The organism is Anaerosporobacter faecicola (assembly GCF_012070565.1).
Taxonomy (GTDB): Bacteria; Bacillota; Clostridia; order Lachnospirales; family Lachnospiraceae; genus Anaerosporobacter; species Anaerosporobacter faecicola.
Window position 1 is genome coordinate 1 of the sequence record NZ_JAAQRO010000040.1, and the last position, 115343, is coordinate 115343.

Consider the following 115343-nt stretch of genomic DNA (forward strand, 5'->3'; position numbering starts at 1 on the left):
TAGTTACGAAGAATTGAAATCAGAAATAGAAAAATATATTATTTATTATAACGAGAAACGAATCAAAGAAAAACTAGGATGGCTTAGTCCTGTTCAATATAGAGTGAAACTACTCGCAGCATAAAAAATGCGTAACAGACGTTAAATCTGTTACGCAATAAAAGTCTAACTTTTTGGGGTCACATCATAAGTAGTCATGAAGATTTTTTTTTGTGTATATGATTTTGGCATTTACATCAAACCATTTATTCGTTTGTCTCTTCTTCAGAAGATGTTTGATCCGTATTGTTCTCTTCCGATTCTTCTTGTTCTTCGGATTCTGTCGTATGTTCTGTTGTATCCGATTCTTCTGGCATAGTAAGAGTTACATAACCTCTTTCGTCAGATGATTCTTCTTCCACATCCTCATCCGTATCATCTTCATCGATGTAATCAAAATCATCATCAAAATCATCGAAATCATCTGTAGTATCTTTGTTTACTACATTCTTCAAAAAGTAAAAGACACCACCTGCTACTGCAGCAAGGGAAAGTGTACCAGCAATAAATTTACCAAATTTTTTCATGATACTGTCATCCTTTCTCACATAATAATATCCCATTCCCTTTCCAAGGACTGCGACTTTGGATAAGGCAAAAACGCCGTGTGAAAGAGAACTCTTTCACAATAGTATGCCTCATTTTTCTATTATAATTCCAATTGATGAAAAAGAAAAGAGAATTATTATTAATAAACCCTTAATTATGGCAAGGATTACAGGTTTGTCGGATTGCTAGTTCCACATCTAAAGTGACAGTGGTTCCTTTCATATGCTTACTATTCATTGCTTTTAAGAGCAACTGTACACAAGAATCTGCCTTTTGTTGTACATTCTGAGAGACGGAGGTTAGTTTTGGTGACACAAGATTACATAATTGTAAACCATCAAATCCAATCAAGGAGAGGTCGTTTGGAACAAAACAACCATTGCACTTAGCACCTTCCATTAACCCGATTGCCAAGATATCAGCGGTGGTGAAAATCGCGGTAATATCAAGCTTACGGTTTGCTATTTCTCGTCCCAGTACTAGACCATCTTCGTAGGAAGTGTTGGTACAGATCAGATAATCTTCTTGATAAGGAAGATTGGCTTCCTTTAATGCTGCTAGATAGCCTTCAAAACGATGCGCGATAATCTTGTTTGTTTCTGAGTAAGGACCTGCAAATGCAATTTTTTTATGACCATTTTGAATAAAATGCTTAGTAGCGATGTACCCACCTTTGAAATCGTCAGTACCTACTACCAGTGCATTCTTATTGGATTCTGTATAACTGTCTACAAAAACAATGGGACATGGTGCGGTATCAAGAATATGATCAATTGCAGATTCCTCTTGATGGGTCAAAAAAATTGCTCCATCTACATTCCAGTTTTTTAATATATCAGAAACATTATCTAATTGTAGAACAGAACGAATGATTGTAAAATAGCCATTCTTTCGTACTAGAGTTTCAATCTCTCCAAATAATTCGCTTAGATAGGGATTCGTGAAATAATTATATAAAGGATCCGAGTTGGAGAGAATGATAGCGATCAATTTGGAAGATTTTGAAGTTAAACTACGAGCACTTAAGTTTGGTACATAATTATACTTCTTTACCAGATCATTGATCAACTGTATGGTAGTCTGCGATACTTTTTTATGGTTTCCATTAATGACATTGGAAACGGTCATGACGCTAACGCCAGCTTCTGCGGCGATATCTTTGAGTGTTGCCATCTTATCTATACCTCCTGGAATGTTAGGTTTTACGTTAAACCTAACCTTGTCTATTGGGACAATATATTTAGAAAAAAAGGAAATAAGTCCTTTGATTGTAGTTCAACCTTATGCTGATTACTAAAGTAGAGTGTTTTTGCTGCTTTTGGAAAAAGACTCTATTACTATAGTACAAAATTAGAGAGAAAAAGTAAATACATCTTTCTAGAAAACCGTAAAAATTCAAGGAGCTAAAGAGGATTATAAATCAAATGATTCATATGTAAAAATTAGCAGGTTCATATTGTGCAAGGTGTACAAAAAAACAAAATAATGGAAAAATAATTCAACAATATGCTTGACATTAGCAAAAAAAGGAGATATTATAATGGTAGTTTAACGTTAAACCATTTGGAATCGTAGGTCAAACACATTTGATATGGATTAAGGAGGATTCGATATGAGAAGAAATCTCGGGGGAAAACTAACTGCAACGTTTTTAGCAGTGTGTATGGTAGCTACAATGTTAGGGGGCTGCTCAAAAAATGAAAAGAACAATACAGTTAGCACAGAAAAACAGGAATCTACAGAAAATGATAGTAAGACAACAGAAGAAACAACAGGTGATTCTACTGAAGATGCATGGAAATTAGCAAAAACTACACCAGATGCACCATATCCTGAAACTGTGGAGTACACAGTTGGAGCAACGGTAACAACAAGTATCAAATTCCCAGAAGGGTCGAATGATACAACAACCGATAATGGATATACACGTCTTTACAAAGAGAAGATCAACATTCAGAACACAAATAAATTTGAAGCAACGGATGGAGAAGATTACAAACAAAAGGTATCTATGGCAATTACCACTGGGGATCTGCCAGATATCATGAAAGTCGATGATTATGCTACGTTCAAAGAATTAGTTGAGAATGACCTTATAGAAGATTTAACAGAAGCCTATAACAATTGTGCAAGTGATTTAATGAAAGAAATCTACGAAAGCAATGATAATAAAGCTCTTGATATGGCTACGGTAGATGGAAAATTATATGCAATCCCAACAACAACAATCTCTGGAGGACCAGAATTGCTATGGTTACGTGGAGACTGGATGGATAAATTGGGGCTTGCTGAACCAAAGACAATTGATGATATAACGAATATTTTAAAAGAATTTGTAGCAAAAGATCCAGGTGGTAACGGAGCAGGGAAGACAGTAGGCCTTGCTGTTATGCCATCATGGAATGGTAATTTTATGTATAGCAGCTATGCTGGAGCATATCAGGTTAATAATATCTTTACCATGAATGGAGCATATCCGAAACAATGGATTAAAGGTGCTGATGGTAGTGCCGTATATGGTTCTGTACAACCGGAGATGAAACAAGGATTAGAGGTACTTGCAAACTGGTATAAAGATGGTTTGATCGATCAACAGATGGCAGTACGTACAGAAGATGACTTAAAAGCATTAATCGGTAATGGACAATGTGGAGCATTCTTCTCTGGTTGGTGGGCACCATACCATACAGTAGCCTCCTATACTTTGAACCCAGATGCTGAATGGAGAGCATATGCAGTTCCTACAGGAAGTGATGGAAAGGTTAATGCTTATACGAACAATCCAAACCAAAACTATTTTGTAGTAAGAAAAGGTTTTGAGTATCCAGAGTTATTGATCAAAGGAAAGAACGTTTCTTTAGCATATAACCAAAGTTCAGAAGCATTTTCAGATACAAGTGAAACTGTAAAATACTACTGCGATACTGTAACTGGACAATATGGATTAGACCCATTGGGTGGTTTCGATTACTATAATGCTGCACAGTTGGCTTACCAACATATCACAGAAGCATTGGATGGAAAACGTGATGAACATGATATGTCCATGTATGAAAATTCATTATATGAATCATGTAAGAGATACAAGGATGCAGTAGATAGTGGTCAAGAACCAACAACAGATGACTGGTTAAATTATCAATGCCGTGTTGTTGGAAGTGGTGTATTAAATGATACAGTGATGAATCTAGTGGATCCTGTTTTCTTTGATCAGACTGATACGATGAGGATGAAATGGGCAACGTTAGTTAAGATGGAAGAAGAAGCAATTATGCAAATTGTAACAAATCAAAAAGAGATTAGTTACTTTGATAAATTTGTAGAAGAATGGAAGGCAGCAGGTGGAGATCAGATTACGAAAGAAGTTAATGAAGCAATTGCTAATAAATAGACATTAAACAGACGAATTTGATTATCTTGGAGGCTGTTGCGATATAGGATCGTGAACAGCCTCTATCCATTCAATTTCATTCTTATTGCATAACGAAAGGAAATGGAGGAATCGTATTGAAACATTTAAAACGTGAGCTGAGTTATCATATCATGCTTTTACCAGGGATGATCATCCTTGCTATCTTTACCTTTGTCCCACTATTTGGCTTAGCGATGGCATTTCAGCATTACATACCAGCAAAAGGAATTAGTGGGTCCGATTGGACTGGATTAGAGAACTTTAAATTTTTATTTGTATTACCAGATAGTAAGCAGATTTTGATCAACACATTGATCATTGCACTTGGCAAGATGATCCTAGCGATTGTCATACCAGTTTGTTTTGCCTTATTATTAAATGAAATCCGTATTAAGTGGTTTAAGAAAACAGTACAGACGGTGGTATATCTACCTCACTTTTTATCATGGGTTATCCTTGCATCGGTTTTACAGTACATATTTGGATTTGATGGTCCAATCAATGCAATCATATCAAATTTAGGTGGAGAGCCAATCATGTTTATGGCAAGTAACAAATGGTTTCGTCCGTTAATGATCATTTCAGAGTCATGGAAAGAGTTTGGATACGGTTCAATCATCTATTTAGCGGCGCTAACATCCATTGATCCTGGTCTATATGAAGCAGCAGCAATTGACGGTGCAGGAAGATGGAAGCAGTTATTACATGTAACGTTACCTGGAATATTACCTATGATCATTTTAATGACGACAATGAGTTTACCGAACATTCTAAATGCAGGTTTTGATCAAATCTACAATATGTATAATCCACTGGTATATGAAACTGGAGATATCTTGGATACCTTTGTATATCGTGTTGGTATTGTGGAACGGCAGTATAGCCTTGCAACAGCAGTTGGCTTGATCAAATCCGTAGTCGGTATGGTCTTAATCTTATCAGCCAACAAATTAGCAGGTAAATTAACAGATCGTAAGATGTTCTAGGAGGAAAGAGTATGCATAAAAAAATAAAAATATCGGATGTCGTTATATTTTTAGTAGTATTGCTGCTGGGATTGTCTTGTTTGCTACCTTTGCTCAATGTTTTAGCAATATCCTTCAGTGATAGTGCTTCTGCGACAGCCAATCGTGTTAAATTTTGGCCGGTGAATTTTAATCTGAACGCATATAAGAAGATATTGAATGATCAACAATTTTGGAGATCTTTCGTAATTTCTATAGTAAGAGTTGTTTTAGGAACCGCTGTGAATATGTTACTAACAATTTTAATGGCATATCCATTATCAAAAAGCAAGCGAGATTTTCGTGCACAGGGAATCTATATGAAATTGGCAATCTTTGCAATGCTTTTCCCAGCAGGAATGATACCGTTATTTATGGTAGTAAAACAAGTACATCTGATGGATACCATCTGGTCATTGATTATTCCAACAGCTGTACCAATAGGAAATGTAATTTTGTTAATGAACTTTTTCAGAGCAGTACCAAAGTCTTTGGAAGAAGCAGCGGAAATCGATGGAGCAACACCATTTAAGATCCTATGGAAGATAATGCTACCAATGTCGTTACCTTGTCTTGCCACCCTGGCTTTATTCTGTATTGTAGGGCATTGGAATGATTATTTTACAGCAATTTTGTATATTAATCGTACGGTGAACTATCCACTACAAACCTATATCAGACAGGTTACCGCATCCTTTGATATGTCAAAAATCAATAACATTGAATTATTAAGGCAATATCTTCAGGTTTCATCTAGAAACTTAAATTGTGCTAAGATCGTTGTCTCTGTAATTCCATTATTGATCTTATATCCATCTCTTCAAAGGTATTTTGTATCCGGTATTGTTATGGGTGCAGTGAAAGAATAGGAATGTCATAGGAAAAGGAAAGTGTGAAAGATGATGAGACAACAAGTAGAAATACGGAAGCAACAAGTTATAGGAGACTCTTATCGAATTACCATGTTAACGCCACGACTGCTTCGATTAGAGTACCAAAGTGAAAGTAGGTTTCGAGATGAGCCAACGCAGATCGTTTTGAATCGGGAATTCCCATCCTGTGAATTTCGTTGTATAGAAACAGAAGAACAACTTGAAATCATTACCGAATGTATTCATGTGACTTATGATAAAAAAATGTTTAGTAACCAGGGATTAAAGATTCAAGTAAGAGGTAATTTAACTATTTATCACAGTACATGGAATTACGGGGATCCCATTCAAGATCTAAAGGGTACAGCAAGGACGCTAGACTTGTCTGACGGTGAGGTACCACTGGATCAAGGAATACTTTCTTGGAACGGGTTTACGGTATTAGATGATAGTCGTTCCTTTAATGTGACCGAGGAGGGAACCATTACTTCCCCAATGGATGAGTATAAAGATCTCTATTTCTTTGGATATGGAAGAGCATATCTGGATGCTTTAAGAGATTATTACAAATTAACAGGAAATACACCACTATTACCTAGATATGCATTAGGAAACTGGTGGAGCAGATTCTATCAATATACGCAGGAATCATATATGGAATTGATACAGACCTTTCAGAAGAAGGAGGTCCCACTTGCCATTGCAGTAATCGATATGGATTGGCATTTGGTTAATATTGATCCTAAATACGGAAGCGGATGGACAGGGTATACATGGAATGATGCGTTATTCCCTGATCACAAAGCATTTCTACAATGGCTCCATGAACAAAACCTTCATGTAACACTCAATGAACATCCTGCAGAAGGAATACGGGGACATGAGGTAATGTACAAGGAGATGGCGCAGGCACTGGGGAGGGATACCAGTCATGAAGATCCGATAGCCTTTGATATTACCGATCCAGAATTTGTGAAAGCGTATTTTACCTATATTCATCATCGCTATGAAGAAGAAGGTGTGGATTTCTGGTGGTTAGATTGGCAACAAGGTTGCAATTCGAAAATCCCTGGACTAGATCCGTTATGGTTACTAAATTACTATCATTTTAAAGACAATTCTAGGAACAAGAAACGTGGTATGATTCTTTCAAGATATGCAGGACCTGGAAGTCATCGTTATCCAATCGGTTTCTCAGGTGATACGGTAATGTCTTGGAAGTCACTTGCATTTCAGCCATATTTCACTGCCAATGCATCAAATATTGGATATTCTTGGTGGAGTCACGATATCGGAGGCCACATGCTAGGTATTCGATGCGAGGAATTAGCGGTTCGTTGGCTACAGTTTGGTGTTTTTTCACCAATCATGCGTCTGCATAGTTCAAGCAGTCCGTTTAATCGGAAGGAACCTTGGTCATATCAGAAGATGACAGAGGAGATTATGATTTCCTACATGCAACTTCGTCATCGCTTACTTCCTTATCTCTACACGATGAATGAACGATGTCACAGCCAAGGGGAACCACTTATACAGCCAATGTATTATCAGCATGCGGAGTGTGAACAGGCGTATTATGTACCAAATCAATACTATTTTGGTTCACAGTTAATCGTACATCCAATCACTACAAGAGCAGATACAACCACACTACTAGGAAGTAGTATGGTATGGCTTCCAGAAGGTCTCTTTATTGATGTGATGACAGGAATGCTTTATCGTGGGGGAAGAAGTATACAAATGTATCGCCCAATCCATCAACTTCCTGTTCTTGCAAAGGCAGGCGCCATTGTGCCAATGGCAGTGTTAGAAGGAAAGGACACCATATCCAATCCAAAGAAGATGGATCTCTATATCTACGCGGGAGAAGATGGATTGTTTACTCTATATGAAGACGATGGAGAGACGTATGAGTATGAGCAGGGGGCTTATGCGAAAACAACCATTGTATTCTGTGCGAAGAAAGGGACAATCGAGATCAAACCAGTAGAGGGAGATACAAGTTGTATTCCAAAGGAGAGAGAATATCGGCTTCATTTGGTTGGATTTGCAGGAATTACTAGTATAAGCAGTCGTTCCAATGATACAGAACAGATTACGTATCATAAGGAACGAGGAGAATATGAAACAGGGTTTTATCAGGTTACAGCAACACAAGGTGCGGTATTCCAAATCCAAGGAACCGTACAAGTAGGTGACAACTCTATAAAGGAACGGATATTCCAATTATTAGATCGTGCGGAGATGGAAACACTGACCAAAGAACGAATCTATGATGAAATTAAAAAAGATCAATCCCCATATGTATTGACCAATCTCATGAAACTTGATCTGGAGAAAGACCTTTTTCAAGCAATTAGCGAGATTGTATTGGCATATTAGGTGTGGTTGGAAGAAAGGATGGACAGATGAGAGAATGGCTTGCAAGTGTATATTCTGATGGTAGCAAATATTTTGTTAGTAATCCTCTTCCAAAAAAAGGAGAGAAGATAACCATATCCTTACGATGCATTGTAAATGAGGATCTGAAGCATGTTATCTTGCGTGGGAAAGTAAATGGAGCGGAGCAATTAATCACCATGGAGAAAGATCGGGTAGAGAATGGCTTACAATTCTATTCTTGTAAGGTGACTCCATGGGAAGATGTCTTCCATTACCAATTTTATCTTGTGACAGAGGAAGAAATCTATTATTATACCCAATACCGAATTACGGATTATGTACCTGATGAAATTTACGATTTTCGAATTCTGACGGATTATGAGCAACCTAGCTGGGTGCGGGAGGCGGTCTTCTATCAGATCTTTCCGGATCGTTTCTGTAACGGAAATCCCCATAATGATGTGAAAGATAGGGAGTATCAGTTAGACGGTTGGGATACAATTCAAGTGAAAGATTGGAATAAAGAGCCAGAGCCTTTTAATCGGACTCACGGACTTGATTTTTATGGAGGAGATTTAGAGGGAATCCAAGAGAAGATTGCTTATTTAAAAGAACTTGGTGTTACGGCAGTATATGTGAATCCAATCTTTCAAGCAGCTTCCGTGCATCGATATGATTGTATGGATTATTCTGTGATTGATCCCCATCTTGGCGGTAACGAAGCGTTGGTTCGATTATCGGAGGCACTTCATGAACAGGGAATGAAATTAGTACTGGATATCTCAATCAACCATACAGGAACAACACACAAATGGTTCAATAAAGATGGTGTTTTTTATCCCAAATCAGTAGGAGCATATAATAACAAACAAGCGAGGGAACGTTCCTATTACTTTTTTCACGATGGGAATGATTACGATACCTGGTGTGGGGTAAAGAATCTTCCTGCATTAAATTATACGGATGAAAACTTACGAGAAATTGTTTATCGTGGGCAGGATTCTATTATTAAAAAATGGATTAAGGAACCATATAAGATTGATGGCTGGAGATTTGATGTAGGAGATGTTATGGCAAGAAATAATCTTGTACAGTTACATAAGGAGATTTGGCCAGAGATTCGTAAAAGTATTAAAGAAGAAAATAAGGAGGCATATATCGTTGGAGAAGATTGGGCGGATTGTATTGAACATTTACAGGGAGATGAATGGGATGCAACCATGAATTATTTTGCCTGTGCAAGACCAATTCGGGAGTTTGTAGGCGAGATTGATCTATTCCAACAAAGAAAGGAAGAATTACAGTTTTCGTTAAAGAAGATGACAGCAAAGAATTTTAAAAACCGAATTACGCAGTATTATGGAAAATTACCATATGTGATGCAGGAAATCCAGTTTAATTTAATTGATAGCCATGATGTAAGCCGTTTGCACAATAATACATCCATCTCCTTTGAAGATTATAAAGCTGCTGTGGTATTGTATTTCACATTACCAGGTGCTCCTTGCATCTATTATGGAGATGAAGTTGGAATCCAAGGGAAGAACGATGTGGAGGGCTGCCGATATCCGATGCCATGGAGTAAGGATATGGAGAAAACAATTTATTATAAAATGTACCATCAATTAGCAAATCTAAAGAAAAAGAATGATGCACTAGCATATGGGGGATTGCAGTTCCTTTCAAATGATGATTATGTAATATCTTATGTACGTTGTACGGATACCAAGGCAGTATTTATAATCGCATCCGTTGATGATGAGGAGCGAATGGTTGAAATCCCTTATGTATATTATGGATACCAAACATGTAATCATATAGAAGATTTATTAGGTGCATCAGTGGAATATAAAGATCGAAATGGAAAGGTCATGGTACGTATACCAGCTCATAGCAGCTACCTTTTAACAATACAAGAGTAAGGCCTAGTCAGAGGAAGGAAAGCGTGTTGAAGTTGGAATACAGAAAGGTATGGTGTTTGTATGCGAAAGATCGGCACAAAACTTATTTGCGCCTTTTTTATTCCAGTATGTATGATTATCTTACTTGGTGTAATCTCATACAAGATGGCATCAAAGGCGATCATTTCTAATTATGTGAAGACATCTAGTCAGGCAATCGATATGACGGCAGAATATCTGAATGTTGGTTTGAATACCGTGGAGGCTACCGCCTTGCAATATGCGATGGATGAGAAGATTGGGGAGTATCTGAGCGGATTTTATCAATATGATATGATGAAATATGCACAGGTATATAAAGAACTGTTGCAGACAGCTCGGACAAAGTCCCAAACAGATGAGTATATATCCAATATAAATATATTAAGTGACGCAGTATATAGTATATTACAAGTGGATAAAAAGACAGAGGGACTCTATAGCAAATTGTGTGAAAAACTAAAGGAATCTGGCGTAGAGAACATCGGTAAATCGGGTCTGTGGATCTCCGAACATACAGCACTTGATGAAGAACTAGGTATTAAAGCTGGGACGTATGCCTTATCATATCTAATGCCAGCAGGTAATCGAGATGCATGTATCTTAGCTGATGTTAAAATGGAGAAGATACAGGAAGTTCTAAATAAATTGCAATTACCAGGAAATGCATATGTTGCACTTGTTACAGATGAACAAATGATGTATTCTTTGGAAAACAATAAGGAAGGAGAAATCCAGACAATTACGGATTTCAAGAACTATTCCTATGTAGCAAGTGCAAGAGCATCAGAAGAAGTAAATGGTAAGGCAGATATTACTTATCATAACGAAAAGGCACTTTTTTTATACAGTAAAGTGGGAGCAACCAATTGTATGCTTTGTGCAGTAATTCCACAGAAAGAAATTCTAGCAAATGCAAAAGAAATTGAGAAAACAACCGTTGTAATTGTTTTAATTGCCAGTATACTGTCTATTTTTATTGGTACGATTATGGCGCGTGGTATGACTAAGACCATGGGAAGTTTTCGCAAAGTATTGGAGCGAGTTGCAAAAGGTGAATGGAATGTGGAAGTAAAGATTCGAAGAAAAGATGAATTTCAGCTTCTTGCAAAACAGATGAACCATATGATTAGCAATTCTCGTAAGCTGATTGAACAGGTGTCTAGTGTGGGAACCTCGGTTGATCTATCAAGTAATCAGGTTTCTAATGCAACTAGTAATATTGTGGAAGGTGCATCTAAGATTCATGAAACGATGACAGCAGTGGAGCAGGGAATTCATACCCAGGCAATGGATGCACAAAAATGTCTTCTTAGTATGGAAGAACTATCAAAACAAATCAGTGAGTTAGAGGAAACTACGAAATCAAGTGTGGATACAATGAAACAAACAAACTTGGTAATGGATGTTGGTTTACATACGGTTGATGATCTGTCCAACAGTATGATACAGACAAAAACTGTTACCAACGAGATACGAGAACAAGTTTCAGACCTAGTTGAAGAAACGCAGATTGTGACGAAGGCAGTTCAAATTATAGATGAGATTGCGGAACAGACCAATCTGTTATCACTTAATGCGGCAATCGAAGCAGCACATGTGGGGGAAAAAGGAAAAGGATTTGCAGTTGTTGCAAATGAAATTGGTAAATTAGCCAGTGATTCCAAACAAGCTGCATTGCAGATTACAAAAGCATTGGAAAATATGACAGATAAAGGTGCAAAGGCAAATTATAGTGTAAGGCAGACAGATGAGATTGTGAGATTGCAGGAAGGTGTTGTAGGAGAAACCAGAAAAGTGTTTGTAGATATAGCAAAGGCTTGTAAGGTGTACGAAGAAAACCTAAAGAAGTCCAGTGAAAGCATCTCCATCATGGAGAGCAAGCGAGCAGAAACCTTAGAAGCAGTGGAAAGTATCTCCGCTGTACTAGAAGAAACGGCGGCTTCAGCAACTTATGTATATGAGATTATTCAAGAACAAAAAGATACAACAGAAAGTTTAGCACAAGACAGCCAGACTCTTCGTCACGATACGAAATCACTAAATACTGCTATTGATCAATTTACAATTTCATGATATTATTACAACATTTTGATTTGAATAAGCTGGAACAAAAACGAACGGAGATCGTCGTTTTGTTCCAGCTTATTCTTACTATATAGGATTAATTTCATTAAGATTACATGCTTTGTTTGATTAAATAGGATGATTACGGCAATATGCTAGGAATGGATACCGCTGCATCAACTTCTTGCTCATAATTCACACCTGCTATATGGAAACCAAACATAGTGTAGAAATCCTCCCAGTAACCGGCGATGTCCGCATTGTCTTTAATATTATCTGTAGTAATGGTAGGCCAAATTTCTTCAATTCTTTTCTGGACCTTAGAATCTAATTCATAATCGTCAAGTCGAATTAATCCTGCTTCATCAACCTGAGGAGCAGATTCTATATATTTTTTATTAAAAAGACGGCAGATCTGTTCAATACAACCTTCATGAGTACCAAGTTCTTTTTGTACTTTGTACAGAAGACTGATGTAGAGAGGAACAACAGGAATCGCTGCACTCGCCTGTGTTACCAAAGCCTTATTAACAGAGATGTAAGCATGAATACCATGGTTTTCATACGTTGCTGTAATTTCCTTTGCTGTCTGGTGAAGGTGCTCTTTGGCATGACCAATGGTACCTTCCTTATAGATTGGATACGTAAGTTTGGGTCCAATATAGGAGTAAGCAATGGTGACAGCATCTTCTTCTATGGCATCTGCATCGACTAAGGCTTGTATCCAATCTTCCCAGTCTTCACCGCCCATTACTTTGACCGTGGCTTCAATTTCTTCCTCAGTTGCAGAAGGAATGGTTGCTTCTACAATGGTGTTGTGTCGGAGATCTAAGGATTTGCTAACGAATGGTTCAGCGGTTGCTTTAAGAACAGAAGTGTAAGTCGTACCATCGGCTGTAGTTCTTCGTGGTGCTGCAAGGCTGTAGATGACCATATCAACTTTACCAAGGTCCTGTTTGATCTTAGCAATGGCTTGTTCTTTCATCTCTTTGGAGAAGGCATCTCCATTTAAGGTCTGCGCATATAATCCATCTTGCTGAGCAAAGGATTCGAAGGCTGCAGTATTATACCAGCCAGCAGTTGCAGTACGAGTACCAGAAGCTTCTTTTTCATACATGATGCCTAACGTTGCTGTTTCATATGTATAAGCAAGTGCGATTCGAGATGCTAAACCGTAACCAGTAGAACAACCGATTACGAGTACTTTTTTAGGCGTCTTAGCTGTAGTTGAATTAGAAGAAGATTGTGTCTTTATATAGTCAATCTGTCGTTTGACATTTTCCCTACAACCAACGGGATGAGCGGTGGTACAGATGAATCCGCGTACTTTTGGTTCTATAATCATTATAATCACCATTTCCTTTCGAAATCTTGGAATAACATAACATTCGCAATCTGCGCAAAAGCGCTAGTCCTATTCACTTATGTGTAAGCCAGGTGTGAATTGACCGTTTGACCCTTGTAGATACACGAATTGTTTGACAATCAAAATAATTATATCATAGATAGGGGGAGATAGTCAAAGTAAGGATGGGAGGGTCAATAACGGGGGAAAGAGCAGATGCTTTACAAAGTAAGCAGAATTCGTTATATTATAAATACATGACCATGGTAGCAGATGGTCAGTTCAGTGTAGGGGAGAAGAGTAGAGTGAACATAGGAATATTTACAGAAACGTATTATCCAGAGATTAATGGAGTAGCAACATCTTGTTTCATGTTAAAGACGGAATTAGAAAAGATGGGACATAATGTTTACGTTTTTACGACAAAGACGCCAGGTGAACCAGAATTTGAACATAACGTATTTCGGGTACCAAGTGTACCATTCATCTTTTTAAGTGACAGGCGTGTAGGAATGTTTTATCAGCCAAGACTGGCTACGAAGATAAAGAAATTAGAACTGGATGTCATTCATACGAATACGGAATTCTCACTTGGGATATTCGGTAGGATCATGGCAAGGGAACTGAACATTCCAGTAGTTCATACGTATCATACAATTTATGAAGATTATTCACATTATATTATGAAGATCAAACGTTTGGATAAGCGAACCAAAGCAGCCATTCGTTTCTTCTCAAGAAAATGCTGTAATTCTGCCAGCAAAGTGATTGTTCCTACGAATAAGGTTAAAGATCTCTTGTTGAATTACCATGTACACAGTAGTATTGAAGTTATTCCAACAGGAATTAAACTGGATAAATTTAGTAAAGAACAATTCACAGCAGAAGAGATAAGAAATCTTCGATTAGAATATGGAATCAAAGAAAATGAAAAATCCATTGTTTATCTAGGGAGAATATCACAGGAAAAGAATATTGAGGAATTGCTTCGTGCAATGCCAGCATATATGGAAAAACATGCAGATGTGAAATTCGTCATTGTTGGTGGTGGACCAGACCAAGGAAGATTAAAACAGATTGCGAAAGAACTATGCTTGGAAGGACGGGTTATCTTTGCTGGGGAGAAACCATGGGATACCATTGGAAGGTATTATCAACTTGGAGATGTATTCATGAGTGCTTCTCAAAGTGAGACACAGGGGTTAACCTATATTGAAGCGATGGCAGCAGGATTACCGGTAGTAGCAAAGCAGGATGCTTGCCTAGAGGATATTCTGATTGATGGCTATAATGGATATGGTTTCCATAACCAACAACAGATGTATGCAGGACTAGATGCTATTCTTTATGGAGTTGCAAAACAGGATATCGAAGATCGAGTTGTTGAAAAACAAGTTACAATAGAACAGTATTCTCAACATGCATTAGAGGTAGTAAAGACATATTCAACAGAAACATTTGCGAGAAAAGTACTTCATTTATATCAAGAGGTAGTAGAGGAAAAGCCGGTAGAGGAAAGCCTATTATAAGAAATCTATATAAGTAATTATTCTCGTGTGAAGACAGGAAAAGAGGAGGCACAAAGATGGAGAGTAGAAAAGAAATTGCTATGCGGTTATTTCGAGAAGGATTCAACTGTTCCCAAGCTGTATTTGCTGCATTTGCAGATTATTATCATATGGATATGGATACCGCACTTAAGGTGTCCAGTTCCTTTGGTGGAGGAATGGGAAGGATGCGAGAAGTATGCGGTGCGGTATCGGGTATGTTTCTTGTTGCAGGAATGGAAACAGGAAGTACCGAAGGGAAAGACCAAGAAGCGAAAAAACATAATTATGATGTAGTACAGCAACTTGCAGCAATATACCGTCAAAAGAATGGTTCCATCATTTGCCGTGAGTTGCTTGGTTTGGATAAAGCAGCAGATACATCACAAACGAAACCAGAAGAACGAACAAAAGAGTACTATAAGAAGAGACCTTGTGTGGAATTGGTAGGACAAGCAGTAGAAATTTTGGAAGAATATCTGCTTAAGGGAGAAAGGGAAAAATCGGAATCAACATTTCAAAAAGTTACAAACGAAGAAGGAATAAAGAAGGTGGCAGAACTAGGTACAAAGATCTGGCATGAACACTATGCAACAATCTTACAGACTGACCAGATTGACTATATGGTTGAGCGGTTTCAATCAGAACATGCCGTAAAAGAACAAATGGCTACCCAAGGGTATGAATACTACCTGATCAAGGATAACGATGTGGCAGTTGGTTATATAGGACTTGTGATGGAAGAAGATAAGATTTTTCTGAGTAAGTTGTACATAGCGAAGGAATCGAGAAAAAAAGGACTTGCGACAAAAGCATTTGGATTCCTGCAAGACTTGGCAAAAGAAGAAAAAAAACAGAAAATCTGGTTAACGGTAAATCGTTATAATGTGGATTCCATTGCTGTATATGAGAAAAAGGGGTTTGTGAAGATAAAAGAACAGGTAGCTGATATTGGGAATGGTTATGTAATGGATGATTTTGTTATGGAGAAGTTGATATAGAAGCAAGATTTCCTTATTGACAATACTAAACCAGATGATATAATGAAAATTAGTGTAGATTTGTTCTATATGAAATGAATGAACAAATTGAAAGAATAATACAGAATACAAGTAATACGATGAAGAGAAGAGTACGACATGGAATAATCCAGAGAGAGATTGTAAGCTGTGAATATCTTATTAGGAAATGTCGGAAAACTACCTCCGAGTGGCCCCAATCCGGTCCGGTGATTCCGTTATCATCTATGCCAACAAAAAGTGGCAGAATAAGTGGGTGCAGATTCGTCTGTACCAAGTAGGGTGGAACCGCGAGAATAGACTCGTCCCTTTCGATCTTCTGTTTAGATCGGAAGGGGCTTTTTTTATATAATAGGAAAGTCCTCCGACTTTCCTATTATATAAACCCTCCGGGGGATGCGCACTCGCACATAAGGTAGATGTCAGCTGAAGCTGACAGTGCTCGGCACTAAGAACAAGGCAGGTAAGTATCTGAAAAGTGAATCAACCAATAGAAAGGAAATAGAATGATGAAGATTACATTAAAAGATGGATCCGTAAAAGAATATCAAAATGCAATGTCAGTAATCGATATTGCAAAAGATATCAGTGAAGGACTTGCTAGAATGGCATGTGCTGGAGAAATTGATGGGAAAGTTGTTGACCTTAGAACGGTAGTTGATAAGGATTGCGAACTTAGTATCTTAACATTTAATGAGGAAGGTGGTAAGGCAGCATATCGTCACACTGCTTCTCATGTTCTTGCGCAAGCGGTAAAACGTCTTTACCCACAAGCAAAACTTGCCATTGGACCTTCCATTGATACAGGATTCTACTATGATTTTGATATGGAACCATTGGATCGCGCTGCATTAGATGAATTGGAGAAAGAGATGAAGAAGATCATCAAAGAAGGTGCGGCATTAGAGCGATTCACTCTTCCAAGAGCAGAAGCAATCAAGTTCATGCAGGAAAAAGAAGAACCTTATAAAGTTGAATTGATCGAAGAGTTACCAGAAGGAGAAGAAATCTCTTTCTATCAACAAGGTGATTATGTAGATCTATGTTGTGGACCTCATTTGATGAGTACAAAACCATTGAAAGCAATCAAGTTAATCTCTTCTTCAGGAGCATACTGGAGAGGTAGCGAGAAGAATAAGATGCTTACAAGAGTATATGGTACAGCATTTACAAAGAATGCAGATATGGACGAATATCTACAACATCTTGAAGATATCAAAAAACGTGACCATAACAAATTAGGCCGTGAGATGGAATTATTCGCAACGGTAGATGTTATCGGACAAGGTTTACCACTTCTTATGCCTAAGGGAGCAAAGATGATCCAAACATTACAAAGATGGATCGAAGATGAAGAGGAAAGACGTGGCTACATGCGTACGAAGACTCCATTAATGGCAAAGAAGGATCTGTATGTAATCTCTGATCACTGGGGACACTATAAAGAAGGTATGTTCGTACTTGGAGATGAAGAGAAAGAGGATTCGGAAGTATTTGCACTTCGTCCAATGACTTGTCCATTCCAATACTATGTATACAAACAAAGCCAAAAGAGTTATCGTGATCTTCCTTGTCGTTATGGTGAGACTTCTACCTTATTTAGAAATGAAGATTCTGGAGAAATGCACGGTTTAACACGTGTAAGACAGTTTACCATCTCGGAAGGACACTTAATTGTAACGCCAGAACAGATTGAAGAAGAATTCGCTGGTTGTCTTGATCTTGCAAAATACTGTTTGGAAACATTGGGCTTACAAGATGACGTAACCTATTGTTTATCAAAATGGGATCCAAATAATAAACAAAAATATCTTGGTGATGAAGAACATTGGGAAAAGACACAGAATAAGATGAGAGAGATCTTAGATCACCTTGGTGTTAATTATTATGAAGAAGAAGGCGAAGCTGCTTTCTACGGACCAAAACTTGATATTCAAGCGAAGAATGTATATGGTAAAGAAGATACCATGATTACCATTCAATTAGACTTCGCATTAGCAGAACGTTTTGACATGTTCTATATTGACCAAAATGGTGAAAAGAAACGTCCATTCATCATCCATAGAACGTCTATCGGATGCTACGAAAGAACGCTTGCTTGGTTAATTGAAAAATATTCTGGTTTATTCCCAACATGGTTATGTCCAGAACAAGTAAGAATTTTACCTATTTCTGAAAAATATCATGATTATGCAAACAAAGTAAAAGACCAATTACAACAAAACGGTGTTCTTGTTACGGTAGATGAAAGAGCAGAAAAGATTGGATATAAGATTCGTGAATCAAGATTAAATCGTGTTCCTTATATGTTAGTTGTAGGTCAAAAAGAGGAAGAAGAAGGCCTTGTATCCGTAAGAAGCCGTTACCTTGGCGATGAAGGTCAAAAACCAGTTGCTACTTTCGTTGATGAAATCTGTAAAGAAATCCGTACGAAAGAGATCCGTAAGATCGAAGTACAGGAAGAAGACAATACGAAAAATCAAAAAAACGGAAAAAACAAGTAAAAACGAATAAAAAACAATATAGGTAGAAAAGCATTTTGGCGTATGCGTCAAAATGTTTTTCCATGTAATAATGGAGGAACAACTGTGGCTGATTACACAAACGAAATAAAGAAAAGAAGAACGTTTGCGATTATCTCTCACCCCGATGCAGGTAAGACGACTTTAACGGAAAAACTTTTGTTATACGGAGGAGCGATTAATCTTGCGGGTTCCGTTAAGGGAAAGAAAACGGCAAAACATGCGGTTTCGGATTGGATGGAGATTGAAAAGCAAAGAGGTATTTCGGTTACCTCATCCGTAATGCAGTTTAATTATGATGGATTCTGCATTAACATTCTAGATACACCGGGACATCAAGACTTCTCAGAAGATACCTATCGTACCTTGATGGCAGCAGATTCTGCGGTCATGGTCATTGATGCATCGAAAGGTGTAGAAGCACAAACAAAGAAATTATTCAAAGTATGTACCATGCGAGGAATACCTATTTTTACATTTATTAATAAGATGGACCGGGAAGCGAATGATACCTTTGAATTATTAGATGAGATTGAAACGGTACTAGGAATTCAGACTTGTCCTATTAATTGGCCAATTGGCTGTGGTAAGAATTTTAAAGGGGTATACGATCGAAATACCAATACCATTGCGAAGTTTACAGCAGCTAATAATGGACAGAAAGCAGTTGATACCGTTGAAGTGGAATTAGGAAGTCCAGAATTGGATTCGTTGATTGGTACAGAGTTACATGAAAAATTAACAGAAGATATTGAATTGTTAGATGGAGCAAGTAGCGAGTTTGATTTAGAGCAAGTACGTGCTGGTAAATTAACACCAGTATTTTTTGGCTCTGCATTAACGAATTTTGGGGTAGAGACATTCTTGCAGCATTTCCTTTCCATGACAACCTCCCCACTTCCTCGAAAAGCTAAGGAAGGAATCATTGATCCATTGAAAGAAGAGTTTTCCGCATTCGTATTCAAGATTCAAGCGAATATGAATAAAGCACATCGAGATCGTATTGCTTTCATGCGAATCTGTTCTGGTAAGTTTGAAGCTGGTATGGAAGTAAACCATGTGCAAGGAGGAAAGAAGATAAAACTTTCTCAACCACAACAGATGATGGCACAGGAAAGAAAGATTGTTGATGAGGCTTATGCGGGAGATATCATTGGTGTGTTCGATCCAGGAATCTTCTCCATAGGAGATACAATCTGTATGCCAAATGCAAAGTTTGAGTATGAAGGGATTCCAACCTTTGCACCAGAACATTTTGCAAAGGTACGTCAATTGGATACGATGAAGAGAAAGCAGTTTATCAAAGGTATCTCACAGATTGCCCAAGAAGGTGCAATTCAGATTTTCCAAGAATATAATACAGGTATGGAAGAAATTATCGTTGGTGTTGTTGGTGTCCTACAATTTGATGTTTTAAAATTCCGTCTGGAATCCGAATATGGTGTAGACATTCGATTAGAGCCACTTCCATATGAGCATATCCGTTGGATTGAGAGCAAAGATATGGATGTAGCAAGTATTAGTGTTACTTCTGATACGAAGAAGATCAAAGATCTTAAAGATAATCCACTGTTGCTTTTTGTTCACAGTTGGTCAATTAATACGGTACTGGATCGTAATAAAGGACTTGTCTTATCTGAATTTGGTCGGTCTTAATGATTGTGTATCGCATGATGGTATAAATTGAGTATTTAATAGGAAAATATAGAATAGAGGCGCTTGGTTGTTGTTTGTGACAACCAAGCGCCTCTGTTTTTAAGCTTTCACTCTTCCTTCTTCTATAGCTTTTTTGTAATTTATTTCTGCTTCTTTAATGAAATCCGGATCGTTTCGCTTCTCCTTTGGAATATATGGTTTACCTGGTTCACGATCACGAAGAATAAATCGATTCATGGCATCTTTTAGAAGAACTGCACTATTCATTAATTCATCACTGGCAGCAGCTGTTTCTTCCGATGCAGCAGCATTGCTTTCTACCGATTCAGAGATTCGATCAATCTCCTGTGTGATTGTAGAGATTCGGTCGGCTTGCAGATTTCCAGCGTCTGCGATTTCTGAAGTTACAGTAACTATTTGATCAATACTATTAGCAATCTTGTTAAATGACTTTGCAGTTATGTTAGTGATGTTGTTACCAATCGTAGTTTTTTGAATGGTGTCTTCAATCATTTTCTTTGTTTCGGCTGCAGCAGCTACACTTTTCGCAGCAAGTTCACTTACCTGATTAGCAACTACGGCAAATCCTCTACCAGCTTCACCGGCACGGGCAGCTTCAATGGAAGCATTTAAAGACAGGAGATTGGTTTGATCTGCAATATCTTCAATGGTATGGATAACAGCGGATATACTCTCAGAAGAAACACGAATTGCTTCCATTGCAGTAAGTAATTCTGCCATCTTTTGTGAACTATCATTTGCTTCCAACTTGATATCATCGGTAATGGAAGTGGCTTCATTTATCTTTTCAGCATTTGTATGAATTAGTTCTTTTGTATCGGCAACGGCCTCCTTAAAGGAGATAACAGTAGAAGCTTGAACGCTACAACTTTCAGCAAGAGAGTTACTTGCATCGGATATCCCCTGTGCTTCATTGGATACCATATTAGCAATTCGTGTAATCTCTGCGAACATGATATCATTGGATTGTACCAAGTGGTAAAGCCCTTTGCCAAGACTGTCGGATGCAGAATGAATCTCTACATATGCGGTTAAATCACCTTCCGAGATTCTCTTTACCACATCCACATTGTGTTGTATATTCTGTGCCAGACGTTCAAAAGCGTTAACCATGGTTTGGATCTCTGTAAGTTCCAAATCAAGATTATCTTTAGAAAACGAGATGGAGTCAATACCATGGGATAATTCTTCTGACCATTCTACAATGGAATTAATTGGAGTGACGATTGCTTTGGCTGTTTTGTTGCTGACTTTACGTGTATGTAAGATTGCGACAATAGTTAAGGCAATATTAATGAGAATGGCGATTAGAGTCTGAAGACGAACAGCTTTAGCAGAACGTGTTATTTTCATATTGTTGTATTGTACAACAGATACAAGGGAATTACGAAACTCATTGAATGCAGGCGTAATTTCCTTGGAATACTTCGATACTGCTTCAGAAACATTTGCTCCACTGGCTGTAAGGACTTCATTAGCAAGCTTGTGTATGGTGTTATACAATTCGATTGCATCTGATAAAGCTTTTTTTGAACTTGCATTTAACTGACGTGTGGCTCCTTTTAATGTATCTTCTATATCGGTGGCGGAAGATACTGTTTGGCGAGAAGAACCACTTAGAAGCTGTTCTGACAAGGAATTCATCCATTGCTCTTCAGTGGAAATTACGTTTTGAATCGCATCTGCATTTTGGGAATAAGTAAGTTGCTTAGATTGACTTAGAAAAATCAGGATCATACAAAATATTGTAAGACCAATAATTGCCATCATGAAGCCAAAGATTCCTTTATTGTTTTCATAAAGTTTCCCACGAATCGTATTCTTTTCATTAAATAAGTCGTTATTTTTTTTCTTTTTAAAGTTCATAATATTTCCTTTCTTTGGTAAGAGTTAAGACTGACTGCTTTTGCATTGAAAAATTGGGAATTAGTTGAGGAACAGATTGGAAATATGTGTTTCAATTAATACTTTTTGACACACATGGATGTAATTATAAAAGATAATACTATAAAAATCAATATATTGAAAAAGTTATTGACAAACTATTGGGACTATGATAGAATAAAAAAGCTGTGAGTGCATTAATATTTTGCAATTACAGAAAACATTGAAGCAGAGTATCCACTCTCACCTCAGCACGGTTGATGTGACTCGGGTTATATTTTCAAGAAATTTAGTAGATGATACTGAATATAGATCGAACTTGAAGACGTGGATAGATTTGCTATCTACGTTTTTTTTAGTTAGAATTAGTAAAGTGTAACTGGTTTATTTGAACAAACCTATGGAGGTGTACTGTTATTAGCGATTTAATGATTAATGAACAAATCAGAGACAAAGAGGTTCGTCTTATTGGCGAAGAGGGAGAACAATTAGGAGTAATGTCCGCGAAAGATGCTATGAAATTAGCAAAGGAAGCAAACTTAGATTTAGTTAAGATTGCTCCAACAGCGAAACCACCTGTTTGTAAGATTATTGATTATGGAAAATACAGATATGAGTTAGCCAGAAAAGAAAAAGAAGCAAAGAAGAAGCAAAAGATTACTGATGTAAAAGAGATTCGTTTATCACCAAACATTGATGAGAATGACTTGAATACAAAGGCAAATCAAGCGAGAAAGTTCCTTTCAAAGGGAGACAAAGTGAAGGTTTCACTTCGTTTCCGTGGTAGAGAGATGGCTCATATGGGAACAAGCAAACAGATCCTTGATTCTTTCTTCGAGCGTTTAGAAGATGTTGCAGTAGTTGAGAAACCTGCAAAATTAGAAGGAAGAAGTATGATCATGTTCTTAGCAGAAAAGCGCTAAGAAAGTCAGTGGAATTCATTCATGACAACCGGGCTACCTTGTGTAGTTGGTTGTTCTGATATGGGGTATCCCGCAGTCGATATAGAATGGAAGCCCCATGGATAGATATGTTATAGATGTCAAGTGACCATAACATTACTATACAATGTTATCGTAAAGAGTTGCATTGTATTCGACACTTTGTCGCAAAGAATAACAGGAAGATATTATTAAGGAGGAACTATCATGCCAAAAATGAAAACAAGCAGAGCAGCAGCTAAGCGTTTCAAAAAAACAGGAACAGGTCAATTAAAGAGAATGAAAGCTTATAAGAGCCACATCTTAACTAAGAAAACTACTAAGAGAAAGAGAAATCTTAGAAAAGCTACAATCGTAGATGCAACTAACGTTAAGAATATGAAGAAAATTTTACCATATTTATAAGATATAAGGAGGGAACGAAGTAATGGCAAGAATTAAAGGCGGAATGAACGCTAGAAAAAAACATAATAGAGTATTAAAACTAGCTAAAGGTTATAGAGGCGCTAGATCAAAACAATATAGAGTAGCTAAACAATCTGTAATGAGAGCATTAACTTCTTCATTTGCAGGAAGAAAAGAAAGAAAAAGACAATTCAGAACATTATGGATTGCCAGAATCAATGCCGCTGCTAGAATGAACGGACTTTCTTATAGCAAATTTATGTATGGTTTAAAATTAGCTGGTGTTGAAGTTAACAGAAAGATGTTATCTGAAATGGCTATCAACGATGCAGAAGGATTCAAAGCATTAGTAGATGTAGCGAAAGCAAAATTAGCTTAGATAAGAATAGAATATAGGACAAACTTTAGGTTTGGATCTATTTAATAGAAGGGTTCCACATGAACAACTTGTTGTTGGTGTGGAACCCTTTTTGTTTAATAGCTTCTTGTATAATTTAAATTGTAGAGAAGGAGTAAAGTATTTTACAAAAATAGATACCTAGGCTAAACTGTTATTGCTGACCAGCCAGTTAGCAAATGAACAGAAAAGAATAGGTATCTACAAATGAATTCTACACAAAATAGGAAAATGAAGCAACGCACGAGCTTATTACTTAACTTTTTGCTTAGCGTGCTTTCTGTGGAACAATCGATTGTACGGCCAACGGTTTAGAAACAATACATTGATCTCTGCACCAATGAATAGGATATACATACAGAAATACAACCATAACATTAATAACACAATAGCGGTTAAGCTACCATACATTGTGGAAAACCTAGAGAAATTATCGATATAGATAGAGTACAGGAAGGAGAACAACATCCAACCTGCCGATGCAATAATAGCACCAGGTAATTCGTTCAGGAATCGCGTCTTACGATTGGGTATGACAATGTATAATAATAGGAAGAATAATGTGTATACAGCTAGAGACACAATGGTACGAAAACCAATCACTGCTACCGCTAGGTCATTGATTAATGGGAACTGTGTCTTAATAAAGAGATAGATCCGATTTCCGAACACAAGCAAACCTAAGGAGATAATTATAATAACTGCAAAAGCGAGTGTATAGATGGCAGAAGTAATACGTAGTTTAATATAATTTCTTGTTTCTTTAATTCCATAAATCGTGTTCAATCCTTTTACTATTGCTAGAAATCCACGTGAAGCAGACCATAAAGTGGTAATCGCGGTGATGGAGATAATCGTACTAGCGGGATGTATATAGATATCAGAAATCAGTGAGATCACATAGGTATTAATCCCCGTGGGAAGTACATTTCGAATTAAAATTAATAATTCGCTTTCAGTAATAGGAATGAATTGTATCAGAGTTAATAAAAACATGAAAAACGGAAAGAAAGAAATAATAATAAAGAATGCTGCCTGTGCAGAGAAGGTTGGGACAAGGTCCTCTGAAATCTTTCGGGAAGCAATTCGTATTGTTTGGATCAAGGATATGAGATTCATAGGTACTCCAATCTTTCATTTACTATAATTATGTATTAATCCTAAAATATATTTCATAAAAATGCAAGTGACAATTCAATTTATAACAGTGTTGATGTATGTGTAGAACCTGGTGGAATATCGTAAGTATCTGCATTTGTTAGAAAAACTATACAATATACTGGTACGGTGGTAGTTGTGTTAACAAGCATTGTAAGATTATACGTTTAATTTCTTGACATGAGTATCTATAACCGATAAAATGAAGGTACTAAGTCGTAGTACATAGGAATAAAATCGCGGGAGGATTTTCAGATGTCAGAAAACAATTTTTGCACGAAATGTGGCGCACGATTAGAAGTGGGTGCAGGTTTCTGTACAGAATGTGGTACAAAAGTTAATGATCAATCAATGGGAATGCAACAACCAGTACAACAACCAGTACAACAACCAGTACAACAACCAATACAGCAACAACCAGTGCAACAACAACCAGTGCAACAGCAGCCAATACAACAACAGCCAATGCAACAACCATATAATCCACAATCTTATAATCCAATTCCAAATGCAAGTGTACAAACAGGGAAAAAGAAAGTTAATAAAGGCTTAATTGGGATTATAGGAGCAATTGTTATACTTGTAGCAGTTTTCTTTGTTTATAAGAACTTTATTCAATATCCAAGTTCTCCATCAGGAGTAGCGAAGAAATGTATCGAAGAGTTAATGATGGATAAAGATGCGAAAGCAGCAAAGAGATACATCTCAACTGATGAAGTTGATTCAAGTTCGTTAGAGGAAGTTGTAGCAGGAATCAAGGTTTCTGGAGTAAAAGTATCAAAAGTGAAAGTCGTAGATACAGAAATTGACGGAAATTCTGCAGTTGTTACACTTAAAATAACAGCAACTTTCTTAGGACAGACAGAATCAGAAGAAGGTGAAGTTGTTTTAGAGAAGATTAACGGTAAGTGGAAAGTTGTAGACCTAAATTAGTTCGATTATTAATTAAGAAAGCACCATGTAAGTGTCTAGATATAAATCTTACATGGTGCTTTTTGGTGCCATTTAAGGGCATAATGAGACGGGAGAACTATTGACGTAAAATACATATAATAGTAGAATTATGTCGAACTATCTTCTTACTTTATGAAAGATGAGTTGCTTACGGATAAAGGGTGATTATCTTGCAAAGTATAGTGTTACATCTTTTCATAAATGCTGTATCAAAGGACTGTTAATGTGGAAAGGGAGCAAAATTTAACAGTCCTTCTTTGCTTGTGAGGCTCGTATGTTCATTGCAGATCGTAATACGTTCCTTTTCTAAATCAGAAATTGATAGATCCGATAAATCGATGCTTGACAAATCAAGCGTGTATGCTAGAATAGAAGATAACGACGGCATTTTGTCGGAAATGATATGGAAAAGCAAAGAATGTGTTAGTAGATCATTGCAATTCTTACAGAGAGAAGAAGTCACCGGCTGCAAGCTTCTTTAAGTTCAGGCAATTATCGAATTTCCCACAGGAGCTGCATGTTTGAAAAGGAGTAGAGATACTGCTTAGTAGAAGATGCCGGGTGATGACCGTTATTCATGAACGAAGAGCTTATTACAGTTATGGAACTGGAGTAAGAAACAGGGTGGTACCGCGGATTTAATATTTCGTCCCTTATATGACAAACTAGTGTCTGTCATATAAGGGATTTTTTGCGTAATGGAGAATGATCTAATTACCAAACCCCGTTGCTATAGATGAGCACTAGTGATTACCGTTAGCGATCAGAAAGGAGATCAGAACATGAAAGAAAAATTGAAAGCGATTGTAGACGAAGCGTTGGCACAGATCAATTCTTCAGAACAATTAGAAAGATTAAATGAGATTAAAGTTGCCTTCCTTGGAAAAAAAGGTGAATTAACTTCTGTGTTAAAATCTATGAAAGAGGTAGCACCAGAAGAAAGACCAATGGTTGGTCAGATGGTAAATGAAGCAAGAGAAAAGTTAGAGAGTTGTTTAGAAGCAAAAAAAGCAGCTTTTATGAAAAAAATCAGAGAAGAACAGATTAAGAATGAAACCATTGACGTAACATTACCAGCAACAAAACCAATGGTTGGACACCGTCATCCGAATACCATTGCGTTAGAAGAAGTAGAAAGAATCTTTGTTGGTATGGGATACGAAGTTGTAGAAGGACCAGAGGTAGAGTACGATTACTATAATTTTGAAGCGTTGAACATTCCAGCAAATCATCCAGCAAAAGATGAACAAGATACTTTCTATGTAACAAGTGATTCCCATAGTAACATCGTTCTTCGTACGCAGACTTCTTCTATTCAGGTTCATGAAATGGAAAAGGGACAATTACCAATTCGTATGATTGCACCAGGTCGTGCATTCCGCTCAGATGAAGTAGATGCAACCCATTCTCCTTCTTTCCATCAGATTGAAGGACTTGTTATTGATAAGAACATTACATTTGCAGATTTGAAAGGTACATTAGCTGTATTTGCAAAAGAAATCTTTGGTGAAGACACAAAAGTGAAGTTCCGTCCACATCATTTCCCATTCACAGAGCCAAGTGCTGAGATGGATGTATCTTGTTTCAAATGTGGTGGAAGTGGTTGCCGTTTCTGTAAAGGAAGTGGTTGGATTGAAATCTTAGGATGTGGTATGGTTCATCCACATGTACTTGAGATGAGTAAGATTGATCCAAACGAATATACAGGTTTTGCATTTGGTGTAGGGCTTGAACGTATCGCTTTACTAAAATATGAAATAGACGATATGAGACTATTATACGAAAATGATACACGTTTCTTAAAACAATTTTAGATGCAAGGGTCAAAAGGTCATTTCACTTTGTGCTTGCAAGGAGGTGAATATGACGTGTTGACCCGCCGAGAAATGAGCATGGAGCAGGAAGTGCGGAATGCGAATGTCAAGTTGAAAGAATATCAAATATCAAGAAAGGAGCCATGCGATGCCTTCTTTCAACTTGTTTAATTGGGCAAAATCACAGGAAACTTGTGATATGCATGGGGAAATTATGAATACACCATTATCATGGATTAAAGCTTATGTGCCAGAACTTGATGTAACAGCAGAAGAATATACAGATGCCATGACATTGTCAGGTTCAAAGGTAGAGGGATATGAAAAGTTAGATGCAGATTTAGATAAAATCGTTGTAGGTAAAATCTTAAAGATTGAGAAACATCCAGATGCAGACAAATTGATTGTTTGCCAAGTACAGATTGCTGAAGACGGTACAAGTGTACAGATTGTAACAGGTGCACCAAATGTAAAAGAGGGAGATGTTGTTCCAGTTGTACTTGATGGAGGCCGAGTAGCTGGTGGTCATGATGGAGAAAAAGTAGCTGGTGGAGTGAAGATTAAAAAAGGAAAACTACGTGGAATAGAATCCTGTGGTATGATGTGTTCCATCGAAGAATTAGGTTCAACAAAAGAGATGTATCCAGATGCACCAGAGAATGGAATCTATATCTTCAGTGATAATCCAGAATATGATGATCTAACCATTGGATCAAGTGCCATTGAAGCATTAGGATTAAAAGATGTTGTATTTGAATATGAAATCACATCAAATCGTGTGGATTGCTTCGGTGTTTTAGGTATTGCCAGAGAAGCTGCTGCAACATTTGGTAAAGCGTTCATTCCGCCAGTAGTGGAAGTGAAGGAAAATAATGAAAAAACAGCAGACTACATTCAAGTAGAGATTGAAGCAAAAGATCTTTGCCCACGTTATGTAGCAAGAGTAGTAAAGAATATCAAGATTGGTCCTTCTCCAAAATGGATGCAGAGAAGACTAGCAGCTTGCGGAATTCGTCCAATTAATAATCTAGTAGATATTACAAACTACGTTATGGAAGAGTTTGCTCAACCAATGCATGCGTATGATCTTGATCAAGTAGAGGGACATAAGATTGTTGTACGTCGTGCAAAAGATGGAGAAGTATTTGAAACATTAGATGGTCAAGAAAGAAAATTAGATTCTTCTATCTTAATGATTTGTGATGCAGAGAAACCAATCGGTTTAGCTGGTATTATGGGTGGAGAGAATTCAAAAATTACCGATGATGTAAAGACCGTATTATTCGAAGCAGCATGCTTTGATGGAACGAATATTCGTTTATCCAGTAAAAAAGTTGGTTTACGTACAGATGCATCTGGTAAATTTGAAAAAGGATTGGACCCAAACAATGCAATGGATGCCATTAATCGTGCTTGCCAATTGATCAATGATCTTGGTGTCGGTGAAGTTGTAGGTGGTTGTGTAGATGTGTATGATGAAGTTCGTCAACCAAACCGAGTAGCATTTGAACCAGAACGAATCAACCAATTATTAGGAACGAATGTTGATGCAGAAACCATGATTGGTTACTTCAAGAAGATTGATCTAGATTATGATGAAGCAACAAAAGAAGTTGTTGTACCTACTTGGAGACAAGATCTTCATTGTATGGCAGACCTTGCAGAGGAAGTTGCACGTTTCTACGGTTATGATAATATTCCAACAACGTTACCTAAGGGAGAAGCTACAACAGGAAAATTATCCTTCAAGATGAGAATTGAAAATGAAGCAAGAGATATAGCAGAACATTTTGGATTTAGTGAAGCAATGACGTATTCTTTTGAAAGTCCAAAAGTATTCGATAAATTATTAATCCCAGCAGATGATACATTACGCAAAACAGTTGTAATCTCAAACCCATTAGGAGAAGATTACAGTATTATGAGAACGGTTACCCTTAATGGTATGTTGACTTCATTAGCAACGAATTATAATAGAAGAAACAAAGATGTACGTTTGTATGAAATTGGTAATATCTATCTTCCAAATGCATTGCCATTAACAGAATTACCGGACGAAAGAACACAATTAACATTAGGAATGTATGGTGCAGGTGACTTCTTCGATCTAAAAGGTGTTGTAGAAGAATACTTAGAAAAGATCGGATTGAAAAAGATGAAAACGTACGATCCAAAATCCGGAAAAACATTCTTGCATCCAGGAAGACAAGCAAACATTATATATGATGGAACTGTAATCGGCTATCTTGGAGAGATCCATCCAGATGTACTTGATAACTATAATATTGGAGAAAAAGCATATGTTGCAGTACTTGATATGCCAGAAGTTGTTGCTCGCGCAAGCTTTGCAGTAAAATATGAAGGAATCGCCAAATATCCAGCTGTAACACGTGATATCAGTATGGTTATGGAAAAATCCATCTTAGCAGGCGATGTAGAAGCAATCATTCGTAAGAATGGTGGTAAGATCTTAGAATCTGTAACATTATTCGACATCTATGAAGGTGCACAGATTCAAGCAGGTTATAAGTCTATGGCATATTCCATCAGCTTCCGTGCAAAAGACCGTACGTTAGAAGATAAAGATGTGAATGAGGTAATGACCAAAATCTTAGATGGTTTGAAGAAGATTGGAATTGAATTACGTCAGTAATCAAGTAATTGCATAAGAGAAGGTGTACATCATACAAAATCGTGATGCACCTTCGCTTACGTAATGGGAACCAATACATTAAAGCAATACCAAATATAAGAATAACAGAGGGCTGTCGCAGTTTTATATTGTATGAATACATTCATTGCGACAGCCTTTTTAGACAAACTTTTGACAAATATATGTGATAATCTACCAATATAATATGGGAAGATTATGGACGAGGATGATCCGTATCCTTCACGCAAAGAACAATAGGAGGAAAAGATATGAAGAAAATAGCAAGGCGAATTGCAGCGTTTATGGCAGTTCTTTTACTGGCTTCTAGTATAGCAGTTCCACAGTATTCGAAAGCTGCTACTGCTGCGCCAAAACTTAATGTAAGTAAGAAGACAATCTATGGTGTAGGAACGACCTACAAGTTGACGGTTAAGAATCAAAAAGCAGGTTGTAAATATGCGTGGAAGTCTTCTAATAAAAAAATAGCTACAATTAAGGGAAACAAGGGAAGTGCAACCGTAACGGCAGTAGCCAAAGGAACGGCAAAGATGACTTGTACGATTACATATTCCACAGGAACAAAACGTACTTTGACTAGTAATATAACAGTAAAAGTACCTGCAACTGCAGTAAAGATCAGCAATGCAAATCTAGTGAATAATGTACAGACAATGTATGTGGATGAAACTTTTGATTTTAATCGTAAGATTACACCATCGGGATCTTCTGATAAGACATATTGGTCTGTTGAGCCAGCGGAGTATGGTACAATCGATAAGAATGGTGTATTTACACCAAAGGAAGCAAAAATATTTACAATTACAGCAACGGCAGCAGAATCAAAAACCAAAGCGGAAACAAGCTTAATTAAACACAGTGTTACAGTGAATGTATTAGACCGTACATCAGGTGTTGCTTCTGTTGCTTTAAAGGGTGCTAACGAATTGGTTATTACATTTACAACAGCTGTTAAGCCATCTACTGTAGTGAATACAGAGACAAATCAATTGACTTCGGCAATTGTTATTGCAGCTGCAAAAGATGAAAAAGGAAATCTTGCTACAGATTATGGTACATTAACTGCAAAGTTATCTGATGATCAAAAAGTATTAAGCGTTACCGCATCCAATACGTTCAATGGTGTGTATACTGTTAATGTATCGGATCAAGTGCAAACAAAAGATGGAAAAGCAATTGATCCATATGTAAAATCAATTTCCCTAGTGGATACGGTTGCCCCTGCATATCTTGGTACAACATTAGATGATTCAGGAATGAAATCTACCTTGAATTTCAGTGAAGCACTTGATGTTAGTAAATTAACAGTAGCATCGGTACAAAGTGCAACGGCTATGTCAGCAATTGAGAATGCAGCTTTAATGACTCCTTCTAATTATGTACTTTCCGCTGACAAGAAATCACTTATGATTGACCTTTCAAGTATTGGGATAACAGAAGCATCAAAAACATACAACGTAACATTACAGGGAGTCAAAGATATTGCTGGGAATTATTCTGCACAAAACTTTATCTCTGTATATGTATACTACGACTCAAGTGCAAAACCACAGGCTACGGTAGTGAACATTACACGTACTGCTTATGAAACAGTAACTGTACAATTCAGCCGTTCGATTCAACCATATGGAACAGGAGTTTTGTCAGTTAATAATACGCCTGTCTATACGGGTACCGTAGACCCAGATAACAATAAATTAGTAAACTTTACATTACCTACTGATATAGCTGCATTATCTGGAAACCAAACGGTATCCATTCAAGGCTGGAAAGCATATAACGTAGCTTCTACGGATACTTCCGCGAATACACCTGTTACAAGAGTTGTAAACTTCTCACCAGATACGGTTGCACCAACTATAACAGGATCAAAATTAGTAAATACCAACGGTGTATATACATTAACATTAGAATATTCTGAGCCAGTAACGGTTGTAACACAAAAAGGAACTGTGACAGCAAAGATTACAACAGCAAGTGATGATATCTATCCAAGCAATAATATCAATTATGTGGCAACGGTAGATAAGAAAACAGTAACTCTTGTTTTAGACAGCAAGCAGATGACAATCACTGGAACATATGAAATTGCACTTCCACTTGGATTTGTAAAAGATGCTTACTATAATAAGAGTGCGAAAACAAGCGTTACACTTTCTTCCAGTGCAGCAGCAGATACCACATTACCAGCTCCAACAAGTATTGCACAATCTACATCAGATGCCAGTGTGATCATGATTACATTTAAAAACAAGTTGGATGTTGATTCAGCACAAAATGTTGCAAATTATCTTGTGGCAGGTGCAGTAGTAACCAAAGCCGAATTAGAATCCAATTCAGCAAGTTTATCCGTTGTTAAATTGACATTAGCATCAGGAAGTATCAAATATAATTCCAATTATCCAGTTACAATCAATGGGGTAAAGGGTTATAATAATTCGTATAATGCAATAACAAATTATACACAGACGATTACATTGAAAGAAAATGTTGCACCAATCATCGTATCTTCAAAATTAACCGATGTAAAAGATGGTGTTGTTCTTACATTTAGTGAACCTGTAGTGGGAATTGCAAGCTTTGATGTCTATGTAAATGGTGCGATTTTCAAGAAATCAATCGAGACATCAGTGTCTTACAATACAGGAAATAATACCATTACGGTATACTTTAACAACATTGTAACCAGTGCTTCAGGGCTTACATTAGTTCCTGCAGCTGACAACAGTCTTAAGGATGCAAATGGCAATGTAGCGGATATTAGTTCAACGGTGTATGTATATTAGGAGGATAAGAATGAAGCATAAGAGAAGAAAAAAACTGGCATTACTGCTGGTTCTGCTCTTACTGGTACAGATGATTCAGCCAATTGGTTTGGTATCGTCAAAGGCTGCAGCAGCTCCAAAGCTTAATAAATCCAAAATTACCTTGAATAACGTTGGGGATACTTATACTTTGGTCGTAAAGAATAAAAGAAGTGGATCAACTTATAAATGGTCCTCTTCTGATAAGAAAGTAGCCACCGTAAACAAGTACGGAGTAGTAAAATCAGTGAAAGGTGGTACTGCAACCATTCGTTGTAAGATTACGTTAAAAAACAAGAAGACAAAGACACTTACATGTGCAGTAACCGTACGTATTCCTGCAACAGCAGTATCCATATCCAACAAGAAATTAACCACCAATAACTGCCAGACCATTAAAGTGGGCGAACAATATGATTTTAATCGAAAACTTACACCAAGCACTTCTACGGATTCTACCTATTGGGAAGTTGAGGATACCTCTATCGCAACCGTGGATTCCAATGGTGTTGTAACCGCTAAGAAACAAGGGTTGACTCGATTAATAGCCAGAACAGGAACAAGCAAGTCAAATGCAAAATCTGGAATCATTAATGATGCACTAAACTTATATGTCATTGGTAGTACAGCAGAAGTAATCAGTGTGAACCAAGCAAGTGCAACGGTTATGCAGATTGCTTTCAGTGAACCAATTAATCCGGATACAGTTTTCAACATAGAAGATTCTACTACCTTATTGGATAATATTTCATTCTTAGCATTGCGAGATGATTATGGAAAACAAGCAAATGCATATGGTAAGATTACAGGAACGTTCTCTACAGACTATACATTACTTACATTAAAGAGTGAATCACCATTCAAAGGAAAGTATGAGATCACCATTAAGAATCTTGGAACAAAATCCAAAAAATTAGTGGATAAATATGAAAGAACGATGGATCTTGGAGATACAGTTGCTCCGAAGTATGTAGATACGACAGTAGATGAGACGGGATTGATTGCTTCCATTAATTTTAGTGAACCAATCAACAATTCTGCAATGACAATTGAGACGGTTACAAGAGCAGATGGTGTAACTATGAATGCATTATCAACAGCAGTTTTAAAGAATAAATCCATCTATACACTGTCATCTGATAAGACATCACTTATCGTAAACATGGTGAATATTAATGTGAATGATAAGAATAAGTTGATCTATGTATTAGTAAAAGGTATTGAAGATCTTGCAGGAAACAAGACAGATACGGAATCTATTTCTATGCAAGTATTTAGTGATACGAGTACAAAGGCACAGGCAAATCTGTTGAATATTGAAAGAACATCTTATTACACAATTACAGCTACCTTCGATAAAGCAATCCAGACAACTGGTACATTATACATTAAGGGCGTATCATGTAATGGTGTTATTGATCCAAAGAATAAGAAGGTCGTTAAGTATACGATTCCAGCATCGGTTGCAACATTAACAGGTAGTCAATCCGTTAATTTAATTGGATTCAGTGGATATAATGTTGCTACTTCAACACCAACTACGAATGTTACACGTACAATCAACTTTACCATCACGGCAATGGCGGACGCACCGCAATTAGTGGATTATACAACGGATATGAAGTTGAATATGATCACATTGAATTATTCAGAGAAGGTTCATCTGGAGTTGAGTTCTGGTAAATTAGCGGCATCTGTAACACAGACATTTGAAGGTACATCCTATACGTACACATACTCTACAACGATTCCATATCAGGCAGTTGTTGAAGATAATGTGGTAAAAGTAATCTTAGATGCTGAATATCTGCAACAGACAGGAACATACTTAGTAACAATACCTGCAGCTTTCGTAACAGATGAAGATGACATACCGAATAATAAAGTTGAAACTATTGCAATTATTAAGACAGAAGCATCAACAACACCAAGTTCAAATCCATTACCAGCACCAATTAGTGTTGTACAATCTGCAAATGATAACAGCGTAGTAAATGTTATCTTTGAGAACAAACTGGATGTTACTTCTGCAACTAAGGCAAGCAATTATTCCTTTAATAATGGAGTAGTTGTAGAGTCTGCCACATTAACGCAGAATGATAAGACAAAAGCAGTCGTACAATTGCGATTGGGATTAGCAACTGTTGTGAATTCGGAGGAATACCAGTTAACGATCAGTAATGTTTCTGGATATGCTGGAAGTTATGGATCCATTGATCCTAATCCAATCAAGGTAACACTGAGAGAAAATAATCCTCCAACGTTGATTTCACCAGTGTTAACATCGAATACAACAATTGTACTTACCTTTACAGAACCAGTACAAGGAAGTGTGAGTTGCACGGTAACACAGAATGGTAATCTATTAAGTCAATCAGGTAGTCCGGTAGTTTCGGGATCTTATGTAACAATTTCATTGAGTGAAAGCGTTTCAGGATCAAGTGGTATCTATCTATTAATTAATGGTAATTTGGTCGATGCAGCAGGAAATACAGCAATTATTTCAGATGGCTCAATAGCTGTACGGTAATTCTATATATTTCCTCTTTACCTTTGAACGACAATGCTTTATAATGAATATGTTTCAGAAATTACATCCTTCCAGTATTTGCTAGAAGGATGTAATTTCGTATAAAGGTAAGGAGAGTGGAATCCTTGTACAAGAGGACTACAGATGTGTTACGAGTTGTGCTGTGGATTTTCTTTATAATATATCTGGTGATCTTGACGTATTTTTTATTCTTTAGTGAACAGTTTGGAAGAGTAATGGGCGGAGAATATCGATATAATTTGCAGCTATTTCGAGAAATTAAGAGATTTATTATATATAGAAGAGAAGTTGGACTGAAAAGTTTTTTTATTAATATTGTTGGAAATATTGTTGCATTTATACCATTTGGTTTTATCTTACCAGCCATCAGTCCAAAAAACCGAAAGTTTTTAAATGTTGCATTGTTAAGTTTTGAATTTACATTGTCGATCGAATTGCTTCAACTTGTTTTACAAGTTGGGACATTTGATGTAGATGATATCTTTTTGAATTTGATGGGTGGTATAATCGGATATCTGTTATTTGCCATTGGACACCACATTTTACGCCGATTTCGAAGAAAATCGGTTTGATGGAGGGGAAGCAAAGTGAGAAAAAGAAAGAAACAAGATGATTTTAAGTTTTCAGATAAGTATCATCCAATTCAGGGAATCATAGGAACGGCAATCGGAGGCTTAGTTATTTTATGCATGTTGAGCCTATTCATTATCTCTAGTAGGAGTGGAGGGAATGCTGGACTGTGGATTGGACTTGCAGGAATGGGGAGTTTTCTTTTGTGTATCGCTGGATTTATCTTTTCGGTGATCGGATTTCGAAAACAGGAGATTTACTACCGATTTCCTATAACAGGTATTATGATGAACAGTAGTCTATTTGTTGTGTTTCTTCTATTATATATAGTAGGAATATAAAGATGGACTTCTTTGGATAGAAATGAGTGCGGAGAGCGTACGAAGTGTATTATAGTAATATGAAAGTGAAATGATCAAAAATACTCGATCATTTCACTTTTTTTCTGCATTTTACTTACAAGTTCTTGTAAGAAAAATGTAAGGTTTGTATAATGGAATTTATGATATGATAAATAGATAAAAGTTATAATTATGGCTATTCCATAAACTTGTAATGGAAATATACGGATGTGCCTGTTAAAGGTATCAAGTATTATGAATTTACATGGTGGTAAGAAGGAAGAATACATTGATAATGAAAGGATGGACCAATGACAATATTAATTGTTGATGATGATAAAGAAATTGCAGATTTAGTTGAAATTCATCTGATTGCAGAAGGATATGAGGTATATAAAGCATATCATGGAAAGCATGCATTAGAGATTTTGCAGAAAGTGGAAATACATTTGATCATATTGGATATCATGATGCCAGGAATTGATGGAATTCAATTATGTAAACAGATACGAGAAAATAATGCAGTTCCGATTATTATGCTTAGTGCAAAATCAGCAGATGGAGATAAGATACAAGGACTGGCAATGGGGGCCGATGATTATGTGACCAAGCCTTTTAATCCATTGGAACTAATTGCCCGGGTGAAGTCCCAGTTAAGACGATACACGCAGTTTAACAATGGACAAAATGGAGAAAAATCAGAACACCAGATCCAACTAGAGAATCTAAGCATCAATCGAGAAACGCATACGGTAATTGCGTATGAGAAAGAAGTAAAATTAACGCCTATTGAATTTGAAATTCTATATCTATTGGCATCAAATCGAGGAAAAGTATTCAGTACGGAAGAAATCTTCGAACGTGTATGGAATGAGAAAATTTTTGAAGCGAATAATACTGTTATGGTACATATCCGTAGAATACGTGAAAAAATTGAATTGGGTTCGGGTGCATCCCAGATCATAAAAACTGTATGGGGAGTAGGATATAAGATTGAATAGGAAGCGAGAATGTAAAGTAAAAGAGAATATGCAGGCAAGAATGATACGATATACCATAATTAGTTTGGTACTTGCAATCTTGATTGAGGGAATGGTTTTTGGAGTAATACATATTGGTATATTTGTGTTAGGCAATCGCCCTGAAAGAACTTCCTATACGGAGGCAGAATCGTTATTACCCAATAATACGGTTTTATCGAGTACGCCTACGCCTACCATGGTGGAAGAAACCAATGAAGGACATGGAAATAATGGTTCTGTTGTATGGGTTGTTCTAATATGTCTTATAAGTGGTACAATGATTTTCCTTTGTTTTTTCTTAACCTTCTTACGAAGATATTTTCATTATGTCGATGAATTAACAGAAGGTATTGTCCGGATTACGCATGGTGATTTTGAGACAAAGATACCTGTTCGATACAAAGATGAACTATCTGCAATGGCGAATACCATTAATATATTATCGGTAAGTATACAAAAGATGATAACACAACAAAAAGAAAATGAGCAGTCAAAAAATGATTTGATCACGAGTGTAGCGCATGATCTTCGTACCCCATTAACATCAATTATTGGGTACCTGGATTTGGTCAAATCAGGAAAAGTTACTAATAATGAAACAAAATTAGAATACACGAAGATTGCGTATGAGAAGGCGAAGCGTTTACAAAATTTGATTGAAGACTTATTCACCTATACACAAGTTAGTTTTGGTAAGATTACAATGCGAGGGAGCGAACTTGATATGGTAAAGTTCTTAGAACAAATCGCGGAAGAATTCTATCCAATCTTTCAAGAAGCAAATCTGGAGTACAGTTTTGACACACAAGTGAAGAAAGCGCTTATATTTGGTGATGGAGATCTGTTAGCAAGAACATTTGCGAATCTATATGGAAATGCAGTGAAGTATGGAAGCGCAGGAGAAAAAGTAGAAGTAAAACTGGAAGAAGAGGAAGACACATATGTAGTCAAGATTACGAATTATGGTCAGTTGATTCCAGAGAAAGACATAGATCGAATCTTTGAGCGATTTTATCGTGTAGATAACTCAAGATCAGGAGAAACAGGAGGTACTGGTCTCGGCTTGGCAATTGCGAAGAATATTGTTATGATGCATGGAGGCAGTATAGCAGTAACTAGTACCATTAATGGAACCACATTTTCCGTAGCTCTATTAAAGAAAAAGATGATGTGGAAAGACAAGGATGAATAGGAGATGGAATATGAGTGCAGGTAAGAAACAAATCAGTATTCTAATATGTATCATATGTCTAATACTCACAGGTTGTAATCAATTCACGCGAACAGAAACACAGATTACGGGAAGTGATATAGGTACTTCTCCATTTCCAATTGTAATGGAAGAGGAAGAAAGTGGTGTACAGGTTACAATTGTATATGGATTAAATGGTTATGCAAAAGTAGGAAAATCGATGCGTGTAAAAATGGTGATCCGTACGTTGCAAAAATCATTTAATGGATACATTGCGATTATATTACCCAATCGAGAAAATGAAATTCAATATGATCAAAAGATAGAGGTATCAGCAGATGAAACTACCACATATATTACAGAGATTCCGGTTTTTTATGAAGATATGCCATTTGTCGTAACTTTAAAAGATAACAGAAAGAAGGAGATAACTTCTGTCACTGCTAATGTACAGGCAAATTCGGATATTGATAACCAATATGTTGGTGTTATGGATAAAACTATAATAAGTGATCCGGTATATGAGAAAGGTAAAATTACGTTATTTCAACTGAATGATAAAGAGGTCATGGACTCTTTTGAAAATATTGGACTACTGGACTATATTATTATGGAACAGGAACAGTATTCTCTGATATCGAAATCAATATCGGAGCAATTAGAAGATTGGCTTAATGAGGGCGGAATATTATTGCTTGAAGAACAATCTGATCTGACGAAAAATCGTCTTGTGGAAACAGAAGAACAGAAAAATGTAACCACATTTACTCGATTTGAGGCAAAAGAATATGGTTTGGGAAAAATAATTGAGATACCGAAACTGGAGGATTCTAGTAATTTAACAGATTATATAGAAGCAATCGGTTCAAATAAAAAATTATTCCTAACAACCAGGCTTGATAATGAAGTTAGAGAGAGTATCAATGCAGGAACGGTTTCAAAGATACCCAATATTCTGACATATGTTGCGCTTTTGGGCGCATTTATTCTATTAATTGGTCCATGTTTGTATTGTCTGTTAAAAAAAGTAAAGAAGAGAATCTGGTATTGGTATCTTGTTCCTGTAATATCGATGTTTTTTGTCGTTATTGTATATATGGTAGGTAAAAATACAAGAATTGATCATTCCTATATTCGTTATGTGACAATGACTGAAATTGCAAAAAATGGATTTACCAAAGAAGCAACATACTTTGCGGCGGTAAGTCCTAAGAATCAGACATTAGAAGTTTATGCAGCAGCAGAGGAAGCTTTACAGCCGTTATTTACCATTAGTGATAATTATCAGGTAGGTGAGGCAACGAATAAAACAAATCTTAGGTTTTCTATGAATGTAGAAAATACTACAGGAGAAGAAAACAATTGTTTGATAGAAAATGTACGTGCATTCCAACCTACTTATTTTCAAATTGGACGAACTGTGGATGGAGGGAATAGTGAATATAGCAATTGGGAAACAGAACCGATTACGTGTACAGAGTATCGGATTTCTGGTACGTTTGTTAACACGCTAGGAGTTGATTTGACCAATGCGTGTATCCTATCAAATCATACCCTCGTTCAGATTGGTGAACTAAAAAAGGGCGAGGAAGTAGATCTTGCTAGTTGTGTATATGATTATATCCCTTCATATGATATGTTATTTACTGATAATATGCAGAAACGAATATTTTCCATAGCAGAAGGAGGTTCTGCGATTGAATCAGATACGCGTAATACTCTTTTATCCCATATTATAAATGAATGGAGTTTATCCAATGCAGATGTTAGTTATTTGGTTGGCTTTAAAAAAGATACGGAACCAATTCCGGTTCGTATGGAAGAGCTTGATAATGTGGAATTAGGTTCCCATGTGATTCTGAAAGAACTTCCAGTAGAGTACCAGATGGAGTCAGGAGACACATTCCATCCATCGATCAAGGAGTATATGACAAGTGTCAATGGAGAATATTATGAAGATCTGGATATCATGGACTCGGATTTACTAACGGTAACATATGATTTTCATGACATGGATATCAAACAGATTGCTTACACTAGACATTATAATATGGAATTTTACGAAGATTTAAGAAAAAGCTCAGATATGTGGATTGGATTCTATGGAACGGTGTATTTCTATAACCAACGAACGGAAAGCTATGATACAGTTATACAAAGTGGAGAAGAAACGGTGATTGATCAACTAGAGGATTATCTGGGACAAAATCATATTCTAAAAGTTAAATTTGAAGCTTCTGCAGAAGGTATTAACAGTAACATTAATCATATTCCAACATTAACTGCCATAGAGAAAAAAGAGTAGTGAAACGAAGGTGTCACCATGGAAAACATGTTCCAATGGTTATATAGGAGAATTTGTTTTTCATAAAAAAGTTACTAGATCATTGAAAGGACAGGGTGATTGCATGGTAGAAATTCAGGAGTTGTGTAAGAAATACGGAACACACATCGTACTGGATAATATGAATCTTCACATAGAACGAGGACAGACGTATGGATTAGTCGGACCCAATGGAGTAGGGAAGACAACATTGATCAAAATCTTGGCGGGATTACTTGAACCAGAGTATGGGAGAATCAAGATTGGTGGAAAAGAAACAACCACAAAAGAGAGAAGATCCAATCTGAAAATAGGATATATGCCCGATTACTTTGGCGTATATCAAAATCTAAAATTATATGAATACATGGAATTTTATGCACAAATGTATGGTTATCGTAACAAAGAAATCAAAAATGTAATTATGGAGCAACTAGATCTGGTTCATCTTACCTCAAAAATAGAAGAAAATGTAGATATTCTGTCAAGAGGAATGAAACAACGTTTGTGTCTAGCAAGATGCTTACTTGCAAGGCCCGAGGTACTATTACTTGATGAACCTGCATCGGGACTTGATCCAAGAGCAAGAAAGGACATCTGTCAGATTTTACACCATCTACAAGAACAACAGATTACCATTCTAATCAGTTCCCACATCTTACAGGACTTATCGAAGATGTGTACACATATTGGTATTATGGATGGGACGAAGATGGTTGTACAAGGTCCAGTAGAGGATATTCTTCGGATTGAAGAAGAAGCAAAACCTCTGTGCATTCGATTTACAGAGGTAAATGCAAATCTGTTTCGCTACTTAGAGTCCTATGCATTGATACAGGATTTAAAAGTAGAGGGGACACAAGCAACAATGCGTTTTCAAGGATCGGAAGTAGAGGAAGCAAATTTATTAACCCAATTGATTCAAAATGGTGCAGGAATTTGCTACTTTGCAAGAGAAGAGGGAAACTTGGAGCGTATTTTCCTTCAGATTACAAAGGGAGATTAGTGAAAAATCTTTCACACAGTGATTAAAGAAAAGAATAATCACTAGAAGTAGGAAAGGATAGGAATGATAATGAACAATCCAATCTTTAAAAAAGAACAAACTATACGGACAAGATCACCCAAATTAATGATCTTATTGGTTGCATTTAATATAGGGTTACTCTTGCTGATGATTCTTTCTTTTTTGACCATTTATGGTGTGAAAAGAACGGGAAGTTTAGCTAGATATGAAGATACCTTGTTCCTCTACATTCTAATTGGCATATTTGAATTTGCATTAATGTTATTAATCGTTCCAACATTTACTGCTGGAAGTATTACAGGAGAAAAAGAACGGCAAACATTTGATACGCTGATTACGACAAATCGAAGACCTAGTACAATTGTAATGGGAAAGCTAGGAGCGTCTGTTAGCATGATGGTACTGCTTATCGTATCAAGTCTTCCAATATTAGCAACGGTATTTAGTGCAGGAGGGGTATCCCTAATTGATATTATTCGATATGTAGTTACATTCCTATTAGAAAGCATATTTATTGGAAGCATAGGTATGATCTGTTCGGTATCGTGCAAGAGCACAACGAAATCAACTGTTTTAGCATATATCAATGTTTTGTTACTTGTTCTTGGTACGATTGCAATACTTGGAGCTCTTTATATCTTTATTGGAAAACAGATTAATACAGAAATGAATGATTATAATGCAGTAAAAGAAGTTGTAGATTTAAAATATGGAGTATGTCTATTGTTATTGAACCCATTGGTTACAATTGTAGCACTGTTATTTAAACAAACAGGAAATGTTGGTGTATTTAATGACTATCTTAGTAAAGTGGGAAGCTGTAATTCGTTTATACTAGAGAATTGGGTGGAGATTAGTATTTTTCTGCAGCTGTCAGTAGCAGTGATTTTGCTTTTTCTGTGCATTAAGAAAATCAATCAAGTACCGAAAAGTTAAGCTTATATTCTTCATGCAAGCAGAGGAAAATGCAACTTGTTCACCTTAGATTAAAATAATAAAAAATCACCAAGTGTAGGAAGATACACTTGGTGATTCGCATTCACTTCAATGAAACGGTCAAAATCGCTTCATTGTTGGAACTATGAAAATGGAAGAAGAAAAAATATAAGTTAATTATAACACATAATTCTAAAAAAGATAGTGGAAATTGAAAAATTAACAAATTAATTTATCCTATAGGACCTTTGGCTTATTATTAAGGAATAACTGTACTTTTGGAGCTGTCATTCCTATTTCGTTCCCACTCTGATATATATTTTCTTAAATTATTGCTAATTCGCAGTTTGTTGTATAAGGCTGCGTAGGCGATCTCATCTAACTCTTCTATATAATTGGTCGAATAATTCTTTTTTACACCATGTTCCCATAAAAAATTAACAGCTTTATTATATGCCACGGCAGCTTCAGTCTCCGTAGCATAACGACCTACGATAAAATCACCGATCAGGTGGATCTTTGCAACATATTGATAGCTACCGCGAACTTGTTCTCTTCGAACACCTATATAGCGATTCATAATCTGGATGTTACCATATCGAAAATCTGTAGAATCCCCATTTGCAAAACGATAATCCTTTCCAGGAACAGAAAAACTGTGAATTCCATAACGAGAAAGAATACTAATCTGCATTCCAAAGTCAGCAACGAATAGATGATTTCCTCTGCGCATAATTTTATGCTTGGAGTAGTAGAATAGATCATCAACATCGAATTTGAGAACGGTTTTGTGATCAAGGTAATAAAAAAAGTATCGATCTTTTAGATAAATGGGATTTTTAAAATAAAGACCATGATCACGAAAATTAATTAAGGTAACCCATTTATCAAAACTTAAGTAATGTGTTCGATGTATATAGGAGTCTAGGGTGATGGAACAATCCTGCGTTATAAGCAGTGCTTCTTGATAAGCGGCGTTAGAATCTTCCTGTACAGCGTAACTACCTAGACTTATATGTTTATTTCGATAGGTGAAGGAGGTACGGTAATAAATTGTACCATCTTTTTTTGTTGCCTGATATACCCCTGGAAGTAGCGCCATAGGAGTCACCTCACTTTACATAGCCCTAAACGGGCTGCTTTCTCATAAATTGTAGATTTCATAAGTCATAGGTTACATACAAACAAGTAACATGCGACTTTTTAAACCTTGTATCATCATATCATATTCTCAAAGATGAGACAAGAAACATGGAAAGAAAGTAACAACGAAAAAATGTGCAAGAATAGTAGCGAGATCGAAGAGTAAGACACTTGTGGAAAAGCATAGGGGATTCTATCATAAAAATGCTTAGCTACGAATAGAATGAAGTACAGGATCTTTTGACCTTTGTAATACAACGTATTGCTACGCACAAGGTGCTCCCGCAATACGAAACATTCGAAATCCGTCCCTGAAGGGACTACTTTCTCATGTTGAGCAGGTCATAAAATCCTACGTATTCATGCAAGCATGAAACGCAGGATCTTTTGACCTTTGTAATACAACGTATTGCTACGCACAAGGTGCTCCCGCAATACGAAACATTCGAAATCCGTCCCTGAAGGGACTACTTTCTCATGTTGAGCAGGTCATAAAATCCTACGTATTCATGCAAGCATGAAACGCAGGATCTTTTGACCTTTGTATCGCAAATGTTAATAAATTGTTAAGATGACTTTATGATGGTAAAGTAAAGAAAATCATGAAAAAGCTTGAAAAAACGTACTATATTGGAGATGAAACATATAAAAATATTTAATTATTGAATAAAAACTAATAATGTCGCATAAAATAGTTAATAACTAATTAATGAATTGTTAAATCTGGTACCGTTAAATGAAACAAAAATTACACATTTACAATAGAATTAATTAGCGATATTTACCCGTGGTTTACAAAATATGTAGGTTAGAAATATCCTATTCTCCAAAATATAGAAGGAGTTATTGACATCAAGTTACTAGATGATATAATGCAAATGTGCTTAGGCGGGGCACAAAAAAAATAAGAAAAGAGGAAGTATGTATGCTAAAAATACACTCGTTTCTTCACCGCATTAAGGAAAGTATGAAATACTCTGGTATTGAGTGCTATAAATCATGTCTTATGATTACAGCATATGCAATGGCAGCAGTCATATTAGTACTTTGTGCAGACAGCTCACTTGCAGCAGGAAATAATCATCCTGAGGCATATGCGAAAGCAGCATCTGTAAAGAATGAAGCTTTCGAAGAAGCAAAGGAAGAAACAGCAAAAAAAGCACAAATACAAGCCGAGAATGAAAACGTCAATATATTAGCACAGAAAGTGCTGGGAGGAGAAGTCGCAGAAGATACAGAGAACTACAGCTTACAAATCGTAAATCGTACGATTATTGCAGCAGATAAGCGCGAAGCATTAATGGGACAAACCGTAATGCGTGATTTTGCAGATATTGCAGAAACAGAACAAGTAGTTAATAGTGATGAACAGAACAAATCTACAGAAGAACAGGCAGCTGTAGTAAAAAAAGCTACAGTGAAGAATTCGGAACAGAAAAAATCGAAAAGTAAAGCAAAGGAAAAGAAAGCAGCTGCAAGCAAAAAGGATAAAGAAAGTGTTCCAACAATTAGTTTAGGAACCGACGACAAAGAGGTATTACTTAGAATAGTAGAAGCCGAAGCGACAGGCGAAGATATAAAAGGAAAAATGCTAGTAGCTAATGTAATACTGAATCGTGTGAAAAGTAGCCAATTCCCAGATACGGTGGCTGAGGTTGTATTCCAGAAGAATGGAAAAACCGTACAGTTCTCACCTATAGCTGATGGAAGGTACTGGTCCGTGACAATCTCTAAATCAACGAGAGAAGCAGTGGAACGAGTATTGAATGGTGAAGATAAGTCACAAGGGGCATTATATTTCTCGGCAAGAAGTAAAGCCAAAAAGAGTAGCATGAATTGGTTTGATACCCATTTAACATGGTTATTCAAGTATGGCGGTCACGAATTTTATAAGTAAAAGAAGAATGGTAGGAGATTTCGAATCCTACCATTTTTCTTTTATTATGGTTTTTAGCACTTTACTGTGATAATGTGTTATGCTATAATGGAAAACAAGTAATGTTTTGCGGGGAATAAAGCCATGTTGTTTTTTATACAAGTATGAAAATGCATGACCTTATTACCCTAGTATCATTATATTGTAAGATGAGATAAAACATGCTATAATACAAAACAACTATGCGATTGTAACGGCATTGTTTAGTAAAAAGACTTACCCTAAACGTGTCATATAAAATAAAAAAAGAAGGAATGAGTAAAATGAGTCTCTTATACAAAAGTACAAGAAGTGAAGATGTAACAGTAACAGCGTCTCAGGCAATCTTAAAAGGCTTAGCAGATGACGGAGGATTATTCGTCCCAACTTCCATACCGAAGTTAACTAGATCGCTTGGTGAATTAGCAAAATTAAGTTATCAAGAAACTGCTTATGAAGTAATGCGATTATTCCTCACAGACTTTACGGAAGACGAACTTAAGAATTGCATACAAAAAGCATATGATTCCAAATTTGACACAGAAGAAATTGCGCCTTTAGTGAAAGCAGATGGTGTATATTATTTAGAATTATTCCATGGTGCTACCATTGCATTTAAAGATATGGCATTATCCATTCTGCCTCATCTATTAACAACATCAGCAAAAAAGAATGCGGTTAAGAATGATATCGTAATCCTAACAGCGACTTCTGGTGATACGGGTAAGGCGGCTTTAGCTGGTTTCGCAGATGTAGAAGGAACAAAGATCATTGTCTTCTATCCAAAGGATGGGGTAAGTCCAATTCAAGAAAAACAGATGGTAACACAAAAGGGAACGAATACATATGTAGTTGGAATCAAAGGAAACTTTGATGATGCACAAAGTGGCGTAAAAGCTATGTTTGGTAACAAAGATTTAGCAAAAGCAATGGATCAGGCAGGATACCAATTCTCCTCTGCTAACTCGATTAATATTGGTCGTCTTGTACCTCAGATCGTATATTACGTATATGCATACAGCCGTTTAGTTGCCAATGGAGAAATCGTTGAAGGCGAGAACATGAACGTTGTAGTGCCAACAGGAAATTTTGGTAATATCTTAGCAGCGTACTATGCGAAGAATATGGGATTACCAATTGGAAAATTAATCTGTGCTTCCAATGACAATAAAGTATTGTTTGATTTCTTCCAAACGGGAACGTATGACCGAAACAGAGAATTTATCTTAACGACATCACCATCTATGGATATTTTAATCTCAAGTAACCTAGAGAGATTAATCTATCGTATTGCTGGAAATGATGCGATGAAGACAAAAGATTTAATGACAGCCTTAACGACTGCTGGAAAATACGAAATTACTGACAGTATGAAAGCGGAGCTATCTGATTTTGTGGGTGGATATGCAGATGAGGCAAAAACGGCAAGTATGATCCACGATCTATATGAAAAGACAGGTTACGTAATTGATACCCATACAGCAGTAGCAGCTGCAGTATATAGAGATTATGTGGCATCGAATAAAGATACAACAAAGACAGTAATCGCTTCTACAGCAAGCCCATACAAATTCACGAGAAGTGTTATGGAAGCAATTGATGAAAAGTATGCTTCTATGGAAGACTTTGCACTTGTCGACGAATTAAGTGCAATTGCAAGAACGAAAGTTCCACAAGCGATTGAAGATATTCGTAGTGCCAAGATACTTCACGATACAGTATGTGACAAGACGGAGATGCAGTCAACAGTTGAGACAATCTTAAAATTGAAATAATAACCATTAGAAGTACGTGATAACTATTAATATAGAAGAAAGGGACTCTACGTTTGTAATAGAACAAGGAGGCCCTTTTCTTTTTGGATAAATAATTGTATTTTTTGGTCGAAGAAGAGAAGAAGAATGATGTAGAATCGATATATCACAAAAATGAACCAAAAATAAACCAGTTATGACAAAACCATGACATAAAATTGACACAAACAAAGTGCATTATATAAGCATGTTAAGGATACAACGTATCACATCTCGAACAGGTATGTTCAACCAAGTGTCCTTGACCTTGATATAATCTTCACAAGAAACGAAGATGAATTTCCGAAAAGGTGCAGAAATGCAACAATTTGGGCTGTTAAACAGAATATGACAAGGAGTAAATTTATTGGAAAAATACTTGACCTTTGAATTGAATATTGTTATAATCATCTTGTTATTGGAAAGATTATATTTCATTGTGTTTTATAGATTGAGGGAACACTTACATATTCAAGTAGATTCGTGTTAATTGTACCAATTTCTGTGAAACATGGAAGATATAATACTCAACCCATGTATATTTAAGGAGGAAGAAAGAATATGAAGAAGAATTTCGTAAAGAAAACGCTTGCATCTACTCTTGCATTAGCAATGGTAGCTACAGCAATGCCAGCAGCATTCACTACTGCATCAGCAGCAAAAGCGCCTGCTTTAAACAAAAAATCAAAAACTCTTTACATTAACGAAAATGAGATTGGAAGCTCATATGACTTTAACGTAAAGAACAAAGTAGCAAAATCTACTTACAAATGGACTACTTCAAACAAAGCAATCGCTACTGTAAACTCAAAAGGTTTAACAAAAGCTGCTACTAAGACTGGTAAAGCTACAATCACTTGTAAGATCACTTTACCTACTAAGAAAACTAAAACTTTAAAAGCAACTGTAACAGTTAAAGAAAATGCTACTAAAGTTGAAGTTACTAATATGCCAGAAAACAACACAGTAGGTATCGGTGCTACTGCTTACGATTTCAACAGCAAGATGACTTCTGCATCAGGCGCTAAAGCAACTGACTACAGAACTTGGGAAATCGATGAAGCTTCTAATACAGCTGGTGCTACAATCGATGCTAAATCTGGTGTAGTTTCTACTACAAAAGCTGGTACTTTCAAAGTTAGAGTAAGAGCTTACCAAAACAAGACTAAATTAGCTGCTAACGATACAGTAGATTCTGAATGGGCTGAAATCAAAGTTGTTTCTTCTTTAGTTTCTGTAGCTCAAACTTCTGTAACTAAAGTTGCTGTAACTTTTGATGATAACATGAAAGATGTTGTTAAAGCAGAAAACTTCGCAATTAAGAACAAAGCTACTAGCGTAGTTTCAGGAATTAAAGGCTTAAGCTTCTCAGATGATGGAAAGATCGTTTATGTAGAAACTTTTGGTCAATTCGCTGATAACGGAACATATGTATTAACATATGGTGAAAAAGATTACGAATTCACTACAACAATCGGTGAAGTTGCTTCTATCGAAGTTACAACTACAACTGTTGTAGAAAACAAAGAATCTGATGTTAAATATGTATTAAAGAATGCAAATGGTATCGATATTACTGATGCTAAGAACTCAACTGTAGAGATGTCAGAAGTTGAAAATACTAACGGATATCTTGATGCAGCAAACAAGAAGATTACAATCTTCACTAAAGGTTCAACTGCTAAAATTAAAGTAACTTACCATACTTATAAATGGGAAGGTAGCACAGAAGTAGGAGCTGTTTCTGTAGAAGCAACTATCACTGCTGTTGAAGAAACTGCTGCAACAGTTGGAAACTACAAGAACTACGTTATCGATACAAAAGCTCCTAACTGGGATAAAGTAACAGAAAACAAGAACGTAATCTGTGTAGGTGAAACAAAAGACTTATACTTAAAAGCTCTTGATTCTGATAAGAAAGATGTAACTGGTCTTACTTTTGAAACTGGTGATGAAAACATCTTATTAGTTTCTACAGTAGGTGATCATGCTTCATTAACAGCTGTTAAAGAAGGATCTACAGTAGTAGTTGTTAAGAATGAAAAAGGAACAGTTCTTTGGAGCTTACCTGTAGTAATCAAAGCAACTAGAAAAGCTAACGCTATTTCATTAGCTACTAATTCTATAACTTTAACTAACGGCGTTGATGCTGAAGGTGTTTCTAACACTACTGTTGAAGTTAAGATCAAAGATCAACATGGTGATGATTTCGCAGCAGCTGGTAACTTCTCTGATCCAGTAGCTGTTAAAGATTACACTGGTGCTCCTACAGTAACTGTTGATGGAAAGAACTTAAAAGTAGATGCTTCTACTGCAAAAGCTGGTTCTTACCAATACAAAGTTGCTTTAAATGAAGATGCTAACAGAATTACTGTATTAACAGTAGTTGTTAAAGACAAACCAACAACAGATGTTTCTTCATGGGATATGACTCTTGCTACTAGAACAGTTGACACTGTTGTAGATGCTGACACAACTGAATCAAAATCTGTAGCTGTTAAAGTTATTGGTAAAGCAAGTGGTATCGCAGTTGAAAACTCTGAATGTACACTTACTGTAACTGGACCAAACAACTACAAGAAAGTTTATGAAAACAAATTTGATTTCGAATATGTAACAGTTTCTAATGGTGTAATCACTAAATTAGCAAAAGGTACTTACACAATTACTGCTACTAAGACAATCAATGGAGTTAATAAGACAATCGCTAAGAATGCAATCATTGTTAATGATACACAAGTAGCTCCAATTGTAACAGTTAACAAGAATACTTACTCAGCAGCTACTATCTCTGATGGATCTATCTTAAAATGCTTACAAGATAATTGTACAGTTAAGAATTCAGCTGGTACTGAATTAAAAGTTGCTGATGGCGTTGGTATCGTAGGATTCGCTGATGAAAAAATCAACGGTTCTCAAGTATTCGTTAAGACTGTAAAAGTTGCTGAAAAATTTGGTGAACTTATTTACGTTCATGACGTAGTAATCGCTAAGACTTTCACAATCAAATAATTAATCTGTAGAGCATAAGCAATATAGATTTAAAAAACCCCTGAGAGGTGATCCTCTCGGGGGTTTCTTTTTGTCGTCTATTGCAGATTCTCAAGCAATACAGTATAATAGACAAAAAAGAAAGTAGGAAGGTAAGGAGATAAAATGTCGAATAACTCAACATATGCTTCATCAAGTCGAAGCAAGGGAGGAACGGTCACGAAAAAGATCAAGGGATTACTGATTCCATTGATTCTTGTTGTTACCATACTTCCACTTATAGTACATGAATACAAGTTTACACCAGATATATCGAAACAATCTTGGTTTATCCCCAATGTTGTTGCGAGTGACTATTTTTTGTTTTATAAAAGCATATTATTAACAGGAATTGGTTTCCTTCTGTTAGCAATCCTATTATATAAACAGTTTGCTACAAAAGATAAACCAAGTAATCGTTTACAAGCATGGTGCATTCCTCTCGGAACCTATGCGGGTTTTGTGCTTCTTAGTGGAGTAGTATCATCTCATAGCAGTGTAAGCTGGAACGGTTCCTATGAACAATTTGAAACTGTTCTGGTTTTATTGGCATATTGCATATTGGCTTTTTATGCGTACTGTGTAATCGAGTCGCAGGAAGATGTACAGATGCTTTTAAAGTGGGCGTACATAGGAATTTCGATTATGATTCTAATAGGTTTGCTACAATTAATTGGTGCAGATCCCTTTGCTACCTCCGTTGGTAAATGGCTAATTTCCTCAGATAAATCAAAAGAAGCAATTGATGCAATGTCCTTTTCTTTCGAAAAGAACAGAGTTTATATGACACTATTTAATCCGAACTATGTTGGTGTATTCTCTTCCATCTTCTTCCCAATTACGATGGGATTAGCAATCACCTCTACGGAATGGAAGAAAAAAATCGTGAATATTGTATTGTCAATTTTACTAGTCGTAGTTGTATTTGGTGCACAATCAAAAACAGGTTTACTCACCTTAGCTGGTACAGGAATTCTTGTTCTTTTGATATTGCATAAAAAAATTATCCGTAGTAAAAAGAGCATGTTTGCGATTATGGGTGCTTTTCTTTTGGTTATTGTTGCATTCTTCGTTGTCAATGGTATGCAGAATAATACATATCTGAACCGCATTAAGAATGCATTTACGGCAAAGGATGCAACCCATGCACTAGAGAGCATCGATACGACTGAAGATTATATCTTAATCAAATACAAGGGAGTACCACTTTATGTACGCTGTTTTATCGATGCCGATGGTAATATTGATTTCTCTGTGTGTGACAAAGAGAATAACAAATACGAACTGACTTACGATAATACAAGTATGCAGTTTAGTTTAGTTGATCCTACATTTGAAACTTTGAAGTTTACGCCAGCATATCTAGGGGATGAAACAACTTTTGGTTGTCAAATTGTGATTGATAACAAAGAGTGGAACTTTAAGAGCAAAACAGATACCGAAGGATATCAATACTTGAATGCTTATAATAACCTAGAACAGATTAAAACAGCTCCAGCTAGCTTGTTTACCAACCATGAGTCAATCTTTACTGGAAGAGGATATATCTGGTCACGTTCCATTCCATTGTTAAAGAATTACTTATTACTTGGAGCTGGTCCAAATGCTTATGTATATGAATTCCCACAAAACGATTATGTAGGGAAATACAATAATTCCTTTGATAATCAACTTGTAACAAAGCCACATAATATGTATCTTCAGATGTTTATCGAGACTGGATTACCAGCTTGTATCGCTTTTGTCGTATTATGTATTATGTACATTGTTTACGCTTGGAACACATTTAAAAAGACAGGTTTAGAGACTTTAACCGATCAAGTTGGAGCATTGATTAGTATCTCTGTAATTGGATACATGGTTTCTGGATTAATTGTTGATTATAACGTTGGTGTTGCGCCATTTTTCTGGATTGTGTTAGGATTGGGCTTTGCATGCGTAAACATAAATCGCAGAGCAGTAGCAAGAAAAGAAAAGCTCGAAAAGATGAACCTTACAAATAAGTAGTTACAATAACTTATAACTTCTCTTTAAGGTAGTATAAAATAATAGATTCCATGGATTTTTTCATTGGAAATGTATACGAAAACAAGGTAACGAAACTTCTTCGATACATATTCAGATTTGAATAAATCCATGGAATTTTTTGCATACTTCCTTATTGCAATGGATTTTACAGCAGTTTATAATGAAATTAATCGTTATGTGATTAGAGCATAAATATTATAGTGTGATACACGAATTGTTACGCTCTAATATACATGGACTTACGATTTATATATCATAATCATAGAATACATCTAGAATAGGAGCGCAGGAATGTCAAACAAATTAAGATCTGGTCGGCCAGCCAGTAAAAATAAAACAGGTAAGATGACGAAATCACAGGATATGTGGAGTCAATACGTAACTATGGTACCAATACTATTTCTTATTCTTATGGTCCCTTTGGTTGTACATGCCACGAATGTGAAAACATATCTTTCACAATACATTTGGTATAGCAAAGCAGCAACAACGGTTGATCTGTTTACAAAGATTAAATCAATTCTATTCCTTGTTGCTTGTGGCGCTATGGTATTGGTACTGTTGGTATACATAGGACAACGAATCTTTGGCACGAGAAATTACTCAAAATCTGAAAATACAAATGCAGATCATTTTATTAAAAAGATATGGCGAGAACAGCCTTGTCTGTTCTTTCTAAGTCTTTATTTGCTTTGGACCGTACTTTCTACAGGTATATCGAAACATACGAGCACAGCTGTACGTGGAACGGTGGAACAGTATGAATCTGTTTGGGTCCTGTTAGGTTATGGACTTGTAGTTATTTATCTCTATCAATTCTTACAAAACAAACAACAATTACATATGGTCTTACTTGCTTGCATCGGAATGGTGGCAATCGTGTCGATCATTGGCGCTTTCCAACTCTTTGGTTTGGATTTTTTTCAATCCGATTTTGGACGATCTTTAATCTCCCGCACGGCATTAACCTTCCGTTTTGATAAAGGACATGTATATTCCACCCTATACAATCCCAACTACGTGGGTATGTTCGTGAGTTTATTCCTTCCTCTTTTGTGTATGTGGACATATAAGAGAAAACGCGGTATTCAGAAAGGAATTGGTGTAGTATGTATTCTAGGCTTGATCCTCTCTGGGTTTGGTTGCCGTTCCTCTAGCGGAATAGTTGGAACACTGATCGGTATGCTATTCTTTGTTATTTTTCTAATACGAATGAATATGCATGAAAAACAAATTGTATTTCGCAGCTTTGTTAAGCAAAAGAAAACCATAGTTCTCTCCGCTATTACGGGAATGGTCGTTTTTCTTTTGGTTGGAATTGTTGCATTCCATGACCCAATCATGGATAAAATACAAGCCGTTGCAAAACGTTGTTCAAGCAACGGTGATGCACTTGAAGCAGGGCTTACACAAATTGTAACAGGGGATGAAGATGTTGCTATCATTTATAGAACACAACCTTTGAGGATTACATTTGCGGTACAAGAACAAAATTATATATTTCGGTTTTATGATTACAATGGTACTGAACTTCCACAGCAAGTATCAGCAGACCAGAACAGTGTTATGATAAGTGATGAACGTTTTTCTGACTTAACATTTCGTGTAATCAAGTATGATTCGTACTTGTGCTTTGCTATGTCCTATGTCGAATCAGAGACAATATTCGACTGGTATTTTACCAACCAGACCGATGGAAGTTATTATTACTGTACCTACTATGGGAAGTTAATAAAATTGGATCAGAGCCAGGAATATAAGAATTACTGGTCTATTGGTAGTGGACGTGGTTACATTTGGAGTCGAACATTTCCAATTATTAAGAATCATATTCTCTTTGGGACAGGACCAGATTCGTATGTATATGAATTCCCAAATGAAGAGTATCTAAATCTGTATCATACAAGACTTGAAAAACAGATTATTACTAAGCCACATAGTTTGTATCTGCAGATTGCAGCCCAAACAGGAATTCCATCATTGCTATTCTTCATAGCTTTTTATGGCTTCTATCTTGTACGAAGCATACGGCTCTATAGGAAGTATACATTAAAACAATATGAGGTCTGCGTTGGCATTGCCATATTAGCGGGTACAATAGGTTATCTTGTAACGGCATTAGCAAATGACTCCTGCATAGCTGTAGCACCGTTATTTTGGACTTTAATTGGACTAGGGTTAGGAATTAATCGAATAATACAGAAAACTGCGTAGAAATCCATTATACGACGTTATATGAATATTGCAGATCAATAGAATAACCTATTCCGTGTATGAATCTATGAACATCACATAATAGATTGACGGTTTACTTAATAGGAAGAATAGTAGAAAAAGGGTTGACCAATGCTAGTAAAAGCACCGGTCAACCCTCTTTATTCTATTTCATAAGGATTTGGAAAACAAATTATTTGATTGTAATAGTCTTTCCAACTGTTACAGTGTGTTCGAATACGTTTTCACCGAATTTTTCAGAGATTGTTACAGTCTTAACGAATACTTGAGAACCGTTATTTGTGTAAGTTACGCCTGTAATTCCAACACCATCAGCTACTTTTAATTCTTTACCAGCTGCATTCTTAACTGTACAGTTTGCTTGCATAGCTGCTAATACAGTAGCTTCATCTACAGAACCTTCGAAAGAAGTCTTGTTAACTGTTACAGTAGGAGCAACTTGTGAATCACTTACAACAACTGCTGTTTTAGCGATTGTTTTGCTATCTTTTGTAGCTGTGATTGTATAAGTTCCTTTTGCTAATTTTGTGATCTTTCCTTCAGAAACAGTAACATATTCGAAATCAAAGTTGTTTTCGTATGTTTCTTTGTAGTTGTTTGGTCCAGTTACAGTGATTGTACAATCTGTATTTTCAACTGCAAGACCTTCTGCATAACCTAATACTTTAACAGCTAAAGATTTAGTTTCAGTTGTATCTTCATCAACGATTGTATCAACTGTGTTTGCAGATAAATCTAATTTGTAAGCACTTACTGCAGAAGCTGGTTTTGCTTTAACAACAACTGTTAATACAGTAACTTTGTTTTCATCACTTGCTAATGCAACTTTGTATTGGTAAGTTCCAGCTGTAGCAGTTCTAGCATCTACAGTTACGTTAACACCACTAACGCTTACTTCAGGAGCACCAGTGTATGCTTTAACAGGTACTGGAGTTGCGAAGTTACCAGCTACTGGGAAATCTTCATTGTGTTGATCCTTGATCTTCACTTCGATTGTATCTTGAGCGATTTCAGTTCCAGTTACTAATGTAGTTGAGCTCTTAGCTAAAGAAATTGTGTTTGCTTTTCTTTCTGCTTTGATTACTACTGGTAAAGTCCAAAGTACAGAACCTTTTTCGTTTTTAACTACAACAACTGTAGAACCTTCTTTAACAGCTGTTAATGTAGCATGAGCATCAGTTGTAGATACTAATAAGATGTTTTCGTTACCTGATTCAAAAGTAAGACCAGTTACGTCATCATTGTTAGAATCAACAGCTTTTAAGAATAAGTTTAATGTTTCATTTACACAGATTACGTTTTTGTTTTCTGTTACTTTATCCCAGTTTACAGAAGCTTTGTCTGTGATTACGTAGTTTTTATAAGCACCGATTGTAGCAGCTGTTTCTTCTACTGCTGTAATAGTTGCTTCAACAGATACAGAACCTTCTTCGTTTCCAGCTGTATCGTATTTGTAAGTGTGGTAAGTTACTTTAACTTTAGCTACAGAACCTTTGTTGAAGATTGTAAGCTTTCCGTCAGTAGTGTTATACCAACCATCTTTATTTTCTACTTCTTCAATTGTTACAGTAGATTTCTTAGCATCAGTGATATCAACACCATTTGCATTCTTTAATACGTATTCAATTGCAGTAGCTTTGTTTTCAACTACTGTAGAAGTTTTAACTTCGATTGAAGCTACTTCTCCGATTGTTGTAGCAAATTCATAGTCTTTTTCATTGTAAGTTAATACATAAGTTGCACCATCTGCATAAGAAGCAAATGTTTCAACAGTAACAACTTTACCGTCTTCTGAGAAAGAGATTCCTTTTACTGCAGAAACAACGTTAGTTGCTTTATTCTTTACTGCAAAGTTTTCTGCTTTAACAGCTTCTTTCATGTTGTCATCGAAAGTAACAGCAACTTTATTTGTAGCTGTTTGAGCAACAGAAACTACAGAAGAAACAACTTTAACTGTTAACCATTCAGAATCAACTGTATCATTAGCAGCTAATTTTGTTTTGTTTTGGTAAGCTCTTACTCTAACTTTGAAAGAACCAGCTTTAGTAGTTGTTACTTTACCGTTTTTCGCGTCGATTGTAGCGCCTGCTGTGTTAGAAGCTTCATCGATTTCCCAAGTTCTGTAATCAGTAGCTTTAGCGCCTGAAGCAGAAGTCATTGTGCTATCGAAATCATAAGCGTTTGTTCCAATACCGATTTCAGTAGTTGGAGCATTTTTGATAACAACTTTCGTAGCGTTTTCTTTAACTGTTACAGTTGCTTTTAAAGTTTTTGTTTTCTTTGTAGGTAAAGTAATTTTACAAGAAATAGTAGCTTCACCAGTCTTAGTAGCAGCTTTTGTTAAACCTTTTGAGTTTACAGTAGCGATTGCTTTGTTTGAAGTAGTCCAAGCGTATTTTGATCCGCTTACTTTATTGCTGATGTTGAAATCGAAAGAGCTTCCGATTGCATTTTCATTGATATAAAGTGTTTTTGAAGTTTTGTTTAATTTTGGTGCAGCTGCTGCAGAAGCTGTAGTGAAAGCTGCAGGCATAGCTGTAGCTACCATTGCTAATGCAAGAGTAGATGCAAGACTTTTCTTTACGAAATTCTTTTTCATGTTTTTCTTCCTCCTAGTGATTTGACTCCTTACAGTACATATGTACTGAGGTTATATTGCATGTCTGTTTCAAAGGCTTCTTCTTATAGTGCGTCATAATGCATACGAATTTTCTCATATGATGTGCTACATTTCACACGATATCATGTCGTTAAATTGGTGTCATTATTTCATTTGATCTGTCAAAGAACACACAAAAAATCCTTGATTTTAGGGGCTCTTTGGAGATAATTATCTATAATTAGCAGGCCAAGAAACATAATGAAATATTATCTTTCAAAATTGCTAGATTTGGGATGAAAAACCTTGAAAAATCAAGGAGTGTCAAGTGTGTGATTTACTCCATATTTGGTGGTTTACACCAATATTACACCACTTGTATGAAGAGTAGCATGTAAGAGAAGAACGAAATTGTTGGTGAAAAACGAGAGATAATCCATCACCTATGAAAATAAATGATACAGTTTTTCCATTTCTCGTACTTTGATGTCCTGTGTTACATGCGTATATAGATTCATTGTTAGATTAATATTGCTGTGCCCTAGTAATTCTTGCACGGTTTTAGGAGCCAGGCCACTCTCAAAGGCTCTTGTTGCAAAGGAATGTCGTAAGGTATGCGGCGTGATCTTTTCAAAAAGATTGGGCTCTCTACTTTCGTATAGTGCTTGTTGACATTCAATCCGATTGATTTTCTTGGTGATTGCGTTCAAACATTTGACGATATAGACTTCCTGAATCGGCGTTCCATTCTTTGTGGTAAATACCAGATTACCCATACTAGAGAGAGGAGTCCAAAAGGGACCTCTTGCAATTCGTAAACGTTGTTGAAATTGTTGCTGCTCTCTTAGCACTTCTACTAGCGCGGGGATCAAAGGGACAATACGTTTACTAGTACGGCTCTTTGGTGTTTGGAACTGAAAGCAGAAATGCCCTGTTTTTCGACTCTTCATATAGAGAAGCGTACGTGAGATGGATATGATATTATGGTCAAAATCAATATCCTCCCATTGCAGTCCTAGTAATTCGCCAATTCGTAATCCTGTACCAAGAGCAACTTTTAAAAGTGATTCGTAATAATTTCCCCGAATCTGTTCTAGGAAAATCTCTTGTTCTGTAGCTGTAAGAACGCGTGGTTCCTTCTTATCCTCTCGGGGAATTTCAACTCCTATACAAGGATTTTTCATTAGAATTTCATTCTTAAGCGCGAGCTTGAATATGTTAAACAAAACGGCATGAACAATCTGGATTGTGCCAACACTTAAGCCATTCTTCTGAAGATCGTTGTAGAGTTTTTGAATCTGTATGGTACGGATCTCCTTTAATTGTCGATTCCCAAGAGAATGTTGAATATAGCGTTCATAGCTGGTGGTATAAAGGAGTATGGTTGAGTTCTTTACGACGATACTTTTGTATTCCTCTAACCAGGTTTGGTACCAGTTGTTTAGAGTAACCTGTCCACCGGTACAATAGGTACCGTGTTCTGCTTCGTATTTGGCATCAGCTAAGCGTTTTTTTAAGGTTCGAAGGTTCTTGTCATACAGCGTATAGCGCTTACCATGACTGGTGAATCGACCTTGATAACGCCCATCTTTTCTTTGGGTAATACCTGGAGGAAGTGGCTGTTTATTGACCAAGCCGTTAGAATTCCCCGTTATTTCTTGTAAACATTCTTCGGACATAAAAATAACCTCCAATCAAAATTAATGGTAGATTACTGTTAGAATGCCCAATTTCTTTGTGATTTATAGGTGGTAGTGTAACCGAATCTGCTCGTTAAGTTCTAAAAACGATTACATAAAAGTAACATATCATTGATAAGAAAAATTTGCAACTAATTTGACACCATTTTTGACACCATTTTTGACACCATAATAAAAAAGACTATACGAACACATCTAAAATCAATATTTCCTGTACCAATGCAAATCAGGAAAAAGTCTTCTTTAAAATATTAGGATGTTTTTTATAAGTATGGTATTATGGTCAATATCCATGTTGATGAGGAATTTTAATGTTAAATTTAATAATCGAATACAGAGAGATTAGATATAAAGGAATGAAAATTAATAATCAAAATAGGGAATGAAATGATCAATTAAGGAAAGAGGATGAAATAATGAAAAAAAATAAACCAATGAAGAAGTATAAACCAACGAAAAAGCATATCCGACAATACATATGCATAGTAGGAGCAATTCTATGGATGGGAGTTATATTTTCCTTTTCAGCTAGAAATGGAAGTACCTCCACAGGGGATAGTAACCAGGTCGGAATCTTATTGGGAAAAATGGTTGTTCCAAATTTTGAGAATTGGTCTATGGAAAAGCAACAGAATTTTGCTGAGAAAGTAGACTATCCAATCAGAAAAACAGCCCATGCAATGGAGTATGCTGTTTTAGGTGGTTTTTTAGCAGGGGCTGTTTGGAACCGTAGAAAGAAAGGTTGGAATGTAGTGATTCCTTGGGGGATTGGTACACTTTATGCTGCAACAGATGAAACCCATCAGTTGTTTGTACCTGGTAGGAGTGGTCAGGTATCCGATGTAATCTTGGACAGTGCAGGTGTTTTGATTGGAGTCGGTCTAATCTGTATAATTTTAAATGTCATTGTCAATGACAAAAAGTGTAAATGATGCAAAAACACAAGGAGTCGATACGATTGTGGCATATGTGGGTAAGATTAAGGTGGAATTCCAAGTGGAAGTGAAGAAAAGCATATCTTGACGCCTCCTGGATTAGAAGGTAGAATGAAACCAGAATGCATTGGATAGGAGACGAAATATATGCTGTATCAAAAGTATCTGAAACGAATATGTGACTGGTTATTATCAACAGTAGCCATTCTACTTTTATCATGGTTATTGCTCATACTTGCAATCGTGATCAAGACAACTTCAAAAGGCCCTGTATTTTTTCGACAGAAAAGAGTGGGAAAGGATAAAACGTATTTTCAGATACTAAAATTTCGTACAATGCGTGTGGATACACCAAAAGATATGCCGACACATTTACTTACGAATCCGGACCAATACATAACACCAATTGGAAAATTCCTTCGTAAGACAAGCTTAGATGAACTACCTCAGTTGTTTAATATCTTCTGTGGGCAAATGGCAATTGTTGGACCAAGACCTGCATTATGGAACCAAGAGGATCTGATTGCAGAGAGAGAGCGATATCATGCCAATGGAGTACGACCAGGTTTGACGGGTTTGGCACAAGTAAGTGGTCGTGATGAGCTCGCTATTCCAGTTAAGGCAAGATACGATGGAGAGTATGTTAAGAAGATCACATTCCTAGGGGACTGTTCACTGATTCTGCGGACAGTTTCGTCAGTTGTCAGACATGATGGTGTAAAAGAAGGCGGAACAGGTGCTGCAGGAGAGTTTGCAGCGACGAAGGAAGAAGAGAAAGAAAATGTATAAATTGACAATTCGGAATATTGACGCAGTGAAAATTCTATTGTAGACTTAATTCATTCAGAGAATGATGTTAGAACATGAGGGGATGGTAAATTATTAAATCTCTGATAATAAGGATAAATAAAGAACAATAATATACGAATGAATAAAGAATAGGATAAGTACGGAATATGAGTCAATATGTCAGCCAGGTCACGCGTTGTTTTTTTGTCGTTGCTCTACTAGAAATGATTATTGGAGTAAATGGAAGATTACTTATAATAGCTGAAATACCCATACGTTACATATTGTGGTTAATAATAGCATTAGGTTTAGTAACAGAATGTATGATTGTATATATAGAGGAAAAAAAGGAACAGAAACTCAGAAATTGGGAAATGCTACGGAAAGAGTGGAAAAGTATTTCGGTTTTTGATAAAATGTTACTTCTTTTCCTCTTTCTTAATCTACTTTGGGTTTTTATTATCCCTATTTACACAAAGTCATCAATCCTACATGCAATGATGCAAATTCGGTATTTTATAATTTTGGCTTTATATTTCCCAATGGGGTATTTGATGAAGCGAGATAGAATACCCTGGGGATTTTATCAGAAGTGTGCCTTATATGCCACGATCGGTTTGATTGGAATACACCTGTTTCTTTATGTTGGAGAGAGTATTCAAAGAAAATTGGATCCTAGTATCAAATTTGTAGAACGTTTATTTGATATCTGGAGAAAGATTGTGGCGGGGAATTGCTATTTTAGTCCGGTTATTATGCCGAAATATTCTGTAAGAATAATTTATACATTTAGCTTTATGTTATTTTTGGGTTTTTATTTTGCACTAAAAGCAAGAAAAAAGTGGCTTACCCGATTGTTGTCAGCAGCAACCATGCTCGCCTTACTGACAACAGGAACGAGAACATTAATTTTAGCACCTTTTGTGGGAATTATTGTGTGTTTTTTGGGTAGTTTCGTACGAAATGTAGACAAAAGAATTCGAAAACAACAACTACACAATATTATATTCTTGATAGGGATAACGGTGATATTTGATTTCGTGTGTTTTGATGGGAGAATGGGAACTCGATTTAAAAGCAGTTTCCAAGTATCAGAGGAAGTTTTGGAGAATGGTGAAATGCATGAAATTGTATATGATGATATTACGTATACAAAAGAAAAGGAAGTTGCAGGTACGGTTAATTCTAACACAACAAGAATACTGCAACTAAGGGATATCATAGAAAAATTCAAAAAGAGACCTTTGTTTGGTTATGGTTATGGAAACCTTGGAGTTGGAGGAGAAAATGAACTTGCATATTTTGATTTACAGGCACCCACTTTATTGATTCAGACTGGAATTGCTGGTGTAATGATCTGGTTCGGTTATCTATTTTTTCTGTTTGGACATGTGCTGATACAGATAAAAAGAGGAAGATTCAAATGTCTTGCATTTTTATTTATAATTGGAGCGGTATCATTTTGTTCATTATTATGCTATGTTTTGCAATCAATGACCATGCTGATGATTCTATTTTGCTTTTTAGATTATAAATATATAGTTGAAAAAAGCAAATTAATCGGAGAAGAAGTGGAATATGGATAAAAAAGGTTGCTATTTGTAATACGAGAGATTAAAATAAGAAATGATGTATAGAAATGAGGTTCAATATGGATAGTAAGAAGATTTTATTAATTGGTGCGAATAGTTACATTGCAAGATCCTTTGAAAAATACTGTAAAGAAATGAACCATACATTTTTGTATATTGATAAAGTTCGAGCTTCCAATGAGCAATGGAAAACGGTATCGTACAAAGAATACGATAGTGTCATTATGTTTGCTGCTATCGTTCATAGAAAAGAACGTCCAGAAATGGAGAGACTTTACATGGAGGTAAATTGTAATCTACCAGTTCATATAGCCAAAGAAGCAAAAAAAGCAGGAGTGAAACAATTTATATTCTTAAGTACGGCAGCAGTATATGGTTCTACTTATACTAGAATAACAAAAGATTCAAAACCAAAGCCAGAGACTATGTATGGGAGAAGCAAATACCAAGCAGAACAAGAATTATTAGAATTACAAGATGCGATGTTTCGTATAGCAATTGTCCGTCCGCCTAAAGTATATGGAGAAGGCTGTAAAGGTAATTTTGTACGATTAAATCAATTAGCAAAGTATACAATTCTATTTCCTAAGGTACATAATAAGCAGAGTATGATACATGTAGACAAGTTATCAGAGTGTTTATTAACGATTGTATCGAATGAGAAAAAAGGATTCTTTTGGCCTCAGGATGATACCTATATGGATCTTGCACAGTACGTAGTGGAAACAAGAAAAAGAGATGGGAAAAAAACCATACTCGTACCAGGATTTGCAAAGCTAATTCGATTTTTAGCAAAACATATTTCGGTTTTTCGAAAAATGTTTGGAGATTTGTATTATGATCGAACCTTGTATTAAAGGGCAAATTTAGGGGAATTCGGTATTTCCATAAGTGAAAGAGGACAAAATTCATGGTATTTGTTTTAAAACCATGAAAAGAAATCCAATATCATATAAATATAGTAGAATTCGACATAATTTTGTCATATAGAATAGGTATACTACAGGTATTATCTTTTCATGATGGAGAGTATAGATGAAGAAATTTGTGTTATTAGTGTCAACTGTTAGTGGATTTGTTCCTCAATTTGAGATGAATAATGTTAAGATTTTGCAGGAGATGGGCTATGAAGTTCATTATGCTGCTAATTTTCATATGCCTGTGTATACAATTGATGAACATATTTTTGAAGAAAATCATATTGTTAAGCATCAGATTGATTTTGTTCGATCTCCTTTTCGTGTGGATAAGAACATAAAAGCTTATAAACAATTAACACAATTACTAAAACAGTATTCTTTTGAATTAATTCATTGTCATACCCCGATGGGGGGTGTATTAGCCAGATTGGCAGCAAGAAAATCCAAAGAAACGAAAGTAGTGTATACAGCACATGGATTTCATTTCTTTCGTGGAGCTCCCTGTCTTAACTGGCTATTGTTTTATCCGGTAGAACGATTGCTTGCAAGGTATACGGATTGTCTGATAACGATTAACGAGGAAGATTATCGAAGAGCAAAACAGTTCAAGATAAGAAAAGATGGCCTTGTTAGAAAGATTAATGGAGTTGGCATTGCAATAGAAGGTTATAAGGATAATTCCATAAATCCAATAAAACTAAGAAAACAATTTAAGATAAAAGAAGATAGCTATTTGCTAATTAGTGTTGGTGAATTAACAAAGCGAAAAAACCATGCAGTTGTGATTCAAGCAATGAAAAACCTGCGTGATAAAAATATACAGTATTTGATCTGTGGTTCAGGTGAAAAAGAAGAAGAAATTCGCACGCTTATAAAAAAATTGCATTTGGAGGAAAAAGTTCTGCTTGCAGGATATTGTGTCAATATAAAAGAAATCCTTGCTTGTGCAGATTGCTTTGTTTTCCCATCTTTGCAAGAAGGTTTACCTGTTGCACTGATGGAAGCTATGGCAGCTGGATTGCCTGTGATTTGTTCAGATATTAGAGGGAACAGAGATTTGATCAAGAATGGAAAAGGAGGGTTTTTAGTAGGGAAAAAAGATGCAGAGGCATTTTCGAATTACATAAATAAGATTTATGAGAAGAACCAAAAAAAGAAAAGCTCTGAATATGGAAAAGTTAATCAGGATATGATCAAGAAATACCAAATAAGCTATGTTGATAAACAAATGCGAATAATATATGAGAATATATTATCAAAACAAGTATAATCAAAAATAGTTAAGTCAATATATATCAGAATGAAAAAGAGAAATAAAGAGGATAACGATGAAACGGACAAAGATGAATTTAAAAAAAGGTTGTATAACCGCTGTGGTGCTCTATGTATTATTAATTACCATATTTTATTTTGTAGCGGGTGAACAATTATATTTTCGAGAATCAGATTATGAAATTAAAAGTGTAGCAGGCGATATTGCTACTCCAGAAGTAACCACTGATTTTACTGTAAAAGAGACATTTTTATGTCGAATGAATCGAATTAATGGAATAACGCTACAATTGGCAACCTTAGCAAGAATGAATACAGGAAATGTTATTATTTCAGTAAATGATGAAACAGTAGGAAAAGTACTCTGGGAAACGGTTGTTGATGTGTCAACATTAACAGATAGTGTAGTAACAGAATGGAAGTTTGATCAGGCATATGAAGATGTTTTTAAACATACTTTAGCAATTGTAATTCGTACAGAAGACGGACAAGCTGGAAATGCCATTGCTCCATGGTATCTTACAACTGAGAATAAAGAAGATATGCAGTTGTATTTTAATAATGAGCCTGTAGATGGAACATTATGTTTTAGCGTTTTTGGAGATGATGCCGTATGGACAGGTCCTCATTATTGGTTGATCATGGGTGCTGTAGGCATTTTACTAGTGTTATATTGTATGTTGTTACTTTATAAAGAAAAGAATAACAAAAAAAGTTTGGGCTTATATATTATCCATGTACTAAAGAAATATCGTTTTTTAATAAAGCAATTGGTTTCTAGAGATTTTAAAATTAAGTATAAGCGTTCCGTTTTAGGAATGTTTTGGAGTTTTTTCAATCCATTATTAACAATGATCGTTCAGTATTTTGTATTCTCAACAATCTTTAAAGCAGAGATTGCTTACTATCCTGTATATTTGTTAGCAGGTATTGTATTATATGGTTTCTTTTCAGAAGCAACTGGTAATTGTGTAGGGGCAATTGTTGGAAACGCATCATTAATCAAAAAAGTTTACATGCCAAAATATATTTATCCGGTTTCAAAGGTATTCTCTTCAGCAGTGAATCTTGTGATTACCTTATTACCATTGCTTATTGTAGCAATCATTACGAAGGTACCAATCACAAAAGCAGTTGTAATTGTACCATTTGTATTAATCTGTTTAGTTGTGTTCAGTATTGGTATTGGATTTATCTTATCAGCTGGCATGGTATTCTTCCGTGATATTCAATTTATCTGGAGTGTTGTAAGTATGGTTTGGATGTACGGTACACCAATTTTCTATCCAGAAAGTATCTTACCAAAAGAAATTCAACCATTCTTACAATATAATCCATTATATTGCTATATTCAGTTCTTCCGAACATTGATTATTGATGGGATTTCGCCTGAACCAATGATGTATGTGAAATGTGTTGCCTTTTCGTTGTTATCATTGATCATTGGAGTTGTAATATTTAGAAAGGGCCAGGATAAATTTATCTTGTATCTATAGGTGATATAAATGAGTAATATAAAAAACATGATTGAAGTAGAAGATGTTTCCATTAAGTTTCGGATGTCTTCTGATAAAATATTGTCATTAAAGGAATTTGTAATAGCGAAAGTTTCAAAACGAATGAATTATAATGAATTTTGGGCACTTAATAAGGTACATGTAACGGTGAAAAAAGGAGAAGTACTAGGAATCATTGGTCACAATGGGGCTGGAAAAAGTACTTTGTTAAAAGTAATATCAGGTATCATGAAACCTACATCAGGTAAGGTTAGCCTCTATGGTAATGTTGTTCCTATGTTGGAGCTCGGTTCTGGTTTTGATATGGAGCTGTCTGGAAAAGAAAATATTTTCTTAAATGGTGCTATATTAGGATATGAGGAAGAATTTCTACATGAGAAGTATGATGAAATTCTGGAGTTCTCAGAGTTGGGAGAATTTATTAATACACCATTAAGAAATTATTCCTCTGGTATGGTAATGCGTCTTGCTTTTTCCATTGCAACAGTGGTTAATCCGGAAATCCTAATTGTAGATGAAATACTAGCGGTTGGTGATGCAGACTTTCAAAAAAAGAGTAAGAAGCGAATGCAGGAATTAATGAGTGGTGGAACAACAGTAATCTTTGTATCTCATACACTTTCTCAAATTAGAGAATTGTGCAACAATGTGTTATGGTTAGAACATGGGGAAGTACAGATGTATGGTGATGCCGAGGAGGTTTGTGATGCCTACAGTGGAAAAAGTTAGTGTTGTCATTCCTGTCTATAACAGTGAAAGGTACTTAATTCCATGCATTGAAAGTGTGATCAAGCAAACATATAAACAGTTGGATATACTTTTGATCGATGATGGCTCACAAGATGGTTCTGTTAGGATCCTTGATGCATATGTAAAGAAAGATACGCGGATACGTGTGATTAAGAGGACAAATCATGGAGTGTCGGCAACAAGAAACCTAGGTATTGCAGAAGCAATGGGAGAATATATTTTGTTTGTGGATGCAGACGATGAGATTTTGCAGGATTCCATCAGACGTTTGGTACAAAAGCAGCAGAAATATCAAGTAGATATTGTATTTGGTATGCATTGCTATGGATATGAGAAGCGTGTCCTTAAACGCGTTCCCCGTATAGCGGAAGGTTGCTACAGATATGTGGATCTAAAAGATAGCATGATAGATGATGGTACAATGACAGGAATTTTGTTTGGAAGTGTAGCGGGGAACCTATATCGACGGGAGTTTTTAGAAAAGAATCACATTCAATTTGAGGAAACGGTTCGTATCAATGAAGATGGTTTGTTTAACCTGGATTGTTTACGTGCGGACGCAGCGATATATCAATATTGTGAAAAACCCACTTATCTATATCGCCAGTGGAAAAGTGGGAAGAAAAAGGATTATGAAGGAATACGACAATCCTTTGTAATCTGTGATCAAGAATTAGAGAAAAGGAACTTTCCGTTTGTAGAAGATGAAGTTTTGCAACAACAAAAAGAATGGCGAAAAATTACGGAAACATTCCAAGTGTCATTGGCAATTTGTGAAAGTATGAACTATTGGAAAGCAAAGAAATTACTAAAAGAAATTTGGAATGCCAATGAGATTGCTAATTGTAAAGAGAAAAAATCAGACCGAATGAATCGATATAAATCCATATTATATCAATTTATGACTAGTAAGAACTACTTCGGTTTTTATATGATAATATGTTATGCCTATCCATTATTAAAGCGGTTGATCAGCAGATAAGGAGTACTATGAAGATAATATCAATCATCATACCAATGTATAATTCAGAAAAATTCATAGATAAATGTCTACAATCTTTACTTGTTCCAAAAGAGTATTTAGAGAAACTCGATATTGTAGTTGTAAATGACGGGTCAACAGATGGAAGTCAAAAAATAGTAGAGAAGTATGTGGAACAATATCCAGATAGCATACAACTTCTTAATAAGAAAAATGGAGGACATGGTTCGGCAATTAATGCCGGGCTTACGTTATGCAAGGGAAAATATCTTAAAGTACTGGATGCAGATGATTGGGTGGAAACAATAGGTCTCGAACAAGTAGTAATGAAGTTAGAAAAATACGATGTGGATCTGGTTGCTACAAATTATAAGACATATCATGTTGTGACAAAAGAATCATGTCTACATAAAGGAAATCAGGAAGAAGATTTTATAGTAAATATGAATGATGTTCTGCAACAATGGAAGCAGGTCAAAGGTATCTTTTGTATTCATGGATTGATCTTCCAGACTTCCTTTTATAAAGGTATAAATAAACAGTTACCAGAAAACGTATTTTATGATGATGCCTATTATTATACAGTAATGGCATGTTTCGCGAAGAAGCTACTACTGTTACCGAATGTAATAACAGTTTATCGAATTGGTGATGTAAGTCAAAGTGTATCCGCAGAGAGTAGGATACGAAGAGTAAAACAACATGAGGCAGTAATTCAAGCGATTCTACGGGAAAAAGAACAAGTGGAAACATTTTCTGAGGATGCAAGAGAATACTGGTTACGAAAAGTAGAGACTACGATATGTGATTATTATGTTACAACTCTACTGCGTTTTCGCAAGAGAAAAGAAGGACGAGCTCTTTCAAAAGAGCTGAAGGCTTATATCAAAGAATTTGATTATGAGCTAGATCAACGTCTTAAAAAAAGATATTTCATATTGAAACTCTTACATGTATTTCATATACGAGAGTATCATTTTGAACGATTGGTTGCTTCCACATTATATAAAAAGTTACGAAAAGGGTAGAAAATGGTGATTGAATAATGCATTTACTGAAATTTCTATTATATTGGATAAAAATCATACTGGAACAGGTTATCGTACTTCCAATCGCTTTTCTTATATATATTTTATGTTTTCGAAAAAGAGGAAGGTACAATATAGTAATCTGTGAACATATTGGAGATATGTTGTTTACTTTAGGCTACCTTAACGCATTTGGGAAAGAAAAAAATTCTATTCCTCTTCATGTAATAACAACAAAAAAATGGTTGGAACTTGTTACATTATATCCTAATGCCTATGATTCCATCCAGGTGGTAAAACATTGGCAATTAAAAGTATTCTTATTATTGGATCATTACCAAGTAGGACAGGTATTGCTGAAAAAGTGTAACGATATAACAGTAGTAGATCCAGGTAATAATTTTACCCAAGGGTATGAATTCGCTAGGAGATTTCCAGAAGCAAATTTGAAGGATTGTATAAAATATGGAATACTTCATTTGGATTCTGATGCGGAATTTGAAACTCCTGTAAAAGATATATTGACAAATAATAGAGAGAATGAAACAAAGAAAAGAATATTACTTTGCCCATATGCTTCCGTAACGAATGAAATTGATAAATCCATCTATGAAATGATTGTAAAAGAATATACAGCGAAAGGATACCAGTTATTTACCAATGTAACGGGAAACCAATCCGTAATTGAGGGAACAGAGCCGATAACGAGTAGCCTTAGGGAACTCTATACTATAGGAGACTCTTTTGCATGTGTTATTGGTCTGCGTAGTGGCATATTAGATCTACTATCTTTTTGTAAATGTCCAATTGTAGCAATTTATCCTTATGCCAATCCATTGGTAGCATTTTTTAATCTGAAGAAGACAAATCCAAAGAATAAACAAATTTTTCAATATAGATTAACAGAGGATTTAGGAAAAGATCAAATAGAAATTATGACAATACTTAATGAGTTAATATAGAGAAGGAGTGACAAAATGAACGTTGATTATGTTATTGTACAAGCAGGTGGGAAGGGGACCCGAATGGAATACCTTACACAAAACAAACCAAAGGCGTTAGTTCCTATTAATAATTTACCAATGTTATTTCATCTATTTCGTAAATACCCTGAGAAAAAGTATGTAGTGATTGGTGATTATAAATACGATGTTCTTGAACGGTATTTGAAAGCATTTGCAGATGTAGAGTACAAATTAGTGAATGCAAGTGGAAAAACAGGAACATGTGCAGGTATTCAGGAAGCAATGGAATATATACCAGAGGAACAAGCATTCATGTTAATCTGGAGCGACTTAATCTTACCTGAAGAATATACAATGCCAACAGAACAAGCAAATTATATAGGTATAGCAAAAGATTTCCGTTGTAGATGGAAATACGAAAATGAAATCTTTTCAGAAGAACCAAGTGAAGAACATGGTGTTGCAGGACATTTTATTTTTGAACATAAAGGTGTAATAAAGGAATTACCAGAGTCAGGAGAATTGGTTCGATGGTTAAGTACAAAAGACATTTCATTCACGGAACTTCCTCTCTATCATACAAAAGAATACGGTTTATTATCGGAGTATGAAAAATTACAAAGACAAAAGTGCAGACCATTTAATCGACTTGTTATCGAAGGGGATACCATCATTAAAGAAGGAATTGATTCCCAAGGAAGAATGCTTGCTGTTCGAGAGAAAGCTTGGTATGAAAAATTAATGAGCAAAAACTTTAAAAATATTCCAAAAATCTATTCCCTTGACCCATTGAAAATGGAGCGTATTGATGGAAAAAACATCTATGAATACCGTGATGTAGAACCAAATAGAAAGAAAGAAATTCTGAAACAAGTCATTGACTGTTTACATAGTGTGCAAAATATGGAGACAGTACCGTCAGATTATGAAAGCTATGTAGAAGCATATATAACGAAGACCTATGACCGTCTGAAGAAAGTACGTGATTTGGTACCATTTGCGAATGATGAGTATGTAACCATCAATGGTCGAAAATGCAGAAATGTATTCTATCACCAAGAAAAATTGAAGGAAAGGGTTGATCAGTATTTTCCAAAAGAATTCAAACTATTACACGGGGATTGTACCTTTAGTAATATGTTGCTGAAAGAAGAATCCACTCCAATGTTGATTGATCCAAGAGGATACTTTGGCAAGACGGAATTCTATGGTGATCCAGCATATGATTGGGTAAAATTATATTATTCTATTGTAGGAAATTATGATCAATTTAATTTGAAGAGATTTCACTTAACAATAGAAGAAGACCAAGTGGAATTACACATTGAATCCAATAACTGGGAGGACATGGAGCCTTATTTCTTTGAGCTTTTAAAAGATGAGGTTACTTCAGAACAGATTAAATTACTTCATGCAATCATTTGGTTATCACTGACTACATATGCATGGGAAGATTATGATTCCATCTGTGGAGCGTTTTATAATGGACTATATTATTTGGAGGAAGCACTATGATCACATATTTTGAAAATATATTAGAAACATTAAATGAATCCGTACATTCATTAGATGAAAAGGCATTTACCAAATTGGTAGATGAATCAATAGAAACGTTAGAAAAAGGTAATAAAATTGTAGTAAGCGGTCTAGGAAAGAATGTACCTGTATGTGATAAATTCGTTGGTACGATGAATTCTTTAGGTCAAAATGCATGTTTTATGAATACAAATTCAGCTGTACACGGTGATATTGGTATGGTAAAAGAAAATGATCTTGTTATCATTCTGACAAAGAGTGGTGAGACAGCAGAATCCATTTATCTAACCGACTTATTAAAGAAACGTAATGCTAATCTATGGTTACTCTCTTTTGAGCAGGAATCAACATTGCAAAGAGAAATTGGAAAATGCATTATTCTAGATTTGCCTAACGAAGGTGACCAATGGAACATTGTACCGAATAATTCAACAACAGTTAATTTGATTGTTCTACAAGGATTAGCAATGCAAATCGTAAAACGTAGAGGAGTTACATTAGAAGATTTTAAAAAGAACCACCCAGGCGGTCATATAGGAGTACAATTAAAAAATGTGTAATCAAAAGAAGAAAACAACAATGTCACCATTGAATAAAACATGGATTCTCGATCTAGATGGAACGATCGTTAAGCATAATGGATACAAGATTGATGGAAAGGATAGTTTTTTAGAAGGGGCACAAGATTTCCTATTATCAATTCCTGAAGGAGATATGATCGTGTTCTTAACATCACGTACTACGGAATATGCACAATTAACAGAAGATTTTTTGCATGAAGCAGGAATCTATTATAATCACATAATTTATAATGCTCCATATGGAGAACGTATATTAATGAATGATGATAAAATGTCCGGTTTACCAATGGCTTATGCATTTCGTACCGCAAGGGATCAGTTCCCTGCGGTGGAGATTGAGATTGATAGGAGTTTGTAGAACAAAGGGAAGGAGAACATTATACATAATGATGTATAATTAGAGAACGATGTATTTAATAATTGGAGCAAGTGGTTTTCTAGGTTCATATATAATCAAATCCATATTGGAGGAGACGAAAGAATCCGTGATCGCAGTGGCAAGAAATATTGAAGAATCAACGAGTGAAAGAGTTAATTGGATTAAATGTGATATTTCTGTTGAAACAGAGGTTAATGCCTTGTGTGAAGAATTAAAGAAAAAAGAGACGACTTACAATGTAATCTATTTGGCCGCCTATCATCATCCGGATTTGGTGGCAAAGAACCCTAAAATTGCATGGGATGTGAATATAACTGCGTTGGCTCGTTTCTTAAATTGTATGGAAGATGTTCGTTGCTTCTTTTACTCATCAACAGATACAGTGTATGGAAACGGTTCTACAGATGTTCATTTTAAGGAGACAGATGTGGTTGATCCAGTTAATCTATATGGAAAGCATAAGGTGTTAGCAGAACAATTAGTAACAGGGTATGGCTATAATGTAGTAAGATATCCTTTTCTTATTGCACCTAGTTTGGTAAAATCAAAGAAGCACTTCTATGATCAGATTCTTGAAACCATTGAGAAGGGAGATACCATGGAGATGTTTGCTGATTCGTATCGATCAACACTTGATTTTGGTACAGCGGCAAGTTTGCTTGTAAAATCAATCGAACAGTATACAAAAGATTTCCCTAAAATTGTGAATATAGCAGGTGATGATGATCTGTCAAAATATGATGTTGGTTGTATGATTGCAAAGAAACATGGAATATCAACAGATTTAGTGAAACCTATTTCTATGGCAGGAAGCCAAGGAATATTCGGAGTGAAACGTGCACAGTCTGCATTGATGGATAATACGAAAGTAAAAGAAGCATTAGGATTAGCAGAGATAAAGATTAATTTATAAGGTTGGTGAATAAATGAAGGTTGTAATATCGGCAGGTGGAAAAGGAACAAGAATTTCATCTATCAAGAGTGATATACCGAAACCAATGATACAAATCGATGGGAAACCAGTATTGGAACATCAGATTAATTGTCTGAAAGAACAGGGATTTTTAGATATTATTTTAGTAATTGGACATCTTGGTTCTGTTATTGAAGACTACTTTGGAGATGGAACAGAATGGGGTGTTCACATTTCATACTATAGAGAAGTTGAACCACTTGGAACAGCAGGTGCTTTGTATTATCTAAAAGATGTTTTAACAGAAGATTTTCTTTTAATCAATGGAGATATCATTTTCAGTATTGATTTCAATCGTTTTTTACAATTCCATAAAGAAAAGAAGGCATTAGCGTCTCTTTTTACCCATCCGAACAGTCATCCATATGATAGTTCCATTATCTGTGCAGATGAAGAAAATTGTATTACAAGTTGGATGAATAAAGAAGATGCACGAACCGTATATAAAAACAATGTAAATGCAGGCGTACATATATTGTCTACAGAGATTCTTGATATGCTTACGAATGGTGGAAAAGTTGATTTGGACCGTGAAATTTTAAAACCACTTGTAGCAACGAAACGTTTGTATTCCTATCGTTCACCAGAATATGTGAAGGATATGGGAACACCAGAACGTTACTATCTTGTTTGCAATGATTTCGTTTGTGGCAAGGTAGCAAGCAAAAATCTGAAGAACAAACAACGCGCCGTGTTCTTAGATCGAGACGGAACCATTAATGTATATAAAGGCTTTATTCGTAATCAAAATGATATTGAATTAATTGCTGGTGTGGCTAATGCAATTAAAACAATTAATGAGAGTGGTTATCTTGCTATTATTGTTAGCAATCAACCAGTAATTGCAAGAGGAGAATGTACACTTGAGCAATTACAAGAGATTCATAATAAGCTCGAGACAGAATTGGGGAAAGAAGGAGCATACGTGGATGATATATTCTTCTGCCCACATCACCCAGACAAAGGTTTTGAAGGAGAACGAGTAGAATATAAGATAGAATGTGAGTGTAGAAAACCCAAACCAGGATTACTACTTGAAGCAGCAAAAAGGTATAATATTGATTTAGAAAAATCCTTGATGATTGGCGACGATATCAGAGATTATAATGCAGGTATTAACGCTGGTTGTAGGAGCTTTTATGTAGGAGGAAAACCATTGGAAGAGGTACCATCTACGAATCAATATTCTGATTTAGAAGAGTGTATAACAAATTTAGTTAACAAAGGAGAATTATCATGGTAATAACACAAACACCATTTAGAATGTCTTTTTTTGGTGGTGGAACTGATTTTCCAGGGTTCTTTAATGAATATGGCGGAAGTGTCATTTCTACTACATTTGATAAGTACTGTATTGTAACAGTAAGTCATTTACCAAGATTTTTTGAGTATTCGAATCAAATTACGTATAGTATAATTGAACGTACGAAGAATGTTTCTGATATCCAGCATCCAGCGGTACGAGAAGCAATGAAGTACATGAAGATGCAGGAAATCCGTATGGATTATGAGGCCGACTTACCTGCAAGATCTGGACTTGGGACAAGCAGTTCTTTCACAGTTGGTATGTTAAATGCATTCTATGCAATCAAAGGAAAATGTGCAGACAAAATGAAACTTGCAGAAGATGCAATTCACGTTGAACGTGTGTTATGTAATGAAAGTGGTGGGGTACAAGATCAGATTGCAGCAGCATTTGGTGGATTGAACCGTATAGATTTCAGTTCGGAAGGATATACCGTTAATCCAATTATCATTGGAAAAGATAGAAAGAGAGAATTGAATGAGAATTTGATGCTTTTTTTCACTGGCTTTTCTAGATTTTCTAGTGAGATAGCACAACAACAGGAAAAAGTTACGCATGATAAAACAAAGGAATTGAAAGAGATGCTTCATTTAGTAGATGAAGCACAAGATGTCTTAACATCAAAGTGTTCCTTGCTTGAATTTGGTAAATTGTTGGATTATACTTGGAAATTGAAACGTGGTATTACGGATAAAATCTCGACCGATTCCATTGATATTCTTTATAAAAAAGCAATTGATGCCGGTGCAACAGGTGGTAAATTACTTGGAGCAGGTGGAGGAGGATTCTTACTATTTTATGTTGAGAAAGACAAACAGAAAGTAGTGAGAGAAGCATTAAAAGATTTATTATATGTTCCATTTGAGTTTGAAAATTCGGGAACTAGGATACTTTATTATAAATCAGAAGATTATGAACTATAAAAATTATGGAGGTAATGAAATGAGTACAAAGGCGTTAATAACAGGAATTACAGGTATGGTGGGGTCACATTTATGTGATTTCTTATTAGAAAATACAGATTGGGAAGTATATGGTGTTTGTAGATGGAGAAGTCCACTTGATAATGTTGAGCATCTTCTTGATCGAGTAAATAAGAAGGATCGTGTATTTTTTGAATATGCCGATCTTAATGATGAAGTTTCTTTAATTTCTGTGGTTCAAAAAATTAAACCACAGTATGTTTTCCATCTAGCTGCGCAAAGTTACCCAGTTACAAGCTTTACGGCACCGATCGATACATTAAATACAAACATCTTAGGAACTTGTAGATTACTAGAAGCATTCCGTTTAGCAATGAGCCAAGATGATACTTATAAACCAGTTATCCATGTATGTGCATCTTCTGAAGTATTTGGCAAAATTCCAAAAGACAAAAAACCTGAAACAGGTATTCATGAAGAGTGTCCATTCCATCCAGCTTCCCCATATGCAATCTCTAAAGTTGGAACAGATCTTTTAGGTAGATACTATGCAGAAGCATATGATATGACGGTTATGACTACTCGTATGTTTACGCATACTGGACCTAGAAGAGGAGATGTATTCCATGAATCTACATTTGCTAAACAAATTGCAATGATTGAGCAAGGTTTAATTCCACCAACAGTAAAAGTTGGTAATCTTCAATCCTTAAGAACATATGCAGATGTTCGTGATGCAGTACGTGCATATTATATGTTAGTTACTGAAAATCCAACAGCTGGAGAGTACTATAATATTGGTGGAACGTATACATGTGAAGTAGGTGATACATTACAAACACTCGTTAATCTATCTACGATGAAAGATGAGATTAAAGTAGAAGTAGAAGCAGAAAGATTAAGACCAATTGATGCAGATCTTCAAGTACCAGATTGCCGTAAATTCATGGAGCATACAGGCTGGAAACCTCAGATATCATTCGAACAAACAATGGGTGACTTACTTGAATACTGGAGAAAGAAAGTTAAAATTGGTAATTACTTAACTAGATAGATTCTAAGGGAGAAGGTGTTTATATGAAAGATAGTACAATGCAGATCTTAGAAGACTATATAAGAAGAAATTCCTATCTGAAAGAGATTAAGGAAGAGATAGTAGACGCTTTCCATATGTTACTGGAGTCTTTTCAGAACGGACATAAATTATTAGTATGTGGTAACGGAGGTAGTAATTCCGATGCAGATCATATCGTAGGCGAGTTACTAAAAGGATTTCAAAAAAAGAGAAAAGTCTCAAGTGAAGACTATACATGTTTTGGAGAGGAAGGAATTGCCTTAGCCAATCAATTACAAGACTCCTTACCTGCTATCAATCTAGGAGCACAAACTTCCATCTTAACTGCAATCATCAATGATTTGGGCGGAGAACTGATCTTCGCCCAACAGGTTGTTGGTTTGGGTCAAGAAGGAGATGTTCTAATTGGAATTAGTACTTCTGGGAATTCGAAAAATGTCTTATTTGCGAATATGGTAGCAAAGACAAAAGGAATGAAATCCATTGCATTAACAGGAAAAGCAGGAGGGAAAATGGCTGAAGTTTTTGACTGTGCAATTAAGGTACCTTCCAGTGTAACGTGTGAAATTCAAGATATGCATACTCCTGTATATCATATATTGTGTGCAATGATAGAAGCTGAATTTTGGGATGAATAAGGAAAGGAGTTACTATGCTAATTGAATTATTAAAACCAGATTTTATATTTCAGGATGAGCGAGGCGATTTAACGCAATTAGTTCATGAAGGATTTCAACAGGTTAATGTAATCCGTTCTGTAAAAGGCGTTATTCGTGGTGATCATTATCATAAATTAAACCGGGAAGCATTCTATGTAATTGAAGGCGAGTTCAAACTTGATGTTCAAAAAGATGGAATAGTAGAACACTATGTATTCAAAAAGGGGGAGATGTTCTTAATTCCTGAATATGTAATGCATAGTTTTGAATTCGTTGAAGATACTCTTTTGGTAAGTTTTTATGACAAGGGCGTAGAATTAGATAATGGAGAAAAAGATATCTACGCTTAAACAATTAAAGTAAGTCGATAGAAAGATAAACTAGGTGGATTGAAATGAAAGATCAATATGATATTGGATTAATCTGTTTACTAAATAATAACTATGGGAATAATTTGACCTATTACGCATTGTATAAAGCGCTTCAAGATAAGGGATATTCATCATTACTAATTGAAAAACCTTTAGATACACCATGGAAAACCTATTCACCCAAATTAAGCTTATTCATGGAATCTCCGTTTGAAAAAGATGATCTTGCAAAAGATTATGAGGATAAAGCCTCAATTAAAGAACTGAATGATCGATGTCACGTGTTTGTTCTTGGGTCTGATCAGTTGTTTAGAAATCCTTTTATTGAAGGATTAGATTTTCATACTTGTATGGATTGGGTTCGAGCGGATAAGTATAAAATGGCTTATGCAACGTCATTTGGTGTGGATTATTTTGAAGGACGTGATGCAATAAGAGCAAAAATGGCATATTATTTAGCACGTTTTGATGCAATATCGGTACGAGAAGATACAGGAAAATTAATATTAAAAGAGCAGTTTGGGGTTCGAGGAGAATGTGTAATGGACCCTGTTTTTCTATGTGATGCTAGTGTCTATCATGATTTGGCAAGTAAATCTAAACTGTTGAATAGAGAACCATATATTGGTGCGTATATATTAGATCCATCTAGTGAGAAAGAAGAGATAATCAATGAATTATGTCAGCAAAGTAATTGCAATAATAAAAACATAATCGGGGATGGAGAGCAATCTTCTGAAGATATAGAGAATGAATGGAATCTAAAATTTACAGAAAACTGTTCAGTTGAAGACTGGTTATCCAACATTGAAAATAGTGAGTTATTTGTAACCGATTCCTTTCATGGATTATGTTTTGCATTGATATTTAAAAAGAATTTTTATGTTGTGTTTAAGGAAGATGGTTGGAGAGGAAGAAGTAGAATTTACTCTCTTCTTTCCAAATTAGGATTATTGGATAGAATAGTTAGTGAAAAAAAACAATTACCAGATACAATACAAAAGATTGATTATACAAAGGTAGATAAGATACTACAAGAAGAAATTACGAGAAGTTACGATTGGTTAGTAAGCCATATTGAACAAGGAAAATCAACAGTAAGAGCAATGAGTGCATATGATATCCTTGATGAAAAATATGATAAACTTAGTGGAGAAAGTCATGATCAAAAGGAACGTCTTCATGGAGTTGATAATTGGATTTTTGAAGCTGATGCTTCAATAAAGAATCTTAAGGAAAGTACAGATAATATAGAAAATAAGATCGATGATTTTAACTTACGATTACATGGAGTTGATAATTGGATTGGTGAGGCTCAACAAGATCGATTAAGAATCGATCGTTTACTAAGTGACATTAGTGATCGAGTTAATCAATTGAAATATAATATAGTAGTAATAAATGAAAAGTTAGAAACCATAGAAGAATTAAAAGCAGAAATAAATGAACTAAAAAAAGGAAAGATAAAAAAATTCGTAGAAAAGATACAACGGAGGGGAAGAAGATAAGATGGCAAATCATCTATGCTATTTGTTGCACAGTTTACACAATGTGAAAAAAGGAAAAAAAGTATGGAAAACGATTAAAACAACAATAAGTAACACAGAGAATGACTATCTCATTATATTCCCGGAAGATGATGAAGAGATAAATACTTTAGGTATGAAATATCTAAAAATATTTCAAGAATTACATAGTGATCAAGTATTTTACATTGTGTGTATGAATGAAAAGGTTGAACGCTTACTCAAAGAATATAATGATCATGTTACATTACTTACTGATAAACAAATGAAAAACTTATTAGACTTGTATACAGCAAGTAATTTTTATACAAATACGATTATTGTCTCACTTCAGTTACCAAGAGGCAGGGCAGCAGATCGGTTGTTAAATATGAAAGAGATTAACGTAGATCAAATTGTACGATATGGAATATTTAAGTTATATGAAATTTAGTTCATATTGGTAAGGAGAAAACGATGAGTAAATTAAAAACCAAGGTAAAGGATTATGTATGTAGACCAGAAAATCTCCCTTATATGAGATTACTTGTTGGATACCATGTATATCAATCCATTCGAAAAAAATATAATAGTAAGAACAAACTCTATATCTTCCCTTTTTGCGGGTTAGGGGATGTGTATTTGGTTTGCCAGCATATCGAGGAAAAAGAGTATTGTACAGCTGTTTTAATATCGACTAATGCTACACGTATAACAAAACTATTTCAGATCGAGTCAAATGAGGTTATCAATACATTTCGAATGAGTTGTTTATGCTATTATGTGAATATCATTGGTCTGGATAAATGCAATGCACAGATTATGCATTATGATGCGTATGAGTATCTACATATTGGTGTATTGATGAATATGCGTGGTGTAAATGGAGTTAATTATGATGATATGCTTTATAGCTTTTTATTTGGAGATGCATCTGCTAAGAAGTTTGTTGCACCTAAATTCATTCAGGATGAAGTTGATGTCGTAGCATTTTGTGATTCCGTTGGAATAGAAAAAGACAAGAGTATCATAATAGCACCGGATGCTAATTCCATGTCCTCATTACCAGTAGAGACATGGAACAAAATTGTTGCTGTTTTTCTTAACAAAGGGTATCGTGTATTTACAAATTGTCCTCCAGGAGTAGAGCCATTGGTTAATACGAAAGCAGTAGACATACCTTTTGAAAAATCTGTACCAATATTGAATTATGCTGGTAATTTTATTGGTCTTAGAAGTGGATTTTGTGATTTGATCTGTTCATCAACTTGCAGAAAATTCATTATATATGAACCAACAGCACGTTGGGGAATAACAGATAACCAAGGTTATTTTGGTTTGAGAGATATGGGAATTATGCAAACAGGAATAGACTATACATTTGATATAAATAATTTTGATGATTGTGTCGAAAAAGTAAAAGAATATTTCAACTAAAGGAGATTAATAAAATGGGAATGTGCAGCAAGATAAAAAGAGGATTATCTACATATAAGCAGCTTTACAAAAAAATCGGTAAAAAAGCGTTGCATCCATGGTATATACGAATCTATATGTTAGGTTATGATTTAGTAAATAATCCATATATGATATGTTTTAATGATTATGGTGAGAAGAATAAAGATAAGAATATATTTATCGTTGAATTAGCAGATGATTGGGTACCAACTGCAGGTTTTTTTGCATTACTAAACCGTACGGTTTGTACGCTTTCATTCGCGGATCGGTTTAACCTAACACCTGTTATTAAGAATTGGAAGGGCTGTGCCTATGAAGAAAAAGGTGGTTTTAAAGGAACAACAGAAGTATTCGAATATTACTTTAAACCAGTTTCTGATGTAACATATGAAGAAGCCTTTAAAAGTCATAATGTAGCAATATCTACTGCACCAAATCGAGATGCTATTTTAGTGGAATATAATGTAGACGATTGGTTCCATCCTACAGAAGAATACTGTATTCGAATGGCAGAATTATATAAGAAGTACATTTCACTCAATGAGTATACAGCGAATAAATTAAAGACAGACATGGATAAAGTATTGCAAGGAAAAAAGACATTAGCGATACACTTCAGAGGTACAGATAGCAAATTGAATACCAATTATCATCCAAAGTCATTAACATTTGATGATTATGTTCTAGAAATTGAGAAAGTTATGAAAAAAAATGACTATGAACAAATCTTCTTAGCTACGGATGATTTGCAAGCACTTGCACAGTTTAAAGAGAAATTCAAGAATATCGTTCATTATGAAGATGTATTCCGTACAGAAGGAAATGTAAGTGTTGCCTATACAGAGAATTCACGTGAGAATAATAGTTATTTGTTGGGTTATGAAGTAATCCGAGATGCATTTACAATGGCAAGCTGCCAAGGCTTAATCGCTGGTAAATCCCAGGTTAGTATTTCTGCATATATTATCAATAAAGCATACTATGATAAATATGTATCCGTTAACTGGATTGATAAAGGCTCTAATAAAAATGGAGTGGACTGGATGGATATATATAATAAAGAGTATAAAGACTGCAGAAAAAAGGTGAATTAATATGAAAGAACATACAAAAGAACATAGGAAAGAGGATAATAAATTTATTGGACTAAGTACGTTAAGAGGAATTTGTGCATGTATAATAGCGTTTACATTTCACTACTATTGCTCATTTGGTCAAATGCCAATGAAGAATGGAATTCAGGTACTTTATGATTATGGGAAATATTGTGTAGAGATCTTTTTCCTTATCTCAGGTTTCTTGATTTTTTATCATTATGCAGAGCGTATAAGTAATCAAGAATTACGATTTGTAGAGTTTGTAAAGAAAAGATTATTAAGATTATATCCTTTATTTTTCTTGTCTACGATAGTAACAGCTATTTTGATTTATCTATCAATATATACATTTCATGGTCAAATAGGAAAGAATGATCTTTATCACTTGGTATTATCATTGTTAATGTTAGGAGCGAGTGGATTTGAAGATTGTCAAACATTTAATACTCCAAGTTGGTATATTAGCGTTTTATTTCTATTATATTTGATATTTTATGTTATACAAAGGCATGCTAAAAAGAAAAGTATGATAATGATTTATTGTTTATTAGCTTTGTTAGGAGTAACACTAATACATAATAATATACCAATACGCTTACCATTGCTAACAGAAGAAATGGGACGAGGATATCTAAGCTTTTCTATAGGTTGTATCTTATGTTATATGTATAAGAAATATTATAAAGAAGAATATAAGAAAATTATATTAACTTTTGCATGTAGTATAATTATTCTTACACTTGTATTAATTAAGGTGTTTTCTGTAGCTATACTTGGCGATATATGTGTTGTTATGGGAGGAGTCTTAAGTCCAGCTATTGTGATTATCTGTTTATTATCAAATACACTTAGCTCATTTTTTAAAATTATACACATTAGCTTTTTAGATAAGATTTCTTATAGTATTTATTTATGGCATTGTCCTATGTATGTGTTAATTAATTATTTAAATGCAAACAATAAATGGAATATAAATTTTTCAAAACAAAAAATTATATACTTATAATTTTGATTGTTTTAACATGGTCGATTTTTTCTTATTACATCATAGAAAAAAAGTTTGTGAAAAATATACAGAAAAAATTCAACAGTAGATAGTATGTATGCCGTTGCTGAGAGGAGAAGTATGGAAAAAGTTGAAGTTGGTCCAGCAGATTGGAATGTGGGGGAAAAGTTATTTGGTCTTGAACAATATATGTGGAGAAAAAGAGCCATTGTATGCAGTAAATTTTTAAATTCCAATGATCATTCCGTATTGGATGTAGGTGCTGGCAATATGTATCTAAAAAAATTACTAGATGAGAATGTAATATACTATCCACTTGATTATACAAAACGTCAGGAGGATACTATTGTATGTGACTTAAATAAGTATGAGTTTCCTGATATCAAAGTGGATGCAATTGTATGTGCAGGGATTATTGGATATTTGAATGATTTAAATTGGTTTTTTGATTGTTTAAAGAATAGTACAGATAAGATAATCCTAACTTATCAAAGTAAAGAATGCGGTTTTTCACAATCATTATATACAACCAATGAAATCATTAATATGCTATATGAACGTGGTTTTGTGATTACAAATTGGGATAAGGAGTTTTGTGAAGATTGGCCATTGTTAGCATGTTTTGAAAAACTGACTCCACATCTACTACGTCATAATTATTATTGTACAGGTTGTGGTGCTTGTTCAAACAAATGTCCAGTGGATGCGATAGAATTATTACCTGACCAACAAGGATTTCTTAAGCCTAAGATTAACAATGAAAAATGCATTAAATGTAATCAATGTGTGGAAGTATGTCCATCTGCAAAACCTAGAGAGATGAATGAATATGCTGCTGATTCCTGTCAAGCATATGCAGCATGGGCTACGGATGAAATCCGTAAGGATTCCTCTAGCGGTGGTGCATTTACAATTATGGCTGAGAATATATTCAAGTCCAATGGTGTTGTTTATGGTGCAAGATATACAGAAGATTTTCATATAGAACATTGTGGCGCGAAAGAATCTTCTGGATTGAAAGAATTAAGACATTCCAAATACGTACAAAGTAATACAGGCAACACATTTCAAGAAGTTAAGCAACAGGTTGAAAAAGGGGTGCGCGTTTTATATGTTGGAACACCATGTCAGATTGCGGGGTTAAAATCCTATCTAGGACAGGATTATGAATGTTTACTCACAATCGATGTAGTGTGTTTTTGTGTCACGCCAGTTACTGCTTTTCGAAAGTATCTAGAAGAATGTTATGGAATTGATGATATCGCAAATGCAGTTTTTCGAGATAAGTATCGTGGTTGGGGGCCAGATGCGTATACCATTCATAAGAAAGATGGAACCATATTATATCTCAATATTCAAACGGACTATTATCAGAAAGCCTTCCATGGAGTATTATGTCGCAATAAAACATGCGATGACTGTCGTTATGCCTGTTTTCCAAGGCAAGGAGACATTACGATGGGGGATTTTTGGGGAATTGATCAACATGATCCTTCGTGGAATGATCACAAGGGTACAAGCTTGCTTATAGCGAATACGGCAAAAGCGAAAGCATTTATAGAAGGTATAAAGGATGATTTTAATCGAATCGAACAGGTTCCAGTGGAATGGTGTAGAGGTAAAGGAAACCGGATCGGACATGATGGAAGAGGACGACACAGAGCAGCAGACCAATTCATGGAATTAATACAAGATAATGGATTCGTTGAATCAGTGGATCGAATCTTAGAGAATAAGCATAATATTGGATTACTCATCAATGAAAAACAGGATTTTGGAAATTATCTGATGAATTATGCATTCTATCAATATCTTAATGATATTGGATACTCTGTTCTAGTACTTGATCAAAACAAAGAATCGGAACAGAAGATTTGTGACCGGAAACAATCACTTTTTGCACATATACCATTTGCTATGCAGGATGTTTTGTTTGATATGGAAAATAAAGTAAAACAGAAAGAAGCGAATGACGCATGTGACATGTTTGTTAGTTTCTTTGATTATATAGAACAACAGAAAGATGAAGAGAAGAAACATTTATCATATCTTGATTGGGTTGGATCAGATAAATACAAAATGGCTTATGGCTTTCCAGTTGCATCAGAATATATAGAAAGTGAGCATCAAGTGAATAAGCAGATGCAATATTTTCTTAAGCGCTTTCAAGCTAGATCAGTTGAGGATGAAAAAGATATAGCTTACGGGATTAATCCCGTGTTTTTATGCAATAAAATATATTATGAGAATATGGCTAAGTACGGGAAATTGCGTCTACCTGAGAAGCAGTATGTAGGCGTTTATCTAAGTCACATTGAGAAAGTAAATCGAGAAATACTTCATAAAGTAAACAAGCTTGAAGAGAATACTATGCAGATTATATGTGGTACAAGTATTGATGAAAACGAAGCAAAGGATTCACTTGGTTTGGAAGTATTGACAAAGCCATTAGTAGAAGAATGGCTAGCGAATATCGCATATTCAAAACTATATCTTACAGATTCTTATTATGGTGTATGCTTTGCATTGATTTTTCATAAAGACTTCTATGTACTCAATAAAAAAACAAATAAACCGGAGCAGAGGAAGATTTTAAATCTGTTGAAAAAAATAGGTCTTGAAAATCGAATGCTTGATGAGACAATAGAGATTACTTCAGAATTGTTTAATGAGAAGATTGATTTTGACGTTATCGAACAAAGTATCAAACTGATGATACAAAAGAGTAAACAATGGATCGAAGAACATTTGACATGTGGAGTACAATATAGTGGAGAACTTCATACCTATGACATTTTGAAAGAACATTTCCGTATGAGTCTTGCTAATGTTACAGAAAGCAACATTCAAATGGAGATTGCTGTCAATAATAATAAAGAAAAAATTGATGAGAACAGTAATAAAATACAGGAATTAAGGAATGAAATTAATCAATTGCAGGTGATGCATCGCGTATTGCAAGAGAAGTATGAAGCGGAAGCATTACAGAAAATGGATATGAGTCATAAATTAGCACAAGTAGTACAAGAAAAGGATCAGGTAATAACGGAGTTAAATCAGGTGTATTGCAGTAAATCTTGGAAACTTACAAAAATATGGCGTAAACCATTAGAATACGTAAGAAAAATAATGAAACATCATTAAAATCAAAACAAGGAGGTGCAATATTGTACGACTACCTAATCGTCGGAGCAGGCCTATTCGGTTCTGTCTTCGCATATGAAGCCAATAAAAGAGGAAAGCGTTGTCTTGTTATTGACAAACGAGATCATATAGCAGGAAATATCTATACGGAAGATGTGGGAGACATACAAGTCCATCGATATGGGGCACATATCTTTCATACCTCCAATAAAGAGATCTGGGATTATGTGAACCAGTTTGCGACGTTTAATCATTATATCAATTCCCCAGTTGCAGTTTATAAAGAGGAACTCTACAATCTTCCCTTTAATATGAATACCTTTAGTAAAATGTGGGGAGTTCATACGCCAAAGGAAGCGAAAGCGAAGATTCAGAGCCAGATTGATCAGCTGAATATTAGCACTCCTAAGAATCTAGAAGAGCAGGCATTATCACTAGTAGGAACGGATGTGTATGAAAAATTGATTAAGGGGTATACGGAGAAGCAGTGGGGAAGAGACTGTACGGAATTACCGGCATTTATCATCAAACGATTGCCGCTTCGTTTTACCTTTGATAACAACTACTTCAATGATCCATATCAGGGAATTCCCAAAGGCGGTTACACTGCAATTATTGAAAAAATGTTAGAAGGAATTGAGGTACAGACAAGTACGGATTACTTCGAACTAATTAAAGAAAAACCTGCTTTAGCGAAGAAAATAGTTTTCACTGGTATGATTGATGAATATTTTGCTTATCAATTAGGAGAGTTGCAGTATCGTTCCTTACGGTTTGAGACGGAAGATCTGCCAGAAGAGAATTATCAGGGAAATGCGGTTGTGAATTATACGCAACGAGAGATTCCCTATACAAGAATTATCGAGCACAAGCATTTTGATTTTGGAAAGCAAGATCATACGGTAATCACTAGGGAATATCCATCAGAATGGGAAAAAGGTTCAGAACCATACTATCCAATCAATGATGAACGGAATAATACCTTATATGAGAAATATCATGCATTAGCACAAAAGGAACAGAATGTGATCTTTGGAGGAAGATTAGGGCAATATCGTTATTATGATATGGACAAGGTAATAGCAGCCGCGTTGGAGGCAGTGAAGGAAGAATTTTCAGAAGATCATGTATTCGGATAAGTTTTTACAATGGGACACTTAGGTGTCCCATTCTTCTTGCTCTTATCCAGATATCTATTGCTATTTAGGAGTTATGGACAAGATGAAAATCAAAACAATTGGGACACCTTGAGTGGTTATTTCATATAGTAAAAGGGGGATAAATATATGTTAGAATGGAACGATACATATGTGAATATTTTGCTCTGTTATTCAGACAAAATGGTGCATATTAATTGTGATGAAACGCTTATGAATTATCTTGCACTTCCAGGAAATGGAGCAGTAGAATTAGCAAAATATATAAAGGAAAGTTACAAAAGGGAAAAAGGAGTAGAGCTTGCCATTACAGTAGATTCCTTGGCAATCGAAATACTTGCTCATGCGTATCTTGATCAATTTGCTGATACGATAGAGAAGCTTAATAATAAAATCTCCAAAAAGAAAAAGAATGAGGTAGTACGGGTAATGGAAAAAATCAAAGATCGTACGGAGATCATTGATTGTGGTGAACGATCTGTAGACAATAATCGGTTTGTATGGGATCTGTTAAAACCTCTGGCACCTGTAATCTATCTGATGTTGGGGAAGCATGCGTAATTATAAAAATCAAACATTCATTAGAAATTAAATAGATCATAATAAATGATTGTGCAAAGTTTAATTCATAAAATTAGAAGGGCATCCAGTGTGGATTGCCTTTTTTTATTTACTAGGAAAATTCTCCAACTTTTCTAGTAAATAAATCCTCTGGGGGAGGCGCACTCGCACATGAGGTAGATGTCAGCTGAAGCTAACTGTGCTCGGCGCGGAGAACAACGTGTACTTTGAAGTAGATATTAACGCGAGAGTGTACGAAGTACACTTTGTTTTAGTTACATTAATGTTTTTGACATATAATGGGAAAACATGGTACAATGGAGGCATCAGAATGATGCAATGGGGAATGACAATAATTCAAAATACTGAAAAATACTATACTTTAGTATAGTTGTTTCAGCAGATAAAAACCTATATAATAAATTAGAAAAAAGGCGTATTATGGGAAAAATATAGCGTTTATGACAGCTACATTCACTTTTGTGCAAGCTAGGTGTGAAAGAACTTTTAACGATTGCATCTAGTGGGATTATTACAAATGAAAAACAAGTAGTGGAATCGATTGAACTACAGTTACGTATAATAATGGTTTCAAAATGGGTTACTCGAGGGAAATTAATATATGAATATTATTTGTATGGTAAATAATGAATTGAATATTACTATTCTTACAAAAACAAATGGTAATATACAAAGATTTTGGAAAAAAATATTAATAAAACAATACTTCAGCAAGAGAGCAATGACGGATAAAGGATCGTTACGTATAGTATATGATTCACTGTATGAAGCAATCAAGTCTACGGAGACGGAATATATCTGGATTACTAGTAATCTGGGTGATCTCAATCTGCATACACTTCAATCGTCTATCCAATTAATGAATAAGGATAAGCTAGAATATATCGTTCATGATAGCAAAAAAACGAATAATAAAGGAATGAAATCACAAAAGAAATGCAGTCAAATTCATACCGCCTATGATGAAATGAAGGAATTCGGGATTGAGATCAGATATGATTTGAATCATATTATTTTCCGTAATCCTAGGAAGAAGTATTGGTTTAAGGAAAGATTCTGGCCATTGGATACGGAATATGATGTAATTCGATTTTTTTTAGAATATGCAACTCATGGATATATGATGCGTATCTCATCAAATGATGGGTACGTGCAGAATACGAAGCAATGGAATCTGCATGGGGGGGATACGTTATTACAAGCTGGTCGTTACCTAAAGGATTTATATCAATACGATTTAATAGAAGAAATACAAATTGTTGAAAAATATAAAGAACTGGTGAATCTGCAATCTTGTTCCAAGATAGAAACTCCCAAACGCATATTTAAGAAAATTTCGCTAGACGCAATTTTACGTAGTAGGAAACCGAATATATTACTGTCCATCTATTCTTTTGGTAATGGTGCAGGCGAACTACTTCCAATAATTTTGGCAAATCAACTGGTTAGTTTGGATTATCATGTCTATGTACATGTTATGAAACATAGTACGGACGAGAATGCAGGTAGGATTTTACTGAATGAAGGCATTACGATCTTACAGACTGATTCAGAAGAAGAACTTTGTCAATTTATAGAGGACTTTCATATATCTATACTGAATACGCACCATCAAGCAAACCAAAGTATGGTAGCATCTATGTATCGTAATATGCCAGAGATCCGTGCAATAACGAGACATATCGCTACTACACATGGAATGTATGAGCAAATCGATGAGAAAGATGTAATCTATTTATTACAATATCAGTTTAAAGATATGGTAGATCAGTGGGTCTATGTAGAAGAGAATAATCTGCAACCATTTCGTATGCAACAGACATTTGCACTAGAGCAGTTTGTAAACATACAAGAAAAAGAAGTGATGTCTATCTTATATGATAAGATTAACAGAGAATCTACACAAATGGAGTTACAGAATTTATGTAGATTGCGAGAAGGCACGAATAATATAGAAGACATAGCAAGAGCATACATACAAATATACATAGAACAGTACAAGAGCATTCCAATATATAAGGTACATAAAGAGGAAGAAAAATTAGATTGGAAAGAGAATGTTCGAACTGGAAAAGTTAAGAAAGCAGTGACACTTGTACAGATGTTTCCACAACGCTGTAATAAAAGCAATGGCTTAGAGATGAATTTAAGAGCAATAGGGGAGAATACAGGTAATCTACTTTTTGCGAATGCAGTAAGAAAGCAAGTACAGTTTAATTCTGAAATCTACTTAAATGAAAAAGAAATCAGCAGTAATATCGATAATACAACAAACATGGTTATTCCACTTGCTAATTTCATTAGACAAGACAAAGAAGGAATATTACCAATGTGTGAAAAACAATTGCTAGTTAATCCGAATGCCGTGACATTGATTGGACTTGGAGCACAGAATTCTGCATTATGCAACACACCCAAAGAATTAGTAAGAATACTAGATCCTGATAAGATACGTTTTCTTAAAGAAATATCGGAACGTTCTGTTTCAATTGGTGTACGCGGTGAATTCACAGCATCTTGTTTAGAGGAGATGGGAATACATAATATTCGGGTAATTGGCTGTCCATCTCTGTTTTTTGAATTAGATGGTAGATTCAAGATGAATAAGCAGCCAACACCAGAGCAAACGGTTTTTTGCATAACAGGTGGCAATATAATGGAAAGCAGGATAACCGAGTTTGCGATTCGAAATCATGCAAAATGGGTAATGCAGATGGGAATGGAATGTAACGAATTTCTAGATAATCCGATTACTATACCAGAAACAATGCCCCAGGGCTGTTTCCCAGGAATTCAACTAGATCATGAAACAATTCGTGAATATCAAAAGGAAAATGCCCATATTTTCTTTAATCTAGATGATTGGGATGCCTATTTAAAGAAAAACCAGTTTACATTCTCTTTTGGAAGTCGTTTTCATGGAAATATTGCAGCTTTAAGAAATGGGATACCGGCGTTATTTATTGTACATGATAGTAGGACAAGAGAATTAGTTGAAACATTGAGACTTCCTTATATTGACTATACTACATTTTCCAAAATACATCATATGGAAGAACTCATTTCGTATTGTGATTATACCCTATTGAGAAAAAGTTATTTCAAACTAACGAAGAATTATGTTGATTTTCTAGAGGAGAATGGTGTGAAACATAATTTTTCATTAATCAAGAATGATTAGCATAGGAATACAATACTGTGAAAGTAGGAAGCAAGTGATGAAAAAAATAGTAATAATTGGGGCAGGACCAGCAGGGATAACGGCTGGATATGAACTTTTAAAAAATACAAACGAGTATGAAGTTACAATCTTGGAGGAAAGTTCAGAAATTGGAGGAATCTCACGTACAGTTCAATATAATGGAAATCGTATGGATATTGGTGGTCATCGATTCTTTTCCAAAGATGAGAAGGTAACCGCTTGGTGGAATGCCATAATGCCAAAACAGGGAAGCCCCTCCTTTGATGATCGGGTATTAGCGAGAAAAGTGCCATTGCAGATCGGAGGACCAGATCCAGAACAGGAAGACTGTGTCATGTTATCCCGTAACAGAGTATCAAGAATCTATTACAAAAAGAAATTCTTTGATTATCCCGTTAAGATGAACATGACAACGATTAAAAATATGGGGTTTATAGCAACGTGGAAAGCAGGATTTAGCTATCTAAGAGCAGTAATCCATAAATACCCGGAGGATTCTTTGGAAAACTTCTACATCAATCGCTTTGGAAGAAAATTGTATTCCATGTTTTTTGAAGGGTACACAGAAAAGTTATGGGGAAGACATCCACGAGAGATTTCAGCAGATTGGGGAGCACAACGTATAAAAGGATTATCGATCATTGCAATACTAAAGGATATAATAAGCAAGATTCTACCGAATAAGAAGAGTATGGATCATGTTGAAACCTCACTAATTGAAGAATTCTCTTATCCCAAGTATGGACCAGGACAGTTGTGGGAAACAGCTGCAGAAGAATTCATCAAAATGGGAGGGATAATTAAAAAAAATTGTAAAGTAACGAATCTGATTACAGCGAATAATAAGATAAAAGCTGTTCAATATGAGGAAAATGGTTGTGAGAATACAATAGAAGCGGAACATGTGATCTCTTCTATGCCATTAAAAGATTTGATACAAGGAATGAATGATGTTCCAGAAAAGATACAAAAAATTGCAGCAGGATTGCCATATCGAGATTTTGTTACGGTTGGATTGCTTATCAAAAAATTGAATCTAAAGAATGAAACGAAAGTAAAAACGATGAACAATATTGTTCCTGATTGCTGGATCTATGTGCAGGATACTGGTGTTAAGCTAGGAAGAATACAGATTTTTAATAATTGGTCACCATATTTAGTGAAAGATCCAGAAGAAACAGTTTGGATTGGGCTTGAATACTTTTGTTCAGAAGGCGACGAATACTGGAATATGAGTGAAGAGCAATGGACGAACATGGGAATTCAAGAGCTCATAGCAATGGGAGTGCTCTCAAAAGCAGAAGTTGTATTGGACGCACATTATGAAAAAGTAAAAAAAGCATACCCAGCATATTTTGATACATATACAGAAATAGATTCCTTAATTCAATATCTGAATCAATTTGATAATTTATATTGCGTAGGAAGAAATGGACAACATCGCTATAACAATATGGATCACTCCATGGCAACCTCTTTTGAGGCGGTACAGAATATCTTGCATCATGTTACGGATAAACAAAATATATGGAATGTGAATACAGAAAAGGAGTATCATGAAGCAAAGGATAAGTAAGAATGCGGAGATAAAACAATTTTTATCCTATGTATTTGTAGGAGGCTGTGCAACAGTTGTAGAATGGGGAGCATTTTGGATCTTTTGTCCCCTGATGAAAATGCAGTATCTGTTAGCAACATCGTTGGCATTTATCATATCAACATTTACAAATTGGCTGTTAGGAAGAAGGTTTACATTTAAAAGAGGAACAAATTCAGGAATTAAGAAAGAGCTAATTGCTGTCTATATTGCTAGCGTTTTCGGATTAGCATTCAATTTGATCATCATGTTTATCTTGGTTCATGCCTTTACAATTAATAGTATGGTATCAAAAATTATTGCAACAGGTATGGTGTTTTTCTATAACTTCTTAATTCGAAAACGTGTCATCTATAAATCGTCTTCTGCATTTTGAGTACGTTATTTATCATAGAAGCAATTTTCGTGTTTCCGATCCTTCAGACCTATGCTTCTTATATGCCATATCAAGGAGGTCCCCATGCAATTTAAAAAAGTATTTGCGTACGTATCGTATGGTTTCTTTCAAATGAAAACAGCTGGGCTGCGAATGACGATTAACCAAGGTTTACATTGGATTAGAAACAAACAATCGCTGTCCTATTCCAAATGGATTCGCAAAGTTGAATCAAAAGAGTATAGTTGCAAACCGAAAGAGAATAGAAAACAGCAGGTAAGCACCTATCATATTATTATACCTATTTGTGCGAATACAGATGGAAGTATTGATAAAAATAAAGTTTCTCTTACGGTAAGATCTGTATATGCACAAGAAGAAAACAGTGCTATAAAAATCTCTCTTTGGTTATTTGACACCAAAGAAGAGGAAAGGATTTGGTGTAATGAACAATTTGCTAAGAAGAGAAACATACGGATTTATACGTATGAAAGTAGGAAATTAAGTACATATTGGACAACATTCTTAACTAGTAATAAGGAGGATTATATAGCAATTATTCCTGTCGGAGATCAACTGAGAAAACAAGCATTTTTGCGAATAAGGAATTGGCTCAAGAACAAACCAGATTACGATATGATTTATACCGATGAAGACTATAGGGATCATAAGGGGCAACGGTTTGCACCTGTTTGGAAACCAGATTGGTCACCAGATCTTTTGATGAATACACCGTATTGTATTCATCTGTGTTTATATCGAAGAACCATATTAGAAAAGATAAACTGGGAGACTTTTGAAGGGCTTAATACCTGGGAGTATGAAATTGCTTTACGGGTAACAGAAGAAACAAATCGGATTGCACACGTGCCTGAAATCTTGTATCACCATGGTAAGAGTACAGAGATGGAAGATAAGCAGAATTATCAAAGTATAAGACGAAAGGCAATCACCCGAAGAGGACAGAGAGGTTCAATAGAAGAACAAGGAGTGTATTATATCCTTGACTCCAAACCTCTTGTAAGTATTATCTTACTTTCAAAAGATAATGATAAACTTTTAATACAATGTCTAGAATCCATCCTTCGATTGACCACCTATCCTAATCTGGAAATCATAATTATAGATAATGGTAGTGGGGAAGTAACCAGGAAAAGAATCAATACTTGGTTATCTAGCAATGATAGGAGGCAAGAAAATAGGAGAGCATCGGGACAAAAGGTAGCAATCCACTACGAAATACATCCAATGGCATTTAATTATTCAAGTTTGTGCAATTTGGGAGTGAATAAGGCTAAAGGGGTATACATCATCTTTTTAAATGATGATATACAGGTTATCACAACAGATTGGATAGAACGACTGATTGGACATGCATCGTTATCCTACGTGGGGGCGGTTGGAGCAAAATTATTATATCCTGAAACGAAATTGATCCAACACATGGGAATTATTAATCTTGCTGCTGGACCTGCGCATATTATGCAGGGAAAAAGAAAAGAGGATTCTGTTCTGGATACACGTAATTATCTTGCAGTAACAGGCGCATGCCTTGCCATAGCAAGAGAACGATTTTATGAAGTTCATGGATTCTCAGAAAACTATGCGTGTGCATGGAATGATGTGGATCTTTGCCTTAAACTGTACGAAAGAGGGTACTATAATGTGGTACGGAACGATGTGGAACTAATTCATTATGAAGCGTATACAAGAAAGAATGAATGTCTAGATCATAGGAAGCTATTACGATTAGAATACGATAAGAGAAGATTATACAAGAATCATCCAATATTAAAAGAAACGGATCCTTTCTATAACAGAAATCTGAATCAACATCGAACGGATTTCTCACTTGGGTATGGAGGATCAGTTCTTAATAGATAAATCTGAATGAAAACATATAGGAGTGGATTAGAATGGAAAAAAAAGTTCGTTTATTGTCTCGCATTAAAAAATGCAGAGATAAAAATAGAAGTATGAATTTGATAAACCGATATGAGCTATTCAGTGTTTCTCTATACAGAATGCAAAGTGGATTACCAGATTCTTTGGACCAACCTCAATTAATCGAACATTATATAACCGTTGGTAGTGATAAGAATTATAATCCCTGTACTTTCTTTGATACGGCATTCTATAAAAGAGAAAATCCTGATGTAATAAAGAAGGATATCAATCCATTGGTCCATTACATACGTTATGGATATAAAGAAGGAAGAAAACCCGCACAGGATAAGGATTGCTATAGAGAATGGGCAAGATTTGAAAAAAGAAACCATTGCTTTCGCAAGTTTTGCCGACAATGGCGAGAAATCTATCAAATCTACCGAAGTGGATTATTTAGTGGAGCGTACTATCTGGCAGATAACGAAGATGTAAGAGAAGCTTTGGAAAAGAAAAGAAGTTGGAGATTACGGTATCATTCGAATCCTGTCTTACAAAAGGTAGGGAAAATCTGTACAACACCTATTCGACACTATGTTTTTCATGGTGTTTATGAAGGAAGAAATCCGAATGCATCTTTTGATACACGATTTTATATCAATCATAACCAAGATATTATTCGGTATGGATATCAAAACCCATTTGCACATTATTGTCGAGTGGGCTATTTGGAAGAAAGAGAGACCAAGGAAGAGGTTGGTTCAGAAGATGGGATGCAAGCTTATGCAAAGCGGCTAAATGCTTATATTGCTGCCAATGAAGATCGAAGGGATTTTTTATATTTACAAGAACTGGATGATTTATTTCACCCATCAATAGAATTTATGAAAAAGCAGTATCAAAGAATACGGACGAAATGTTTGTCTGAAACCAGAGATTGTATTGATCATATAGACGGTATCAATAAGGGGTTGACGGTTTTTCAGAAAAATCGTACGCCAATCGTTTTACTATCTATTTATGCATTTAGCCATGGTGGAGGAGAAATCATGCCAATTCGCTTAGCCAATGAACTAAAGCGGATGGGCTTGCAGGTATATATGCATACATTTAAGCCAAATCCAGAGAAGGATTGTATACAGTCATTACTACGTTCGGATATACCGATTATACAGACGAACCGAGAGGAAGAACTGGCGAATTATATACGTGCCATGCGGATTGAAGTGGTACATACACATCATCAGGCTGTTCAGACTTTTATTGCATCTATGTTTCAGAAGGATGAGGAAGTAAGAAAGCAGGTGTATCATGTAGCAACTTCCCATGGAATGTATGAATCTTTTGATGACAATACGTTATCCTATATCTTAAAAAAACAGGTATCAGGCTATGTTGACCAATGGACCTATGTAGCCGATAAGAATCGTATTCCATTTCAAAAGATGGATTGTTATGAGGAAGAAATCTTTCATAAGATTACCAATGGAATGGAACCACCCAAACCAGGAACGATTCGAAGAGAGGACCTTGGGATACCAGATCATGCATTTGTTTTTTGTATTGCCAGCCGTGCGTTGAAGAAAAAAGGCTGGTATGAGGCGATTACTTGTACAAAAGAGATTAATAAGACAGCAAAGAAGCCAGTGCATCTGATCTTAGTGGGTGATGGTGAAGTATATGAAGAATTACAAAAACAAGACATTGATCCAACGATTCACCTGATGGGATATCAAAAGAATGCTTGTGATTATTATCAAATTGCTGATGCAGGAATCCTGTTATCGACCTATGCATCAGAGAGTACACCTTTGACCATTATTGAGGCGATGATGTGTGGAAAACCAGTCATTGCAACAGATCTTGGAGATATCAGGAACATGCTTTCTTGGAAGGGGAAATATGCGGGACATATTATACCAGTTAAGAACTGGAAAATGAGTCTTATAAAAGTTCAAGAGGCAATGCTTTCTTTTGTTAATGATGAAGAACAATACCAATCATTTTGTAGAATCGCAATCGAAAAAAGCAAATCGTTTCATATTCATGTCATAGCAGAACAATATGTGGACGTTTACGACCGAAGACTGCAGAAACAGCAGAAGATAGAACGAGAGCAAGTATATAAGGAACTTGTACGAGAAAACCAGTGGTTGCAACTAGCCTGGGAACAAAAGGATACCCCAAAAGTAACGGTCATTGTACCAAATTACAATCATAGTAGATTCTTACGGAAACGTCTGGACGCGATCTATGGACAGACGTATCAGAATATGGAAGTTCTCCTACTAGATGACTGTTCAACAGACGATAGTAGAGAGATTTTACTGGAATACGCCAAACGATTCCCTCAAAAGACAACAACGTTATTCAACCAGACGAATTCGGGAGGTGTTTTTCATCAATGGGCAAAAGGTATTCAGAATGCAAAGGGAGACCTTTGTTGGATTGCAGAATCTGATGATTATTGCGAGTTTGATTTTCTAGAGAAACTAGTCCCAGCCTTTGTTGATGAGAAGGTACAGATTTCATATGCACATTACTGTTTTGTAGATCAGGATGACAAGAAAAAGGATTATACATTTGAACAGTATTTGAAGGAACTGCATACGAAGAAATGGCAGAATTCGTATGTTAATACAGGATACAAGGAGGTAGAGGAAGGGCTTTACCGAGTAAATACCATACCAAATGCATCGGGAGCGGTGTTCCGCCGAAGAAGGTTACTGCCACTTTTGCAGGATAAGGAATGGCTATCCATGAAGATCTGTGGAGACTGGGTATTCTATCTGCATCTTTTATATAATGGAAAGATTGCGTATAATGCGGAAACGACGAGTTACTTTCGTTTCCATGACAACAATAGTTCAGCAATCGTGTATGGGAAGAGTAATTACTATTCAGAACATGCAGTTGTTGCCAGAGAACTAAGAAGGTTGTATGGCGTTTCGGATGAGATGGTTAAGGAATTATATGAAAAAATTAAACAGTTTTATTTTGTTCATACAAATGGAAAAGAACAATCTTTTGAGAAACTATTCCCTTTAGATAAGATTCTACAAGTTGTCCCTGAAAATAGGGTAGGAACCAGCAAATAGAGAAAATTCTATACTTGTATGTTATATAGCGGAATAAGAGAAGTGGAGGATTTCATGTGAATAGGAAAGAACATAAAAGCATAATACCATTCGTGATCATGATTGAATGTTGGTTAACTTGGATATGCAGTAGTATTCCAACAGTTGCAGAAAAAATAATCTACTATCGTAATTATTTATTTGTAGTCGGTGTGATTGGTGCATGTATGCTTATCATTATTTTCAAAGACAAATTAAAGAATCGGAGCAATGAAACATGGATCTTACTAATCATTGCAGCAGGAGTTTTGCTACGAGGACTTTATATCATCTCTGCACCTTATGATATCAGTAAGCATGATTTAGGTGGTTTTGCACTTAGTGAGGATCGGGAGATAGCAGGTGGACATTTGGGATATATGAGTTATCTCTATCAGTATAAACATCTGCCAGATTTTGATCCGAGAACGTTTTGGACATTCTATAATCCACCTGGATTTCATCTTCTGGGAGCTATCTGGTATGGAATCAATCGTTTTATTGGGTTGTCTCATGATACTTGTGTAGAAAACTTACAGATACTTACGTTGGCTTTCTCCAGTGGAATCGTGTACCTTGCGTATCGGATCATTACGGAATTCTTCCGAAAGAATAAAGTGACGGTATTGCTTGTTGCTTTCCTGTCCTTTTTTCCCTTCTTCACGATCATGGGGGCCATGTTGAATAATGACTGCTTGGCAATCTTTTGCAGTATGCTGGCAATTCTCTACACCATTCGTTGGTATCGCAAACCGTCAGCGAAGAATATACTAGTGATTGCTGTCAGCATGGGATATGGTATGTTCACAAAACTGAGTGTAGGCTTGTTGGCATTTCCGATTGGTTTTGCATTTATTAGTCAGTTACTTATAAAGAAAAAAGAGTGGAAAACAATATTAGGACAATTTCTATTGTTTGGTGTAATTTGTGTTCCACTGGGGTTATTTAACCCAATTCGTAATGCTATCTTATATAAAGTTCCCATAGCATATGTTCCACAGGCGGGGGGAGAGCAGAACTTTGGTTATCAACCAATATGGAGCCGAATTGGAATACCAAATTTACACCAGATTAATTATTCTTTTATACAGTTTGATCCTGAAAAAGAAACCAATATGTGGGTACAGCTCATTCGTACCGGTTTATTCGATGAAATTCAGCCACCAGAATGTACGGACTTAATTCATCCGATAGCCCTTCTCCTGTTTTGGCTTGGACTACTTTTGGGTGTAATCACGATTATTATGGCCATACGATCTCTTATAGATTGTAAGAAAAGAGGAATCTTACCATTATTCTTCACGATTCTTTTTGGAACGTTGTTCATTAGTTATATAAGATTTTGTATAAATTATCCGGCAATCTGTACAATGAACTTCCGATATATTGTAACCATTATCCTTTTACCAAGTTTGGTGTGGACAGAGTATCTAAATAGAACAGGAAGAAAAGGATGGGGTGGAAAGGTATTAAATGCAATGATCATCTGCTTTATTGGGATGTCCATTGTGATAAATGGAGTATTCATACTTTGGGGACCAAATGGTTATTAATAGAATAACAGATACCATAACACATATTCAAAATAGAAAGGACTCTATATGAAGAAAGTTATTATTTTATTATCTACGTATAATGGAGAAAAGTATCTGAGCAGTCAGTTAGACAGTATATTAGCGCAAGATTATCCCAATATTATGTTGTGTATACGGGATGATGGTTCTTCTGATCATACCATTGAAATTTTAGATCAATATGTAAAACGATACCCGAATGTAAGTTATTATGCAGGTCATAATATCGGGGTAATAAAAAGTTTTTTTGATTTAATTAGGAATGCGCCAGAAGATGGAGACTATTATGCAATGGCAGATCAGGATGATGTTTGGTGTACGAATAAGATAACAGAAGCAGTAAAGAAAATGGAACAAGAAGAGAACCAAACGCTTCCTATGTTGTATTGCGCTGCTATGACGCTTGTAGATAGTAAACTACAATATGTGAAGACTCTTCAGAGAAAGAGAAGTAAATTGTGTCTGGAAAACGGGTTGGTAGAGAATCTTTGTACGGGGTGTACCAGTCTTATGAACCATAATCTTTGGGAGAAGATTATATGCAATATCCCAACATTTACGGTTATGCATGATTACTGGACTTACTTGGTAGCACTTTCTGTTGGAAAGGTTATATACGATGAGAATTCTTATATTCTTTATCGACAACATAGTAATAATACGTTGGGAACACCAAAGAATTACATAGAACATTTATGGCTGGGATTAAAGCATTATAAGCAAAATCGAAATCAATTAAATATGCAGGCGAAGTGTTTAAAACAGATGTATCGAAAGATGAATCTAGAGAGCAGAACGTTGGATATATTCCTTGCATCGAAAACATCGTGGAGGGCAAGAAAAGATATTATTATACATAACAGAGTGTATCGAGAAAACAGAATGGATAATCTCATATTAAAAGTATTAATTGGTTTAGGTGTTGTTTAATAGTAACCGATCCATATGGGTACGTAGATTTTCCCATGCTTCGTTTGGTTTTTTAGTGGTGTTTATAAATTCCTATGGGGTTCAATACTTACATCATTATATCGACTTAAGAAAATAAAAAAGTGATATTGTTCATAAAATTAGTAGGGCATCCAGTACGGATTGCCCTTTTTTAATGTCATCTGTCAGGATTTGATGTCATCTGTCAGGATTGCAACATTTTATGGATGACTTATGGTATTATTAACAGTAAATTACTTGGATCAGTGATGTATTAAAAGATTGGCTATGATTTGATGGAAGAAAAGGAGAAGAAAGATGGGAATAAGTGAAACAGAAATCGAAGAATATTTGAAACAATTAAATGTAATACCTAAACAACAAGCCTCAGTTTGGGGATCTGTAATGCCATCGCTACTTAATATGGCGCTTTTTGGCCCAACTGCAACTTTATTTGATTTACGATATCATATCTTACATAGTACAGACCGAGAAATCGTTATCATTGGCGTTGATAGTATTACAGGGAAGATGAGACCGGAACATACAATCATACCGATTCAGCAAATTAAGAACATAGAGTTGAAAAAAGGAGTCATTGCTAACAAACTTATAATAGAGAGTGAAATCGGAGTAATGAAATATCGTATTAACAAGACGATGGTAGGAAGTAAGTGGCATAAGGTAAATCTACATAATTTTCTTACTACTATTCGTTAATTGAATTTCCAATGTACAAAATATGAGTTTAAAGATTAAAAAAAATTTGAAAGAACAGGAAAAACCTAGCGTATAAGCTAGGTTTTTTGAGGTTAGTGTGCTCTTATATTATTTACATTGACTTTATCTAGTGGAATTGTATAATTTGCTTAGCGCATTCCTGTCTTTTTTTTCATTCCTTACAATCATTGGAGCTAAGGCTGTGGGTTTTGTTATTCTTAATATCTTGGTGGTCTTCCATTCCAACGAGGATTCATATTCCAAGGATCAGGATAAGGACCCCAAGGGTTAGCCCCAGGCCCAGGTACTGGACGTGGACCAGGACCATATTCAGATCCTTGGCGCCATTCAGGTCCTGGAGCATAGCCAGGTCCAAAGTGTGGACCTGGACCAGGCCCCCATGGACCAGGTCCCCATTGTCCAGGACCCCAAGGACCCCAATGATTTCCTTTACAAGAAGAACAAGAAGTAGTTTTTACTTTGTTTTTAGCCATATATTAATTCACCAATTTACCTGTCGTTATACTGTATAATATGTTTGAATCATGCGTATGGTGACTGATTTTGTGCTTTACTTTAACCAGAAGATGTGAGAGAATAAAAGGGCGAAAGGAGTCTGTTACTGTGCTAAAAACGTTACGTGAAAATAAATTATTATTAAGAAGAATATTCCTAATCATATTAGATGGTTTGATCATCAATGTATGTGCCTTCTTGGCAATCTTGATTCGGTTTGATTTTTCTTTTTCAAGTATTCCAACGCATTATCTAGATGCGCTCCTTACCTATGTTCCATGGAATACAGTAATCACGATCTTTATCTTTTTTTGCTGTAGATTGTATCATAGTTTATGGAAGTACGCGAGTATTGATGAAGTTACGAATATTCTGATTGCTTGTATTATAGCGGCATTTGTACAATATATAGGTTTACATATCCTGCATTTACATGTACCAAGAAGTTATTATCCATTGAGTATGGTCTTTCTTATGGGAGGAATGATCGGAACACGATTTGTATATCGTTTTATGCGTATTCTGTCAAACCGTTATCATGGTGCAAAGAAGAGTCGAATTATGATCATTGGTGCTGGAGAATCAGCAAACGTTATCATTCGTGAGATTGCAACAAGTGCATTCGTTGATGGAACAGTAATCTGTGCCATTGATGATAATCGTTCGAAAGTTGGAAGGTACATTCAAGGGGTTAAGATTGTTGGAACAAGAAAGAAGATTGTTGAGGCTGCGAAGAAGTATGACATCACAGATATCATCATTGCGATGCCAACAGCGCCAAGGAAAGAGATTCGTGCGCTTTTAGAAATCTGTAAGGAAACGAATTGCGTATTGAAGATTTTACCTGGGTTGTATCAATTGATCAATGAAGAAGTAAGTGTTAGCCGTTTGCGTACGGTTGAGATTGAAGACCTATTAGGAAGAGAACCTGTACACATCGATGCAAGAGAGGTTTCGGATTTCCTTCGAGGAAAGGTGGTTATGGTTACTGGTGGTGGTGGTTCTATCGGAAGTGAATTATGTAGACAGATTGCCTCCTTTCATCCAGCGAAACTAATCATTATTGACATCTATGAGAACAATGCATATTTTGTACAACAGGAATTAAAGAATAAATATCCACAATTAGATTTGGTTGTTTTGATTGCATCGGTTCGTAATACGAACCGAATGAAACAAATCTTCGATACGTATCGTCCGGAATTTGTATATCATGCAGCAGCACATAAGCATGTCCCTCTTATGGAGGAAAGTCCGAATGAAGCGATTAAGAATAATGTTGGTGGTACCTTAAAGATTGTGAAGGCTGCTGATCAGTTCGGAGTAAAACGTTTTATCTTCATCAGTACAGATAAAGCAGTAAACCCAACGAATATTATGGGTGCTTCCAAGAGAATCTGCGAAATGATTATTCAAGCGTATAACCGAAGATCCAAGACAGAATTCGTTGCCGTGCGTTTTGGAAATGTATTAGGAAGCAATGGTAGCGTTATCCCATTATTCAAACAACAGATCATGAACGGTGGACCAGTTACGGTAACCCATCCAGATATTATTCGTTTCTTTATGACGATTCCAGAAGCAGTTTCTTTGGTATTACAAGCGGGAGTATATGCACGCGGTGGTGAGATCTTCGTATTAGATATGGGAGAACCGGTTAAGATTGACGAACTTGCCAGAAATCTGATTCGTTTGTCTGGTTTTATTCCAGACAAGGATATTCGTATTGTCTACACGGGATTACGTCCTGGAGAGAAACTATATGAAGAACTACTTATGAAGGAAGAAGGTTTGAAAGAAACTAGCAATAATCGAATCTTCGTAGGCGAACCAATTGCTCTAGATGATGAACAATTCCTAGAAGCGGTAGAGCATTTAGATGGGATAGCTAAGCAGGAGTGTTTGGATATACGAGGAGAAGTGAAGAAGTTAGTACCAACGTATGAATACCAAGGGGCAGTAGATGAATTGAAGCGGAATAAGGTAGTGTCGTGATACTGATCTGTTAATAGTTATAATGGTAAGACATGGACTTGGAAATATACATTAAGTTATCATTAGTATATGGAGGAATCATCGTTTGATGGAAAAGAAAGTAAGGATATCTCGGCTGAATTCTACGATATAATAGAAAGAATAAAAAAGTAAGAATTATTATGTAAGGAAAAGAAAATTGAAAGAATCAAAAAACACGCTTGTCATCGAGCGTGTTTTTTGATTATAGAAGAAAAGACTGTCTTCTCTATACCAGTTTCATTATAATTTTCCGGCCAATTCTTTAATGTAGGCAGTAACTTGATCCTTTAATGAATCTCGTTCCAAAGCAAAATCAATGGTTGCTTTGATAAAGCCGAATTTATCGCCAACATCATAACGAATTCCCTCAAAATCATATGCATAAACGGCTTGCAAATCAAGTAGTCGTTTGATGGCATCGGTTAATTGAATCTCTCCACCAGCACCAGGTTTTTGCGTCGATAAGAACGTAAAAATCTGAGGGGTAAGAATATAACGACCAAGAACAGCTAAATTACTTGGTGCATCTTTGATTGCTGGTTTTTCTACCATATCGGTAAGTTTTACACGTCGTCCAACCGGTTTGTGGCTCTTTGATGGAGCAACGATACCGTATTTGCTTACTTGATCCTGAGCAACGGTCTGAACACCAACAATGGAAGCACCAGTTTCCTGATAGGCTTCAATTAATTGTTCCAAGGCAGGTTTTCCGCCATGATTGACAACAACATCATCCCCTAGAAGAACGGCAAATGGTTCATCTCCAATAAAGGATTTGGCACATAATACGGCATGTCCTAGACCACGAGGTTCTTTCTGTCTTACATAATAGATATTAGCTAAACTAGAGATATCATTCATCATCTTTAATTCAGCAGTTTTTCCTGCTTTAGAGAGATGTTCCTCTAATTCATAAGAACGGTCAAAATGATTCTCCATACAATGCTTATAAGAATTGGTGATAACTAAGATTTCCTCAATTCCACTTTGTACAGCTTCTTCTACAATATACTGAATTGTAGGAGTATCGACAAGAGGTAACATTTCCTTTGGAACTGCTTTTGTTGCTGGTAGGAATCGTGTACCTAAACCAGCAGCGGGTATAACCGCTTTTTTAATTTTGGGCATCTCAATTTCTCCTTTTGTGTTTCATGAATAATTACATTTAAAATATTCCGGGTCCAATGACCTTTTGACCCTTGCACATGAACAAATTGTTCCGTTGCATTGCAACTCCCACAATTCTAAACATTCGTAATCCGCGCAAAAGCGCTACTTGCTCATGTTTTAGCGGGTCAAGACATCATATTTACTTATATGCAAGCATATAAGTGATATGATCTTTTGCCCCTTGCATCTTAGTATATTATAATATGCTTTTCCAGCATTTACAACTAATCTTGTATTCCGGTCCAAGTTTGATCTTTATCACTTAGATTAAGAGGGGTTCCGTCGTCAAGTTGATATCCAGCTGCAGAGGAAGAACCTTGATAGGTTCCTGTTACATGAGGCCATGCTATATTAATGGAAGGATCATTCCAAGCAAGTCCACCTTCATCACCAGGACGGTAGAAGTCAGTGCATTTGTAGCAGAATTCAGCGATTTCACTTAGTACAAGGAACCCATGAGCGAATCCTTCTGGAATGTAGAATTGCTTCTTGTTTTCTTCCGTAAGTTCGACACCAAACCATTTCCCATAGGTTTTGCTGCCTTTTCGAAGATCAACAGCCACATCAAACACAGATCCTTTAATAACCCTTACTAGTTTCCCTTGCGGATATTCTTTTTGAAAATGTAATCCACGAAGAACTCCTTTCGTAGAACAAGATTGGTTATCTTGTACGAAAGAGAGCGTTAACCCTGCCTCCTCCATATCCTTCTGGTTGTAGGTTTCCATAAAGTAGCCTCGTTCGTCACCATGTACCGTAGGTTCAATGATACATAGACCTTCAATGCCACCTGCATTTTTTTCAACTTTTATTTGTCCCATAATATTGCCTTTCTTACATTTGGTTATAATCATAATCATTCATATTCATAGTTGTTCCATTGCTTTGCACGCTCACAATTCTATAGCATTGACAATACGTGCAATTGCGCAGATTTCTTTTTTATCGGGTCAACACGTCATATTCACTTTCTTTGGAGATCAACGTGAATGAACTTATGGCCCTTGCATCATCTTATAAAATATCTTTTAAATACCTTTGTAATGCATCTTGCCAAGGCGGAAGAAGAGTGAAGCCTTCTTTTGTTAACTTACTCTTATCTAAACGACTATTGAATGGTCGTAATGCAGTCGACTGTCCATACTCTTGTGTTGTAACAGGTAAAATCTGCAAATGTTCTGGGGAATATTCGGTATGTCCAAGAGTGGCAGCTTGTCTGAAGATCTCTACGCTAAAATCATACCAGCTGATGTATCCACCTTCATTGGTTGCATGGTAATAGCCGTATCGGTCAGTTTCAATCATATCAACTAAAAGCCTAGCTAGGTCAAAGGTATACGTTGGAGTGCCAATTTGATCAGAAACGACTTTTAGCTGTTCATGGTTTTGTCCAATCTTAAGCATTGTTTTAATAAAATTATTCCCATTCTTACCGAACACCCAGGCAATGCGAACGATGAAATACTGTTCTAATTGTGAAGCAACGGCTTCCTCTCCAAGTAATTTGGTTTTTCCGTAGACATTAAGTGGAGAATAGTTTTTACAATCGGGATCCCATGGTGTGGCTCCTTGTCCATCAAATACATAATCGGTAGATAAGAATAACATTTTACAATGAAGTTGTTGACACATCTGAGCTATTTTTTTCGTTCCCTCTACATTTACGGAATAAACCAGATCCTGATTAGCAGGATCTTCAGCCGCATCGACAGCAGTCCAAGCAGCACAATGGATGACAGCCTCAGGTTTATGGGCATTCATACATTGTTCAATCATCAAAGGGTCGGTAAGATTCATCTCTTCCACATCCACACCGATCGCTTCATGACCACGTTTCGTCAATTCGTTCATTACATCATAGCCTAGTTGCCCTTTGATGCCTGTTACTAGTACTTTCATAGTGATTTGCATACTCCTTTCAAGTGATGATACGTTCTATTGTTATGAAGAAGTTATGGTATCTGTTTACAGATAGATGCAAAACTTCTATATGGTTTTAATACATTGGTCCTGTATAGGTACATCTTCGCACATCTTATTTAACTACAGTACGATTCCCATACATTTTTTCATAATATTGTTGGTATTCACCAGATAGGATGGTTTCCCACCATTCTTTATTCTCCAGATACCATTTGATGGTTTTCTTAATTCCATCTGCAAATTTGGTTTCTGGAAGCCAGCCAAGTTCTGTATGAATCTTCGTTGGATCGATTGCATAGCGCATATCATGTCCTTTTCTGTCGGATACATAGGTAATTAGGCTTTCTGGTTTGCCCAGCTCCTTGCAAATGATCTTAACGATATCAATATTAGTCATTTCATTATGTCCGCCTATGTTATAGACTTCTCCTACGCGCCCTTTATGAATGATCAGATCGATAGCTTTACAGTGGTCCTCTACATATAGCCAGTCACGAACATTTTCGCCAGTTCCATAGACTGGTAGTGGCTTGTCATTCAATGCATTGGCGATCATTAATGGAATTAATTTCTCAGGGAAATGATATGGGCCATAGTTATTTGAGCATCGGCTGATTGTTACAGGAAGTCCATAGGTACGGTGATATGCCAAAACAAGCAGATCAGCAGCTGCCTTTGATGAACTGTAAGGACTGCTGGTATGGATTGGTGTTTCTTCCGTGAAGAAGAGATCTGGTCGGTCCAGTGGAAGATCTCCATAAACTTCGTCTGTGGAAACCTGGTGATAACGTGTGATTCCGTATTTCCTACAAGCATCCATCAGGATGGCAGTACCTTTGATATTCGTATCGAGGAATACTTCAGGATTATCAATGGAACGGTCTACATGACTTTCTGCAGCAAAGTTAACAAGCATATCCGGTTTGTCTTCCTCAAATAATTGATTAACAGCAGCGCGATCTGTAATGTCTGCTTTTACAAAACGGAAATTTGGATTATCCATAACGGATTCTAGTGTGGATAGATTCCCTGCATAGGTCAAACTGTCAAGGCAAATGATCCGATAGGTTGGATACTTATTTAGCATATGAAAAATAAAATTACTTCCGATAAATCCGGCACCGCCGGTAACGATAATTGTCATAATCATGTTCTCCTTTTCTCTAATGTAAGGTGTCTAGATATTTCCCATCTAGGACATCTTTCAAATATTGACCGTATTGATTCTTTTTCAGTACTTCATAAACTCGAAGAACGTCCTCTTTGGAAATCCAACCATTTAGATATGCGATTTCTTCTAAACAAGCAATTTTACGATGTTGGTGAGACTCAACTGTTTTGATGAAATTAGTGGCCTCTACAAGACTTTCATGGGTTCCTGTATCTAACCAGGTGAAGCCCTGACCTAATAACTCAACATTCAAATGATTGTTTTCCAGATAGATACGATTTAGATCGGTGATTTCTAATTCTCCACGAGCACTTGGTTTTAGCGATTTGGCATATTCTACAACGCGGTTGTCGTAGAAATACAATCCTGTAACACAATAATTACTTTTTGGTTTTTCTGGTTTTTCTTCAATGGATATTGCTTTTTGATTGGAGTCAAATTCTACAATACCAAATCGTTCTGGATCATCAACATAATAACCAAAGATCGTAGCACCTTTTCCATTTTCCGCATTCATGACAGCTGTTTGTAATCGCTTATTAAGTCCATGCCCTGTAAAGATATTGTCCCCAAGAACCATAGCAACAGGATCCGTGCCAATAAAAGATTCTCCGATGAGAAAAGCCTGGGCGAGACCATCTGGGCTAGGTTGTACTTCATAAGAAAGTTTAACGCCAAACTGATGTCCATCGCCGAGTAATTCCTGAAAACGTGGGGTATCTTGTGGAGTAGAGATGATTAAGATGTCACGTATTCCAGCATTCATAAGAACGGACATAGGGTAGTAGATCATTGGCTTATCATAGATGGGAAGCAACTGTTTTGATGTTACCATTGTTAATGGATAAAGCCTAGTACCAGAACCTCCTGCAAGTATTATACCTTTCATAAGACCATCCTCCTTTAATTTAATCAGGCTAATAACAATTCTCTTTGGTAGAAGAAATATTTTCATTGATCAACTATCACTATTATAAAAGATGACCTTACGTCACCTTCAAGCTTTTTTTCAAAAATTTCTAATTTTATTTTTCAATACATTCTTATTTTCCCAATTTTTATCGTAGTTACTCAAAACTACTCTTTTTGGCAGAGGAAGACTCCTGCATCTTTTGTTATGTGAAAACCTTTTGCTGTATGTTTCTTAACAAAAGTTCGAAATTCTTTATAATGATCCAATAGATATTGATTCTGGTTTCCATGACAGGAGAGAACATAGGCAATCAATGGTTCTGCATCGGGAATGGATAAAGAATCTTCATAACTTATCCAATTAACCGAAGAGAAATAGGACGATAATAGGGAGGCTCCATTTTCACGACCAAACCGGTCATAAAGCTTCTCAGCTGAAAGGACGATTCGTTCATCAAATGCCTGTACAAGCTGATTTATTTCTATCATATGCTGTTTCCCATACGTACTGCATAGAAACGTTCCATCTGGTTTCAAAACTCGTTTAACTTCTGTGCAAACGGCTGGAATGTCCTCACAGTAAAAGAGTAGGTGACCAGCAATAACCAGATCAAAACTTTCTTCTGGAAAAGGAATGTGATGGCAGTCAAAAGCTTGGAAAGTAAAACGGGGATCATCAGATCCAATGGCACGTCTGGTATCACGTAACATTCCTTCCGAGAGATCGGATAGGATGATATGGATATCTTGTGGGAGTGCATCAATCGAATTTGTCCATAACGTTCCATCACCACAGCCGATTTCTAAGACCCTCATTCCGGAGCGAAGACTACATTGGCGAAAAATCCATGGAAACCAACCTTCTTGATTGGAGGAATACAAGGTATGAAGATTAATTCGGGCGGAGATGTTGGAAGCATTCTGGTATTGATTCTTTAAACTTTTCTCCATACTTGTTAGGTGAATTAGATGTAGCATCTTGCTCCAATCAAGTAGATGTTTATTTTGTAAGGCTTCCGTTGTATCCACAATGGCTTTTTCAACTAATTGCATCTGTTCAATTCGGTCTCGAATTAATCGTAATTGCAGATTCATGGAATTCAGCATAAAGTGGTAATTGGTATCATCAATAGTCATTTCTTTTATATCTTCTAAGGAAAAACCGAGGTACTTTAATAGAAGGATCTGCTGTAAACGTGCAAAATCCTCATCTGTATAGAAACGTGCACCACTTTCATTTACAAAAGTAGGCTTTAAAATTCCTTGTTTATCGTAATACCGTATGGTACGTAAGGTAACGTCAGCCATACGTGCAAATTCTCCTGAAGAATAATACCCTGTTTTTTTCATACTCTGTCCTTTCTTTTGCTAAGTGTTAGAACTGCATTTGTTCCCGCTCGTTTTCCTTCCGATTAGTTACATTATAACCACCCAAGAGGGTGGTGGAAAGGTTATTTCTAAAACTTTTATTAATTATTCCAAATTGCCTTATCTTTGCCAAAGTATCCATTTATTATATGATGCAGTATTGGTTATGAGTTTATTGTAACTGTCTAGAGTAGACTGTATGTTCATTCTGAATAGTTACGGTTAATTAAATCATGAAATATATGTAGGGAAAGAGGAATAACATGAGTGCGAGTAATGTAAAAAGTAATATACGACAGAAGGCAAAGCACAAAAAAAATGTCCATTACATAAGTAAGATTACATGTAAATTATTAATTTTGTGTTTGATTGCGTATTTGTTTATGGGAAAAGGTGGTAGTAATCAAGTTGACGCTTCAAGTGCGGATACAGCAGATTTACGTTTTATATTTACGACCGATCTTCATGGACAGCTGAATAATATGGATTATGAAGTGGGTAATTCTTTTACGATTGGCGGTTTGACAAAAGCATATACGTTAATCAAGGAAGCAAGAAAAGAAGTAAATAGCAATAATTATTTAACCTTTGACATTGGTGATGTTCTATACGATTACTCAACAGAGTATATCTTTTCAGCAGATCAGAAGGCTGTACAACCAATCTATCAGGCAATGAAAAAAGTTGGTTATGATGCCATAACATTAGGTAATCATGATTTTGATTATGGATATGATTATATTACAAGCCAGATCAAGAATGCAGGATTAGAAGATATTACAGTTGTGTCTAATGTATATGATTCCATTACAGGAAAATCAGTATGGAATGAGAATATGATCCTTACAAGAAAGGTAACAACAGACTCTGGTCAGACAGCAACAGTTAAGGTTGGTGTGATTGGAGAGACGATACCAGTATTATCGACGAAGACAGAAAGTTATCTAGGAATTCTCAAGACTGAGGATATTGTGGAGAATGTAAAAAAACAAGCTGCAACTTTGAAGAAAAAGGGGGCAGATGTGGTTGTTGTATTAGCGCATTCTGGTTTTGGTAGTGAAGAGCCTGATCTTAATTACAAGAATGTTTCCTATGCAATAACACAGATTGCTGATGTAGATGCAGTGCTTTGTGGTCATGAACACAAATTGTTTCCAAGTACAGATAAGACAACAACGTATTACGCTTTACCAGGAGTTGACAAGGAAACGAGTTTAGTGAATGGCAAAGTATTGGTAATGGCTAATGACCGAGGAAAAAGTATTGGTATCGCAGATATGAAATTGCATATCTCTAGTTCTGGTAAAGTGACAGTTGCCAGCAGCAAAGGAGAAGTTCGTCAGGTAGATAAGAATAACACGGCAACAGATAATTCACTCAATAAGTATTATGGTGATTGGGAAAACAAATTACTGGACTACACAAAAAAGGAAGTAGCCGTACTTGACAGTAATACATCTCTAACAAGCTATTTGGGTTTGGTGCAAGATAATGCGTCTATTCAGTTGGTAAATGATGCAAAGATCAGTTACGCACAGAAATATGTGAAAACAGTGAAAACAGATTATCAGAATTACCCTGTAATTGCAGCTTCCCAGTATTACAAATACGGTGTGAATTCTATTAATGATTATGCCAATATCTCTGGAAGCATAACAGAATCAGAATTAGCGCAGATTCAAGCATATAATGGATACACTGCATTGTATAAGATTACAGGAAAACAGTTACGAGAATGGCTAGAATGGATTGCTAGCGCTTATGAGACAACATATCAAGAAAATGTGTCCAGTGATGCTGTTATGGCAGGATTGATCCAATCAGGCACCAGTAAGCTATTGATCTCTGACGAATGGCAGAATAGTTGGGGAAATTTCCGTGTGTTTGATGGAATTGAATATAGTATCAGCCCGGCGAATAAACCACGATATGATTACAATGGGAATAAGATTAATAACACCAATCGAATCACAAAATTATCGTATAATGGACAAAATATTACCGATACAATGGAATTCATACTTGCTACAGAAATCATAACGAAGACGACGGAAGCAACGACAAACCTTGATAATCAAGCTATATATAAAGGATATAATCGTTCACAGATTATAGTTAGTAATTACTTAGCAGAGTGTGGAAAGTTAGGAAAGGTACAGTATACTGCAGATAATAACTGGAATATTGTTGTACCGGGTGGCTATACGTTCTTGATTAAGAGTCCACAAGCATCAGAGAACTTTGCAAAGAAGAGCAATTGGTTTTTGAAAGTTGCATCTTCAGTGGAAGGAATGTCCTATATTCAAGGGGATGGATCAATACTCTCGAATATAACGTCAACTCCAACAATCATATTAACCTCAACCAACACTGCGACAACGAATAAAGCGGTAACGGTTTTAGTAAATGCGTATTCTGGTCAAGGTGTGAGTGAATTGCGTTTTGCCTATGGAGACTATTCTGTTAATAGTACAATTTGGGATAGTGCAACAAGTGTTGTTAATGGTCGATTCACGGTACCAGGAAATGGGATTTACACAGTTTACGTAAAAGATGGCCGTGGTAATGCAGCTGTTCGCAAAATTAATGTGAACAATATTACAGATAAGGAATTAGAAGCACCAAAGGTAAATACCTATACAAACAGAAAAACGAAGATCACAGGAACAGCAGAACCAGGAGCAATCATACATTTCGTTGCAAGTACGGGGTTATATAAACATGTGGTAGCAGCAGACGGAACATTTTCTTATGCACTACCAAGTCAACCATCTGGAACAATTGTACAGGTATACGTAGAAGATGCCAGTGGACGTACCAGTGCCCGAACAAAAGTAAAGGTAAAACGTACTGGACCGAATGCAAGTTTATTAGATGCAATTAAGAATAACACAAAAGGTATTACAGGTAATATAAATGATAGTGATGCAACATTGATTGCCATTGTGGATGAAACAGTCTATGTAGCAAAGAATGGTGGAAAAGCAAGCTATATAGCAAGTGAAATCTATAATAAAGAATATACAATCAAAGAAGTTACACAAACCATCGATCGTGACTTGAATATAAAATTAAACATACCAATACTGAAACCTGGTGTTGCAGTTAAGATCTATTCCATTGACCATTTGGGTAGAGCCAGTCGGGCACAGAATCTTAAGGTTGTATCAGCTGGACCGAATACACCTTCAGTATATGAAATTATGGATATTGAGAGAACGATCTATGGACGTGTTACATCTGCAGAAGCTTCCACACAATTCAAAGTATATGTAACCGTAGGAAGTAAGACATATTCAGGAACAACGGATGAAAAAGGCTATTACGCCGTATCCGTCGGAAAATTAACAGCAAAACAATCCGTTAAAGTATATGCAACAGATGTTATAAATGGAAAAACAAGAAAGAGCTATTCAAAAACGGCAACAGTAGGCAGTGTGAATGATTACTTGGCAACAGGTGGCGATACGTTCTTCTTAGATACCATAACTAATAAGATGACATCAATCTCAATCTATCAGGAACCACAGGAAGATGTCTATGTATCGATTAATAAGACGGTTTATGAAGGAATCACCAATGAGGCTGGAGAATTCGTATTGGATCTGAATAAGAAGATTGCTGCGGGAACGAAGATCTATGCTTTTACGCGTTTTACAAATGGAGGAATCTATCAGGTAGAATCCATCAAAGTAATTGCTGATGTACCAATGGTACCTTATACGATGAACAAATCCATTACGACACATACGAAGACTATTAAGATGGTAACCGATGAAAAATGTACGGTTGTCATGAAGGTTGGAGATGACAAATATACGAAGACCTCAGGAACGTATGATAGTTCTATTGATGGATATGTATATAGTTTCTCTATTCCAAGAACAAATGCATCAAAAACAATCAGTGTATATGCAAAGAATTCCGTAGGAGCAAGTAAATCAGTAAAATTATCCATCGTAGAGACTGCGCCAAATGCACCAAAGGTTGACGCTGTTCATGCATCAGACGAAACGATTACGGGAACGGTTCATCTGATTGCTCCAGATATATTAGGAGAAAATGAAGATGTAACAGCGAAGAATACGAAGACGGTTGTCTATGCAAAGATTGGAAGTAAACAATATACAGGAGAAGTCGATGATGATGGTAACTATGTGATCAAGATACCAAAACAAAAAGCAGGTACAAAGATTAAAGTATGGGGGTCCAATAAAGCAGGCGGAGCTGGACCGATCAAAGAAATTACGGTGAAAAAGTAGGAGTAAAATATAAGAGAGATGATCCCAACAATTGGGGTTCATCTCTCTTAATTTTTTCTTGTTTCACGTGCAAAGAATTCGAAATTAGGGATTTGTAAATTTTTCTTTAAAACCTATTGACATTGTAGGAAAAATAGAGTATAAATAATATATAAAACATATTAAGTTACTAGGAAATGTATAAAATGAAAATACATCATAACAGTTCAAAAACACGAAGTATTTTCGATATAGAATCAGCAAATAATAATCATACGAAAACAACATACATTAAACTAGTACAATAGAAAGCAGTT

General features: G+C 35.8%; 84 protein-coding genes and 2 other annotated features. Of the genes, 69 read left to right on the forward strand and 15 right to left on the reverse strand.

The features are described from left to right. Window positions 1-13: 13 nt before the first annotated feature. On the forward strand, window positions 14-124 hold the full coding sequence (locus HBB17_RS16500; protein ID WP_408609334.1) for an IS3 family transposase: 111 nt from the start codon (window positions 14-16) through the stop codon (window positions 122-124). Between the two features lie 121 nt (window positions 125-245). On the opposite strand, the gene HBB17_RS16505 is transcribed toward HBB17_RS16500, so the two are convergent. Both HBB17_RS16505 and HBB17_RS16510 read right to left on the reverse strand, forming a co-directional pair. After that, window positions 246-566 carry a hypothetical protein gene (locus HBB17_RS16505; protein ID WP_167958597.1) on the reverse strand — a complete coding sequence of 107 codons (321 nt, stop codon included), beginning with the start codon at window positions 564-566 and terminating at the stop codon, window positions 246-248. A 172-nt stretch (window positions 567-738) separates the two neighbouring features. Further along, entirely contained in the window at window positions 739-1761 is a 1023-nt protein-coding gene (locus tag HBB17_RS16510; RefSeq protein WP_167958598.1) for a LacI family DNA-binding transcriptional regulator, read from the reverse strand. A gap of 439 nt (window positions 1762-2200) precedes the next feature. On the opposite strand from HBB17_RS16510, the gene HBB17_RS16515 reads away from it, so the two are divergent. The 6 genes from HBB17_RS16515 to HBB17_RS16540 all read left to right on the forward strand — a co-directional run bounded on the left by HBB17_RS16515 (window position 2201) and on the right by HBB17_RS16540 (window position 12274). Then, window positions 2201-3979 carry an extracellular solute-binding protein gene (locus HBB17_RS16515; RefSeq protein ID WP_167958599.1) on the forward strand — a complete coding sequence of 593 codons (1779 nt, stop codon included), beginning with the start codon at window positions 2201-2203 and terminating at the stop codon, window positions 3977-3979. Between the two features lie 116 nt (window positions 3980-4095). Further along, the gene (locus tag HBB17_RS16520) at window positions 4096-4986 is read left to right on the forward strand and encodes an ABC transporter permease (RefSeq protein ID WP_167958600.1); all 891 of its coding nucleotides are present in this window, start codon (window positions 4096-4098) and stop codon (window positions 4984-4986) included. A gap of 11 nt (window positions 4987-4997) precedes the next feature. Continuing rightward, entirely contained in the window at window positions 4998-5873 is an 876-nt protein-coding gene (locus HBB17_RS16525; RefSeq protein ID WP_167958601.1) for a carbohydrate ABC transporter permease, read from the forward strand. 30 nt (window positions 5874-5903) lie between these two features. Then, window positions 5904-8258 (forward strand): glycoside hydrolase family 31 protein, encoded by a 2355-nt coding sequence (locus HBB17_RS16530; RefSeq protein ID WP_167958602.1) that lies wholly within the window; start codon window positions 5904-5906, stop codon window positions 8256-8258. A 2-nt stretch (window positions 8259-8260) separates the two neighbouring features. Then, on the forward strand, window positions 8261-10180 hold the full coding sequence (locus tag HBB17_RS16535; protein ID WP_167958603.1) for an alpha-amylase family glycosyl hydrolase: 1920 nt from the start codon (window positions 8261-8263) through the stop codon (window positions 10178-10180). A gap of 60 nt (window positions 10181-10240) precedes the next feature. Then, entirely contained in the window at window positions 10241-12274 is a 2034-nt protein-coding gene (locus HBB17_RS16540; RefSeq protein ID WP_167958604.1) for a methyl-accepting chemotaxis protein, read from the forward strand. Between the two features lie 133 nt (window positions 12275-12407). Here the strand turns inward: HBB17_RS16540 and fabV are convergent, their stop codons facing one another. Next, the gene (gene fabV / locus HBB17_RS16545) at window positions 12408-13610 is read right to left on the reverse strand and encodes an enoyl-ACP reductase FabV (RefSeq protein WP_167958605.1); all 1203 of its coding nucleotides are present in this window, start codon (window positions 13608-13610) and stop codon (window positions 12408-12410) included. 185 nt (window positions 13611-13795) lie between these two features. Between fabV and HBB17_RS16550 the strand changes: the two genes are divergently transcribed. The 4 genes from HBB17_RS16550 to HBB17_RS16565 all read left to right on the forward strand — a co-directional run bounded on the left by HBB17_RS16550 (window position 13796) and on the right by HBB17_RS16565 (window position 20354). Then, window positions 13796-15139 carry a glycosyltransferase family 4 protein gene (locus tag HBB17_RS16550; protein WP_238483779.1) on the forward strand — a complete coding sequence of 448 codons (1344 nt, stop codon included), beginning with the start codon at window positions 13796-13798 and terminating at the stop codon, window positions 15137-15139. Window positions 15140-15195: 56 nt separating this feature from the next. Beyond that, window positions 15196-16158, forward strand: a complete 963-nt coding sequence (locus HBB17_RS20700; protein ID WP_167958606.1) for a C-GCAxxG-C-C family (seleno)protein — start codon at window positions 15196-15198, stop codon at window positions 16156-16158. 110 nt (window positions 16159-16268) lie between these two features. Next, window positions 16269-16489, forward strand: a binding site (T-box leader). A gap of 196 nt (window positions 16490-16685) precedes the next feature. Further along, a complete protein-coding gene (thrS, locus tag HBB17_RS16560; protein WP_167958706.1) occupies window positions 16686-18680 on the forward strand; it encodes a threonine--tRNA ligase in 1995 nt (664 codons plus the stop codon). An 84-nt stretch (window positions 18681-18764) separates the two neighbouring features. Continuing rightward, window positions 18765-20354 carry a peptide chain release factor 3 gene (locus HBB17_RS16565; protein WP_167958607.1) on the forward strand — a complete coding sequence of 530 codons (1590 nt, stop codon included), beginning with the start codon at window positions 18765-18767 and terminating at the stop codon, window positions 20352-20354. A 99-nt stretch (window positions 20355-20453) separates the two neighbouring features. On the opposite strand, the gene HBB17_RS16570 is transcribed toward HBB17_RS16565, so the two are convergent. Further along, window positions 20454-22241 carry a methyl-accepting chemotaxis protein gene (locus tag HBB17_RS16570; RefSeq protein WP_167958608.1) on the reverse strand — a complete coding sequence of 596 codons (1788 nt, stop codon included), beginning with the start codon at window positions 22239-22241 and terminating at the stop codon, window positions 20454-20456. Window positions 22242-22687: 446 nt separating this feature from the next. Between HBB17_RS16570 and infC the strand changes: the two genes are divergently transcribed. From infC to rplT, 3 genes are all read left to right on the forward strand, one after another. Beyond that, the gene (gene infC / locus HBB17_RS16575) at window positions 22688-23182 is read left to right on the forward strand and encodes a translation initiation factor IF-3 (RefSeq protein ID WP_167958609.1); all 495 of its coding nucleotides are present in this window, start codon (window positions 22688-22690) and stop codon (window positions 23180-23182) included. Window positions 23183-23407: 225 nt separating this feature from the next. Further along, on the forward strand, window positions 23408-23605 hold the full coding sequence (gene rpmI, locus HBB17_RS16580) for a 50S ribosomal protein L35 (protein ID WP_167958610.1): 198 nt from the start codon (window positions 23408-23410) through the stop codon (window positions 23603-23605). Between the two features lie 22 nt (window positions 23606-23627). Beyond that, window positions 23628-23984: a 50S ribosomal protein L20 gene (gene rplT / locus HBB17_RS16585; protein WP_167958611.1), complete on the forward strand. Its 357-nt coding sequence runs from the start codon at window positions 23628-23630 to the stop codon at window positions 23982-23984. A 270-nt stretch (window positions 23985-24254) separates the two neighbouring features. On the opposite strand, the gene HBB17_RS16590 is transcribed toward rplT, so the two are convergent. Beyond that, entirely contained in the window at window positions 24255-25025 is a 771-nt protein-coding gene (locus HBB17_RS16590) for a YihY/virulence factor BrkB family protein (RefSeq protein WP_238483783.1), read from the reverse strand. Between HBB17_RS16590 and HBB17_RS20505 the strand changes: the two genes are divergently transcribed. The 13 genes from HBB17_RS20505 (at window position 24997) to HBB17_RS16650 (ending at window position 43365) form a co-directional block, all read left to right on the forward strand. Continuing rightward, the gene (locus HBB17_RS20505; protein WP_238483784.1) at window positions 24997-25149 is read left to right on the forward strand and encodes a hypothetical protein; all 153 of its coding nucleotides are present in this window, start codon (window positions 24997-24999) and stop codon (window positions 25147-25149) included. The two genes, HBB17_RS16590 and HBB17_RS20505, sit on opposite strands and share 29 nt — an antisense overlap. Window positions 25150-25415: 266 nt before the next feature. Further along, a complete protein-coding gene (locus HBB17_RS16595; protein WP_167958613.1) occupies window positions 25416-26093 on the forward strand; it encodes a zinc-ribbon domain-containing protein in 678 nt (225 codons plus the stop codon). Between the two features lie 426 nt (window positions 26094-26519). Beyond that, window positions 26520-26771, forward strand: a binding site (T-box leader). Window positions 26772-26896: 125 nt separating this feature from the next. After that, window positions 26897-27928, forward strand: a complete 1032-nt coding sequence (gene pheS, locus HBB17_RS16600; protein ID WP_167958614.1) for a phenylalanine--tRNA ligase subunit alpha — start codon at window positions 26897-26899, stop codon at window positions 27926-27928. Window positions 27929-28142: 214 nt separating this feature from the next. Next, entirely contained in the window at window positions 28143-30581 is a 2439-nt protein-coding gene (pheT, locus tag HBB17_RS16605; protein WP_167958707.1) for a phenylalanine--tRNA ligase subunit beta, read from the forward strand. A gap of 269 nt (window positions 30582-30850) precedes the next feature. Continuing rightward, the gene (locus HBB17_RS16610) at window positions 30851-33385 is read left to right on the forward strand and encodes a hypothetical protein (protein WP_167958615.1); all 2535 of its coding nucleotides are present in this window, start codon (window positions 30851-30853) and stop codon (window positions 33383-33385) included. A gap of 10 nt (window positions 33386-33395) precedes the next feature. After that, window positions 33396-35933, forward strand: coding sequence for an Ig-like domain-containing protein (locus tag HBB17_RS16615; protein WP_167958616.1), 2538 nt, complete (start codon window positions 33396-33398; stop codon window positions 35931-35933). 116 nt (window positions 35934-36049) lie between these two features. After that, window positions 36050-36526, forward strand: a complete 477-nt coding sequence (locus HBB17_RS16620; protein ID WP_334297190.1) for a VanZ family protein — start codon at window positions 36050-36052, stop codon at window positions 36524-36526. 15 nt (window positions 36527-36541) lie between these two features. After that, the gene (locus tag HBB17_RS16625) at window positions 36542-36865 is read left to right on the forward strand and encodes a DUF6142 family protein (RefSeq protein ID WP_167958618.1); all 324 of its coding nucleotides are present in this window, start codon (window positions 36542-36544) and stop codon (window positions 36863-36865) included. A 311-nt stretch (window positions 36866-37176) separates the two neighbouring features. Next, on the forward strand, window positions 37177-37866 hold the full coding sequence (locus HBB17_RS16630) for a response regulator transcription factor (RefSeq protein WP_167958619.1): 690 nt from the start codon (window positions 37177-37179) through the stop codon (window positions 37864-37866). Next, entirely contained in the window at window positions 37859-39079 is a 1221-nt protein-coding gene (locus HBB17_RS16635; RefSeq protein WP_167958620.1) for a sensor histidine kinase, read from the forward strand. The genes HBB17_RS16630 and HBB17_RS16635 overlap by 8 nt, the downstream gene beginning before the upstream one ends. Before the next feature lie 10 nt (window positions 39080-39089). Then, window positions 39090-41384: a hypothetical protein gene (locus tag HBB17_RS16640; RefSeq protein WP_167958621.1), complete on the forward strand. Its 2295-nt coding sequence runs from the start codon at window positions 39090-39092 to the stop codon at window positions 41382-41384. Window positions 41385-41394: 10 nt separating this feature from the next. Continuing rightward, window positions 41395-42408, forward strand: a complete 1014-nt coding sequence (locus HBB17_RS16645) for an ABC transporter ATP-binding protein (RefSeq protein ID WP_167958622.1) — start codon at window positions 41395-41397, stop codon at window positions 42406-42408. A gap of 63 nt (window positions 42409-42471) precedes the next feature. After that, a complete protein-coding gene (locus HBB17_RS16650) occupies window positions 42472-43365 on the forward strand; it encodes an ABC transporter permease (RefSeq protein WP_167958623.1) in 894 nt (297 codons plus the stop codon). 259 nt (window positions 43366-43624) lie between these two features. On the opposite strand, the gene HBB17_RS16655 is transcribed toward HBB17_RS16650, so the two are convergent. Further along, on the reverse strand, window positions 43625-44467 hold the full coding sequence (locus HBB17_RS16655; protein WP_167958624.1) for a hypothetical protein: 843 nt from the start codon (window positions 44465-44467) through the stop codon (window positions 43625-43627). A 966-nt stretch (window positions 44468-45433) separates the two neighbouring features. Between HBB17_RS16655 and HBB17_RS20510 the strand changes: the two genes are divergently transcribed. The 5 genes from HBB17_RS20510 to HBB17_RS16680 all read left to right on the forward strand — a co-directional run bounded on the left by HBB17_RS20510 (window position 45434) and on the right by HBB17_RS16680 (window position 55488). Next, on the forward strand, window positions 45434-46405 hold the full coding sequence (locus HBB17_RS20510; protein WP_238483780.1) for a cell wall hydrolase: 972 nt from the start codon (window positions 45434-45436) through the stop codon (window positions 46403-46405). 302 nt (window positions 46406-46707) lie between these two features. Continuing rightward, a complete protein-coding gene (thrC, locus tag HBB17_RS16665; protein ID WP_167958709.1) occupies window positions 46708-48198 on the forward strand; it encodes a threonine synthase in 1491 nt (496 codons plus the stop codon). A gap of 579 nt (window positions 48199-48777) precedes the next feature. After that, window positions 48778-51228 carry a hypothetical protein gene (locus HBB17_RS16670; protein ID WP_167958625.1) on the forward strand — a complete coding sequence of 817 codons (2451 nt, stop codon included), beginning with the start codon at window positions 48778-48780 and terminating at the stop codon, window positions 51226-51228. 144 nt (window positions 51229-51372) lie between these two features. Beyond that, window positions 51373-53253 (forward strand): O-antigen ligase family protein, encoded by a 1881-nt coding sequence (locus HBB17_RS16675; protein WP_167958626.1) that lies wholly within the window; start codon window positions 51373-51375, stop codon window positions 53251-53253. A gap of 312 nt (window positions 53254-53565) precedes the next feature. After that, a complete protein-coding gene (locus HBB17_RS16680; protein ID WP_167958627.1) occupies window positions 53566-55488 on the forward strand; it encodes an O-antigen ligase family protein in 1923 nt (640 codons plus the stop codon). Window positions 55489-55681: 193 nt separating this feature from the next. Here HBB17_RS16680 and HBB17_RS16685 read toward each other — a convergent pair whose 3' ends face one another. Further along, the gene (locus tag HBB17_RS16685) at window positions 55682-58108 is read right to left on the reverse strand and encodes a hypothetical protein (protein ID WP_167958628.1); all 2427 of its coding nucleotides are present in this window, start codon (window positions 58106-58108) and stop codon (window positions 55682-55684) included. Between the two features lie 443 nt (window positions 58109-58551). After that, complete coding sequence (locus HBB17_RS16690) at window positions 58552-59787, reverse strand: tyrosine-type recombinase/integrase (RefSeq protein WP_167958629.1); 1236 nt, start codon at window positions 59785-59787, stop codon at window positions 58552-58554. A gap of 437 nt (window positions 59788-60224) precedes the next feature. On the opposite strand from HBB17_RS16690, the gene HBB17_RS16695 reads away from it, so the two are divergent. The 35 genes from HBB17_RS16695 (at window position 60225) to HBB17_RS16865 (ending at window position 101709) form a co-directional block, all read left to right on the forward strand. Then, window positions 60225-60740, forward strand: coding sequence for a VanZ family protein (locus HBB17_RS16695; RefSeq protein WP_238483781.1), 516 nt, complete (start codon window positions 60225-60227; stop codon window positions 60738-60740). Window positions 60741-60890: 150 nt separating this feature from the next. Next, complete coding sequence (locus tag HBB17_RS16700; protein ID WP_167958630.1) at window positions 60891-61532, forward strand: sugar transferase; 642 nt, start codon at window positions 60891-60893, stop codon at window positions 61530-61532. 554 nt (window positions 61533-62086) lie between these two features. Then, a complete protein-coding gene (locus HBB17_RS16705; protein WP_167958631.1) occupies window positions 62087-63118 on the forward strand; it encodes an O-antigen ligase family protein in 1032 nt (343 codons plus the stop codon). Window positions 63119-63183: 65 nt separating this feature from the next. Further along, on the forward strand, window positions 63184-63981 hold the full coding sequence (locus tag HBB17_RS16710; protein ID WP_167958632.1) for an NAD-dependent epimerase/dehydratase family protein: 798 nt from the start codon (window positions 63184-63186) through the stop codon (window positions 63979-63981). A 178-nt stretch (window positions 63982-64159) separates the two neighbouring features. Continuing rightward, window positions 64160-65314, forward strand: a complete 1155-nt coding sequence (locus HBB17_RS16715) for a glycosyltransferase family 4 protein (protein ID WP_167958633.1) — start codon at window positions 64160-64162, stop codon at window positions 65312-65314. Window positions 65315-65372: 58 nt separating this feature from the next. After that, entirely contained in the window at window positions 65373-66812 is a 1440-nt protein-coding gene (locus HBB17_RS20515) for an ABC transporter permease (RefSeq protein ID WP_167958634.1), read from the forward strand. A 9-nt stretch (window positions 66813-66821) separates the two neighbouring features. Further along, entirely contained in the window at window positions 66822-67562 is a 741-nt protein-coding gene (locus HBB17_RS16725; RefSeq protein WP_167958635.1) for an ABC transporter ATP-binding protein, read from the forward strand. Further along, entirely contained in the window at window positions 67540-68565 is a 1026-nt protein-coding gene (locus tag HBB17_RS16730; protein ID WP_167958636.1) for a glycosyltransferase family 2 protein, read from the forward strand. Before HBB17_RS16725 ends, HBB17_RS16730 begins: the two co-directional genes overlap by 23 nt. A gap of 8 nt (window positions 68566-68573) precedes the next feature. Beyond that, window positions 68574-69593 carry a glycosyltransferase family 2 protein gene (locus HBB17_RS16735; protein ID WP_167958637.1) on the forward strand — a complete coding sequence of 340 codons (1020 nt, stop codon included), beginning with the start codon at window positions 68574-68576 and terminating at the stop codon, window positions 69591-69593. Window positions 69594-69610: 17 nt separating this feature from the next. Then, window positions 69611-70555 carry a hypothetical protein gene (locus HBB17_RS16740; protein WP_167958638.1) on the forward strand — a complete coding sequence of 315 codons (945 nt, stop codon included), beginning with the start codon at window positions 69611-69613 and terminating at the stop codon, window positions 70553-70555. A gap of 15 nt (window positions 70556-70570) precedes the next feature. Next, window positions 70571-72073, forward strand: coding sequence for an NTP transferase domain-containing protein (locus tag HBB17_RS16745; protein WP_167958639.1), 1503 nt, complete (start codon window positions 70571-70573; stop codon window positions 72071-72073). Then, the gene (locus tag HBB17_RS16750) at window positions 72070-72654 is read left to right on the forward strand and encodes an SIS domain-containing protein (RefSeq protein WP_167958640.1); all 585 of its coding nucleotides are present in this window, start codon (window positions 72070-72072) and stop codon (window positions 72652-72654) included. Before HBB17_RS16745 ends, HBB17_RS16750 begins: the two co-directional genes overlap by 4 nt. Continuing rightward, the gene (locus tag HBB17_RS16755) at window positions 72647-73033 is read left to right on the forward strand and encodes an HAD family hydrolase (RefSeq protein WP_167958641.1); all 387 of its coding nucleotides are present in this window, start codon (window positions 72647-72649) and stop codon (window positions 73031-73033) included. The genes HBB17_RS16750 and HBB17_RS16755 overlap by 8 nt, the downstream gene beginning before the upstream one ends. A gap of 49 nt (window positions 73034-73082) precedes the next feature. Next, window positions 73083-73967: a sugar nucleotide-binding protein gene (locus HBB17_RS16760; protein ID WP_167958642.1), complete on the forward strand. Its 885-nt coding sequence runs from the start codon at window positions 73083-73085 to the stop codon at window positions 73965-73967. Window positions 73968-73980: 13 nt separating this feature from the next. After that, on the forward strand, window positions 73981-75270 hold the full coding sequence (locus tag HBB17_RS16765) for an HAD-IIIA family hydrolase (RefSeq protein WP_167958643.1): 1290 nt from the start codon (window positions 73981-73983) through the stop codon (window positions 75268-75270). Continuing rightward, the gene (locus HBB17_RS16770) at window positions 75264-76256 is read left to right on the forward strand and encodes a GHMP family kinase ATP-binding protein (RefSeq protein ID WP_167958644.1); all 993 of its coding nucleotides are present in this window, start codon (window positions 75264-75266) and stop codon (window positions 76254-76256) included. The genes HBB17_RS16765 and HBB17_RS16770 overlap by 7 nt, the downstream gene beginning before the upstream one ends. Before the next feature lie 19 nt (window positions 76257-76275). Then, window positions 76276-77310, forward strand: coding sequence for a GDP-mannose 4,6-dehydratase (locus HBB17_RS16775; RefSeq protein WP_167958645.1), 1035 nt, complete (start codon window positions 76276-76278; stop codon window positions 77308-77310). Between the two features lie 23 nt (window positions 77311-77333). Further along, window positions 77334-77969 (forward strand): D-sedoheptulose-7-phosphate isomerase, encoded by a 636-nt coding sequence (locus HBB17_RS16780; RefSeq protein ID WP_167958646.1) that lies wholly within the window; start codon window positions 77334-77336, stop codon window positions 77967-77969. 14 nt (window positions 77970-77983) lie between these two features. Further along, window positions 77984-78340, forward strand: coding sequence for a cupin domain-containing protein (locus tag HBB17_RS16785; protein WP_167958647.1), 357 nt, complete (start codon window positions 77984-77986; stop codon window positions 78338-78340). 44 nt (window positions 78341-78384) lie between these two features. Then, window positions 78385-79869 (forward strand): polysaccharide pyruvyl transferase family protein, encoded by a 1485-nt coding sequence (locus HBB17_RS16790; protein ID WP_167958648.1) that lies wholly within the window; start codon window positions 78385-78387, stop codon window positions 79867-79869. 1 nt (window position 79870) lies between these two features. After that, window positions 79871-80320 (forward strand): hypothetical protein, encoded by a 450-nt coding sequence (locus HBB17_RS16795; RefSeq protein WP_167958649.1) that lies wholly within the window; start codon window positions 79871-79873, stop codon window positions 80318-80320. A 23-nt stretch (window positions 80321-80343) separates the two neighbouring features. Next, window positions 80344-81303 (forward strand): hypothetical protein, encoded by a 960-nt coding sequence (locus HBB17_RS16800; RefSeq protein WP_167958650.1) that lies wholly within the window; start codon window positions 80344-80346, stop codon window positions 81301-81303. Between the two features lie 14 nt (window positions 81304-81317). After that, complete coding sequence (locus HBB17_RS16805; protein ID WP_167958651.1) at window positions 81318-82418, forward strand: O-fucosyltransferase family protein; 1101 nt, start codon at window positions 81318-81320, stop codon at window positions 82416-82418. 1 nt (window position 82419) lies between these two features. Then, a complete protein-coding gene (locus tag HBB17_RS16810; RefSeq protein WP_167958652.1) occupies window positions 82420-83427 on the forward strand; it encodes an acyltransferase family protein in 1008 nt (335 codons plus the stop codon). A 120-nt stretch (window positions 83428-83547) separates the two neighbouring features. Beyond that, window positions 83548-86571 carry a Coenzyme F420 hydrogenase/dehydrogenase, beta subunit C-terminal domain gene (locus HBB17_RS16815; protein ID WP_167958653.1) on the forward strand — a complete coding sequence of 1008 codons (3024 nt, stop codon included), beginning with the start codon at window positions 83548-83550 and terminating at the stop codon, window positions 86569-86571. Between the two features lie 20 nt (window positions 86572-86591). Further along, window positions 86592-87710 (forward strand): UDP-galactopyranose mutase, encoded by a 1119-nt coding sequence (gene glf, locus HBB17_RS16820; protein WP_167958711.1) that lies wholly within the window; start codon window positions 86592-86594, stop codon window positions 87708-87710. Between the two features lie 147 nt (window positions 87711-87857). Continuing rightward, a complete protein-coding gene (locus tag HBB17_RS16825) occupies window positions 87858-88289 on the forward strand; it encodes a hypothetical protein (protein ID WP_167958654.1) in 432 nt (143 codons plus the stop codon). A gap of 622 nt (window positions 88290-88911) precedes the next feature. Beyond that, window positions 88912-91491, forward strand: a complete 2580-nt coding sequence (locus HBB17_RS16830) for a polysaccharide pyruvyl transferase family protein (protein WP_167958655.1) — start codon at window positions 88912-88914, stop codon at window positions 91489-91491. A 37-nt stretch (window positions 91492-91528) separates the two neighbouring features. Continuing rightward, window positions 91529-93088: an NAD(P)/FAD-dependent oxidoreductase gene (locus tag HBB17_RS16835; RefSeq protein ID WP_167958656.1), complete on the forward strand. Its 1560-nt coding sequence runs from the start codon at window positions 91529-91531 to the stop codon at window positions 93086-93088. Further along, window positions 93069-93485 (forward strand): GtrA family protein, encoded by a 417-nt coding sequence (locus tag HBB17_RS16840; protein WP_167958657.1) that lies wholly within the window; start codon window positions 93069-93071, stop codon window positions 93483-93485. The genes HBB17_RS16835 and HBB17_RS16840 overlap by 20 nt, the downstream gene beginning before the upstream one ends. Before the next feature lie 84 nt (window positions 93486-93569). Next, window positions 93570-95369: a glycosyltransferase family 2 protein gene (locus tag HBB17_RS16845; RefSeq protein WP_167958658.1), complete on the forward strand. Its 1800-nt coding sequence runs from the start codon at window positions 93570-93572 to the stop codon at window positions 95367-95369. A 32-nt stretch (window positions 95370-95401) separates the two neighbouring features. Then, window positions 95402-98467, forward strand: a complete 3066-nt coding sequence (locus tag HBB17_RS16850) for a glycosyltransferase (protein WP_167958659.1) — start codon at window positions 95402-95404, stop codon at window positions 98465-98467. Window positions 98468-98523: 56 nt separating this feature from the next. Continuing rightward, entirely contained in the window at window positions 98524-100038 is a 1515-nt protein-coding gene (locus tag HBB17_RS16855) for an ArnT family glycosyltransferase (RefSeq protein ID WP_167958660.1), read from the forward strand. A gap of 48 nt (window positions 100039-100086) precedes the next feature. Continuing rightward, window positions 100087-100989, forward strand: coding sequence for a glycosyltransferase (locus HBB17_RS16860; RefSeq protein WP_167958661.1), 903 nt, complete (start codon window positions 100087-100089; stop codon window positions 100987-100989). A gap of 318 nt (window positions 100990-101307) precedes the next feature. Further along, entirely contained in the window at window positions 101308-101709 is a 402-nt protein-coding gene (locus HBB17_RS16865; protein WP_167958662.1) for a hypothetical protein, read from the forward strand. A gap of 218 nt (window positions 101710-101927) precedes the next feature. On the opposite strand, the gene HBB17_RS16870 is transcribed toward HBB17_RS16865, so the two are convergent. Next, a complete protein-coding gene (locus tag HBB17_RS16870) occupies window positions 101928-102203 on the reverse strand; it encodes a hypothetical protein (RefSeq protein WP_167958596.1) in 276 nt (91 codons plus the stop codon). Window positions 102204-102333: 130 nt separating this feature from the next. Here HBB17_RS16870 and HBB17_RS16875 point away from each other — a divergent pair, with 130 nt between their 5' ends. Then, window positions 102334-104220 (forward strand): polysaccharide biosynthesis protein, encoded by a 1887-nt coding sequence (locus HBB17_RS16875; RefSeq protein WP_167958663.1) that lies wholly within the window; start codon window positions 102334-102336, stop codon window positions 104218-104220. 261 nt (window positions 104221-104481) lie between these two features. Here the strand turns inward: HBB17_RS16875 and galU are convergent, their stop codons facing one another. The 6 genes from galU to HBB17_RS16905 form a co-directional block, all read right to left on the reverse strand. Then, complete coding sequence (gene galU / locus HBB17_RS16880; RefSeq protein ID WP_167958664.1) at window positions 104482-105369, reverse strand: UTP--glucose-1-phosphate uridylyltransferase GalU; 888 nt, start codon at window positions 105367-105369, stop codon at window positions 104482-104484. A 266-nt stretch (window positions 105370-105635) separates the two neighbouring features. Next, window positions 105636-106232: a dTDP-4-dehydrorhamnose 3,5-epimerase gene (gene rfbC, locus HBB17_RS16885; RefSeq protein ID WP_167958712.1), complete on the reverse strand. Its 597-nt coding sequence runs from the start codon at window positions 106230-106232 to the stop codon at window positions 105636-105638. A gap of 193 nt (window positions 106233-106425) precedes the next feature. Then, window positions 106426-107310, reverse strand: a complete 885-nt coding sequence (gene rfbD, locus HBB17_RS16890; protein ID WP_167958665.1) for a dTDP-4-dehydrorhamnose reductase — start codon at window positions 107308-107310, stop codon at window positions 106426-106428. Between the two features lie 136 nt (window positions 107311-107446). Next, on the reverse strand, window positions 107447-108478 hold the full coding sequence (gene rfbB, locus HBB17_RS16895) for a dTDP-glucose 4,6-dehydratase (RefSeq protein ID WP_167958666.1): 1032 nt from the start codon (window positions 108476-108478) through the stop codon (window positions 107447-107449). Between the two features lie 19 nt (window positions 108479-108497). After that, on the reverse strand, window positions 108498-109394 hold the full coding sequence (gene rfbA, locus HBB17_RS16900) for a glucose-1-phosphate thymidylyltransferase RfbA (RefSeq protein ID WP_167958667.1): 897 nt from the start codon (window positions 109392-109394) through the stop codon (window positions 108498-108500). Window positions 109395-109582: 188 nt separating this feature from the next. Further along, entirely contained in the window at window positions 109583-110767 is a 1185-nt protein-coding gene (locus HBB17_RS16905; RefSeq protein ID WP_167958668.1) for a MerR family transcriptional regulator, read from the reverse strand. A 281-nt stretch (window positions 110768-111048) separates the two neighbouring features. Between HBB17_RS16905 and HBB17_RS16910 the strand changes: the two genes are divergently transcribed. Further along, window positions 111049-115047: an Ig-like domain-containing protein gene (locus HBB17_RS16910; protein WP_167958669.1), complete on the forward strand. Its 3999-nt coding sequence runs from the start codon at window positions 111049-111051 to the stop codon at window positions 115045-115047. The last annotated feature ends 296 nt before the right edge of the window (window positions 115048-115343 follow it).

What these genes read in the sequence shown, in the direction of transcription:
- HBB17_RS16865 (WP_167958662.1), top strand. Translation starts at nt 101,308, where the DNA reads ATGGGAATAAGTGAAACAGAAATCGAAGAATATTTGAAACAATTAAAT.
- HBB17_RS16905 (WP_167958668.1), bottom strand. Translation starts at nt 110,767, where the DNA reads ATGAAAAAAACAGGGTATTATTCTTCAGGAGAATTTGCACGTATGGCT.
- HBB17_RS16815 (WP_167958653.1), top strand. Translation starts at nt 83,548, where the DNA reads ATGGAAAAAGTTGAAGTTGGTCCAGCAGATTGGAATGTGGGGGAAAAG.
- HBB17_RS16615 (WP_167958616.1), top strand. Translation starts at nt 33,396, where the DNA reads ATGAAGCATAAGAGAAGAAAAAAACTGGCATTACTGCTGGTTCTGCTC.
- HBB17_RS16705 (WP_167958631.1), top strand. Translation starts at nt 62,087, where the DNA reads ATGAAGCGAGATAGAATACCCTGGGGATTTTATCAGAAGTGTGCCTTA.
- HBB17_RS16710 (WP_167958632.1), top strand. Translation starts at nt 63,184, where the DNA reads ATGGATAGTAAGAAGATTTTATTAATTGGTGCGAATAGTTACATTGCA.
- HBB17_RS16800 (WP_167958650.1), top strand. Translation starts at nt 80,344, where the DNA reads ATGAGTAAATTAAAAACCAAGGTAAAGGATTATGTATGTAGACCAGAA.
- HBB17_RS16770 (WP_167958644.1), top strand. Translation starts at nt 75,264, where the DNA reads ATGGTAATAACACAAACACCATTTAGAATGTCTTTTTTTGGTGGTGGA.
- HBB17_RS16735 (WP_167958637.1), top strand. Translation starts at nt 68,574, where the DNA reads ATGAAGATAATATCAATCATCATACCAATGTATAATTCAGAAAAATTC.
- HBB17_RS16610 (WP_167958615.1), top strand. Translation starts at nt 30,851, where the DNA reads ATGAAGAAAATAGCAAGGCGAATTGCAGCGTTTATGGCAGTTCTTTTA.
- HBB17_RS16850 (WP_167958659.1), top strand. Translation starts at nt 95,402, where the DNA reads ATGGAAAAAAAAGTTCGTTTATTGTCTCGCATTAAAAAATGCAGAGAT.
- HBB17_RS16755 (WP_167958641.1), top strand. Translation starts at nt 72,647, where the DNA reads ATGTGTAATCAAAAGAAGAAAACAACAATGTCACCATTGAATAAAACA.
- HBB17_RS16550 (WP_238483779.1), top strand. Translation starts at nt 13,796, where the DNA reads ATGGGAGGGTCAATAACGGGGGAAAGAGCAGATGCTTTACAAAGTAAG.
- HBB17_RS16805 (WP_167958651.1), top strand. Translation starts at nt 81,318, where the DNA reads ATGGGAATGTGCAGCAAGATAAAAAGAGGATTATCTACATATAAGCAG.
- HBB17_RS16810 (WP_167958652.1), top strand. Translation starts at nt 82,420, where the DNA reads ATGAAAGAACATACAAAAGAACATAGGAAAGAGGATAATAAATTTATT.
- HBB17_RS16785 (WP_167958647.1), top strand. Translation starts at nt 77,984, where the DNA reads ATGCTAATTGAATTATTAAAACCAGATTTTATATTTCAGGATGAGCGA.
- thrC (WP_167958709.1), top strand. Translation starts at nt 46,708, where the DNA reads ATGAGTCTCTTATACAAAAGTACAAGAAGTGAAGATGTAACAGTAACA.
- pheS (WP_167958614.1), top strand. Translation starts at nt 26,897, where the DNA reads ATGAAAGAAAAATTGAAAGCGATTGTAGACGAAGCGTTGGCACAGATC.
- HBB17_RS16760 (WP_167958642.1), top strand. Translation starts at nt 73,083, where the DNA reads ATGTATTTAATAATTGGAGCAAGTGGTTTTCTAGGTTCATATATAATC.
- HBB17_RS16775 (WP_167958645.1), top strand. Translation starts at nt 76,276, where the DNA reads ATGAGTACAAAGGCGTTAATAACAGGAATTACAGGTATGGTGGGGTCA.
- HBB17_RS16845 (WP_167958658.1), top strand. Translation starts at nt 93,570, where the DNA reads ATGCAATTTAAAAAAGTATTTGCGTACGTATCGTATGGTTTCTTTCAA.
- thrS (WP_167958706.1), top strand. Translation starts at nt 16,686, where the DNA reads ATGAAGATTACATTAAAAGATGGATCCGTAAAAGAATATCAAAATGCA.
- rpmI (WP_167958610.1), top strand. Translation starts at nt 23,408, where the DNA reads ATGCCAAAAATGAAAACAAGCAGAGCAGCAGCTAAGCGTTTCAAAAAA.
- HBB17_RS16650 (WP_167958623.1), top strand. Translation starts at nt 42,472, where the DNA reads ATGATAATGAACAATCCAATCTTTAAAAAAGAACAAACTATACGGACA.
- pheT (WP_167958707.1), top strand. Translation starts at nt 28,143, where the DNA reads ATGAATACACCATTATCATGGATTAAAGCTTATGTGCCAGAACTTGAT.
- fabV (WP_167958605.1), bottom strand. Translation starts at nt 13,610, where the DNA reads ATGATTATAGAACCAAAAGTACGCGGATTCATCTGTACCACCGCTCAT.
- HBB17_RS16505 (WP_167958597.1), bottom strand. Translation starts at nt 566, where the DNA reads ATGAAAAAATTTGGTAAATTTATTGCTGGTACACTTTCCCTTGCTGCA.
- HBB17_RS16695 (WP_238483781.1), top strand. Translation starts at nt 60,225, where the DNA reads ATGAAAAAAAATAAACCAATGAAGAAGTATAAACCAACGAAAAAGCAT.
- HBB17_RS16825 (WP_167958654.1), top strand. Translation starts at nt 87,858, where the DNA reads ATGTTAGAATGGAACGATACATATGTGAATATTTTGCTCTGTTATTCA.
- HBB17_RS20700 (WP_167958606.1), top strand. Translation starts at nt 15,196, where the DNA reads ATGGAGAGTAGAAAAGAAATTGCTATGCGGTTATTTCGAGAAGGATTC.
- HBB17_RS16840 (WP_167958657.1), top strand. Translation starts at nt 93,069, where the DNA reads ATGAAGCAAAGGATAAGTAAGAATGCGGAGATAAAACAATTTTTATCC.
- HBB17_RS16690 (WP_167958629.1), bottom strand. Translation starts at nt 59,787, where the DNA reads ATGTCCGAAGAATGTTTACAAGAAATAACGGGGAATTCTAACGGCTTG.
- HBB17_RS16540 (WP_167958604.1), top strand. Translation starts at nt 10,241, where the DNA reads ATGCGAAAGATCGGCACAAAACTTATTTGCGCCTTTTTTATTCCAGTA.
- HBB17_RS16525 (WP_167958601.1), top strand. Translation starts at nt 4,998, where the DNA reads ATGCATAAAAAAATAAAAATATCGGATGTCGTTATATTTTTAGTAGTA.
- infC (WP_167958609.1), top strand. Translation starts at nt 22,688, where the DNA reads ATGATTAATGAACAAATCAGAGACAAAGAGGTTCGTCTTATTGGCGAA.
- HBB17_RS16795 (WP_167958649.1), top strand. Translation starts at nt 79,871, where the DNA reads ATGGCAAATCATCTATGCTATTTGTTGCACAGTTTACACAATGTGAAA.
- HBB17_RS16745 (WP_167958639.1), top strand. Translation starts at nt 70,571, where the DNA reads ATGAACGTTGATTATGTTATTGTACAAGCAGGTGGGAAGGGGACCCGA.
- HBB17_RS20505 (WP_238483784.1), top strand. Translation starts at nt 24,997, where the DNA reads ATGAAAAACGGAAAGAAAGAAATAATAATAAAGAATGCTGCCTGTGCA.
- HBB17_RS16685 (WP_167958628.1), bottom strand. Translation starts at nt 58,108, where the DNA reads ATGAAAAAGAATTTCGTAAAGAAAAGTCTTGCATCTACTCTTGCATTA.
- HBB17_RS16740 (WP_167958638.1), top strand. Translation starts at nt 69,611, where the DNA reads ATGCATTTACTGAAATTTCTATTATATTGGATAAAAATCATACTGGAA.
- HBB17_RS20515 (WP_167958634.1), top strand. Translation starts at nt 65,373, where the DNA reads ATGAAACGGACAAAGATGAATTTAAAAAAAGGTTGTATAACCGCTGTG.
- HBB17_RS16860 (WP_167958661.1), top strand. Translation starts at nt 100,087, where the DNA reads ATGAAGAAAGTTATTATTTTATTATCTACGTATAATGGAGAAAAGTAT.
- HBB17_RS16675 (WP_167958626.1), top strand. Translation starts at nt 51,373, where the DNA reads ATGTCGAATAACTCAACATATGCTTCATCAAGTCGAAGCAAGGGAGGA.
- HBB17_RS16630 (WP_167958619.1), top strand. Translation starts at nt 37,177, where the DNA reads ATGACAATATTAATTGTTGATGATGATAAAGAAATTGCAGATTTAGTT.
- rfbA (WP_167958667.1), bottom strand. Translation starts at nt 109,394, where the DNA reads ATGAAAGGTATAATACTTGCAGGAGGTTCTGGTACTAGGCTTTATCCA.
- HBB17_RS16715 (WP_167958633.1), top strand. Translation starts at nt 64,160, where the DNA reads ATGAAGAAATTTGTGTTATTAGTGTCAACTGTTAGTGGATTTGTTCCT.
- galU (WP_167958664.1), bottom strand. Translation starts at nt 105,369, where the DNA reads ATGCCCAAAATTAAAAAAGCGGTTATACCCGCTGCTGGTTTAGGTACA.
- rfbC (WP_167958712.1), bottom strand. Translation starts at nt 106,232, where the DNA reads ATGGGACAAATAAAAGTTGAAAAAAATGCAGGTGGCATTGAAGGTCTA.
- HBB17_RS16790 (WP_167958648.1), top strand. Translation starts at nt 78,385, where the DNA reads ATGAAAGATCAATATGATATTGGATTAATCTGTTTACTAAATAATAAC.
- HBB17_RS16530 (WP_167958602.1), top strand. Translation starts at nt 5,904, where the DNA reads ATGATGAGACAACAAGTAGAAATACGGAAGCAACAAGTTATAGGAGAC.
- HBB17_RS16730 (WP_167958636.1), top strand. Translation starts at nt 67,540, where the DNA reads ATGCCTACAGTGGAAAAAGTTAGTGTTGTCATTCCTGTCTATAACAGT.
- rfbD (WP_167958665.1), bottom strand. Translation starts at nt 107,310, where the DNA reads ATGAAAGTACTAGTAACAGGCATCAAAGGGCAACTAGGCTATGATGTA.
- HBB17_RS16830 (WP_167958655.1), top strand. Translation starts at nt 88,912, where the DNA reads ATGAATATTATTTGTATGGTAAATAATGAATTGAATATTACTATTCTT.
- HBB17_RS16750 (WP_167958640.1), top strand. Translation starts at nt 72,070, where the DNA reads ATGATCACATATTTTGAAAATATATTAGAAACATTAAATGAATCCGTA.
- HBB17_RS20510 (WP_238483780.1), top strand. Translation starts at nt 45,434, where the DNA reads ATGCTAAAAATACACTCGTTTCTTCACCGCATTAAGGAAAGTATGAAA.
- HBB17_RS16680 (WP_167958627.1), top strand. Translation starts at nt 53,566, where the DNA reads ATGTCAAACAAATTAAGATCTGGTCGGCCAGCCAGTAAAAATAAAACA.
- rfbB (WP_167958666.1), bottom strand. Translation starts at nt 108,478, where the DNA reads ATGACAATTATCGTTACCGGCGGTGCCGGATTTATCGGAAGTAATTTT.
- HBB17_RS16780 (WP_167958646.1), top strand. Translation starts at nt 77,334, where the DNA reads ATGAAAGATAGTACAATGCAGATCTTAGAAGACTATATAAGAAGAAAT.
- HBB17_RS16765 (WP_167958643.1), top strand. Translation starts at nt 73,981, where the DNA reads ATGAAGGTTGTAATATCGGCAGGTGGAAAAGGAACAAGAATTTCATCT.
- HBB17_RS16700 (WP_167958630.1), top strand. Translation starts at nt 60,891, where the DNA reads ATGCTGTATCAAAAGTATCTGAAACGAATATGTGACTGGTTATTATCA.
- HBB17_RS16670 (WP_167958625.1), top strand. Translation starts at nt 48,778, where the DNA reads ATGAAGAAGAATTTCGTAAAGAAAACGCTTGCATCTACTCTTGCATTA.
- HBB17_RS16570 (WP_167958608.1), bottom strand. Translation starts at nt 22,241, where the DNA reads ATGAACTTTAAAAAGAAAAAAAATAACGACTTATTTAATGAAAAGAAT.
- HBB17_RS16510 (WP_167958598.1), bottom strand. Translation starts at nt 1,761, where the DNA reads ATGGCAACACTCAAAGATATCGCCGCAGAAGCTGGCGTTAGCGTCATG.
- rplT (WP_167958611.1), top strand. Translation starts at nt 23,628, where the DNA reads ATGGCAAGAATTAAAGGCGGAATGAACGCTAGAAAAAAACATAATAGA.
- HBB17_RS16655 (WP_167958624.1), bottom strand. Translation starts at nt 44,467, where the DNA reads ATGGCGCTACTTCCAGGGGTATATCAGGCAACAAAAAAAGATGGTACA.
- HBB17_RS16640 (WP_167958621.1), top strand. Translation starts at nt 39,090, where the DNA reads ATGAGTGCAGGTAAGAAACAAATCAGTATTCTAATATGTATCATATGT.
- HBB17_RS16835 (WP_167958656.1), top strand. Translation starts at nt 91,529, where the DNA reads ATGAAAAAAATAGTAATAATTGGGGCAGGACCAGCAGGGATAACGGCT.
- HBB17_RS16910 (WP_167958669.1), top strand. Translation starts at nt 111,049, where the DNA reads ATGAGTGCGAGTAATGTAAAAAGTAATATACGACAGAAGGCAAAGCAC.
- HBB17_RS16725 (WP_167958635.1), top strand. Translation starts at nt 66,822, where the DNA reads ATGAGTAATATAAAAAACATGATTGAAGTAGAAGATGTTTCCATTAAG.
- HBB17_RS16870 (WP_167958596.1), bottom strand. Translation starts at nt 102,203, where the DNA reads ATGGCTAAAAACAAAGTAAAAACTACTTCTTGTTCTTCTTGTAAAGGA.
- HBB17_RS16595 (WP_167958613.1), top strand. Translation starts at nt 25,416, where the DNA reads ATGTCAGAAAACAATTTTTGCACGAAATGTGGCGCACGATTAGAAGTG.
- HBB17_RS16515 (WP_167958599.1), top strand. Translation starts at nt 2,201, where the DNA reads ATGAGAAGAAATCTCGGGGGAAAACTAACTGCAACGTTTTTAGCAGTG.